The sequence below is a fragment of the Flavobacterium profundi genome, assembly GCF_006491645.1.
Classification (GTDB): domain Bacteria; phylum Bacteroidota; class Bacteroidia; order Flavobacteriales; family Flavobacteriaceae; genus Flavobacterium; species Flavobacterium profundi.
In genome coordinates this window covers 112821-205491 of record NZ_VDCZ01000008.1, presented here as the reverse complement: position 1 = coordinate 205491, position 92671 = coordinate 112821, and the positions used below count along the sequence as shown (strand labels likewise).

Annotated in this window: 60 protein-coding genes; 30 read left to right on the top strand and 30 right to left on the bottom strand. The window is 32.7% G+C overall.

Annotated elements, in window-relative coordinates; genetic code table 11:
* Nucleotides 1–130: 130 nt before the first annotated feature.
* On the bottom strand, nucleotides 131–1135 hold the full coding sequence (fbp, locus tag FHG05_RS11860; RefSeq protein WP_140998243.1) for a class 1 fructose-bisphosphatase: 1005 nt from the start codon (nucleotides 1133–1135) through the stop codon (nucleotides 131–133).
* A 267-nt stretch (nucleotides 1136–1402) separates the two neighbouring features.
* Here fbp and FHG05_RS11855 point away from each other — a divergent pair, with 267 nt between their 5' ends.
* The 5 genes from FHG05_RS11855 (at nucleotide 1403) to FHG05_RS11835 (ending at nucleotide 10973) form a co-directional block, all read left to right on the top strand.
* A complete protein-coding gene (locus tag FHG05_RS11855; protein WP_140998242.1) occupies nucleotides 1403–1882 on the top strand; it encodes a GNAT family N-acetyltransferase in 480 nt (159 codons plus the stop codon).
* Nucleotides 1883–1919: 37 nt separating this feature from the next.
* Nucleotides 1920–3173: an aspartate kinase gene (locus FHG05_RS11850; RefSeq protein ID WP_140998241.1), complete on the top strand. Its 1254-nt coding sequence runs from the start codon at nucleotides 1920–1922 to the stop codon at nucleotides 3171–3173.
* Between the two features lie 70 nt (nucleotides 3174–3243).
* The gene (locus tag FHG05_RS11845) at nucleotides 3244–6642 is read left to right on the top strand and encodes a hypothetical protein (protein ID WP_140998240.1); all 3399 of its coding nucleotides are present in this window, start codon (nucleotides 3244–3246) and stop codon (nucleotides 6640–6642) included.
* Nucleotides 6643–6709: 67 nt separating this feature from the next.
* Complete coding sequence (locus FHG05_RS11840; protein WP_140998239.1) at nucleotides 6710–10216, top strand: T9SS type B sorting domain-containing protein; 3507 nt, start codon at nucleotides 6710–6712, stop codon at nucleotides 10214–10216.
* 1 nt (nucleotide 10217) lies between these two features.
* Entirely contained in the window at nucleotides 10218–10973 is a 756-nt protein-coding gene (locus tag FHG05_RS11835; protein ID WP_140998238.1) for an enoyl-CoA hydratase/isomerase family protein, read from the top strand.
* Nucleotides 10974–11098: 125 nt separating this feature from the next.
* On the opposite strand, the gene FHG05_RS11830 is transcribed toward FHG05_RS11835, so the two are convergent.
* On the bottom strand, nucleotides 11099–11716 hold the full coding sequence (locus FHG05_RS11830; protein ID WP_140998237.1) for a 2OG-Fe(II) oxygenase: 618 nt from the start codon (nucleotides 11714–11716) through the stop codon (nucleotides 11099–11101).
* Nucleotides 11717–11815: 99 nt separating this feature from the next.
* Between FHG05_RS11830 and FHG05_RS11825 the strand changes: the two genes are divergently transcribed.
* A complete protein-coding gene (locus FHG05_RS11825; RefSeq protein ID WP_140998236.1) occupies nucleotides 11816–12268 on the top strand; it encodes a 6-pyruvoyl trahydropterin synthase family protein in 453 nt (150 codons plus the stop codon).
* Nucleotides 12269–12341: 73 nt separating this feature from the next.
* Here FHG05_RS11825 and FHG05_RS11820 read toward each other — a convergent pair whose 3' ends face one another.
* Genes FHG05_RS11820 through FHG05_RS11810 form a run of 3 tightly spaced genes read right to left on the bottom strand, consistent with a single transcriptional unit; the run spans nucleotide 12342 to nucleotide 22222 of the window.
* The gene (locus FHG05_RS11820) at nucleotides 12342–14216 is read right to left on the bottom strand and encodes an OmpA family protein (protein ID WP_140998235.1); all 1875 of its coding nucleotides are present in this window, start codon (nucleotides 14214–14216) and stop codon (nucleotides 12342–12344) included.
* An 18-nt stretch (nucleotides 14217–14234) separates the two neighbouring features.
* On the bottom strand, nucleotides 14235–15173 hold the full coding sequence (locus tag FHG05_RS11815) for a PorP/SprF family type IX secretion system membrane protein (RefSeq protein ID WP_140998234.1): 939 nt from the start codon (nucleotides 15171–15173) through the stop codon (nucleotides 14235–14237).
* Nucleotides 15174–15229: 56 nt separating this feature from the next.
* Nucleotides 15230–22222 carry a fibronectin type III domain-containing protein gene (locus FHG05_RS11810; RefSeq protein WP_140998233.1) on the bottom strand — a complete coding sequence of 2331 codons (6993 nt, stop codon included), beginning with the start codon at nucleotides 22220–22222 and terminating at the stop codon, nucleotides 15230–15232.
* Between the two features lie 173 nt (nucleotides 22223–22395).
* On the opposite strand from FHG05_RS11810, the gene FHG05_RS11805 reads away from it, so the two are divergent.
* Nucleotides 22396–23148: a UDP-2,3-diacylglucosamine diphosphatase gene (locus FHG05_RS11805; RefSeq protein WP_140998232.1), complete on the top strand. Its 753-nt coding sequence runs from the start codon at nucleotides 22396–22398 to the stop codon at nucleotides 23146–23148.
* On the opposite strand, the gene FHG05_RS11800 is transcribed toward FHG05_RS11805, so the two are convergent.
* Nucleotides 23145–24413 (bottom strand): MFS transporter, encoded by a 1269-nt coding sequence (locus FHG05_RS11800; protein WP_140998231.1) that lies wholly within the window; start codon nucleotides 24411–24413, stop codon nucleotides 23145–23147. The two genes, FHG05_RS11805 and FHG05_RS11800, sit on opposite strands and share 4 nt — an antisense overlap.
* The gene (gene recJ, locus FHG05_RS11795; protein WP_140998230.1) at nucleotides 24406–26115 is read right to left on the bottom strand and encodes a single-stranded-DNA-specific exonuclease RecJ; all 1710 of its coding nucleotides are present in this window, start codon (nucleotides 26113–26115) and stop codon (nucleotides 24406–24408) included. Before recJ ends, FHG05_RS11800 begins: the two co-directional genes overlap by 8 nt.
* A gap of 139 nt (nucleotides 26116–26254) precedes the next feature.
* Between recJ and ade the strand changes: the two genes are divergently transcribed.
* Both ade and FHG05_RS11785 read left to right on the top strand, forming a co-directional pair.
* Nucleotides 26255–27877, top strand: coding sequence for an adenine deaminase (gene ade, locus FHG05_RS11790; RefSeq protein ID WP_140998229.1), 1623 nt, complete (start codon nucleotides 26255–26257; stop codon nucleotides 27875–27877).
* A gap of 96 nt (nucleotides 27878–27973) precedes the next feature.
* Nucleotides 27974–28327 carry a hypothetical protein gene (locus FHG05_RS11785; protein ID WP_140998228.1) on the top strand — a complete coding sequence of 118 codons (354 nt, stop codon included), beginning with the start codon at nucleotides 27974–27976 and terminating at the stop codon, nucleotides 28325–28327.
* A gap of 14 nt (nucleotides 28328–28341) precedes the next feature.
* Here FHG05_RS11785 and FHG05_RS11780 read toward each other — a convergent pair whose 3' ends face one another.
* Together FHG05_RS11780 and FHG05_RS11775 are read right to left on the bottom strand one after the other, a co-directional pair.
* On the bottom strand, nucleotides 28342–28680 hold the full coding sequence (locus tag FHG05_RS11780; protein ID WP_140998227.1) for a HopJ type III effector protein: 339 nt from the start codon (nucleotides 28678–28680) through the stop codon (nucleotides 28342–28344).
* A 13-nt stretch (nucleotides 28681–28693) separates the two neighbouring features.
* Complete coding sequence (locus FHG05_RS11775) at nucleotides 28694–29119, bottom strand: OsmC family protein (RefSeq protein ID WP_140998226.1); 426 nt, start codon at nucleotides 29117–29119, stop codon at nucleotides 28694–28696.
* Between the two features lie 111 nt (nucleotides 29120–29230).
* Between FHG05_RS11775 and FHG05_RS11770 the strand changes: the two genes are divergently transcribed.
* Complete coding sequence (locus tag FHG05_RS11770) at nucleotides 29231–29461, top strand: hypothetical protein (RefSeq protein ID WP_140998225.1); 231 nt, start codon at nucleotides 29231–29233, stop codon at nucleotides 29459–29461.
* 54 nt (nucleotides 29462–29515) lie between these two features.
* Here the strand turns inward: FHG05_RS11770 and rsmI are convergent, their stop codons facing one another.
* Nucleotides 29516–30193, bottom strand: a complete 678-nt coding sequence (gene rsmI / locus FHG05_RS11765) for a 16S rRNA (cytidine(1402)-2'-O)-methyltransferase (protein WP_140998224.1) — start codon at nucleotides 30191–30193, stop codon at nucleotides 29516–29518.
* A gap of 3 nt (nucleotides 30194–30196) precedes the next feature.
* The gene (locus FHG05_RS11760) at nucleotides 30197–31036 is read right to left on the bottom strand and encodes a hypothetical protein (protein ID WP_140998223.1); all 840 of its coding nucleotides are present in this window, start codon (nucleotides 31034–31036) and stop codon (nucleotides 30197–30199) included.
* A gap of 102 nt (nucleotides 31037–31138) precedes the next feature.
* Between FHG05_RS11760 and FHG05_RS11755 the strand changes: the two genes are divergently transcribed.
* The 4 genes from FHG05_RS11755 to FHG05_RS11740 all read left to right on the top strand — a co-directional run bounded on the left by FHG05_RS11755 (nucleotide 31139) and on the right by FHG05_RS11740 (nucleotide 35795).
* Nucleotides 31139–31735, top strand: coding sequence for a thymidine kinase (locus tag FHG05_RS11755; protein ID WP_140998222.1), 597 nt, complete (start codon nucleotides 31139–31141; stop codon nucleotides 31733–31735).
* Nucleotides 31736–34180 carry a bifunctional UDP-N-acetylmuramoyl-tripeptide:D-alanyl-D-alanine ligase/alanine racemase gene (locus tag FHG05_RS11750; RefSeq protein ID WP_140998221.1) on the top strand — a complete coding sequence of 815 codons (2445 nt, stop codon included), beginning with the start codon at nucleotides 31736–31738 and terminating at the stop codon, nucleotides 34178–34180.
* Between the two features lie 66 nt (nucleotides 34181–34246).
* Nucleotides 34247–34651 (top strand): large conductance mechanosensitive channel protein MscL, encoded by a 405-nt coding sequence (mscL, locus tag FHG05_RS11745; RefSeq protein ID WP_140998220.1) that lies wholly within the window; start codon nucleotides 34247–34249, stop codon nucleotides 34649–34651.
* A gap of 154 nt (nucleotides 34652–34805) precedes the next feature.
* Entirely contained in the window at nucleotides 34806–35795 is a 990-nt protein-coding gene (locus FHG05_RS11740) for an aspartate-semialdehyde dehydrogenase (RefSeq protein ID WP_140998219.1), read from the top strand.
* A gap of 56 nt (nucleotides 35796–35851) precedes the next feature.
* Here the strand turns inward: FHG05_RS11740 and FHG05_RS11735 are convergent, their stop codons facing one another.
* The gene (locus FHG05_RS11735; protein WP_140998218.1) at nucleotides 35852–36484 is read right to left on the bottom strand and encodes a hypothetical protein; all 633 of its coding nucleotides are present in this window, start codon (nucleotides 36482–36484) and stop codon (nucleotides 35852–35854) included.
* Between the two features lie 87 nt (nucleotides 36485–36571).
* Here FHG05_RS11735 and FHG05_RS11730 point away from each other — a divergent pair, with 87 nt between their 5' ends.
* The 3 genes from FHG05_RS11730 to FHG05_RS11720 all read left to right on the top strand — a co-directional run bounded on the left by FHG05_RS11730 (nucleotide 36572) and on the right by FHG05_RS11720 (nucleotide 41456).
* Complete coding sequence (locus FHG05_RS11730; RefSeq protein ID WP_140998217.1) at nucleotides 36572–36910, top strand: hypothetical protein; 339 nt, start codon at nucleotides 36572–36574, stop codon at nucleotides 36908–36910.
* A gap of 95 nt (nucleotides 36911–37005) precedes the next feature.
* Entirely contained in the window at nucleotides 37006–39210 is a 2205-nt protein-coding gene (locus FHG05_RS11725; protein ID WP_140998216.1) for a TonB-dependent receptor, read from the top strand.
* Nucleotides 39211–39323: 113 nt separating this feature from the next.
* Complete coding sequence (locus FHG05_RS11720; protein ID WP_140998215.1) at nucleotides 39324–41456, top strand: prolyl oligopeptidase family serine peptidase; 2133 nt, start codon at nucleotides 39324–39326, stop codon at nucleotides 41454–41456.
* A gap of 62 nt (nucleotides 41457–41518) precedes the next feature.
* Here FHG05_RS11720 and FHG05_RS11715 read toward each other — a convergent pair whose 3' ends face one another.
* The 10 genes from FHG05_RS11715 to FHG05_RS11670 all read right to left on the bottom strand — a co-directional run bounded on the left by FHG05_RS11715 (nucleotide 41519) and on the right by FHG05_RS11670 (nucleotide 54602).
* Nucleotides 41519–42319, bottom strand: a complete 801-nt coding sequence (locus FHG05_RS11715) for a TIGR00266 family protein (RefSeq protein WP_140998214.1) — start codon at nucleotides 42317–42319, stop codon at nucleotides 41519–41521.
* 195 nt (nucleotides 42320–42514) lie between these two features.
* Nucleotides 42515–44752: a T9SS type A sorting domain-containing protein gene (locus FHG05_RS11710; protein WP_140998213.1), complete on the bottom strand. Its 2238-nt coding sequence runs from the start codon at nucleotides 44750–44752 to the stop codon at nucleotides 42515–42517.
* Between the two features lie 95 nt (nucleotides 44753–44847).
* Nucleotides 44848–45600, bottom strand: coding sequence for a LytR/AlgR family response regulator transcription factor (locus tag FHG05_RS11705; protein ID WP_140998212.1), 753 nt, complete (start codon nucleotides 45598–45600; stop codon nucleotides 44848–44850).
* The gene (locus FHG05_RS11700) at nucleotides 45581–48550 is read right to left on the bottom strand and encodes a sensor histidine kinase (RefSeq protein ID WP_140998211.1); all 2970 of its coding nucleotides are present in this window, start codon (nucleotides 48548–48550) and stop codon (nucleotides 45581–45583) included. The genes FHG05_RS11705 and FHG05_RS11700 overlap by 20 nt, the downstream gene beginning before the upstream one ends.
* 213 nt (nucleotides 48551–48763) lie before the next feature.
* Nucleotides 48764–49726: a fasciclin domain-containing protein gene (locus FHG05_RS11695; protein WP_140998210.1), complete on the bottom strand. Its 963-nt coding sequence runs from the start codon at nucleotides 49724–49726 to the stop codon at nucleotides 48764–48766.
* A gap of 24 nt (nucleotides 49727–49750) precedes the next feature.
* Nucleotides 49751–50635, bottom strand: coding sequence for a hypothetical protein (locus FHG05_RS11690; RefSeq protein WP_140998209.1), 885 nt, complete (start codon nucleotides 50633–50635; stop codon nucleotides 49751–49753).
* Between the two features lie 163 nt (nucleotides 50636–50798).
* Nucleotides 50799–51533, bottom strand: coding sequence for a monofunctional biosynthetic peptidoglycan transglycosylase (gene mtgA, locus FHG05_RS11685; RefSeq protein WP_140998208.1), 735 nt, complete (start codon nucleotides 51531–51533; stop codon nucleotides 50799–50801).
* 3 nt (nucleotides 51534–51536) lie between these two features.
* Nucleotides 51537–52649, bottom strand: a complete 1113-nt coding sequence (locus FHG05_RS11680) for an NAD(P)/FAD-dependent oxidoreductase (RefSeq protein ID WP_140998207.1) — start codon at nucleotides 52647–52649, stop codon at nucleotides 51537–51539.
* Nucleotides 52646–53338 carry a DedA family protein gene (locus FHG05_RS11675; RefSeq protein WP_140998206.1) on the bottom strand — a complete coding sequence of 231 codons (693 nt, stop codon included), beginning with the start codon at nucleotides 53336–53338 and terminating at the stop codon, nucleotides 52646–52648. Before FHG05_RS11675 ends, FHG05_RS11680 begins: the two co-directional genes overlap by 4 nt.
* Before the next feature lies 1 nt (nucleotide 53339).
* Nucleotides 53340–54602: a dicarboxylate/amino acid:cation symporter gene (locus tag FHG05_RS11670; RefSeq protein WP_140998205.1), complete on the bottom strand. Its 1263-nt coding sequence runs from the start codon at nucleotides 54600–54602 to the stop codon at nucleotides 53340–53342.
* A gap of 231 nt (nucleotides 54603–54833) precedes the next feature.
* Here FHG05_RS11670 and FHG05_RS11665 point away from each other — a divergent pair, with 231 nt between their 5' ends.
* The 3 genes from FHG05_RS11665 (at nucleotide 54834) to FHG05_RS11655 (ending at nucleotide 61057) form a co-directional block, all read left to right on the top strand.
* Entirely contained in the window at nucleotides 54834–58505 is a 3672-nt protein-coding gene (locus tag FHG05_RS11665; protein WP_140998204.1) for a reprolysin-like metallopeptidase, read from the top strand.
* Nucleotides 58506–58627: 122 nt separating this feature from the next.
* Nucleotides 58628–60517 (top strand): S9 family peptidase, encoded by a 1890-nt coding sequence (locus FHG05_RS11660; protein ID WP_140998203.1) that lies wholly within the window; start codon nucleotides 58628–58630, stop codon nucleotides 60515–60517.
* Between the two features lie 27 nt (nucleotides 60518–60544).
* On the top strand, nucleotides 60545–61057 hold the full coding sequence (locus tag FHG05_RS11655; protein ID WP_317130146.1) for a hypothetical protein: 513 nt from the start codon (nucleotides 60545–60547) through the stop codon (nucleotides 61055–61057).
* A gap of 50 nt (nucleotides 61058–61107) precedes the next feature.
* Here the strand turns inward: FHG05_RS11655 and FHG05_RS11650 are convergent, their stop codons facing one another.
* From FHG05_RS11650 to FHG05_RS11640, 3 genes are all read right to left on the bottom strand, one after another.
* A complete protein-coding gene (locus FHG05_RS11650; protein ID WP_140998202.1) occupies nucleotides 61108–62499 on the bottom strand; it encodes a dipeptidase in 1392 nt (463 codons plus the stop codon).
* Between the two features lie 101 nt (nucleotides 62500–62600).
* Nucleotides 62601–66689, bottom strand: a complete 4089-nt coding sequence (locus FHG05_RS11645; RefSeq protein ID WP_140998201.1) for a reprolysin-like metallopeptidase — start codon at nucleotides 66687–66689, stop codon at nucleotides 62601–62603.
* Nucleotides 66690–66821: 132 nt separating this feature from the next.
* Nucleotides 66822–71462 (bottom strand): choice-of-anchor D domain-containing protein, encoded by a 4641-nt coding sequence (locus FHG05_RS11640; protein ID WP_140998200.1) that lies wholly within the window; start codon nucleotides 71460–71462, stop codon nucleotides 66822–66824.
* A gap of 164 nt (nucleotides 71463–71626) precedes the next feature.
* Here FHG05_RS11640 and FHG05_RS11635 point away from each other — a divergent pair, with 164 nt between their 5' ends.
* Together FHG05_RS11635 and thiL are read left to right on the top strand one after the other, a co-directional pair.
* A complete protein-coding gene (locus FHG05_RS11635) occupies nucleotides 71627–72055 on the top strand; it encodes a regulatory protein RecX (protein ID WP_140998199.1) in 429 nt (142 codons plus the stop codon).
* Between the two features lie 83 nt (nucleotides 72056–72138).
* A complete protein-coding gene (thiL, locus tag FHG05_RS11630; protein WP_140998198.1) occupies nucleotides 72139–73185 on the top strand; it encodes a thiamine-phosphate kinase in 1047 nt (348 codons plus the stop codon).
* 105 nt (nucleotides 73186–73290) lie between these two features.
* Here the strand turns inward: thiL and FHG05_RS11625 are convergent, their stop codons facing one another.
* On the bottom strand, nucleotides 73291–74835 hold the full coding sequence (locus FHG05_RS11625; RefSeq protein ID WP_140998197.1) for a glycine--tRNA ligase: 1545 nt from the start codon (nucleotides 74833–74835) through the stop codon (nucleotides 73291–73293).
* 60 nt (nucleotides 74836–74895) lie between these two features.
* Nucleotides 74896–75729 carry a hypothetical protein gene (locus tag FHG05_RS11620; protein ID WP_140998196.1) on the bottom strand — a complete coding sequence of 278 codons (834 nt, stop codon included), beginning with the start codon at nucleotides 75727–75729 and terminating at the stop codon, nucleotides 74896–74898.
* 62 nt (nucleotides 75730–75791) lie between these two features.
* Between FHG05_RS11620 and FHG05_RS11615 the strand changes: the two genes are divergently transcribed.
* Nucleotides 75792–76475 carry a ComF family protein gene (locus FHG05_RS11615; RefSeq protein WP_140998195.1) on the top strand — a complete coding sequence of 228 codons (684 nt, stop codon included), beginning with the start codon at nucleotides 75792–75794 and terminating at the stop codon, nucleotides 76473–76475.
* A gap of 69 nt (nucleotides 76476–76544) precedes the next feature.
* The gene (locus FHG05_RS11610; protein ID WP_140998194.1) at nucleotides 76545–78155 is read left to right on the top strand and encodes an Ig-like domain-containing protein; all 1611 of its coding nucleotides are present in this window, start codon (nucleotides 76545–76547) and stop codon (nucleotides 78153–78155) included.
* An 8-nt stretch (nucleotides 78156–78163) separates the two neighbouring features.
* On the opposite strand, the gene FHG05_RS11605 is transcribed toward FHG05_RS11610, so the two are convergent.
* A complete protein-coding gene (locus FHG05_RS11605; RefSeq protein WP_140998193.1) occupies nucleotides 78164–78931 on the bottom strand; it encodes a nitrilase family protein in 768 nt (255 codons plus the stop codon).
* Nucleotides 78932–79063: 132 nt separating this feature from the next.
* Here FHG05_RS11605 and FHG05_RS11600 point away from each other — a divergent pair, with 132 nt between their 5' ends.
* Nucleotides 79064–79990: a PfkB family carbohydrate kinase gene (locus tag FHG05_RS11600; RefSeq protein ID WP_140998192.1), complete on the top strand. Its 927-nt coding sequence runs from the start codon at nucleotides 79064–79066 to the stop codon at nucleotides 79988–79990.
* An 84-nt stretch (nucleotides 79991–80074) separates the two neighbouring features.
* The gene (locus FHG05_RS11595; protein WP_140998191.1) at nucleotides 80075–81973 is read left to right on the top strand and encodes an amidophosphoribosyltransferase; all 1899 of its coding nucleotides are present in this window, start codon (nucleotides 80075–80077) and stop codon (nucleotides 81971–81973) included.
* A gap of 409 nt (nucleotides 81974–82382) precedes the next feature.
* Here FHG05_RS11595 and FHG05_RS11590 read toward each other — a convergent pair whose 3' ends face one another.
* On the bottom strand, nucleotides 82383–82991 hold the full coding sequence (locus tag FHG05_RS11590; protein WP_140998190.1) for a superoxide dismutase: 609 nt from the start codon (nucleotides 82989–82991) through the stop codon (nucleotides 82383–82385).
* 109 nt (nucleotides 82992–83100) lie between these two features.
* On the opposite strand from FHG05_RS11590, the gene FHG05_RS11585 reads away from it, so the two are divergent.
* The 4 genes from FHG05_RS11585 to FHG05_RS11570 all read left to right on the top strand — a co-directional run bounded on the left by FHG05_RS11585 (nucleotide 83101) and on the right by FHG05_RS11570 (nucleotide 91830).
* A complete protein-coding gene (locus FHG05_RS11585; protein WP_140998189.1) occupies nucleotides 83101–86259 on the top strand; it encodes a UvrD-helicase domain-containing protein in 3159 nt (1052 codons plus the stop codon).
* A 19-nt stretch (nucleotides 86260–86278) separates the two neighbouring features.
* Entirely contained in the window at nucleotides 86279–87475 is a 1197-nt protein-coding gene (gene kbl, locus FHG05_RS11580; protein WP_140998188.1) for a glycine C-acetyltransferase, read from the top strand.
* 101 nt (nucleotides 87476–87576) lie between these two features.
* A complete protein-coding gene (locus FHG05_RS11575; RefSeq protein WP_140998187.1) occupies nucleotides 87577–88980 on the top strand; it encodes an OmpA family protein in 1404 nt (467 codons plus the stop codon).
* Nucleotides 88981–89043: 63 nt separating this feature from the next.
* Nucleotides 89044–91830, top strand: a complete 2787-nt coding sequence (locus tag FHG05_RS11570) for a PD-(D/E)XK nuclease family protein (RefSeq protein WP_140998186.1) — start codon at nucleotides 89044–89046, stop codon at nucleotides 91828–91830.
* Here the strand turns inward: FHG05_RS11570 and FHG05_RS11565 are convergent.
* On the bottom strand, nucleotides 91827–92609 hold the full coding sequence (locus FHG05_RS11565; RefSeq protein WP_140998185.1) for an alpha/beta fold hydrolase: 783 nt from the start codon (nucleotides 92607–92609) through the stop codon (nucleotides 91827–91829). The genes FHG05_RS11570 and FHG05_RS11565 overlap by 4 nt on opposite strands.
* Nucleotides 92610–92671 lie beyond the last annotated feature (62 nt).

Below are 92671 nucleotides of genomic sequence, written 5' to 3'. Positions count from 1 at the left end.
TTTTCTAAAACTAATCTTACGCATTCTAATTTAAATGCATAATCGTACTTGACTTTTCTTTCCATAAAAATACCCCCAAATAGTGTCTAACTTTTTGGGGGCAGTGCAAAATGGGTCGCTTTTTTTATTATTAAGATTCCTTCATAAATGCTTCCGCTTTCTCAACCATGTTTTTACTTCCACAAAAGAAAGGAACACGTTGATGTAATTCTTCTGGCTGTAGCTCCATTATTCGATTGTACCCATCAGAGGCTTTACCTCCTGCTTGTTCCGCTAAAAAAGCCATAGGATTACATTCATATAATAAGCGTAGTTTTCCATTAGGCGCTTTTGAACTTGTAGGGTAAATATAAATCCCTCCTTTTATCATATTGCGATGAAAATCAGATACCAAACTTCCAATATAACGAGACGTATAAGGTCGATCACCTTCTTCCATTTGGCAATATTTTAAATAATTTTTCACACCTTGTGGAAAATGGATGTAATTTCCTTCATTTATGGAATATATTTTACCATCAGGAGTAAACTGCATATTAGGATGCGATAAATAAAACGTACCAATTGCAGGATTTAGTGTAAAACCATTTACTCCATGACCAGTAGTATAAACTAACATGGTGGAAGTTCCATAAATAACATAACCTGCTGCTACTTGATTTATACCCGGTTGCAAAAAATCTTCGAGTTGTACTGGTGTTCCCATAGGTGTAATTCTTCGATACACTGAAAATATTGTTCCAACGGAAACATTCACATCAATATTTGAAGAACCATCTAACGGATCCATTAAAACTACATATTTGTTATTGTGTCCTTCATCTGAACCAGCCACGGTTATAAAATCATCATTTTCTTCTGATGCAATACCGCAAACAATTTCTCTATTGATTAGGGTTTGGATAAAAGTTTCGTTGGCAAAAACATCTAACTTTTGTTGATCTTCACCTTGCACATTTTGTTCACCAGCGGCGCCTACTATATCCACTAAACCTGCTTTATTAACTTTATAATTTACAACTTTTGCAGCTAAACGTATTGAGTTAATGATGCGAGATAACTCACCTGTAGAATATTGAAAAGAATTTTGATTTTCAATAATAAATTCACCAAGGGTTCTGTTTTTTTCTTCCATATTTACGAAATCGATGTAGTTGTGTTTAGGTGGCAAATATCGGCTTTTTTATAAAATATATAAACACAATTGCTCACTAAAATTGTGAGCTATTTTTTAAAATTTCACTTAACACATTTTTAAAATACATAAATATAAAATTTTGTTACAAAAATACATTTTGTTGAAAAAATATAAAATAATGTTTAATTTTGAAGCTTTAAAAATAACCTAATTTATCTTTTGTGATATAAACAAAGTATGGTAATTTAGCTTAAAAATATAAAAATGATTATTCGAAAAGGTACCATTCAAGATATGCCAGCTGTATTGGCACTAATAAAAGAACTAGCAGAATTTGAAAAAGAACCAAATGCAGTTGAAGTTACCGTTTCAGATTTAGAACGCGATGGATTTTCCAATACTCCTTTATTCCAAACTTTTGTAGCTGAGCTAGACAATGAGATAATTGGAGTTGCATTATACTATTACCGTTATTCCACTTGGAAAGGAAAAACTATACACTTAGAAGATTTAGTGGTTAAAGAAGACAAAAGAGGAACAGGAGCAGGATTTGCTTTGTATTCTCAGATTATCCAACAAGGTCATCAAGAAGGAGTTAAGAGAATCGAATGGAATGTATTAGATTGGAATACTCATGCAATTGCCTTTTATGAAAAAAGTGGCGCGAATATACTTCAAGATTGGAAAGTAGTACAAATGAACAAAGAAGGTATTACACATTTCATTTCCACATTAAACAAGTAATCAACAACATATAAAATAAAATAATTTAGGTCTTCTTATGAAAATTTTCAAATTTGGTGGTGCTTCTGTAAAAGATGCAGAAGGAGTGAAAAATGTAACTTCTGTTTTAGAAAAAGTAGGTTTTAGAGATACACTAATTGTGGTTTCTGCGATGGGTAAAACTACCAATGCTTTAGAAGTAATTATTAAAAATTATTTTGAAAAATCAAGCCAATTGCATCCATCCGTACAAGAGGTTCGAAAATACCACAATCAAATACTACAAGACTTATTTACAGATGAAGATCATGAAGCATACTTTACTGTTAATGCTCATTTTGATGATTTGGAATACTTTTTAAGAAGTAATAAATCTCCTAACTATAATTTTGTGTACGACCAAATTGTAAGTTATGGTGAAATAATTTCAACTACAATTGTAAGCTATTATTTAAACGAAAGAGGTATTAAAAATACCTGGTTAGATGTTCGTAATTTCATTAAGACTGATACTACTTACCGTGATGCTAATGTGAATTGGGAACAAACACAAAACTTGATTAACAAAAAAATTGAAAAAGATGAATTATACATCACACAAGGTTTTTTAGGATCGGATTCTAATAATTTCACTACTACTTTAGGTCGTGAAGGTTCCGATTATACGGCTGCTATTTTTGCATATTGCCTGAATGCTGAAAGTGTAACGATTTGGAAAGATGTACCCGGAGTTTTAAATGCCGATCCGCGCTATTTCGAAGAAACTGCACTTTTAAATCAAATTTCATACAGAGAAGCTATTGAATTAGCCTTTTATGGAGCAAGTGTAATTCATCCGAAAACATTACAACCGCTACAAAATAAAGAAATTCCTTTATTTGTAAAATCTTTTATTAATCCACTTTTACCAGGCACAAGTGTTTCCAAAGGAGCAGATTTAGAACCACAATTGCCTTGTTATATTATTAAGAAAAATCAATTATTGCTGTCTCTTTCATCTTTAGATTTTTCCTTTATAATGGAAGAACATATTAGTGAGATTTTTGCATTGTTTCACGAACATAAGTTAAAAGTGAACTTAATTCAAAATTCAGCAATTAGTTTCTCCGTATGTATTGAAGATAAGTTTCATAATTTTCCCGATGTGAAAGAAATTCTAGAACAAAAATTTAAGATTGCTTTCCACGAAAATGTATCTTTATATACCATCAGACATTTTGATGCAAATGCAACACAAATTGTGGAAACAAATAAAACCGTATTATTAAAACAAATATCAAGAGAAACCTTACAGATTATTACAAAAGAGTAATAAGCGATACGTTTTTTTATAATAAATTAATCCATAAATACTACTTTTGAAAAATAGGAGTTATCTATTTATGACAAAAAAGTGGTTTGTATGGATTTTTTGTATGCTATTTTCTGTTACTTTCAGTCAGGAAAGAACAAACCATTATCAAACCAAAAAAATCCCTATTACTAAAGACACTATTTTTTTAGAATCGGTTAGTATTAATCCTGCTTTTTTTTCAATCAAAGACAAAAATCAAAACAAAATTGATTCGACCTATTACAGCATTAATTTTCAAAAAGCCAGTCTTGTTTTTAATGAAAATTGTAACGCTCAAGATACTTTAGTAGTTGAATATTTAAAATTTCCAGAGTTCTTAACCAAAAAATATAGTATTTACGACGAACAAAAAGTAGTACCTAATGAAGCTGGTGTCGTTTATACTATCAAAGAACCGAATCAAAATCGATTCATTCCTTTTGAAGGATTAAATACGTCTGGAAGCATCTCGAGAGGCATTACTGTGGGCAACAACCAAAATACAGTAGTTAATTCTAATTTAGATTTACAAATTACAGGTAAAATTTCAGAAAAAGTTAGCATACGAGCATCCATTCAAGACAGCAATATTCCTTTACAAGAAGGAGGTTATTCACAAAAACTGGATGAATTTGATCAAATTTTCATCGAATTAGCCTCAGACAACTGGAGCGTTAAAGCGGGAGACTTATTTTTGGAAAACCGTCAATCTCAATTCTTAAATTTCAATAAAAAAGTACAGGGCCTTTCAACCCAATTTACATTGGGAACACCTGAAAAAAAAACCACCATTTTAGGAGCGGCAGCTTTAGTTAGAGGTCAATATGCTCGAAGTACCTTCATTGGGCAAGAAGGAAATCAAGGTCCGTATAAACTAAAAGGAAATAATGGTGAATTATTTGTACTGGTGATTTCTGGTTCTGAAAGAGTGTATGTAAACGGAGTGCTTTTAAAAAGAGGAGAAAATAACGATTACATTATTGATTACAATGCGGGTGAAGTTATTTTTACATCACTTTTCCAAATTACCTCTGAAATGAGAATCATTATAGAATATCAGTTTTCAGACAGAAATTACTCACGTTTTTTAGCTTATTCGGGAATACAACATGAACAAGAAAAATTCAGAATTGGTGGATTTGTTTACTCAGAAAACGATATAAAAAACCAACCCCTTCAGCAAAATTTATCGGAAGAACAAGTTACGGTTTTACAAAATGCAGGTGATGATTCTAGCTTAATGAATGCTCCTTCTGCTTATTTAGACACCTATTCTGAAAATAAAATTTTGTATCGAAAAGCACTTTCAGGAACCACAGAAATCTTTGAGTTTTCAAACGACCCTAACGACGAACTTTATAATGTTCGTTTTACTTTTGTGGGACAAAACCAAGGGAATTATATCCTTTCGAATACAAATACTATTGGGAAAATCTATGAATACATTGCTCCAATAGCAGGCGTTCCACAAGGTAGCTATGAACCCGTTATACCTTTAATAGCACCGAACAAAATTCAAATTGCAACCTTACTTGGTGGTTATAATCCTTCGGAAAAAACCAACCTTAATTTTGAAATTGCCATAAGCAACAACGACAAAAATTTATACTCTTCATTAGATGATGCTGATAATCAAGGAGTAGCAGGCAAAATAGAAGTAACGCAAAGACTGTTTTCAGGAAAATACAATTTAGACGGTTTTGGAAATTTTCAATTTATAAATAGGGATTTCAAAACTATTGAACGGTTATTTAATATTGAATTTAATAGAGATTGGAACTTAAATACACCTTTAGGCAATCAAAGCTTACTGACATCTGGTTTGAATTTAAATTTACAACAAAATGGATTTGTAAAATACCAATTGGAGAAACTAGATTTTTCTGAAAATTTCTCAGGAAACAGACATCTTGTAGAATCATTCATAAAAATGAAAAAAACCACTATTTCAACAAATTTTAGTGCTTTAAAAAGTTCCAGTAGTACTTCAGAATCCACATTTTTAAGAAATCAGAGTCAAGTTAGGCATCATTTCAAAAAGAATTGGATTGGCACAACTCTTCGATTTGAAAACAATAAAGAAAAACTACTACCTGCAGAAACTTTTACCAATAACAGTCAAAGATTTTTAGAATATGGTGCTTTTGTAGGTCGTGGTGATTCTACTACTGTTTATGTAGAATTAGGATATTTACATCGAATAAATGACAGTTTGCAAAGTAGAAGTATTCAACGAGTGAATCAATCCAATTCCTATTATTTAAAATCCCAATTAATAAAAACAAATACGAGTAGCTTATCTATTTTTGCAAATTATCGCTTATTAGAATATGAAGAACCTCAAAAAGAAGATGAACCTTCATTCAATTCAAGAGTTTTATACAACAATACATTTTTCAATAAATTACTACAAGCCACAACTACATATGAAACTACTTCTGGAACCATTGCACAACAAGAATTTACCTATCTAGAAGTAGAGCCAGGACAAGGAGTATACATGTGGAATGATTACAATACTAATGGCGTTCAAGAACTACAAGAATTTGAAGTCGCCCCATTTTCAGATCAAGCAAAATATGTTCGTGTTTTTTTACCCAATCAAATTTTCATTAGAACCCATCAAAACAAATTCTCACAATCTTTAAATTTCAATGGATTGGTTTGGCAAAATGAAACGGGTTTGAAAAAGCTACTCTCCTATTTTTATAATCAAAGTTCGTTTTTAATAGAACGCAAAATACGTAGAGATGCTACAACTTTTGATTTAAATCCTTTTTCAAACCATGAAAATAGCATTGGTCTAAATAATAGTTTTAGAAATAGTTTGTTTTACAATAGAGGTAAACAAAAACATTCTATGATTTACACCTACTTAAACAATAAAGTTAAAACCCTTTTAAATATTGGTTCTCAAGAAACCAATATTTTTTCCCATCAATTTCAGTACAATCATTTACTAGCGAAAACATGGCTAGTACAATTTCAGTCTAGCATTGGAAACACGACCACTGAATCTGAAAATTATTCTAGCAGAAATTTTGACATCAACAATTATACGATTTACCCAAAAATCTCTTATCTATTTTCTAAAAATGCGAGTTGGGATATTTTTTACGAATATAAAAATCAAAAGAATCAGATTCTAGCTTTAGAATCATTAGAACAAAATAGAATTGGAAGTTCCTTTTCCTTTAATAGTGAAAAAGGGTTTACTATTAATGGGGAATATTCTTTTTACAATAATAATTTCAATGGTAATTCCTTATCGCCTGTTGCCTTTCAAATGTTACAAGGTTTACAATCAGGTAAAAACAGTGTTTGGAGGCTACTCTTACAAAAGAATATCACTAAATATTTAGACATTAATATTAATTATCAAGGTAGGAAATCAGAGACAAGCAAAACAATTCATAATGGAAATATCCAATTGAGAGCCTTTTTCTAATTCTTTTTTAAAAAATAAGCTATAAACTTAGTAACTTTACGAAATTTTAATTTTATCATCCCTAATAATGAGAAAATTACTAGCTATATTATTTTTGGTCTTACTAAGTTTTTCTTCTTATTCACAACTTAGTAATAAACATTGGATACCTCCTTTACATTGTCGATCTAATTCTACAGTAAACGACCATTATATTTATTTATCTACACCAGAAGCTGCTCCTTTTCAAGTAACAGTTACTTTAGGAAATGGCGTTCCTTTAGCGGGTTCCCCTTTTACCCTATCACAATCTAATCCCGTTCGAATAACTATTGGAAATTCCCAACCTTCCATAATGTTTTTAGGACAAAATAACGTAAATACCGTTGAATCAGATAAAGGATTAATTTTACAAGCTTCTAAAGATTTTTATGTTAGTTTTAGAGTTCAATCTCAAAATCATGCAGAAATATTAGTCCCAAAAGGGAGAACAGCCTTAGGAACATCATTTCGAGTAGGAAGTTTGCCTCAATTATATGATAGTGCTATTAGAAATTTTGTAACAAGCTTCATGGCAACTGAAGATAATACAACCGTAAATGTTTCTGATTACGGTCCTGGCGTTACCTTTATTCTGCCAACTGGTACCACTACTGTCACTTCACAAACTTTTGCTTTGAACAAAGGACAATCTGTCGTTTTATCTGGCTATACAGACGTAATAGCCAATAGAAATGGTTTTATAGGTGCTTTAATTACTTCGGATAAACCAATTGTAGTAAATACTGGGAATGCAACAGGAGGCACTGGTCCAGATCCTGGAAATGGAGCTTCGGGACAAGATTTTAATCTCGATCAAATCGTAGGATATAACAATATTGGGCAAAAATATGTTGTAGTTAAAGGAAATGGTAGTAATAATTCTGAATTGCCACTAGTAATTGCTACCGTAGACAATACACAAGTATTTGTAAATGGAAACACCTCACCTATAACCACACTTAACTCAGGTGATTATTTTACCATTCCATCAAACAACTATCAAGGTAGTGGTACCAATAGAAATATGTACATAGAAAGTAATCAACCCATTTATTTGTATCAAATTTTAGCTGGAAATCAAAATGATGCCACTTCAGGTTTAAATTTCATCCCACCTTTGAGTTGTTATTGGCAAAAAAGTGTGAACATGATTCCTGATTACAATGTGATTGGTAGCAAACCTTATACTCAAAGTGGTGTTATTGTGGTTACAGAAATGGGCTCAACAATTACAATAAATGGAACGCCAACAACCTCATCACCTCAGTCTGTAAATGGAAATTCAGGTTGGGAAACCTACAGGATAGATGGCTTAAATGGTGATATTGTAGTAGAATCTACTGGAGCCTTAGCAGTAGGTGTTTTTGGGTCAGATGGTGTTTCAGCTGGTTACGGAGGTTATTACTCCGGTTTTGGAAGTCAACCTATAGATACTTTTATAGATGTTTGTTCAAATACAACTATTGATTTATACGACGCCATAGAAGGAAATCCAATTCCTGGTGGTACATGGAATCCTGCATTAAATAGTGGCACAAATCTTTTCGATCCAAATATAGATCCAGCAGGCACTTATGAATATACATATGACATTACTTGTGATGGTTTTACAGTAACAGAAACTGTAGAAATTACTGTAACTATTCAAACAGCACCAAATGCGGGGTTAAGTACTTCAAGATCTTATTGTACTTCTGATGCAGACGAAGATTTATTTACGCTTTTAGGAACTTCAGACACCTCAGGTTCATGGACGTTTAATGGTAACCCAAGAACAGATGGCATTATTCATCCAAGTAGCGATATCTCAGGAGACTATACTTATACGATTGAAGCAAGTGGAGGATGTGAAGCAGTTACCGCAACCGTAACAGTAACCATTAATACAGCACCCGAAATATTTCCAGTTCTTCCTTATGAACAATGCGACAATAATTTAGATGGAGATGATACTAATGGTTTTGTTGATTTTATTTTAAGCTCAAGGAATAATGACATCTTGCAAGGTCAAGCCAACATTGCTATTACTTTTCATGCATTACAAAGTGAAGCAGAATTAGGCACCAATGCATTACCCAATAATTATTATTCTAACTCTAAAACTATTTATGTTCGATTAAGAAGCACGATTACAAATTGTGTGGCAATAAATACAATAGATTTAATTGTACACCCATTGCCCATCATTCAAAACAATATTATTTTAAAACAGTGCGATACCGACAATGATGCTGTAACAAGTTTTAACTTAACACAAGCCAATACCATTATATCGAATGAATCTAATGTAAGCTTCACGTATCATACTTCACAAATAGGTGCATCTAATAACACCAACATAATCACTGACGATGTGAATTATATAGCTCCGAACGGAAGCATAGTTTGGGCAAGAATTGTAAACACTAACAATTGTTATCGCACAACTCAAGTTAATTTAGTTGTTTCTGCTACAACAATTACTCAAAATAATAGTTTTGATTTATACGAATGTGATGATTATATAGATGTGAATGACCCAGATAATGATGGCATAGATTATTTCAATTTGAATGATACTACTAATCCAAATAGAGATGCAGTCCAACATTTTAAAAACCTTTTCCCATCCAACCAAAATGTAACAGTAACTTTCTATGAAAATGAAACAGATGCTTTAGCTGAAATAAATCCAATAGTAAATCTGACTAATTTCCGAAATAGCATCCCAACTTTACAAACATTATGGGTACGAATTGATAGTAACTTAAATAACGAATGCTTTGGTTTAGGACCGTATTTAAATCTTCACGTTGTAGCTATTCCAGAACTAACCTTAGGCGTTGATTTTACCCTTTGTGTGGATCCAATTTCAGGTCAAGGTTCGCAAATAGTAGATGCTACACCAATGAGTTCTGGTAATTATGTATACCAATGGAGTCCAATGAATGCAAGTTTAGACAGTTTGGGTAATGAAAGTTCACAATTTTTAATAACAGAAGAAGGTACTTATTCAGTCATTGTTACAGATATTATTTCAGGTTGCTCCAATTTTGATACTATAGTAGCCACCTATTCTTCTGAACCTTCAATTTTTGAAGCCAATGTAATCAATCCTAATTTTAGTTCAGGATTAGCTACTATTGAAGCATTTGCTTCTGGTGGTTTTGGAACTTATGAATACAGTTTGGATCAAATTACTTGGCAAATGAGTCCTACATTTACCAATCTTTCAAACGGAAGCTATACCGTATATGTGAGGGATATTTTAGGCTGTGGAATACTTTCTACAAGGAATTTATACGCTATTACTTATCCTGCTTTCTTTACTCCAAATGGAGATGGATATAATGACACTTGGAATATTGAAAATTTACCTCAAGAGTACGAAGCCAAACTCTACATTTTTGATCGTTATGGAAAGCTAATTAAGCAAATAAGTCCTTATGGTGAGGGTTGGAATGGTACTTTCAATAATCAACCCCTTCCTTCTTCGGATTATTGGTTCATACTTGAGTATAAAGAAAACGGAAATATAAAAGAATTTAAATCGCATTTTAGTTTAAAAAGATAACATGGAACCTCGTATTACAACAACTATTCAGAATCACATTGCTATCATTTCATTTTTTCATCCTGCAGGAAATTCTTTTCCTAGTTTGCAATTACATCAATTAACTCAAGAGATCAATCAAGTAGGAAAATCAGAAAATATACATGTAATTGTTCTAAAAAGTGAAGGTGAAGGTGCTTTTTGTGCTGGAGCATCTTTTGATGAATTGTTACAAGTTTCCAATTTAGAAGAAGGCAATCATTTTTTTTCAGGCTTTGCCAATGTTATTAATGCCATGAGAAAGTGTCCAAAATTAATTATTGGTCGAGCACAAGGAAAAGCAGTTGGTGGTGGCGTAGGCTTGTTAGCGGCTTGTGATTATGTACTCGCGCATGAAAATGCAGCCATAAAATTGTCTGAACTCGCTATAGGAATTGGGCCATTTGTTATTGAACCAGCCGTTACAAAAAAAATAGGTAAAACCGCAATGGCAGCTATGACATTAGAAGCCACCCAGTGGAAAAGTGCCGCTTGGGCAAACGAAAAAGGATTATTTTCCCAAGTTTTTTCATCTATGGAAACATTAGATGAGACCGTATTACAATTTTCAGAACAATTAGCTAGTTATAATCCAGATGCATTGTTAGAAATGAAAAAGGTTTTGTGGGAAGGAACGGAACACTGGGACACACTTTTATATGAAAGAGCCGCTATTTCTGGTCGTTTAGTACTTTCCGATTTTACTAAAAAAGCATTAGCACAATTTAAACAAAAATAAAGTATAATTACATTAAGCTTTCAAAAGGCTATTGTTGTAAAATAGCCCCGGTTGTAGCAAGTTACCTTGTAACGCGGAAAACGGGAGAAGAAGTGTACTGAAAAAAAATGTAGTGCTCCTATAAATTATAATTTTCGGGTTTTTAACCAACCCGTAATACTTAATCTTTCTCTACGAACCGGTTTTACCTCGTGTTCTAATATTTGGCTTTCAAAAACAACCATTCTTCCTTTTAGAGGAAATACATTAATGGTTTCATCATCTTTATAAATGGCTAATTCTCCTCCAAAATCTTCGGTCCAGTCTTCTTCATTGAGATAACAAACAATCGATAATTTTCGACTATCATCATTTTGAAACGTATCTAAATGTCTTTTATAGAAAGTTCCAATTGGATACAAAGCATAATGAAATTCTCGTTCTTGAATTCCAAGAAAACAAGTACGGTTTAAATAATTTGTAAAATGTTCTATTTTATCGAAAAAAACAGCTTCTGCTTCGTTTTTTTGGGATTCATCTATCCATGAAATAAAATCACCACGAATTGTTTTGATAATTTGTTCATTGAACTGATTGCCAATAGCTGCTTTTTTAAATTCATCTTCCTCATATTTTTTCAATAGACTGTCTCTAAGATTTTCTACTTCTTCGACTGAAAAAAAATCATCAACAATGCTATATTGTTGTTGTAATAGGTCTTGGATAACCTTCTCATATTTTGGAATTAAGACAAATTCGCTCATAATGCTATTCAAAAAAAGTGAGCAAATATAATGCGAAAAAAGCAACAAAAAACAAGAATTAAAATTTAGTAACTTTGCAGAAATATAGGATTATAAAAAATGAGTAAAATTAGAATTACAAAACAGTTTTCATTTGAAACAGGTCATGCCTTATATGGTTATGATGGTAAGTGCAAAAATGTACACGGACATAGTTATAAGCTTTCTGTAACTGTTATTGGAACACCTATAACAGACACTTCTAATGTAAAATATGGAATGGTGATTGATTTTACCGATTTAAAAAAAATTGTAAAAGAAGAAATTGTGGATCTTTTTGATCATGCGACTGTCTTTAATAAAAACACACCACATGTTGAATTAGCACAAGAATTAAGTGATAGAGGCCATCATGTTATTTTAGTAGATTATCAGCCAACCAGTGAAAATATGGTAATTGATTTTGCTAAAAAAATACAAGACCGTCTTCCTGGTGGTATTCAATTGCACTCGTTACGACTTCAAGAAACGGAGAGTTCTTTTGCAGAGTGGTTTTCTTCTGATAATATATAAAACAACAAAACCCTTAAAGAAAATTCTTTAAGGGTTTTTAATTTAATTATAAAAATTGATATTAACTAATTCACTATTTTTTTACAATTAAAAATTCTGAGCGTCTGTTTAGTGCATGTTCTTCTTCTGTACAATCGTTTCCACAAGCTACCTTTGGTTCGCTTTCTCCGAAACCTTGTCCTGAGATTCTTTCCTTACTTATTCCTTTAGAAATTATATATTGAACAGTAGCTTTTGCTCTTCGGTCTGATAAATCCAAGTTGTATTTATCACCTCCTCTACTATCTGTATGTGATTTTGCGAAGATGATCATTTCTGGATGCTCATTCATTACTACAACTAATTTATCTAACTCTTCCGCTCCTTGCGCTGTAATATTGCTCTTATTGAACTCAAAGAATATCGGTTGTAAGATTACTTCTGTTTCAGTAATAATTGGTTTAATTGGCTCTAAATTAGCGTCCACAGTCGTAGATCCGTTTGGAGAAGCAGGCATTGTAAAAATACCATCTTCAAAACCTTCTTTAGAGATTTTAAAAGTATATACTTTATCACATTCTACTTCAAAACTTTGTCTACCCGTTCCATCACTAGAACCCGAAGTAACTAATGAATTTGCATTATCTAAAACATTAATTAATGCACTTTCAACTAATTTTCCTGTAGTTGCGTTTTTAACTATTACAATAGCATTCACGCCACAAACTGGGCTTGCCATATACAAGTTATCCACTCCATCTCTGTTACTAGAGAAGAATCCCATTTTTTTAGAAACATTGTAGCTAAAAGCAAAATCATCTTTTGTTGTGTTTACTGGATCACCAATATTAACTGCATCAGTATTTGCATTTAAGTCTGCTTCAAAAATGTCTAATCCTCCAAATCCTTGTTTCCCGTCTGAAGAAAAGTATAACATGTTCTCACTTGTTATGTAAGGAAAACTCTCATCGCCAGGTGTATTAATTTTATCTCCTAAATTCACTGGAGTTCCATACTCATCACCATTTACACTTACTTTCCAAATGTCTTCTCCTCCTAAACCTCCAGGCATATCAGATGAAAAATACAAAGTTTTACCATCTTTGCTAATACTTGGATTACGCAGAGAATATTCCACGCTGTTAATTGGTAAAGGTTTTAAATCAGACCAACTTCCACCTTCTTGCTTAGTAGTTTTATATAGATACATTCTACTAAACTTAGATTTTTTGTCTTCTGATTTTTCAAATTTATTTTCATTAAAGCTTTCGCTTGTAATATACATGGTATTTCCGTCAGCTGTAACAGTAGCAGGCCCATCGTGCCATTTAGTATTTACACTTTCAACTAACGTTGGTTCGCTCATAGTTCCATCTTCATTGTAAATAGCTTGATACAAGTCTAAATAAGGTTGGTCGTTCCATCCATATGTTTTTCTAGCTTCATTTCTGGCACTAGTAAAATAGATGTAATTATCATCTGTAAGAATCGCACCAAAATCGGATTTATCACTACTAATTGTTGATGGTTTTATATCGAACAAAGGCCTTTTAGCTTTTAATTCCGTTAAATAATTTGGATTACTTTTAAAGGCTACAGCTCTTTCATCTTTAGGTTTTAATTCAGCAAATTGCTCCATTTGTTTTTTAGCTTCATCGTACTTTCCTTCCGCTTTTAACATTTGAGCATATCTAAAATAGGTTTCTGCATCTTGTTGTTTTCCTTCAACTAATTTGGCATACCATTTAATTGCTTCTGTAGTATTGAATACATTGTAATAACTATCGGCTAATCGTTTTTGAACATACGCATCTTCGTATCCCTTTTCAGTCAACTTTAAATAAGCGTTTGCAGCATCAATATATTCAAATCGTTCATATAGTTTATCGGCGTCTTTAGTCTTTGCGTTTTGTGCACTTAGCAATCCACTAGCGATTACAAAACTTAAGGTTATATATAGTTTCTTCATGTCTTTATCGCTTTTAAATTAAAAATATCGTGGTGAACGAGATACTTTTCTTGGGAAGTTCAAGTCAAATAATAAAATAATCTCGTGGGATGAAGGTGTGGTTACCTTCAAGTCAGAGACAATATGATCATATGCATACCCTATTCTTATGTTAGGTGAAACCGCATAATTAATCATGGCTCCAAAACTATCTTCAATTCTATATGTCGCACCAATTTCAAATTTTTGATTAAACAAGAAATTAGCTGAAACGTCTAAAGAAGGAGACACATCGAAAGCAGATTTTAACATAAAGAAAGGTTTGAATTTAACTTTTTCATTCAAATCAAATACATAACCCCCTGTTAAAAAATAGTGACTTGTTTCTGCTCCAAATTCATATTGAGTTCCAGAATCATTAATTGTTAAATGTGTTTTTCTTAAGAAATTAGGAACCGATAAAGCAATGTAATATTTATCGGAATAAAAGAATAATCCAGAACCTAAGTTAAAATAAGTATTACTTACATTTTGCCCAAAAGCCGGATCAATAATAAAATTATCTTGCAAAGAAGGATCAACGTCACTTAATAAACCAATTTTTTGCATGGTTAAACCTGCTTTAATTCCGAAGGCTAATTTATGAGTATCTCCTAAATTCAATGTATAAGAAAAATCTCCAAATACATTATTTTCCTCAACAGGTCCTAATTTATCTGACACAACAGACAATCCTAACCCTACATTTTTACCTGTCGGCAAATGACCAAAAAAAGTAGCTGTAGTAGGAGCATCTTCAATTTCAATCCATTGCTTTCTGTATAATAATCCCATAGAGAGACTTTCTTTCGACCCTGCATAAGCAGGATTAATTACACTCATATTGTACATATATTGTGTATAGTGCGGATCCTGTTGCGCAAAAGTGTCAAACGTAAAACCTAAAGCAACTATGGCAACTAGTATTAGTTTTTTCATTGTTAATATTTTGTAGTTAAGCAGCTTTCATTAAGAAATGAAAGCTGCATTATTTTTTATTCTCCTTTGTTGATATAGACCCAACCTGTTACACTTTCTCTATCATAGAATTCGATGGTGTAATAGTATGTTCCAGAAGGAAGCGCATTACCGTTATCTTGTTTACCACCCCATTCATTCGTGTAATCATTCTTAGAGTAAACTTGAAGTCCGTATCTATTAAACACTTCCACTTTTTTCACATTAAAGTTAGAAAGATCCCAAGTGTCATTATTGCCATCGCCATTAGGAGAGAATCCTTTAGGAATAGTACAACTTATTGTAGTTATTGTAAATTCACCTGTACCATAACAACTTTCATTATTAGTAGCGTTTGGAGTAAATGTATAAACTACAGTACCTTTAGTAGATGTAGAAATACTTGAAGGAGACCAAGTTCCATCCACTTCAATCATAACTGGATTTCCAGATCCATCCAAAATAATTTGCCCATAGTCATCTGTTTCTGGCACTTCTACTGTAGGAAACTCAACAGTTGAACCTTGACAAACTTCTTGCTCACCTAAATCAAATGCTGCTTTTTCCTTAACCACAATTTTGAAAGGTTTAGAATAACATTGTACAACTCGATCATAAGTAGTTAATGTATAGTTTCCAACTCCCAATGGGTTTGTAAATGTCACATTAGGTAATGAGATTGTTTCTATTGGAATGTATACCTCATTTGGTAAACTATTTAAATCTAACATTGCTAATTCAAAATCATAATCTGCAGAATACAAACTATAAACTCCAACATTCGAATAGTCTGAGAAAGTTGTATTCCAATCTGTAGCCTCCCAATCCGCTGGATTCCATGTTGTAGAAGGTAAAACCGTACCTGAAGCAATTCTTCTATAATTATATCCAATACCAAATGGAAGATATGGCGGATAATTATCTTGACCCCATACATCAATATCGTTGTCCGATAAATCTGTCAATCTAATATTATCGTTGTTATTAATTTCTATAGCATCATATGAAAGATCAGGAACAACTCCACCTAAATTAGCACCATCTCCTATTTTTATAACAACTACATCATCATTATTTAAGGTGCCTGACAAAGCGGTTTCAAAAGCAGGAGTAGCAGTTGGATAACCACCACCATTATAAATTCTCAATTTATAATTACCTAAATTAACCGCAGCACCTGTTCCATTATAAATCTCTAGATAAGTCAACTTTCTTGTAGGAGAAGTATGTGCATCTGTAACTTCAGATATAAATATATCCGTTGGGAAATTTAATTGACTTGTTAAAGGAGAAGTAATTTCAATAGCAACACTTTCTCCTTCGTCAACACAATATCTTGCAACTGGATTATCTGGATCAATAGTACCGATTGGCTCAGGGTCTGAATCAATTGTTGCATAAGGCACAGAAATTATAGTAACCGTAGCATTTATATTTGATAATGTATTCGAACATAAAGTAGTAGAATTAATGATTTCCAATAAACTAACCTCTAAACTCATTACTTGACTAGGGTCATCTATAGTAGGTATTGTAATGGTATATGCACCACTTGCGTCAAGAGTTAAAGTTTGAGTTGCACCTCCATTAACACTATAGTTTACTGTTGCATTAGCAGTTCCATTAACAGTGAAAGCTGCATCACTACCTATACAAACTATATTATTAATAGCCTCTAAGCTAGTAATAGTTGGCAAAGGTAAAATTGAAGCGGTTGCTGTATTATTTAAAGGGTTCACACAAGTTCCATCATTAATTAGAGATAATGTTATTATAACATCATCAGTCGGACTTGGCACCACTATAGTTGCAGCACCACTAGCGTCTAAAGTAGCATTTACTGTTGTACCACCATCTATTTGATAATCAACAGTTGCATTTGGACTACCTGTAATCGTAAACGAAGCATTAGAACCAGGACAAAAATCTTCCGCAGTTACTTGAGTAACAAATGGCAATTGATTGATAACAACGGTATATGGAGCTGAATTTACTGCACATTGACCTGCATTTGGCACAAAAGTATAGGTTGTTGTTTGTGAATTATTTACAGCAGGACTCCATGTACCTGAAATTCCTTCGTTTGAATTAACTGGTAAACTAAAAGTTGTTCCAGCACAAAATGGCCCAATTGGGTTGAATGTCGGTGTAATAGTCGGATTTACTAATGTTATATCATTTGAATTCCCAATATTACATCCGTTAATTATAACGTCAAAATTTGTATAAACTCCAGCATTTAATCCGTTAAGAACTATTTGACCATTTAAATTTGCATAATAGGTTGTTGGCCCCACCGCTACAGTATCATCAGTATAAGCAATAGAATAACCATCACTTGGATTTAATCCTGAAATAGTGATGGAACCGTCAGTAGCATTACAATAGGTTGGGTCTTCATAAGTAAATACTGGAGTAGATTGAATTGCAAATTCTGCAGAATAATAACTACCATTGTTATCTACTAATAATGTATCCAAACAATCTGTAGTAGAATCATAATCACCTACTAATTCATAATAAACATCAATACGGTAATTACCAAGAGCTAAAGTTGTTAAATCTACAACAGCAGAAATAGCATTCCATTTTTGATCACCTGGATCACATGTTCCTCCAGATGGGAAGGATCCTGCGTTACAGTCATCTAATAAAGGAAGCGCTAAACTTGTAAACATTCCAGGTGTTGCACTCACTTCGTAAATTCTATACTTCATTTCAACTGAGCATATATTGGAAGAAGTACCTTTATGTGTTCTTAATTCTCCTCCATTTAAGATTAAACTTCCTGAATTTTGAACATATGTTCCTAAATCGGAATTAGGGAAAACATTACCTGAAGGACCAATTAAATCAGTACCATTACCCGTAACATTAAAATATTCTCCACTTCCAGTAGTTTCACAGTTTTGAATATTTACAGCCGTTGCTATAATATTTAATTCACACGCTGGTAAAACGGTAATATCCATTACAAAAGGTGAACCACATTGTCCAGAATTTGGAGTAAAAGTATATTGTCCAGAAGTCATATTATCTACTACAGATGGCGACCAAGAACCGGTAACACCATTATCAGAAGTTGTAGGAAGCACCGGTGCAACATCTCCAGCACATATCGGTGCAGGTTGAATGAAACTTGGCGTTACTTGGTCTCTTACAATAATTTCAAGACTTGTTGGTCTTGCACACTGACCTGGATCTGGTGTAAAGATATATTCTGTTGTTTGCGTATTATCTACAGTATCAGGTGTCCAAGAACCGGTTACACCTTCTAAAGATGCGGTTGGTAAAGTAATAGTTTCACCCTCACAAATAGGACCAATCGGGTCAAAAGTTGGATCAAACTCATTGGTGTAATTTAATAATACAGTTTGAGTAGTAGGTGTATCAACCCCATCACATGAAGTGTAAATCGCTTGAGCGGTCATCCTTGTTGTAGCATTTATACAAACGCTAATATCTGTATCCGTACTATAAAGAACATTGTCTTTATACCAAGCAAAAGTTACATTAGGATTCCCATCAGGTATAAATCTCCATGCTTCTTCTGATGCTGACCAAGCTCCTGTATTTCTTCCAGCTGGTACATGAGCAATTGTACCTGCTGCATTTTGAAGTCCAAGGACACCAACTCCAAATTGCCAAGTTGGACAAGGTACCCTATTTTGAACGTAAACATCAATAACATTACTGGTTTCGTATAATACAATTTGACTCGATTGTAAGGGAACACTTGTACCACAACTATATTGTGCTAATCTGTCAATACTAAATACCAAAACTCGACAAGGTTCGCTACCAAAAATTTCATAATTTATAATTGGTTGTGTATTTACACTTGGATCTGTATCTTGGTACACCCCATAAATTGCATTTTTGATTGGAAAGGTAGTATTCGGTATTGTTTGATTAAAACTCCATGGAGAAAATGAACCTGGAGCAACTGAGTTAAAAGTAAGTACTCCATTTGAGCTAACACTACATGAAGTGTATACTTCTCCATAAAAACAAAAATTAAATGGCAATTGTATTACATCAGACCATCTATCATCATCTATAATATTGGTAGCTGTTGGACTATCAGGTTGAAAAGGAAGATTAAAAGGTATTTGTTCAATTCTGTAAGTATTAGTTTCTCCTGTTTCAAAATAAGATGCCGTTAAATTGACACAGTTATCATTGGAACATACCTCAATTACTCCATTATTGGGGTTATCTATTTCTACACTTCCACATGCTTGTAGTCCATCTGAAGAATATGTTATGATTGGTACTGAAGACCATTCACTCATGTTCCCTGGACCACAAATTGCTCTAACGTATACATCATAACTTCCTGTTGGTACACCAACAAGTGTAGCTGGATTGGAATTGACTATCGTTCCAGTATCAGAAGCTGTAGGAGGAGTACTATTTCTTGGTATATAAATTACTTCCCATTGAGTAGCTGTTCCCGTTTCGGTCCAACCCATAGTAAATTCATTACCATTAGTATTTACTAAATATAAACTGATAGGTGCAGGACAAGTTGGTGGTGGTCCACAAGTGATAGTAGCATCCCATCCAGAAGAAGTAGTTGCTCCATTAGAATAAAACTTAAATGTTAAACAACCACTTGGATCACTAGACGTAAAATTTGGAGGAAGATTAGATCCTGAAAAAGAACCAAGCAAAACTCCAGAATCATTTGGCCCATTATAAATTTCTAAAACATCAAAATTTGCTTGAGTATTAAAAGAATTGAAACTAACTGTAACAACGTCTCCAGGTATATTTGGACATATCGTATTAAGAATTCCATCTACTAACCCATTTGGGTAATTTCCTGCAGCACCTCCTGGATCATAATAATGATCTCCTGCACAATAATCAGGAGTAGTCTCAAATACAATAGGACCTGACCATACACTAGTATCTGAACCCCCACAAATGGCTCTTACATAAACTTCATATATGGTTGAAGAATTTAAACCCGTTGCTACAAATGGTCTTGTTGATGTTAGCACACCACTAACACCTGATCCAGGATAACCTATCCCTCCTAATTGTACGATAACCTCCCATTGTGTAGTTCCAGCGTTATCCGACCAGTTCACGTAAGCTGAATCAGAATTGATATTCGAAACCACAATATTAGTTGGTTGTGGACAAGTAGGTGGGGTACATTGTACGACACCATTGTATAGTTGGGAATTTGCACTACCGCTTCCTGGTTGTTTTAAGAAAATCACATTATTTGCTGTTGGTTCAATAATAGAAACTCCTACCTCTTCAGGGTTAGAACTTGTAGGTGCTGGATCCCAGTATAAAACAAAAGGTTGATTGTTACATAAAGGAACTGAAACTTGAATATGATTGGTACCATCAGAAACTGTTGGCCCAGTCAAAACAGCAACAACAGTTCCATTTTGGCTTACGTTCATTGTATTTCCTTGCCAACCATTACCTAAAGAATCCCATAATTCGAATACATAATTACATTGTTCTGTAGGCAAACACAACAAAGTCATATAGGTGTATGGTCCTTCCCAAGCACTAAATGTACCATCGTTACAATCTGCTCTTACCCAGTATTCATAATTCGTTCCAGGATTCAATCCCGTAACTTGATAGGCTGTATTATTATTCGTCTGAGTTCCAGAACTTGATGGAATACCTGTTCCTACAGGTTGATTAACTACTTCCCAAGAAGTAGCACCACTTGGATTTCCCCATGACAGTTGTACAGAAGTATTCGTTAAATTATTGATTGTTAAATCTGTGGGTTGAGCACAACTTTCCCTTTGAATGACTAAATTATAATTTATACCTACGTTAGTAGTTAACGAAGATATTACAATATAATAAGATTGTCCTGCTGTAACTGAAAAATTGTTAATCTCTCTAGGGTCACTACCGCTATTAGCAACACCTTCAAGACAGCTAACACCAATATTAGCACAAGAACTATAAACAAATAAAGAAGAATTCCCTTCAACTGGATCTGAAATAATACTTACAGTTCCTGTAAAAGTTGGTGTAAATTCATATACTACATCGTTACCAGCTAGATAATTGGCAGACCCACCAGCACAACTTGAACCTTGTGGACCCGTAAAATCATTACCATACACATTTGTATTATCTGTAGTACTATAAGGTACTGTAGTAATCTGAATAGGATCGCTACAATCTAAACCTTGAGGTAGCGTTTGTGTATTGAAAGGTCCTACCCATACACTTGTTACGCCTCCACTACAAACCGATCGAATATACAATTCATAAGTTGTATTTGGAATTAATCCCGAAATTGTAAATGGCATTGAATTGACAATAATACCACTTCCAGAAGGTGATCCTCCATTTGGATAAATATCTACTTCCCATTGTGTGGCAGAACCATTTGTTCCTAAACTTAATTCAACTGAAGTAGAAGTAATATTGATTTCAGATAATGGTGCTGAAGGTGGTAAACACGCTTCAGTTAAACGAACCGCATCAATTAACCAACCATCTCCAAAAGTTGGAGTTGTAGTCCCAGTTTGTAAATGCACTTTAACAAATGCAAAATATACGTTTGGAAAAGCAGCTAAAGAAGATATATCTACTACTTTTTCATTGTACTGATCATAAGGAGTATTTAATTGATTTTCATCCCAAGTTTGCAAAGTCGTAAAACTATTAATATCTGTTTGGGAAGTTGTAGAATATCTTAATTCAAAGATGGTTCCAGAATTTCCTACAAATTGTTGCCTCGTTTGAAAACGCAGCTCAGAATTTGCATTGAGCCCTGTTATAGCTGGAGTTACCATCCATTTGTAGGAGGTATTGCCTTGCCCAACGTTTTCTCTGGGAATGTATGCAGATTGCGTTCCTCCATCTGGATACACTAACACTCCTGCTGTAGTAACATTCCAGTTGGAAGTTCCACTACCACTAGTAAACACTGCCCAACCCGTAGGGGGAAAGGTTCCTTCGAAATTCTCAGGTAATTGAGAATATCCAATAAATGTTACTAATGACATGAAAAAAAGTAATAATTTTTTCATTCTATAAGTTTTTAGTTAAAATTTGATTAATATTTCAAAGTTAACAATAAATTAATGCCATTAAATATCTACCGACAAAATGTATTTTTTCATCGTTAAAATGCATTTTTTAAGTTTCTGAATCTTTATATTTTTTTGCTTATTTTTGTCTTTGAAAATCAATTGCTAAACCTTTGAAAAAAACACCCAAGATTTATTTCGCTTCAGACCAACATTTTGGTGCTCCTACTCCTGAAAAAAGTTTTCCTAGAGAACAGAAATTTGTAGCTTGGTTAAATTATGTAAAACAAGACGCAACCGCTATTTTTTTATTAGGTGACTTATTTGATTTTTGGTTCGAATACAAAACAGTTGTTCCAAAAGGTTTTGTTCGAGTTTTAGGAAAATTAGCTGAAATAAGGGATTCTGGAATACCTATTTATTTTTTTGTAGGAAATCATGATTTATGGATGCATGATTATTTTGAAAAAGAATTAAACATTCCTGTTTATCATGACAATCAAGAATTCACCTTTAATGAAAAAACTTTTTTAATAGGCCATGGAGATGGAAAAGGACCTGGAGATAAAGGTTACAAAAGAATGAAAAAAGTGTTTACAAACTCTTTTTCAAAATGGCTTTTTAGATGGTTACATCCTGATATTGGAGTTCGTTTAGCGCAATATTTATCTGTTAAAAATAAATTGATTTCTGGAGCAGAAGATGTTAAATTTTTAGGAGAGGAGAACGAGTGGCTCGTTCAATATGCCAAACGAAAATTGGAAACAAAAAACTACCATTATTTTGTTTTTGGACATCGTCATTTACCCATGATTATCGACCTAAATGAAAACTCAAAGTATATTAATCTTGGAGATTGGATTGGTTATTTTACTTATGGTGTTTTTGACGGAGAACATTTTGAATTAAAAGATTTTAAAAATTAAGATTCTTTTTCCAAGTCTTCCACTTCTTTTTCTAAATCCAAATTTCTAAATTTCGGTGACACATAAGCAGTTACCAAAACTGTACCAATGGTCATACACCCACCAAAAACAACAGCTCGCACTGCACCCATTAATTTAGCCGTTACTCCACTTTCAAAAGCACCTAATTCATTAGAAGAACCAACAAAAATTGAATTTACAGAAGATACTCTACCTCTCATATGATCTGGTGTATGTAATTGTAAAATAGTACTTCGAATAACAACCGAAACCCCATCCGCGACTCCACTTAAAAACAACGCAAAAACTGAGACCCAAAAAATTTCCGATACACCAAAAAGGATGATACTACCTCCGAAAATGAATATTGCAATCAATAATTTTTTTCCAGCATTTTTATTTAATGAAAAATAAGCAGATGCCAACATGGTTACAATGGAGCCAACAGCAGGTGCAGCTCTTAAAATCCCAAAACCTTCCGATCCAACCTTTAAAATATCTTGAGCAAAAACAGGCAATAATGCAACTGCTCCGCCAAATAAAACGGCAAACATATCTAATGAAAGCGCTCCTAAAATAGTATGGTTTTTAAATACGAAACGCACCCCTTCTTTTAAACTTTGAAAGACAGGCTCACCAATTTTTGGATTTAAAATGGGCTTTCTCTCTATTTGACTCAACCCTAATAAAGCCAAAACTGTAAAACCAAAAACCAAGCACATAGACCAATGAACTCCAATAAAACTTATTGAAACCCCTGCCAATGCAGGCCCAAACATGGCACCCATTTGCCAAGTAGAACTACTCCAAGTGGCAGCATTTGGATATGTTTTTTTAGGAACTATTAAAGATAACAATGAAAAAACTGTAGGACCTATAAAGGCTCTAACCAAACCTCCTAAAAAAACCAATGCATAAATGATAAGCAATACATTTGAAACCGACAATGCTTTTTGAATACTAGGAATCGTAATCAAAAAAAGCCCTAAACTTACTGTAGAAAAACCTAATAAACATTTTACTAACAATGCTTTTTTCTCGTTTTGATCTACTATATGTCCTGCGAACAATGCCATTGCAACTGCAGGAATAATTTCCATTAGACCTATAAAACCCAAGGATAATGGATCTTTTGTAATACTATATACTTCCCATTCAATAATTACAAACTGCATGGCCCAAGCAAATACCATTGCAAAACGCATGAATAAGAAAAAACGAAATTCTTTAAAACGCAAGGCTGCGTAAGGGTCTTTTTTAGCCATTATTCTCTTTTATTGCTCTAACATTCAATTGTAAACTCACTTGATTATTCCATTCATTTTCATCAACTACATACGCCATTTGAAATTCTTTTTTACCTTGTACCAAAGGAAAATATTTTCCTAATCCAAAACCAATGGCACCAATTCCTGCTTCTTGCGAAGTTTCAAATTGCTTTACATATAGTTTTAAATGTTCACCCTCACTACCTAAGGTCTTGGCAAAACCGGTATCAAAAACTGAAGCACTCATAAAAACAGGATGCATGTTTTGGGGACCAAAAGGTTCAAATTCTTTTAAAATTCGGACTAATTTTGGTGTAATATCCGAAAAATCAATTTCCATATCTATCGTAATTTCAGGAATTAATAGTTCGGGATTAATGGTGTCTTTTACCACATCTTCAAAGGCTTGTTTAAAAACCGAATAATTTTCTTCTTTTAATGTCATTCCTGCAGCATACATATGCCCTCCAAACTGTTCTAAATGATGCGAACATGCTTCCAAAGCCTGATACACATCAAAATCTTGAACCGATCGTGCAGAAGCCGCTAACTTATCACCGCTTTTGGTAAACACTAATGTTGGTCTATAATAGGTTTCTGTTAAACGAGATGCAACTATTCCAATAACACCTTTATGCCAATTTTCATCATACACTACTGTTGTAAACCGAGTCTCTTCTTGGTTTTCTTTAATTTGATGAAGCGCTTCTTTGGTTATTTGTTTGTCTAAACCTCTTCGTTCTGCATTGTTTTCTTCAATTTCTTGAGCAAAGGTTTCGGCTTGTTTTAAATCGAACTCGGTTAACAACTGAACCGCATAATCACCATGCTTTATTCTACCTGCTGCATTAATTCTTGGCGCCACTATGAAAACTACATCGGTAATAGTTAAGGTTTTCTTTTTAACATTTTGAACCAAAGCTTTAATCCCTGGTCTAGGATTCGAATTGATAACTTCCAAACCAAATTTAGCCAAAACTCTATTTTCACCAGTCATGGGAACAATATCTGCCGCAATAGCTGTGGCTACTAAATCCAAATAAGGCACTAAATCCTCTATCGTTTGCCCTTTATTTCTCCCTAAAGCTTGAATCAATTTAAACCCAACTCCACAACCACACAATTCATCATAGGGATACGTACAATCTTCTCGTTTGGGATCTAAAACAGCAACGGCATCTGGTAAAACCGCTCCAGGTCGATGGTGATCACAAATAATAAAATCAATTCCTTTTTCTTTGGCATAAGCGACATGATCAACTGATTTAATCCCACAATCTAAAGCTATAATTAGTGTAAACCCATTGTCTTCTGCAAAATCAATTCCTTGAAATGACACACCATAGCCTTCTAAATAACGATCTGGAATATAAGTAGCAACATTGGAATAATCCGTTTTTAAATAACTTGAAACCAAGGAAACAGCTGTTGTTCCGTCAACATCATAATCTCCAAAAACTAAAATATTTTCTTGATTTGCGATAGCAGTTTCAATGCGAGACACTGCTTTATCCATATCTTTCATTAAATACGGATCGTGAAGATCATTTAAAGTGGGACGGAAAAAAGATTTGGCTTGTTCAAATGTTTCAATACCTCGTTGAACTAATAAGGTAGCAATGATTTCGTCTACCTGAAGGACTTCTTTTAAGGCTTGTACTTTTTCTTTATTTGGCTTTGATTTTAAGTTCCAACGCATGCTTGTTAATTTTAGAAATTTGATTTTTCTTTTGGCTTATACAATTGAAAAACAAATTTACTATTAAAATTGATGTTGGCTTATTTTAATACCAATAAAATTTAGTTAATTTTGAACTTATTACTTTCAAAACTAAAGCATGCAAATTCAAGGACAAATTGTAGATATCGCAAACAAAAAAATATTTTCAGGAGAAATTACTGTTGAAAATGGAAAAATTACATCCATTATACCCAAAGAACATCAAGTAAAAAATTACATCCTTCCAGGTTTTATCGATGCTCATATTCATATTGAAAGTTCGATGTTAGTTCCTTCAGAATTTGCTAAAATTGCTGTACTACATGGTACTACTGGCACTATTTCTGACCCACATGAAATAGCCAATGTATTAGGAAAAGAAGGCGTTTATTATATGATTGAAAACAGCAAAAAAGTGCCATTAAAATTTCATTTTGGAGCGCCCTCTTGTGTGCCAGCCACTTTTTTTGAAACCGCTGGTGCTGTTATTGATGCAAATGATATCAAAGAATTATTAGCTTCACCCGACATTCATTATTTAGCTGAAATGATGAATTACCCTGGTGTTTTATTTGACGATACAGAAGTGTTGAAAAAAATGGAGTGGGCGAAACACTTCAACAAACCGGTAGACGGTCATGCTCCTGGCTTACGAGGCGAACCGTTGCAAAAATATATTGCTGCTGGAATTACAACAGATCATGAGTGTTTTACTTATGAAGAAGCTAGTGAAAAATTAGCCCTTGGTATGAAAGTAATTATACGGGAAGGAAGCGCAGCCAAGAATTTTGAAGCTTTGATTGATTTGTTGTCAGAGCATTATGAAAACATGATGTTTTGTTCCGATGATAAGCATCCAGATGATTTAATTGTGAGTCATATTAATGCATTATGTGCTAGAGCTGTAAAAAAAGGAATCGATGTTTTTAAAGTATTGCAAGCTGCTTGTATCAACCCTGTACACCATTATAACATGAATGTAGGCATACTTCGTGAAGGTGATTTTGCTGATTTTATCGTAGTAGAAGATTTGGTTGATTTTCAAGTTAAACAAACCTACATTAATGGTGCATTAGTAGCCGAAAATGGTACTTCTAAAATAGCAGATATTGATTTTGAAACGCCTAATAATTTTAGTACTTCTTTTAAAAAACCTGAAGATTTTGAAATGAAGAGTTCGGCCAAAACCATTCGCGTAATTGAAGCTCTAGAAGGCCAATTAATTACAAATGAACTCCATCATAAAGCTTTTTTGAAAGAGGGTAAATTAGTTTCAGACACGGAAAATGACATTTTAAAAATGGCAGTAGTAAATCGGTACGAAAATGCTCCAATAGCAGTAGCTTTTATTAAAAATTTTGGTTTAAAAGAAGGAGCTATTGCTAGTTCAGTAGCTCATGATTGTCACAATATTGTTGTTGTAGGTACTTCTGATGAAGAAATTTGTAGCGCTGTTAATCTCTTGATTGAAAACAAAGGTGGTGTTTGTGCTGTAAACGGTGCCGAAAAAAAGGTGTTATCACTGCCTGTTGCAGGTATTATGAGTGCCAAAGACGGTTGGGAAACGGGTAAATTATACCAAGAAATTGATGCAAAAGCCAAAGCATTTGGTAGTACCTTGCGTGCTCCTTTTATGACGCTTTCTTTTATGGCATTATTAGTTATTCCAGATTTAAAACTCTCTGATAAAGGTTTGTTCAGTGGAAATAGCTTTTCTTTTGTGGATTTGCAAATCGAATAAATGAAAAAGTTTACTGTTCTTGTTTTTTTGATTTTTGTCATTCTTAGCAACTGTAAATCGAGCAAAGAAAATATATCCTATTTATTTCCTTCCAAAATGAAGGTTATTACAAACACAGAAATAGATTCGTTATGCGATAAAGTTTTCACTCTTCAAAGTAGTTTTTCAAGTGAAAAAAAGCTGCAAAACATACCATTAGATTCGGTAGTTTTTAAAAAAGAAGGCAGTATTTATTCTTTCAACAAAAAAGTAGGTACTTGGCAAACAGACAGAACAATTTATTTATCAAATTACAAAAGAAAGTTCTATTTCAATTCTATTACAAATAATAGCTTAAGAATATATTCGAGATACCACATCGAAAAGGACACTACTTTAAAACAAATACGCATTCGATTAGTAAGCGAAAAAAATAGGAAATCCGAGCCTAAAAGTGAATTTGATTTTTAAGCCCAATTAGCAAATCATTTCAATTCCAAAGCATTTCCCTCAAAAGAAATGCCATCCCAACCCGAGTTGATAAAATTTCTAATATTTTGATGATCCATTTCATCTGTTGTTGCTAGTACTTTTTGATAATGTTCCCCAAATAAAAACAAGGTTTCTTTCGCCTCTAATTGGTACATTTTAGCAAAAGCCAATACTTTACACGAACCATTATTGGTATTGGCTTCGTTTGTTACAGCACCATTTGTAAAACGTGTTGGTGTAAATTCAAAATGGGCATCTATAGTTGCAATTACTTCTGAGAAGGCTACAATTTCAGCTTTTTGAATCGCTTCAATCAAATTAGAAATCGTCATATAAAAGAATAAATTATTCGTGATGAAAAATAGTTTTAATATCAATCTTGGCAAATTGTCGAAACATTTCCATGACACCGCAGTATTTTTCCACTGATAAATTCACCGCTTTTTGAAGTTTATTTTCGTCTAGATTTTTTCCATAAAAATGATATTCAACGGTAACCGCATCATACACTTTTGGATGCTCTTCGGTTAAATTAGCAATCGTTTCTATTTTAAAATCGGCTACTTCTAGTTTCATTTTTTCAATTAAAGAAGCCACATCCAAACCCGAACAACCTGCTAAGGAAGACAACAGTAATGCTTTTGGTCGTAAACCGGCTCCTGCTCCACCATGTTCAGGAGCAGCATTGATTAAAAAGGTTTCGCCACTAGGATTTGTAGACTCAAATTGCATGTTGTGTTTCCAAGTGGTCGTTGTGGTATGTGTTGTCATGATGTAGTGTTTCTTACAAATGTAGACATTTTACAAAAGTGTAACATAAAAAAACACTTTTCGTTATTAATATAAGTATCAAGTAATATATTAATTTTTAAAAACATTCAAATGGTAACACTTATTAACAATGTCAAGCTTTCAAAAGAAAGTGAAAATGATTTTTTTAATTCTATTTTTTTAGAAACAAAAAACATGCTTGAGAGCGAACTTGCAAAAATCGAATGTAAAGGAATAATCATTATTGATGGAACTCCATTCAATTATAGTTTTAAAATTCAGTCAGAAGATAAAAGTTCTGCTATAATTTTAGAATCAATCATTGATAAACTATTTGATTAAAATTATTTTTAAAATTAAAGTGAGCATTTCAAACTGTTCACTTTAATTTCAATATCACTTTAAACTTTTCCCAGCCACACAAACCACAATTTCTCCTTTTGCGGGTTTGGCTTCAAAATGTTGTAAAACTTCTTCGGCTGAACCACGAACGGTTTCTTCATGTAATTTGGATAATTCTCTGGAAACTGTAACTCTTCGGTCGGCACCAAAATATTGCACAAATTCGGCTAATGTTTTATTCAATTTATGTGGCGAAACATATAAAATCATGGTTCGGGTTTCTTCTGCCAAGGCTAAAAAACGCGTTTGTCTTCCTTTTTTGTCGGGTAAAAATCCTTCAAAGACAAATTTATCATTGGGCAAACCGCTATTTACTAAAGCCGGTACAAAAGCAGTGGCACCAGGCAAACATTCTACAGCCACACCATTTTCGACACACGCACGGGTTAACAAAAAACCAGGATCTGAAATAGCAGGTGTGCCTGCATCGCTAATTAAAGCAATGGTTTCACCAGCTTGCATTCGTTTTACTAAATTGTCCACCGTTTTATGCTCGTTGTGCATATGATGGCTGTGCATGGGTGTGTTGATTTCAAAATGCTTCAACAGTTTCCCACTATTGCGCGTATCCTCAGCTAAAATTAAATCCACTTCTTGGAGCACTTTAATGGCTCTAAAAGTCATGTCTTCAAGATTTCCAATTGGCGTTGGTACTAAAAAAAGTTTTCCCATTTTTTAATTAAACTTGCGCTCAATAATTTCTAAAAAACGCGTTTCATATTCTTCTTTGCCTTCCCAATTATCGTAATCTGGCTTCACAAAATCATTGATAAAATCTTTGGCTTCTTCGAAAGAATCGAAAGTATTCAATTGCGATAAAACTCGATTGAAATCTTGCGCACTTCCGCCAAACAATCTCTTTTCAAAAGCAATACGATCGTTTAATCCAAAAGAAATACCGCGAGTCAATCTATCATTTAATGACATTGTTCTAGGTTCTTCATCAAAAGTTTTCTTGGCTTCAAAAATAGTTTCAGGTTCCATTTTTTTTGGCTCAATTGTGGCAGCAACTTCTTCTACTGGTTCTTCAACGACTTCTTCTACTGGAGCAGCCACTTCTATTTTTTCAAAAGTGATATCGGGTGCTTTTTCAATTTCTTTAGCCACCTCTTCCACTTTTACAAAATCCACTTCTTTGTAATCGTCCATCGCAAGACCATCAAATAAAGCAGGTTGTTCTTTTTGCGCTTCCTCTTCTTTTAAAACAGGTTCCTCTTCTGTTTCTTCAACTTCCTCCAGAACCGCTTCCTTCATTTCCATAGGTACTTCTGTTACAATTGGAGTTACAGTTTTTGCTTCTTCAGCTACAACAGGCGCTTCCAATTTTGCTTCTAGTTCTTCTGGTGAAATTTCCGCTTTAATCGCTTCAAAATTTTCCTCATAAAAACGTAGAATCGTTAATTGTTCGTATAATTTCTTTGCTTCTTCTTGCAATTGTTTAGTTTCTGAACGATTTTTTAATTTTAAAACACGATGTGCAATACTGATTAATTCGGCTTCTAATTTTTTCTTCATAACTTTATAGAATAGAAATTGAATATATGGGTGGTTTTTTAATAAATTTGTTCCCATTACAAAAATAGCAGAAAATACTATTAATCGACTGAAAAAAACAAAATGTTTCTAGAAAATACAGTAAACCAATCTGAACAATTTGGCTGGATAGAAGTTATCTGCGGGTCGATGTTTTCAGGAAAAACAGAAGAGTTAATTCGACGTTTAAAAAGAGCACAATTTGCCAAACAAAAAGTAGAAATTTTTAAACCTGAAGTAGATACTCGTTATCATGATGAAATGGTGGTTTCGCATGATTCCAATGAAATTCGTTCCACACCTGTTCCTGTCGCTGGAAACATTCGTATTTTAGCACAAGGCTGTGATGTGGTGGGAATTGATGAAGCTCAATTTTTTGATGACGAAATTGTATCAGTTTGTAACGATTTAGCGAATAGTGGAATTCGTGTTATTGTAGCGGGTTTGGATATGGATTTTAAAGGCAATCCTTTTGGCCCAATGCCTAATTTAATGGCTACAGCCGAATATGTAACCAAAGTACATGCGGTTTGTACTCGAACTGGAAACCTAGCCAATTATAGTTTTAGGAAATCACAAGATGAAAAATTAGTTTTACTTGGAGAAACCGAAGAATACGAACCTCTTAGTAGAGCTGCTTTTTACAAAGCTTTAAAAGAAAACAAAGAAGCCAAAGAATAAGTGACCTTTTCTATTCAAAATATTATTCCTCATATCCAGGCAAAAATCGCAGGTATTGCTGATGATTTTATCATTGAGAACATTTCAATTGACAGCCGATCGTTACAGAATAATGCTGGAACTTTATTTTTTGCATTAAAAGGGCAAAACCATGACGGTCATCATTATATTGCCGAACTGATTAAAAAAGGGGTTCGCTTTTTCGTAGTAGAAAAAGTACCTGAAAATTATGTGGATAAAGCCACATTTTTAGCAGTTCAAAATACTACTAAAGCGTTACAAAAAACAGCAAAATATTATCGTAACCTCTTTCATTTTCCCATTATTGGAATTACAGGAAGCAATGGAAAAACAATAGTGAAAGAATGGTTGAATTTCTTACTCAGTCCGGACTATAGCATTGTAAGAAACCCTAAAAGTTACAATTCACAAGTAGGTGTTCCCTTGTCTATTTTTGGAACCAATGAAAATCACAATCTAGGTATTTTTGAAGCTGGAATTTCTCAAAAAAATGAAATGAGGAATTTGGAAAACATCATTCATCCTACTATAGGCGTATTTACACATTTAGGAATTGCTCACGAAGAGGGATTTAGCTCCTTAGAAGAAAAAATAGTAGAAAAAACCCGACTTTTTACTTCTTGTGAAGTGGTAATTCTTCCAAGAAATGAAGTAGTTGAAAAACACATTAAAGTACCCACATTTACTTGGAGTCTTACGGATGAAAAAGCGACTGTTTTTGGGAGTATAAAAACCCAAGAAAACCAAAAAACCGTTATTCAAATACACTATCAAAACAACAGTTTTGAAGTAACGATTCCTTTTCAAGACAGTATCGCAGTAAACAATGCCATGACATGTATGGCTACTTTATTGTATTTAAAGATTGACACCCCAATTATACAAGAGCGCCTTCAAAAATTATATCCTGTTGAAATTAGGCTGCAAGCCAAAAAAGGAATTAACGGTTGTGTATTAATTGACGATTCCTATTCATCAGATTACCAATCCTTAAAAATTGCTCTGGATTTCTTAGAGCAACAAAAATTACATTCTAAAAAGACCATCATACTTTCTGATATTTTCCAAGGAGGCTTACCTATTGATAAGCTCTATCAAAAAGTTGCATTGGCTATTCAAAATAATAATATTGACCGAATCATTGTCATTGGGGAAACCATTTCAAAATATTTATCGGAATTGCCCAATGTAATTGCTTTTGGTGCGACTATAGATTTTTTAAAACAGTTCAATACGCAATCTTTTCAAAATGAAACCATTTTAATAAAAGGAGCACGAAGCTTCAACTTTGATGAAATTGTGGTGCTTCTAGAAGAAAAAAAACATGAGACTGTTCTCGAAATTAATCTGGATGCTTTAACGCACAACCTCAATTTTTACAAATCCAAATTGCATTCCAACACCAAAATCATGGTTATGGTGAAAGCATTTGGTTATGGAAATGGTGGTTTTGAAATAGCCAAACTACTCGAACACAATTCCGTTGATTATTTAGGTGTCGCTTTTGCAGATGAAGGTATCGAATTGAGAAAAGCAGGCATTACATTACCCATTATGGTATTGAATCCTGAAAACAGTAGTTTTCCAGCCATGATTGCTTATGATTTAGAACCAGAAATTTACTCAATTACGGGTTTACAAGCCTTTTTACAATTGACCCAACAAAAAAATATTACCTCCTATCCTATCCACATTAAATTAGATACAGGCATGCATCGATTAGGGTTTGAAGCAAATGATATGGATACACTAATTTCTCTTTTACGCAACAATAATTTTGTAATGGTGAAAAGTGTTTTTTCTCATTTATCAGCTTCAGATGATACCCATTTTGACGACTTTACACAGTTACAATTTGAACGCTTTCATTTGCTTTCGCAAAAAATTATAAACGCTTTAGACATACAACCTATTCGTCATATCTTAAATACTTCTGGTATTTTTAATTATGCTCAAGAAATGCAATTAGAAATGGTGCGATTAGGAATTGGATTATATGGCATGGGTAATTCAAAGGCAGAAAGAAATAATCTTCAAAATGTAAGTACTTTAAAAAGTGTAATTTCTCAAATTAGGGAAGTTGAAGAAGGAGAAAGTATTGGCTACAGCCGAAAATTTATGGTAAATAAAAGCATGAAAGTAGCAACTATTCCTATTGGATATGCAGATGGCATTCGAAGAGCTTGGGGAAATGAAAAAGGGTATGTTGTCATAAAAAATCAAAAAGCTTCTATTTTAGGCAATATTTGCATGGACATGTTAATGGTAGACGTTACTTCCATTTCTTGTATAGCTGGTGATGAAGTGATTATTTTTGGGGAAAACCCGAATATTACTGAAATTGCAACAGTAACCGAAACCATTCCTTACGAAATCTTAACAGGAATTTCACAACGCGTGAAACGCGTTTTTTACAAAAACTAAAATAATGTAAGTTTTTTTATTAAATTAGCTTACACTTAACAAATTAACTAACTAAAAAAAGACATTATGCTTAAAGAGTTTAAAGAATTTGCAATGAAAGGAAATCTTATTGACATAGGAGTCGGTTTCGTTATGGGAGCGGCTTTCAATAAGGTAGTTTCTTCCTTTACTGGCGGTATTGTATCTCCATTAATTGGTTTGATTTTCCAATCTGATTTTAAAGATTTAAAGTTTATTATTCATGAAGGCGTTACGAATGCAGAAGGAGTTGTAGAAGGAGAAGTAGCAGTACTTTGGGGAGAGTTTCTTACAAATGTGATTGATTTCATCATTGTTGCTTTTGTTATGTTTATGATTGTGAAAGGAGTAAATGCATTGAAGAAAAAAGAAGAGGCTGCTCCTGCTACTCCTGCTGGACCAACACAAGAGGAATTATTAATTCAAATTAGAGATTTATTAAAAAATAAATAGTCCGCTACACTACCTATTCTAACTAAACCCTGAAATCTATTCAGGGTATTTTTTTTAAAAAAATGTTACAAATATAAATTTTTGTGAAATATTTTTTTTCTAGTAATTCTACCAAAATTATTCTATATTTTTGCATCACTAAATTCACAAAAAAATGAAAGTTGCAGTAGTTGGTGCTACCGGAATGGTTGGCGAAATCATGCTTAAAGTATTACAAGAAAGAAATTTTCCTGTAAGCGAATTAATTTTAGTTGCTTCTGAAAAATCGATTGGAAAAGAAGTAGCTTGGAATGGTAAAACGTATAAAGTAGTTGGTTTGCAAACCGCTGTTGACATGCAACCTGAAATTGCTGTTTTTTCTGCAGGAGGAGAAACTTCATTACATTGGGCTCCAAAATTTGCTGAAGCGGGTACTACTGTTATTGATAACTCTTCGGCTTGGAGAATGGATGCTACTAAAAAACTAGTCGTTCCAGAAATCAATGCTTCTGTTTTAACTAAGGATGATAAAATTATTGCAAATCCTAACTGCTCTACCATTCAAATGGTTATGGCTTTGGCACCGCTGCATAAAAAATATAAAATTAAAAGAATTGTTGTTTCAACCTATCAATCCATTACAGGAACAGGTGTAAAAGCTGTGCAACAGTTAGAAAATGAATATGCTGGAGCGAAAGGTGAAATGGCTTATAAATATCAGATTCATAGAAATGCAATTCCACAATGTGATGTTTTTGAAAACAATGGGTATACCAAAGAAGAAATGAAATTAGTTCGTGAAACCCAAAAGATATTAGATGATAAAACAATTGCAGTAACTGCTACGGCTATTCGTATTCCTGTAGTTGGTGGACATAGTGAAGCTGTAAATGTAGAGTTTGAAAATGATTTTGATGTTGCAGAAGTAAGACAATTATTACACCAAACAGATGGTGTTACGGTTCAAGACAATTTAGACACTTTTACCTATCCAATGCCTTTATATGCTGAAGGAAAAGATGATGTTTTTGTAGGTAGAATTCGCAGAGATGAAAGTCAACCCAACACTTTAAATTTATGGATTGTGGCTGATAACCTTAGAAAAGGAGCTGCAACCAATACCATTCAAATAGCGGAATACTTACTTAAAAACAATTTAGTATAATATCAAAAAAGAGGTTCGTTTTGAACCTCTTTTTTTTAAACTATTTTGATTTAATATTAATCAAACTCTTGAAAAACAAGCTTAAATGTACCGTTCGTTAATACGATTACATCATTCACGTCATTTTCATTATACAATTTACAATTCACAGATCCTGTAATAGTTTGTGTTTGAAAACCAAAATCATTCGTTCCAGCAACACCTGTGTTATACATAATGGCACTATTATCTTGACTACCCGCTAAAGTAGTATATAAATCACCGTTAGCATTTTTATAAGTTACACTTACCCCTTTTACCAAATTATTATCTTGTTCGTAAGTAATAAAGTTAACAGGTTTTACAGCAAACGTTGTATTAAAATTAACCGTTTCACTAGCTTCATCATCAGACTGATACATATTGTGCATCGTTAATTCTAAAGAAGGAAAATCATCAAAACCGCTAAAAGGAACCATAGCAGCAGCGTAGTAATAAGATCTATTACTACTTATACCACTATAACCTACATAAGGTTGATTATAATAACTAGGATTACTTGAATTGTCTTGAATATAATTTAAAGTAGTAGAACCAACAGTAGCTTTAAAAAAAGCAACAGAATTAGTGGTTTCACCAGAATTATCATTAGAATCATTACTACATGACAACAGAATAGAGCTTACAAATAAAAACAAAAGTTTTTTCATAGGATTAAAAAATTAAATTTCTTAAAAATAGTATTTATTTTCATACAGAATTAGAAAAAATAAAATAAGTCTTTATATTTGCGATTCATGAAACAAAAGATTGCCATACTCAACTTTGCAGTAATGCTTGCGGTTATTTTAGCTGTGAGTTATCAATCTTTACATATTTTGCGTCATCATTCCAATCCTACAATTGAGAATCTTGATACTTCATCCAACAAAAAACAGCTTCATATTCAAATTACAGAAAAAGAGCAATGTCACGTGTGTGATTTTAAATTTGCCTCTTTTTTGTCACCAAAAATCTTCACTTATTCTTTTTACTTCCCATTTAAAGAAAGTCCGTATTCTTTTAGTGTAAAAGAAGCCTTATCCTTCTTTAGTGGAAGTCTATTCTCTTTAAGAGGTCCGCCTAATTTCATTTAATTGTAGTACACTATTTTGCCAAAAAAGCAAAATACTTTTCACAGATAAACACCCTTATTTGTGAACTATTCCTATATATTATTAAATGAAATAAAATGAAAAACCTATTTTTATACATGCTACTTATAGTAGCTAGTTTTAGTTACGCTCAAAACACTTTAACCGGTACAATAACTTCAACAAACAATACGCCATTACAAAATGTTGCTGTTCATATTATTGAAAACAATTCTTATGCTGAAACCGACAGTAACGGTTTATATATTGTGACCAATATACCAAAAGGAAATATAACTGTTGTTGTATATTTATATGGATACGAACAAAAAACAGAAAAAATCAACAGTAATCAAAAAGAGGTTACGTTAAACTTTACTTTACAAGAAAAAGAACAACATTTAGATGAAATTGTAGTCTCTACTTCCTTTAACAAAATACAGTCTCAAAATGTAATGAAAGTAGAGCATCAAACTTTAAAACAAATGCAAGAAAATGGAGCTTCTTCTTTGATGGAAGGCGTAGCCTCTATTGCTGGAGTCAATCAAGTTTCAACAGGAGCCTCTATTGGTAAACCTGTTATAAGAGGATTAAGTTCCAATCGAGTGTTGGTTTATGCACAAGGGGTTCGTTTGGAAAACCAACAATTTGGAGAAGAACACGGTTTAGGATTAAGTGCTTCTGGAATTGAAAGTGTGGAAGTTATTAAAGGACCTGCTTCCCTTTTATATGGCTCCGATGCAATTGGAGGTGTTTTGTATTTCAATCCAGAAAAATTTGCAAAAAACAACACCTTTGCAACTAATGTAAATCAGCAATTCTATAGTAATACACAAGGCACCAATACTTCATTTGGTTTTAAGGCTTCTCCCAATAACTGGAAATTATTATTGAGAGCCAATTATAATTCACAAGCAGATTATAAAATTCCTAATGGTGAACGCATTGTTAATACACGTTCAATTGAAAAAGATTTAAAATACGGACTAGGTTTTGCCAATTCTCATTTTTCAACAGATTTTAGATACAATTACAATAATTTAGATTTGGGGTTACCAGAAGAAGAGATTGAAGCGTCAGGATTTAGAAACCCATTATTTCCAAAACAAGATATTGACAATCATATTTTAAGTCTTACGAATAAATTCTTCTTTAAAAATTCCAAAATTGAAGCTGATTTGGGATACATTTTTAACAATCGTAAAGAATTAGAAGCTGTAGATGAAATTGCACTACATATGAAATTAAAAACAGCCAATTACAATCTAAAATATTATTTACCTAAATGGAAAAGTATAGAAACGATTATAGGAACACAAGGGATGCATCAAACCAATGAAAATTTTGGAGAAGAGCTATTAATTCCTAATGCTACTGTAAATGATTATGGTTTCTTTGTGACTTCTAATTATGAGTGGAATAAAAATGCTATACAAGCTGGTATTCGCTATGATAGAAGAAACATTACAACATCAACACATGGAGAAGAAGGAGAAGAAGGCTATTTTGCTGCAATAAACAACCATTTTCAAAGCTTCAATTTTGCTTTAGGATATAAAACAACTCTTACCGATAAAATTATTTCAAGAATTAATCTAGCTTCAGGCTTTAGAGCTCCTAATTTAGCAGAACTTACTTCAAATGGTGTTCATGAAGGAAGTAACCGTTATGAAATAGGAAATTCAAATTTAAAAAACGAACAGAATTTTCAAGCGGATGTGAATCTAGAATACAATAGTGAACACTTTGAGTTTTTTGTTAACGGTTTTTATAATCATATTACCAATTACATTTTTATTTCTCCAACTGGAGCAGTTCTAGACGATAATGACGTGTTTGAATACCTTCAAAACAACGCAACGCTTTTTGGTGGAGAAACCGGAATTCATTTTCATCCACACCCTTTGGATTGGTTACACCTAAGAACCAGTTTTGAAACCGTAACTGGAAAACAAGAAAACGGAAACTTTTTACCTTTAATTCCTGCGAATCAAATTAAAAACAACATTCGAACTGAATTTCAGATTTCGGATTGGTTTACCAAAAACTATTGCTTTGCTCAAATTAATTACACCTTCAATCAAAATAATGTGAGTGCATTTGAAACAAGCTCGTTAGATTACACCTTAGTTAATTTAGGTTTTGGCGGAACTATAAAAACGAATAAAAATACTTTTGGAATTTATTTAAATGCAAACAATATCTTAGACAAAACCTACATTGCGCATCTATCACGATTGAAAAACGATGGTATTCCAAACATGGGTAGAACTATTATTTTAGGTTTGAATTTTGATTTTTAAATTACAGAATAAACAAATTTTATCAAATTAGGTTTCAAATAATAATTAGGTTTTCATTAACAATTGCATCCTTTTCAATTGTTTATTTTTGTGAAACAACTAAATCCTAACCAATGAAAAAAACAATCACTTTTCTTTGTGCAGTACTTACTATTGTCAGCTGCAAAAAAGAAGAAAAAAAAGAAATGAAAGAAATAGACATGAGTGTTACCTATCCCGTAACTAAAAAAGTAGACACTACCGACACTTATTTTGACGAACAAATTCAAGACCCTTACAGATGGTTAGAAGATGATCATAGCGAAGAAACAAAAGCATGGGTAAAAGCACAAAACGAAGTCACTTTTGGCTATTTAGAAAAAATTCCGTTTCGAAATGCATTGAAAGAAAGAATGGAAAAACTTTGGAACTACGAAAGAATTTCTGCTCCATTTAAAGAAGGAAAATACACCTATTTTTATAAAAATAATGGTTTGCAAAACCAATCTGTTCTATACAGAAAAGATGAAGCTGGTAAAGAAGAACCCTTTTTAGATCCCAATACCTTTTCAAAAGACGGCACTACTTCTTTAGGAGGTATCAATTTCACTAAAGATGGAAGTTTAGCTGCTTATGCCATTTCAGAAGGAGGAAGTGACTGGAGAAAAGTAATTGTAGTAAATACAGATACCAAAGAAATTATTGGGGATACATTAGTAGATGTAAAATTCAGCGGTATGTCTTGGTATAAAAATGAAGGTTTTTATTATTCTAGTTATGACAAACCAAACGGTAGTGAGTTATCTGCAAAAACAGACCAACATAAATTGTATTTTCACAAATTGGGTACTTCTCAAAAACAAGATAAAATCATTTTTGGAGACAAAGTCAAAAGAAGATATGTTAGTGGTTATGTAACGGAAGATGAAAATTATTTAATTATTTCTGCTTCCACTTCCACCACTGGAAATGAATTATATTACAAAGACCTAAATTCAAATGGCGGCATCATTAATATTGTAAATAATTTTGAAACAAATAATGGCATTGTAGATAACATGGGTACAAAGTTTTATGTTATTACAGATTATAATGCACCTAATCAACGATTGGTTACGTTTGATATAAAAAATCCAAAACAAGAAAACTGGGTTGATTTAATTCCTGAAACGGAAAACGTGTTGTCTATTTCTACAGGAGGAGGTTTCATTTTTGCTGAATATATGAAAGATGCAGTTTCTAATATTAAACAATACGATTATAATGGAAAATTAGTTCGTGAAGTTGCTTTACCTGGTATTGGTTCTGCTGGTGGTTTTGGCGGAAAGAAAGAAGAAACAACTTTATATTATTCGTTTACCAATTATACTACACCTGGAACTATTTATTCGTATGATCCAAAAACTGGAAAATCTGAAATTTATCAAAAACCAAAAGTAGATTTCAATTCGGATAATTATGAATCAAAACAAGTATTTTATACCTCAAAAGATGGCACTAAAGTACCGATGATTATTACCTACAAAAAAGGTTTGGAATTGAATGGTAAAAACCCTACGATGTTATACGGTTATGGTGGGTTCAATATTAGTTTAACACCAAGTTTTAGTGTTGCGAATGCTGTTTGGTTAGAAAATGGTGGTGTTTATGCAGTACCCAATTTAAGAGGTGGTGGTGAATATGGCAAAAAATGGCATGATGCCGGTACACAAATGCAAAAGCAAAATGTTTTTGACGATTTCATAGCTGCTGCTGAATACTTAATCAAAGAAAAATATACTTCTACAGATTATTTAGCTATTTCTGGACGCTCTAATGGCGGACTATTAGTAGGAGCAACCATGACACAAAGGCCAGATTTAATGAAAGTAGCTTTCCCAGGAGTAGGTGTTTTAGACATGCTTCGTTATCATACTTTTACAGCAGGTGCTGGTTGGGCATATGATTATGGAACAAGCGAACAAAGTCAAGAAATGTATAGTTATTTAAAAGGGTATTCGCCTGTTCATAATGTTAAAGCAGGAACACAATATCCAGCAACATTAGTTACAACAGGAGATCATGACGACCGTGTTGTGCCAGCACATAGTTTTAAATTTGCAGCAGAATTACAAGAAAAACAAACAGGGCCAAACCCAACTTTAATTCGTATAGATGTTAATGCTGGACATGGTGCAGGAAAATCTACTGAAGCAATCATTCAAGAATATGTAGATATTCAAGCTTTTGCACTTTATAATATGGGTGTAAGAGATTTGGAAAAATAAAAAATTATCACATAAAAAATCCTGCTCAATGAGCAGGATTTTTTTATACTATAATAATAACTCTAAAAACTATTATCACCATCTAACATTCTTCCCAAACCACCTAACAAACTTCCTTCTCCTTTATCTTTTCCTCCCATTTGTGGTGCTGCTTGGATTACTCTGTCTGCCAATCTACTAAACGGCAGCGATTGTATATAAGCGACTCCAGGACCTCTTAAGGTGGCAAAAAACACACCTTCACCTCCAAAAATAGTATTTTTTATTCCTCCTACAAATTCGATATCATATTGTACATCTTTGGTAAACCCAACAATACAACCCGTATCTACTTTTAAAATTTCTCCAGCTTGCAATTCTTTTCTTGCCAATGTTCCTCCAGCATGAACAAATGCCATACCATCCCCTTCTAATTTTTGCATGATAAATCCTTCTCCACCAAATAAACCTCTGCCTAATTTTCTGGAAAAATCAATCCCCACAGAAACTCCTTTGGCAGCACATAAAAAAGCATCTTTTTGACAGACAAATTTACCACCGTATTTTTGTAAATCAATAGGTACAATTTTACCAGGATAAGGAGATGCAAAAGAAACTTTCTTTTTGCCATATTCTACGTTTTGGTAAGCTGTCATAAACAAACTTTCACCCGTTAAAACTCTTTTCCCAGCAGAAATAAGTTTTCCAAAAATACCGCCTTCTTGTTTGCTTCCGTCTCCAAAAATGGTTTCCATTTTAATACCATTTTCCATCATCATAAAACTTCCTGCTTCAGCAACAACCACCTCTTGTGGATCCAATTCTATTTCTACATACTGCATTTCTTCACCAAAAATTTGGTAATCTATTTCATGTGCTTGCATAATTTATTTATTTTGGTTTATGATAATTAGTCGTAAATTGTAATCAAATGTTACTTTTTAATACAAATAAAGTCCTGACCAACCCAGGACTTTATTTCTATTAAAATTTCTAAAACTTATTTATTTCTATCTAAATTTAAGCGATTTAAAACTAAATCAGTTGAAATAAGAGTTATATCAAAATCCTTTTTATCATTATTGTTTTATAATTTTTTGTGACCCTTTAGTATTATTTTCAGCTTCTATAGAAACTAGATAAATTCCAGAAGGTAAATCATCAATTTGGATAACACTGTTTTTAGTTTCAAGAAGTTTTCTTCCATCAATTGAGTACAATTCAACTCTTTTAATTACTTCTTGAGATTGAATATAGATCGTACCATAAGTTGGGTTAGGATAAATAAAGAAATCTGAAAAAGATTGAAATTCATTAGACTCAAGTGATGCATCATATTCATAAGCGCCTTTATCAATTGTTCCTACAAATCTATTATTTCCCGCTAAGTCAACTAAGATATTCCCAGGTACCAATGCATCATTTCCTGAATTAATAGCTGGAGAAGAAGCGGTTAATTTAAATTCAATATCTAAAAGTGGGTCTGTATCACTTCCTCCCATTTGTCCGCCTTGAACAATAGAATTAACGGTTGTATAATATGAAGAGCCCGAAAGAGGTGTTGTGCTACCATTTCCGTATACAATACTATTAATCATTGTAACTCTTGGACTATTATCAAATCGAATGGTGTTTCCAAAGTTCCCATTATTCGAGCTAAAGGTAGAGTTGATTACTTCTACTACAACGCCTAAAGAATTTCCTCCATTAGCCGTGCTTGTAAAAAAATAGATTGCTGCGGGTCCATTTATTGATGTATTATTATAAAACAAGCAGTTTATTACCTTTCCTATATGAGTTTGGCCAAATCCATTTGATCCCAAAAACAATACTTGAGCATTTTGAGTTGAAAAATTATTTTTAAAAATACAACTCTCAAAATTAACGTCATGGTTCATTTGACTAACTCCTGTTGAGAACCAATTCGCATAGACAGCAGTATCGGTAGCTGTATTTTCATCAAAAGTACAATTTGAAAATGTTGCTTTAATATTTTCATTTGAAACATAGGTATGAACAAAGACAGCTCCTCCTCTATTATTTAAATATTGCGCGCTTGGCGTACCTGAAGTTACGCTAGTACCATTTGCATTCGCTCCAGAAAAAGTAAATCCATCTATTATTGCATTAGAGATTTGACCTTTCAATGTTAAAATATGATAAAGATTATCGGCTCGTGAGGGTTCTGTAGGGTTTACGTTTGAGTTATCGTTACCATTAACATCTCCGTTTAAAACAGTAACATTTGCCCTAAAATCACGTTGCTCAAGAGTGGACTCTGTTCCATTAAATCCACCGTACATATTCATTCTATCCGAAATTAAAAAAGTTGAGTTTCTACCACCACTCGTAGGAGTATAAATACCCGCTGCAACCCAAATATCATCTTTATAAAAATTATTATCTATAGCCGTTTGCAAATTAGTATAAGCATTTGCCCATGAAGTACCATCGTTATTCCCAGTTGCATTTGCATTAACATAAATAGGCTGTTGCGGATGACCCTCATAAAATAATTCGCTTATTTCAGAATCATTTAATTCTCTTTCATAGTATTTCACTTGATCTAGATAGTCGGTATATTTATTGGTAGCTGTAGTATTTCCTGGGTAACTACCAAAATACAAAGGTTGAAATCGGTTTATCGCTTCTCGCACTAATTGCCCGCTCGTATAAGAAGGTGTTACTGTTTGATTTGCAGTACCAACCAGCACATTGTCTATATATACTTTTGAATAATAATTTATAGTCCAAGCTACATATGGTGAAAGTACTACGCTTGTTGCTGTCGAATTAACCGTACAAACAACATGATGCCAAGAGCCATCTGCTACAGTATTTGCTGTTGCATTAAAAACAGTTCCCACATCTGTAATGGAAGTATTTCCGTAACCAAAATCTTGAAAAAAACGAATTTTGCCATTAAATAGAATAACATTAAACCCATGTGATGGAGAACTTCCCTTTTGATCAATTATTCTTCTAGAATTAGTATCAACAGTACTACTTTTCATCCAAAAGCTGATGGTATAAGCATTAACAAATTGTTGTTCTGTTCCGCCTGATTGATAGTAATCTCCATTTAAAACTACAGCTCGTTGAGATTCACCTAATCGATCTGTTGTAACCGAACCATTTAAGCCTGTTCTAGATAGGTTGACTACACCTGACTGCAAGTTGGATTGTACATTTGAAGTTAAATACTGATTATTTGTACCAAAAGTAAAATCATATTCTTTTACTAAACCATTTGTGGGAACTTGACCCCAACTAATTAAGCAGAATAAAAATCCCGAAAAAAGTAATTTTATTTTCATAATTATATTATTTATGAAACAAATTTGTAACGGAATCCTTCTATATTTTTAATTTTTTTGCTGAAACCTTCTTTTTTTTTGCTGAAAGACCTTTTTTAAAAAACATCATTTATTAAATTCATAAACTCCTCTTTCTTTTCTTTCGAAAGCGGAATAGATTTGTGATTCTCCATAACAAGATAAAAACCATCATTTTTCGACAATTCTTTTAAATACTTTAAATTAATTAGATAAGATCGATGTGGTTTATAAAAAATAGCTTTTTGTTGCAATTGGTCTACAAAATGTTTTAAGGGTTTACAAATTAATTCGGTTTGATTATCCTTTAAATAAACTTTGGTATACATTCCGTCAGCTTCAAATAATAAAATATCATCATGTGAAACAAAGCGAACTCCTTTTGGAACTTCTAACGCCATTTTATTTAATGACAATTGTTGGAAAGCCTTTTTTAATTCTTCTAAATTTTGATTCACTTTTTCATTTTCTAAACTTACTTTTGCTTTTCGAACCGCTTGTATAAATTCAGATTTGTCTACTGGTTTTAATAAATAGTCTATGGCTGCAAGTTTAAAAGCTTGAAGCGCATACTCATTATAAGCCGTTATAAAAATGATTTCAAAAGTCATTTCGTAAGGCTGAAAAAAATCAACAATTTGCAAACCTGAATATTTTGGCATTTCAATATCTAGAAAAACCAATTGAGGTTGTTCTTTCTTAATTAATGCTACTCCAGACTCTAAATCGGATGCTTCAAAAACAGACTCTATTTCTGTACAATTTTCCTGAATCATGATTTGAATCAGTCTTCTTGATTTTGCTTCATCATCAATTATTATTGCTTTCATTTTTTTTAATTGGGATTTGTATTATCACTTTAGTACCACAAGCTTGACCATTTTCATCCTGCAAATCTTCAATAAAAACTTTAATTTTATTTTGCCTCATTCGGTTTAATAAATTAACTCTTTTTTCATTTGCGGAAGTTGCAAATGATTGATGATTTTCAGGTCTTACACTTTTTATTTTTAGAGCTTCTACTCTTCCTACTCCATTATCAAAAATTTCACAAAATAAAAGGTTGTCATGAATATAAAATTTAATTATTAATTGCCTATTCGAAGGTTTATGCAATAAACCATGTTTAATTGCATTTTCTACATAGGGTTGTATAAATAAAGAAGGTATATAAAGATTCTGACTAATAAGATTATCTTGTATTTGTATATCATACTCTAAAGTATCTTCAAATCTATCTTTTTCTAAATCTAAATATAGTTGTAAAGCTTTTATTTCATTTTGCAATAAAACATCTTGAGTTCTACTATGATCTAAATACATTCTTATTAAACGTGAAAATTTAACTAGATAAGTACTTGCCATATCTTTTTCATTTGTAACGATATACTCTTGAATAGAATTTAATGCATTAAAAATAAAATGAGGATTCATTTGTGAGCGTAAATTTTCTAATTGAGAAAACAACAATTCTCTTTCTACTTTGGTTTTTTCTAAAGTTAATTCTTGTTCTCTTGTCTTCTTTTGATTTCTGTAATAATTGTACAAACCAATTAAGAGTAAAAAAGCAACTGCTAATGAGGCATAAAACCACCATTTCTTCCAAAAAGGAGCATGCACAATTAAGCTTATGGTTTTCTTTTGAGAAGGTAAACCATTTTTGTGTTTAGCACGAACTTCTAAAGCATATTCTCCAGCAGATAAACTGTTATATCTTAGAACATTTAATCCATTATCAGTCTTTTGCCAATCTTTATTTAAAGGCGTTAATCGATATTCATAATCAATAAATGCTTCTTTTTGAAACCCTGTAATATTAAACGATATTTTAATTGAACTTTTCTCAAAATCAAGATCATATTTTTCTTTAATTTTTTGATTCACTCCATTCACTTCAACAGTAGTAAAAAAAATATCTGGAGTTATATTTTTTTTAAATGCATTCTGTTTATGAACTCGATAAACGCCTTTTCTAGAACTTAAAAACAAGTAATCACCAATAACTTGCATATCATAATAATCATAGGTTTCTAAACCATCACTCTTTAACAAGTTGCTAAATTGGTTTGTTTTCTTGTTAAATTTTTGTAAACCTTGATTTGTAGTAATCCAAAGAAAAGAGGAGTCATTTTGAATTTTTCCTAAATAATTAGACAACAAACCTTCGTCTGTTGTATAAGATTTTTTAACCTGATCTTCATTTAACAATAAGAGTCCGTTCTCAAAAGTGGATACCCAAGCATCATTATCAGTTAAAATATCAACTGCAAAAACCGGCTTGTTTTTGTGTTTTACTTTTTTGAATGTACTATCATTACTATAGTAAAAAAGATTATCCACATAACTTATCCAATATTCATTTTCTTTATTTTTAGCTGCAGTATAAGTTCTTTTATTGCGTATAGTTGCATTTTTAAAAATAAACAAAGTAGGATTATTTTTAGGAATAGTATTAAGTATGGATTTAGAAACAGAATAGGATTCAAAATTATTAAAATTGAACTTGACACATTTATTATAAGTTCCAAAAATAAGCGCATCTTGTTCAACCAATAGGGTTTTTGCTAAACTCAGTTGAGGACAATTATAAATTTCATTTTTTTGAATATTCCAAACATAACCTTTGTTTTCTTGACTTATATAAATTAAATTTCTGTAAGAATCAAAAACAACTTTATTCACTTTAGCTTGAGAAGGTAAAGAAAAAATAGTCGTTTTTAAATTTTCACTATCAAACCAGCCTATTTTTCCATCTATAGTTCCAAATAATAACGTATTCGAATTGAAATATTCAAAATCGGTTATTATTTCATGTTCCAAACTATTAACCTTAGCAATACCCAGATTAGGTAAAACAAAAATTCCATTATCTAAAGTGCTAATCCAAAAATTTAGATTTTTATCTCTCAAAACTTTGGTGCAGTTTTCACCAATTAAAAGTGTTCTTTTTAAAAAAAATTGTGCATTCAAATTCAATTCGTATACATAAACACCTTTATTGGTAGCCATCCAAATTTCCTTATTATGATAAAATAGTTGATTAATTTGCAAATGTTCAATCTCTTTAGGAGTGGGTATTCTTGACCAAACATTATGATTATAATATTCGAAAAATATTTGATTTGAGTAAATAGAAAAAAGTAAATTATCAGATAGTTCTAAAGGAATAATTTTATAATTTCCAGAAGAAAGTAATGTTTTGAAACTTTTTAGTTTAGAAAATGATTTTTGTTGATAAGACAGTAAGTTAGATCCGTGCAACAGGTGGAGTTTGTCATTGTAAAAAAAAGGAGCATTGTACATGGATGAGATAATACTCGTATCTTTTATTACAACTTTTTTTCTAGTTTTCAAATCCAATTGAATTATACCTTCTTCTGTTAAAACGATTAATTTTTCATCATCAATTATAAATTCGGGAAGCTTACCATTAATATTATCTTGAAAATCGGCAAAAAGATGCATTTGTTCTTTTTCTATATAAAATATTTGTCCAGAAATAGTATTACACCATACTCTTCCTTTCTTATCCAATTTTAATCCAAAAACAGACAACCCTCTTTTATTTGGGTGATTAAAATGCAAAAAATCTTTACCATCATAACGATAAAGACCTTTATTTGCAGCAATCCATACAAATCCCTTTGTATCTTCAATAAGATCATAAATTTCATAATCAGGCAACCCATCTTTTTCAGTTAATTGAACACAAATAGGTGTTTGAGCATGTAAGATGCTTGTAGAGATTATAAATAATAGATATAAAAAAATAGTTTTCAATTGATTATAAAACTACAAATTACAATTATATTTTTAAGTTGCTCTTCCATTTTCTTCTGAAAAAGCACATTTTTCTTCTAAACTTGATTTATAAAATAAAAAAATAATTATAATAGTGCAATTCATAAGACAAAACCTTTTTATAATAAAAATAGTTAAACTAGAAAATAAAGAACTTTCCAATTTAACTATTTTTCAGTTAAGTAGTATGTATTATGGCAGTAAAACCGTATCTATAACATGTACCACTCCATTCGAACATAAAATATCTGGAATTACCATGTTTGCAGGAGTCGTGTTGCTATTTCCTAAAATAGTAAAGACCCCATTTTGAAAAGGACTATATGTTAGTGTATTGCCTCCCGCTGTAGTTGCAGTGGTACTCGTTTGCTCACAAGTAAATGTTCCTCCATCTGCTATTGCGTGATTTAATAATACTTGTTGTAAAAATGATGGATCAGCATTTGCCACATCTTCAACTGTTGCAAAACCAGCAGCTTTAAAAGCAGCATCTGTTGGAGCAAAAATAGTAAAGCGATTATTTTCATCTGCTAAAACTGGAGCCAAACCTGAGGTTACAACCGCTTGAACTAAAAACGTAAGTTCTGGTGAAGTAAATACTTTTGCATCATTCATTAATAAAGCAGATTCCACTATATTAACACCTGTTGCTAACATTACCTTATCAATGGCATGAACGGTACCATTACTTGCAGAAACATTTGTAATTATAATTTTCGAACCATTTATATACAAATCTCCTTCTCTCATCACAAAACGTCTATCTACCCCTAAAGCAGATGTTGATGTACCGCCATCCATTATTTGGTTGGCCAATAAATTACCATTGGAAACATGATACAATAACGTATTTGTTAAAAAGCTATTTTGTAGAACTCCTAAACTTCCTCCGTCTACTAATCCTAATCTAGCAAAGGCATCATTAGTAGGAGCAAAAACAGTATAATCTCCTGAAGGGTCATTTGGGTTTGGATTACTTAAAACTACAGCTACTCCACCTTGAATAGCAGCAGCTTCTAAAGTACTAAAAGCCTCGTTTGTAACTGCAATTGAAGCAATGGATGGCGCCTCTTCTTTGTAATCATTATCACAAGAAACGAAAGTTGTAAGTAGAGTAAAGGCAAATAAGGCACTTTTTATATTTATATTTTTCATTTTATTAATTTTTAGAATTAGTCATTAAAATTTGTATACTAAGGCACCATAAACACCTGTTGCTTTTCCAATATTTCTTCCCGCTAATAAGGTGCTTATTCCCGTAGCCACACCAAATTCTTGATAAACTGGCAAATATACATTTGCTCCAATTTTAGTATAACTTACTCTTGTTGCTGGAAAGAAGCCTTGAAATCCTTCTCCTAAAATATCCACACCACTAGTAGAAAATTGATTTGCTAAATACGCATCTCCATAGAATTTTGAAACGGCATATCCTAACTTAAGTTCAGATATATAGGAGTTTGGCACTTCATTAGAGGCAAAATTTCCACCAAACTGACCTGTAGCAAAAAATCCTGAATCCATTTTGAACATCGCTAAACCAATAGCACTTACAGTAGTGCTTCTGTTTCCAATTGCAATGATAGATTGCAACCCTTCATCTTCTTTATAACCTCCAACTGGTGTTTTTACTCCTACAGCACCAATTAAACGTAAAGAAGTAGCACCATAATCAAAGTAAAAAGGGTTGTACTTTACAAAAACAGAAACATCTTGTAACCCGCTTCTTTTGTTTTCATAATCTAAGTTATTCAACACTTCTTGAGAAGCATCTCCTTTTGCTGTAATATAAGGTAAAGAGAAAACTACGTCAAGTTGATTTGTTATTCCATAAGTAGCATACAATGAAGCACTTGAAATTTGTACTTCGTTAAAGATTGGCACTCCGTCTGCTAAATTGGGCACTAAATACACCTGATCATATTTCTCTGAACTATATGAAAGAGAAATATTTCCTTTCCCTTTACCTTGCATAAATCCACTAATTGGACTTTGTGAATAAGCTGAATTCACATATCCCAATGTTGTTACAGCTAAAATAAATAGTAATTGTTTTTTAATCATAATATCTAATTGTTTCAGTTTTACACTTTTCATCATCTACGTAGAAAAGCAACACATGGTTTTAAAAAAGTTAAAATAATTTTAAAAAACATCTTTTTACCTAGAATTTGGGCACAAAAAAAGCCGAAAATTAATTTTCGGCTTTTCTATTTTTTAGTGTTTTTTAATATTCCAATTTGGTATAACCAATATATTTCGAAATAGTCGCTTTTCTTCTGTTCATGTAATTAGTAGAACGAACTGGATTGTATTTTCTAGGGTTTGGTAATATTGCTGCAATACCAGCCGCTTCATATTTAGATAAACTTTTTGCTTGTTTGTGGTACCAATATTTGGAAGCGGCTTCAGCTCCATAAACACCATCACCCATTTCTATACTGTTCAAATATACTTCCATAATGCGTTTCTTACTCCAACATAATTCAATTAAAAAAGTAAAATAAGCTTCAAATCCTTTTCTAATATAACTTCTACCAGGCCAAAGAAAAACATTTTTTGCAGTTTGCTGCGAAATGGTACTTCCACCTCTAATCTTTTTACCTTTTTGGTTTTTTTCAAAAGCTTTTTGCATGGCTGAAAAGTCGAAACCATTATGCTCAAAAAACTTACCATCTTCACTTGAAATGACCGCTTTTTGCAAGTTAGGAGAAATATTATCTATAGAAACCCAATGGTGGGAATAACTCATTTCTTTCCCATCTGCCTTTTGTTCTAAAGCCCTTATTATCATTAATGGCGTAAAAGGGACTGGCACAAATTTATAAAGTAAAACAAAAAAAACACTTATAATATTAAACCACAGAACGGTTTTCCAAACGAAACGAAATAATTTTTGACCAAAAGTTCTTTTTTTGGCCGTTTTTGTATTTTTCTTTTTAGGAGTAGTTTTTTTTGCCATACGCTATACTAATTCTGCTAATTCTTTACCAACTAAGCTACCTATTGCTACACCCATACCTCCTAATCGCACTCCACAATACACATTATTAGAAAGTTGTTTTACAATAGGTTTTTTTTGTTTTCCAACACCCATAATACCACTCCAACGCTGTTCAATTTCGTGTGCAGTATTTGGCAAAATTACAGTTTTTAATAATAGCTCCAACTGGTCTTCAATAATTTTTGTTTGAGTAAATTCTGTGGTGGTTTCACCTTCAAAATCGAGGTTTCTACCTCCTCCAAAAAGCACTCTATTTCCAATATTTCTAAAGTAATAATAGCCTTCGTCTAAATGAAAAGTACCTTTTATATGTAAATTTTCAATTGGTTTTGTAATCAAAACTTGTGCTCGGGCGGGTTGCAATTCATTTTGGGTTAATTGAGCGGCAAATCCATTCGTTGCGAAAAGCAGTTTTTGAGTGACAAATGAGATTTCATTGGTAACTACTTCCACTTTATCATTCAAATCATTAAAAAAAGTTACCTCTTGTTGATTAAGGATTAAAATATCATTAGCAACCGCTTGTTTTAGTAACGCTTGCATCATATTTCCAGTGTCTATTTGTCCTTCAAAAGAATTAAAAATAAGAGGTTTATAAATCGAATTAAAACGAAAATGATCTTCGCTTTTTTGAAATACATCGCTTTTAAACAAAGGTTTTAAAAGTTTATTTACGAAAGAAATTTGGTCTATACATTCTTCATATAAAAGCTTATTTTCTTTTAAAAACAACTCATATCCACCATATCCTTTAAAATCTAAAGTAGTATCTCCTAATCGTTTTCTCAACAATTCTAGCCCAGTTACTCTTTTGTGAATTAATTGAATTACTTCTTCTTCACTGTGATTTTTTAAGTCATGAATTATTTCCGAAATGCTTCCAAAACAAGCAAAACCAGCATTTTTTGTACTCGCTCCTTGTGGTAAAACTCCTTTTTCTAAAACTAAAATTTTGGCATTTGGAAATTTTTCTCTCAAGCTAAGCGCACAGTGCAAACCTACAATCCCACTACCTACAATGGTAAAATCTATATTGGTAAACCAATTTTTTAATTCCCAATAACTAAACATTATATCTCAGGATTAGTAGTTTCCCTTTTGGCTTTAATAGCTTTCATCACTAAAGGAAAAGTGGTAACACCAATTAAGATTAGGATGATTTTTTCAATATGTTTTTTTAAATCAATATCAAATTCATTTAAAAAGATACCATATAAATAATGTCCTGCAAAAACCAAAAAGAAAGACCACATTAAAGAACTCAATACATTATAGAACATAAATTTAGTCTTTTTCATGTGAACAATTCCAGCAATTATAGGAACAAACGTTCTAACAATAGGTAGAAAGCGAGCATAAATAATAGCTTTGCCGCCATGTCTTTGAAAAAAATCTTGGGATTGAAGTAAGTATTTTTTCTTAAAAAAGAAACTATCTTCCTTCTTATATAAAAATTGTCCACTTCTAGCACCAAACCAATAACCAAACATATTACCTAAAGTAGCTGCGCTTGCTATTAATAAAGACAAAACAGTAACATTTGAAAAATCACTAGGGATATAAAAAAAAGTTTGTACTAATTCTCTTGAATAAATACCCGAGAGAAAAAGCAAGCTATCTCCAGGGAGAAAAAAACCTGCAAACAATCCTGTTTCAGCAAAAACAATGAACAAAACCATGTAAATTCCTATAGGAATTCCACCCACTTCCATGGTGATGTAAAACTCAGGGTTAAAAAGCTTTGTCCAATGAAAATCTTCCATCTTATGTTAATTTATCTACCGATTTCGCTACAACCATTGATACCGCTGCATCTCCAGTTACGTTAACGGTGGTTCTACACATATCGAGTGGTCTATCAATCGCAAAAATTAAGGCTAAACCTGCCTCAGGAATACCCGCTTGAGCTAATACAATTACTAACATTACCATACCTGCTCCTGGAACAGCCGCGCTACCAATGGAGGCTAAAGTGGCGGTTGCAATAATTCCTAGTTGAACACCAAAACTTAAATCCATACCAAAAGCTTGTGCAATAAATACAGCTGCAACCGCTTGATATAAACTCGTTCCGTCCATATTTATGGTAGCACCAATTGGTAATACAAAACTGGCTACTTCATCATCTACACCCAAATTATCCACCACACGTTCCATAGTAACCGGTAATGTTGCTGCAGAAGAACTTGTTGAGAACGCTAACAATTGTGCGGGAGAAATACCATTTAAAAAATAGCTAGGTGTTCGTTTCGTAAATACGTATACAATTAATAAGTAAACCCCAATCATGATAATTAACCCAACTACTACACATAAACCATATATTCCTAACGCTTGAAATAAATCGATACTTGGGGATTCTGCAACTAAAGCAGCGAGTAATGCAAATACACCATAAGGTGCCGCAAGCATTATGATATCTATCATTTTGAGAATTACCTCATTAAAACCGTCAAAAAATGCTTTAACTGGCGCACCAACTTCTTGCGGTACTAATATTAAAGCAATTCCAAAAAACAAAGCAAAAAAGATAACTTGTAGCATATTTCCATTATCAGCTGAAGCGCCAATAATATTGCTCGGCACAATATCTTCTAAAGCTTGTAAAGGACCTGCTTCTTTTTGTTTTTCAGCAGAAGCAATTTTAGAATTTGCATCGTTGGCATAACCCTCAACTAATTCTTGTCTCGTTTGTTCCGACAAATAACTTCCTGGCTTTACAATGTTGACAATTACCAACCCTATAGAAACTGCAAAAACGGTAGTAAGCAAATATAAACCAATTGTTCTACCTCCCATTTTTGAAAGTTTCGAAATATCTTTCAAATCAGAAACCCCTTTAATCAGAGAAGCTAGAATTAAAGGAACTGCAATTAATTTTAAAAGATTAATAAAAATAGTACCAAAAGGCTTAACCCAATCTACAATTATATCTTTTCCCCAATTGAATTGAATTAAAACAATAGCAAATACTACTCCGAAAACCATCCCTAATAAAATTTGCCAATGCAACGCTAATTTCTTCATTTTTAATATTTCTTTTAAAGAATGTGAAAATACATATATTTTTTCAAAAAAAAGGAATTTCATAATTATTTAGAAATACAAAAAACCCACTAAACATAAGTATTTTATTAATAAAAATAAATTATTGATAATTATTATATTAATATTTAAGTTTTTTTATAGCTAAAATGTAATTTTATTCCATATATATTATATATATTTGGCGTGCTAAAAACAAAACAAAAACAAATTATGAAACAAAAATTCCTTTTAATTGCCTTTCTGGCAATTACAAGTCTTTCTTTTGGGCAAAAGGGAGATTCATTTTGGGTTACCACTCAAAAAAAAGCAAATACTGAAGTGGTTGCTAACAAAGCAATGATTCAAAATCCGAAATTATTTTCATTGGATTTCCAAAAAATGAAACAAAAGCTAAAAGCTGCACCAGACAAAAATTCTAGAGCTTCAGCATCAAATGTTGTTTTATCTTTTCCAAATTCAAATGGTAAATTAGAAAGCTATCAAATTATTGAGTTTTCAAATATGGATGAAGATTTAGCAGCAAGATATCCAGAAATCAAATCCTATGTTGGTCAAGGTATAGATAACCCTAGTTCAACTATTTATTTCAGTGTTTCACCTCTTGGATTTCAAGCAATGATGCTTCACGCGGATAGAGCTGCTGAATTTATTGAGCCATATACTAGCGATTTAACTGCGTACACTGTTTATAAAAAGACAGATAAAAAAGCAGCTTTTTCTAAATTTGAGTGTAGTGTTATTGACGAAGTAAGTCACAAAATGTCTCCTGACAACGGTGATGCTTTACGCCCAAACGCTGATGATTCAAAATTAAGAACTTTCCGTTTAGCGATGTCGGTAACAGGTGAATATACTGCTTATTTTGGAGGAACAAAAGCAAATGCATTAGCAGCGATTAACAACACTATGACACGCGTTAATGGTGTTTTTGAAAAAGATTTTGGAGTAAAATTAGTTTTAATATCTAATACAGATGCTGTAATTTACACAAGTGCTTCTTCAGATCCATACTCTAGTGCTTCTTCTGGAGCAGGAGGAGCTTGGAACAATGAACTACAATCTACTTTAACATCTGTAATTGGAGAATCAAACTATGATGTAGGTCATTTATTTGGTGCATCTGGTGGTGGTGGAAATGCAGGTTGTATTGGTTGTGTTTGTGTAAACAATCAAAAAGGAAGTGGTTACACTTCTCCAGCTGACGGAATTCCTTCTGGAGACAACTTCGATATTGATTATGTAGCTCACGAATTAGGTCACCAATTTGGTGCAAACCATACGTTTTCTATGAGCAACGAAGGAACTGGGGCTAATATGGAGCCAGGTTCTGGTTCAACTATTATGGGATATGCAGGTATTACAAGTCAAGATATCCAACCGCACTCTGATGCCTATTTTCATGCTGTAAGTATTCAACAAGTTACAAATAACATCAAAAACAAAACTTGTCCGACAGTAACTAATACAGGTAATTCTGTACCAACTGCTAATGCTGGTTTAGATTACACGATTCCAAAAGGAACTCCTTTTATGTTAACAGGTTCTGGAACGGATGCAAACGGGGATGCACTAACATTCTGCTGGGAACAATTTGACAATGCTTCTTCTTCTCAAACAGGAGCAAGTTCAGCTGCAAGTGCTACTAAAACTTCAGGTCCAACCTTCAGATCTTACACACCAACAACTTCACCAGTTCGTTATTTCCCTCAAATTTCTAGAGTATTAGCTGGAGCTACAACAACTTCTGGTTCAGAAATTACTGTAGAAGCTGTACCAACTGTTGCAAGAACAATGAACTTTAGATTTACAGTTCGTGATAACAGAGCTGGAGGAAGTGCAAACAATAGTGATGACATGATTGTTACCGTAAATGGCACAGCTGGTCCATTTAGCGTGTCTTCACCTAATACTGCGGTTTCTTATGTTGGAAACTCATCACAAACGATTACTTGGAATGTAGCAGGAACTACTTCAAATGGTGTAAACTGTGCGAATGTAGATATTCTAATTTCTACAAATGGTGGCTCAACTTGGTCAACTTTATTAGCTTCAACTCCTAATGATGGTTCACAAGCAGTAACAATTCCAAATACACCCTCTACACAATGTAGAATTATGGTAAAAGGAACCAATCACATTTTCTTTGATGTTTCTAATACTAATTTCACTATTACAGCTGGATCTGGTAACGACACCACTGCTCCATCTACTCCAACAAACTTAACAGCTTCTGGAACAACTCAAACGACAACTAATTTATCTTGGACAGCTTCAACTGACAACGTAGGAGTAACAGGATATAATGTATATCAAGGAGGAACTCAAATTGGTACTGCTTCTGGAACAACATATAATGTAACTGGTTTAACGCCTGCAACTACTTACAGTTTCACAGTTAGAGCAAAAGATGCTGCTGGAAATTTATCTTCTAATAGTAATACTGCGAACGTTACAACTTTAACTGGAACTACAGATCCAACTTACTGTTCAAGTAAAGGGAATACTGTATCTGATGAATATATTGGAAGAGTACAGTTGAACACAATCAACAATGCTTCAACTGGTAATAACGGATATACGGATTTCACAAGTATCTCTACTAGTTTAACTAAAGGTTCTGCTTACACAATTACGGTAACTCCAACTTGGACTGGAACAGTATATAGTGAAGGTTATGCAGCTTGGATTGATTATAACAAAGATGGAGATTTTGATGATGCAGGTGAATTAGTTTGGAGTAAAGCTTCAAGCACAACTTCACCAGCAACTGGAAGTTTTACAGTTTCTTCTACTGCTGCAACTGGAGCAACAAGAATGAGAATTTCTATGAAATATAACGGCGTTCCAACAGCTTGTGAAACATTCTCTTATGGTGAAGTAGAAGATTATACTGTAAATCTTGTAGCAGGTTCTTCAGATACAACTGCACCATCTGCGCCAACATTATCAGCATCTGGAACGACTCAAATAACTACCGACTTGTCTTGGACAGCATCAACGGATAACGTAGGAGTTACTGGATATGATGTATTTAGAGGTACTACTTTAATTGGAAGCACAACTACAGCAAGAACATTTGCAGTAAGCGGATTAACTCCTTCAACAACATATAGTTTCTCAGTAAAAGCAAAAGATGCTGCTGGTAACGTGTCTGCTTCTAGTAATGTTGTAAATGTTACTACTTTAGCAAACACAGTAACATATTGTGGTTCTCAAGGAAACAATACTAGTGATGAAAGAATTGCTCGTGTCGTATATGGTAGCATTAACAATGCTTCTACAGGAACAGCGGGTTACGAAGACTTTACATCTCAATCAACTAATGTAACTAGAGGAACTTCTCAAACTATTACTATCACTCCTTTATGGACAGGAACAATTTATAACGAAGGATATGCTGTATGGATTGATTTCAATCAAGACGGTGATTTTGCAGATTCTGGGGAGTTAGTTTACTCTAGAGCAGCTTCTAAAACAACACCTATAAGTGGAACTATTTCTATTCCTTCAACCGCTAGCTTAGGAGCAACTAGAATGAGGGTTTCAATGAAGTATAACGGTATACCTTCAACTTGTGAAACATTTACTTACGGACAAGTAGAGGATTATACTGTAAACATTACTTCATCAGGTAAAGAAGAAAATACTTTTGTAGCTCAACCAGAGATTACTTTATACCCTAACCCAACTTCATCACTATTAAATGTAACATCTGTTAGTGATAAAGCAACATTTAGAGTATATAGCTTAGTTGGACAAAATGTATTAAATGGTAGAATTACTAACCAATCTATTGATGTAACTTCATTACCGGCTGGAAATTATATTATAGAAATTTTAGACAGCGAAACAACTATAAGCAAACGCTTTATCAAACAATAATTTTAAAATATCTATTTACAGAAAAGACCTTCTAATTGAAGGTCTTTTTTTATTTTATGAATTTCTAAACGTCTATTTCTTTAAAAATAACTAATTTTAGACTTTATAAAAAAGCAAACACAATGAAAAAAATAGCTTTAATATTGATTAGCATGGCAGGAATAACCGCAAGCGCACAAGATGTAATGACTCCTGAATTATTATGGAAATTGGGTCGCATTTCTCCATTGGGAATTTCCAATGATGGCAAAAACATCATTTATAAAGTGAGCACCCCTTCTATGGAAGAAAACAAGTCTAACTCAGAATTTTACAGTATTCCAATTGCAGGAGGCAATGCAACAAGTATTAAAAATTATAGTGATTTAATACAAGATAAAAACAAACATGGCGAATGGACGTTAACCAATAAGGAAGTAAAAATTGACCCAACACATGGCAAAGATTTTTACCCCGAATTAGATAAAAGTGAAGTCCAAATATTTAATGCATTAGATTACCGCCATTGGGACACCTATAATGATGGTCATCATAATCATGTTATCTTAACGAATGCTAAAAATGAAGAGATTGATATTCTTTCTAAAGAACCTTATGATTGCCCGCAAAAACCCTTTGGTGGTGATGAAGATTACATTTGGTCCCTAGATGGATCGAAAGTAATTTATGTATGTAAAAAGAAAACAGGAACAGAGTATGCAACTAGTACAAATACCGATTTATATGAATATGATATTGCTACTAAAACTACCAAAAATTTAACAGAAAAAAATCCAGGGTATGATGTAGCACCTCAATTTTCACCAAACGGTGATTTATCTTGGCTACAAATGAAAAGAGATGGATATGAGGCTGATAAAAATGACATTATTGTTCGCCACAAAGGATTAGATATTAATCTTACCGCTAGCTGGGATGGTACTGTTGATAGTTTTACATGGAGTAAAGATGGTAAAAAAGTCTATTTTTTAGCTCCAATAGATGGAACGAAACAATTGTTTGAAGTTAACTTTCCTGGATTAACTAAAATAGCGGTTCGAGTGAATCAAATCACAGAAGGACAGTTTGACGTAAATCAAATTATTGGATTTAATGATGACACAGTTTTAGTTACACGTAGCGACATGAATCATGCGAATGAAATATACAGCTACAATTTAAAAAAGAAAAACTGGAACCAAATAACCCATGTTAATACTGATGTATATGCTAAATTAAACTTGCCTAAAGTAGAAAAACGAATGGTAAAAACTACCGATGGGAAAGAGATGTTGGTTTGGGTTATTTTACCCCCTAATTTTGATGCTTCTAAGAAATATCCCACACTTTTATATTGCCAAGGAGGACCACAAGGAGCCTTATCTCAATTTTATTCCTTTAGATGGAACTTTCAAGTTATGGCTTCACAAGATTATATAATTGTGGCTCCAAATAGAAGAGGAATGCCTGGTCATGGCGTTGCTTGGAATGAGCAAATTAGTAAAGATTGGGGTGGCCAAGTAATGGATGACTATTTAAGCGCAATTGACGATGTAGCAAAAGAAAATTATGTTGATAAATCTCGATTAGGAGCAGTTGGAGCTAGTTATGGCGGTTATTCCGTATTTTATTTAGCTGGAATTCATAAAAAACGTTTTAAAACATTTATTGCTCATGCGGGTATTTTTAATACGCAAAGTATGTATGGCACTACAGAAGAGGTATTTTTTACCAATTGGGACATGGGTGGTGCTTATTGGGAAACCAATAATAAGCTCGCTCAAAAATCCTATACCGATTTTAATCCAATTAACTTAGTTAACAACTGGGATACACCTATTTTTATTATTCAAGGTGCGAAAGATTATCGTGTACCAATGGGCCAAAGTCAAGAAGCGTTTCAAGCAGCACAATTGAAAGGAATAAAAAGTAGATTTATGTTATTTCCTGAAGAAAATCATTGGATTTTAAAGCCACAGAATGGATTAGTTTGGCAAAGAGAATTTTTTAAATGGCTGAAAGAGACCCTTTAAAAAGCAGCCTTTTCATTCCGCTTGTTTATGATGCCTTTTGAAGAAATAGAACTAACCGTCAATACCTTTCACAAATTAGGATTGACAGTTGAAGCTGCTCAATTTTTAATTGAAACCTATCATTTAAATCATCCTAATTTTGATTCTTTTGAATTAACGGAAGTGGCAAAACCTAGTTTTATCGTAATGGTAACAATTGGCGCATTGGGTCAACCCCAAAAAATTCAAATTCCTAAAAATGTCTTTGAGTTTCCGCTTGCTTTAATTCTAAATTTACTGGCTCATGAAATGCTTCATGTGAGACAAAAAGCTCCTGATAGCCTTGTTGAAGATAAAAATGAAAGAGAATGGCAAGCCTATTATGAAATGTTATTCCATAAAGAATTTCCCTTAATTCCTATGGCTTCCAATTTCAATCTTAAGGATTTTGCAAATAAAGGACTAGAATATTATAGAAGAATGGGAAAAGGCACCTATTTGCAAGAAAAATATGCCTTTCAAAAAGAAGAAGTGGAACAATTTTTACTACAATTACACTAAATAAAAAAGAGACCATAAAACGGTCTCTTTTTTATTTAGTGTAATAGAATTTAGCTTTTACTCATTTCTGTAAAATATTTGTAAAATAATGGTATCGTTTCAATTCCTTTCAAGTAATTAAAAATTCCAAAATGTTCGTTTGGAGAATGAATAGCATCGCTATCTAACCCAAAGCCCATTAAAATAGTTTTACTTTTTAATTCCTTCTCAAATAAAGCCACAATAGGAATACTTCCTCCTGAGCGAACAGGAATTGCTGGCACTCCAAAAGTTTCTGTATACGCTTTATTTGCCGCTTGATAACCAATACTGTTAATTGGTGTAACATATCCTTGACCTCCATGATGTGGTTTAACCACCACTTTCACCGATTTAGGAGCAATCGATTCAAAATGATTTTTAAAAAGAGTGGTAATCTCTTCCCAATCTTGATTAGGAACTAAACGCATCGAAATTTTGGCATAAGCTTTACTAGCTATAACTGTTTTAGCACCTTCACCAGTATAACCACCCCAAATACCATTTACATCTAAAGTAGGTCGGATGGAATTGCGTTCATTGGTTACATATCCAGCTTCTCCATAAACGTCATCGATATCTAAGGCATTTTTATATTTTTCAAGTGAAAAAGGAGCTTTAGCCATTTCAGCTCTTTCTTCTGCTGATAACTCTTCCACTTTATCATAAAAACCAGGTATAGTAATATGGTTATTTTCGTCATGTAATGAAGCTATCATTTTGGTTAAAACATTAATTGGATTAGCTACAGCTCCACCATATAAACCTGAATGCAAGTCTCTATTCGGCCCAGTGACTTCAACCTCAACATAGCTCAAACCACGAAGACCTGTAGTAATGGAAGGTTGTGTATTTGAAATCATTCCTGTATCTGAGATAAGAATTACATCGTTTGCTAATTTTTCTTGATTTCTTTCCACAAACCAACTTAAACTTTTAGAACCTACTTCTTCTTCACCTTCAATCATGAATTTTACATTACAAGGTAAAGAATTGGTTTCCATCATGTATTCGAAAGCCTTAACATGCATATACATCTGTCCTTTGTCATCACATGCACCTCTCGCAAAAATAGCTCCTTCTGGATGTATTTCAGTGGTTTTAATTACAGGTTCAAAAGGAGGAGATGTCCATAGATCAATTGGATCTGCAGGCTGCACGTCATAATGTCCATATACTAAAACTGTTGGTAAATTAGCATTAATAATTTTTTCACCATATACAATAGGGTAACCTGGTGTTTCACATAACTCTACAAAATCACATCCTGCTTTCTCTAGACTTGCTTTTACAGCTTCAGCAGTCATAATAACATCATGTGCATAAGCGCTATCAGCACTTACAGATGGTATTTTCAACAATTCTATTAGTTCATTTATAAATCGCTCTTTATTTTTTTCAACGTAACTTTTTATGTTTTCCATTCTTTTTTATTGGTTTGTAAACCAAAGTTACAAAATAATATAATTACAAAAAAAATGAGTTGCCATTTCTGACAACTCATTTCGTTATTCTCAATAAAAATCTAAAATATAATTTTCTTATTAATCACTTGTCCATTTGTTAAAGTTACTCTAACAAATAAAGCTTGATTTGTCGATGCAAGAGAAGTTATAGCAAATGTGTTTTGATTTAAAGAAGGGCTTTCAAAAAGCGTTCTACCTAATACATCTAAAACACTTACTTTCTTAATCATTTCTTTTCCTGAATCTATAACAATGGATTGCTCTTGCGAATAAACAACAATTGCTGCATCGTTCACAAAAGTTGAAGTATCTAAAGTACTCTCTCTATACACAATTGAAAAACGATCGGTAAAAGCACCAGCTTGAGTAGTAAAAGCATAAGAAGCTAGTTTTAAGTCATGAATTGTATTTGTATAAGCATCTCTTAAATAAATATTTTGAGTTGCAAACAAGCCGTCCATAGTTTCTAAACTTATCGTATAACTGCCTGATACTCCAGCTTTCAAACCTAAAGCCACACTATCTGTATCCTCAAATGGCAATCCTTTTCCTTGAATTACATATTCATTATCGTTAATAATACTGTAGATATAAGTAGTATTAGCTGTATCTAACATTTTACCATCAATTAAATTATCCACACCATTGGTAGCTCCATCTTTATAACCTACTAGAATTTGATTAAAAGCTTCTGAAGTACTGTTTAAGTTCAACCAAAAACGATGCGTTTCAGGTGTTGTATTATTTTCTTCTCTTGTGGTTCTAAAATATTGTGTACTCGTAGTTGCGTTTACACGTTGTGCATTAGTAAAAGCAGCATTTCCAAAATCATATGCTCTTACATAAAACCCTTGTCCTGTTTGAATTTTACCGTTAGGTGTTTGCCCTCCAGCAGCAGCAGCAGTTCCTCCTAAAGTAGTGTAGGAAGCATAATTATTAACTGGATAAACGCCTCCACTTGCTGCGACTGTATGTGTCCAAAAATAAAGTGCTCCAACAGTCGTTGCATTATCTTGTAAGAATCGATCCGCATCTATTGGAGATGCATAAGGATTTCCTAATAAGTTATATCCTTTTCCTAAACCTACAGTCAAATTACCATTAAAAGGTACTCCTGTAAATTGCCCGTTATAAGAAGCAGCAGTTATTGCAGACCAATTATTATCTACTCGAATCATATATCCTTTACCTGTTGCAAAATTTGTAGTTGGATTTACAGATTGATATGCGGTTGGCGTTGTTGTTCCTGTATACAAATATTCGTAAAAACGAGTAGTAATTGTATTAGGTGAAAACGCTAATAATTGTTGTCCAATAACAGGAGAAGCCCATGCTGTATAATCCAAACGAATCATTGGTGCAGAATTTCTTTTAACAACTATATTCCCTGTATTACTTGCTTCTCCATTAATTTGTTTTAAAGCTGCATTATTATTAACTGTTAAAGAACCACCAGCAGCAACATTTACCTCATTAGTAATGGTTAAAGTATGTCCAGAATTGATGACAACATTTGCTCCAGAACCAATAGTTAAAGAACAAGCTTCTAAATCTGCAGTTGAAGTATAATCTCCATTAATAATGGCTGCTACATTCTTGATAGGCACACCATTTGACCAGGAAGTACCATTCCATGTTGTAGTAATAACTCCACACGCATTAGGAGATTCTGTAATACTTGTAATGTAACAAATTTGTATTTGGAAACTATTTAATGTTCCGTCTCTACCTGTAGTAACATCAGCTACCCTAAAATACCAGTTCCCCTGAGATGATTCTCCATTAAAAAGATACAAATCTCCTACAGGTCTCATGGTTCCAAAATTACCAGATGCACCACAAGCTGGAGGATTAACGGAATCACTATCCCAAGTTCCAGTTAAATCTGAAATTGTATTTCCACATCCACCATCTTGAAACAAAGGCACAAAAGTTCCATTCGGACTCTGAATTGCAGCATATAAATGGTTTCTTCTAGAATGTGTTATATTTGAAGACACATTCACATCAGTTATAGTTACATTATCAGGTACATTTAAAGAAAAATTCTGATAAGCCAATGGATTTTGTGTAGTAATTGTATTTCCACTAGTTAAGGTTCTAGTATAGGTATTACACGCATAATTCACTACATATCCGATTGCAAAATCTTTTGTATTTATTGCATAAAAATCATTTCCTGTAGGTTCAATTAAAATTCTACAAAATGGTGCAGCCACATTAGGAATCGTAATATTTTGACTACCATCATTAGCCGTATTACTTACTAAAGTAATAGGATAGGTTTGTCCGCCATCTGTAGAAAGTTTAATATTCACATTAGAAGCACCTGTCATGGTATTGGTTCCGTTTACCGACCAAGTTACTGTTTGAGTGGAACCTTGCGTATAACTAATTCCCGTTGTATTTTGTGAAGTTATTAAAAACGGACCTTTAGTTCTGTCGAAAGTAACCGCAGTATTTACGCCTTTATTATTTCCCCCTCCAGGCCTGTTGTCTCTAACAGTCATTCTGAAATTTAAAGTTCTATTCGCAGTAGCGTCATTTGGTATTATTTCCCATTGATTTCCAGCTACACCTTTTGCCACATGGTCTTGCATTCTTGGAAAATATCTTATCCCAACATTACTTGGCATAAAAGAGCGGAAGTTGGGACCATTTGTTTTAGTTTCTGTAGGATAAGAAGCTGCTGCACCAACAGTTGTTGCGTCATCTACTTGCTCCCAACAATAGGACAAAACATCTCCTGAGTTTGCATCTGTAGCTGAACCAATCAATTTAAAGGCAGTACCTCTAGGTAAAGTTTTTGTAGCTGGAGCGGTTGGTACTGGTACAGCATTAGAAAGAGGTACAATTGAAGGACACGATTTACTTTTTATATTCGTGGTTATTTGTTGAATTGAACCTGCATGAAAAATAGGAATAGAATGATTGGCTACATCTGTTGCACCTGTAATCCCAGCATAACCCATAATCGTTACTCCTGAACCTGGCTCCATGTTAACCGAATTATTTTCAGTGCTCATTGAAAAAGTATGATTTCCACCTAGTTGATGTCCAATTTCATGAGCCACATAATCTACATCAAAATTATCTCCATATGGAATACCATCAGCAGGAGAGGTATATCCACTTCCTTTACCAGAACCATTACTTGTCCAAGCTTGAGTAGAAGTACCGCATACACAACCAATACAACCTGCATTCCCACCACCACCATCTGCACCAAAAAGATGGCCGATGTCATAATTAGCACTTCCAATAACACTTGTTAATGTAGATTGTAATTGTGAATTCCAATTACTCATATTAGCAGAGTCTGAATATGGATCTGAGCCTGCATTGTAATAAATAACATTTGTAGTGGTTGCTATTAATTGCATTGTACAATTAAAGTCGGCTTCAAAAATAGCATTTACACGTGTATAGGTTGCATTAAAAGCAGCTAAGACTAAGTTTACTTGTGCTGCACTTGTTGCTCCAAAATAATTTGCATATTCACCTGTACAAGATTGAGCCATTCTAAATACTCTTAGATTAGAATCGTCTGCATCTCTCAAGAAAGAACTCTCCATTTCATTAGGATTACCCACTCTTTGAATTGCTTCTTCTGTGGTACAGATAAATTCTCCTTCAGCCTTTTTTGATTTTGCTCTATCAAAAACGATACAGGTTTTATAATCCATTGATAATGGATCTATAATATAAGTAGTTTGTTCTGAACCCGAACGAATAATTGCACTTATCCCATTATAGGGCGAAACACTAAATCGGATTGTATTGGAAGGATTATTTACTCCCTGTCCTGAATAAGATCTAATTTCAGGAAATTTATTTTGCAATTCGTCTTCAAAATTAGAAGCTTCCACGATTCGATATTGCTCTATGAAACCCTTAGGATTTGGAATAGAAACAATTTCATTTGAAATTCCAGCTAAAGATTCTCTTTTCGGGACATTTATCAAGCTAGATTTAAAGATTTGATAATCGAATTCAAACAATTCGTATTCTAAAGGCAAGGACGACCTTCTTATTTCATGGTTATCTAAGAAGGATAGTTTATCTACTTTTTTCCATCCATTCTGTTTTTGTGAAAAACCGTTCAAAATAGAGAAAAGTAGTGTCAATGAAAGTAAAATTTTTTTCATTTATTGGTTGGTTAATAGGTAATTTTCTACTCGGTTAATGCAACAAATATAAAATTATTTAGCATATTTTTTACATTTAAACGAAAAAAACTGCCATTTAGCAGTTTTTTTGATTCATTTTTGTAAGAAAATTTAAAATATAATTTTTTTGGATACTTTATACCCGTCTTCTAATTCAATTAACACAATTATTGGTGCACTATTTCTATTGAGCGCTTGTATCATTACTTCTCTTTGATTGATATTTTCTTCATCAACTATCTTTCGAGCTAAGATATCATAAATTATTATAGATTTAATATTACTTTTTGAAGTTGATTTTATTTCGATAAACGAACCTGTATGTATTTCAACAAGATTAGTATCAGATAGAATTAATTCATCAGATAAGGTACTAGTATTCTTAAATCGCAATACAAATCGGTCATTAAAAATTCCTTTTGGAGCATCAAATGTATAAGGTGCTGTTTTCAAATTATGCATAACATGTAAATACAAATCTTCCAGAAAAATATCTTGATCAGAAAAAAGACCATCTAAAGCGAAAATTCCAATAGTATTGTTTCCGTTTTTGGTTATTTTAACACCTAAAGAAACAATATCGTCATCATTAAAAGGAAATCTTCCTTGAATATTCATGTTTTTCCCTTCTATTATGGAATAAATTGAAGCTTGCGTAGCTTCTAAAGCTACAGCATCAAACATTCTATCTCTACCCATTGTTGCACCCTCAACATACCCGACAAGAGTTTTAGCAGATTGATTAACATCTGTTTTTAATTCCAACCATATTCTATGCTTGTTAGAAACTGATCCCGATGCCGTTCGATAAAACTGACTATTATCATAAGCTTTATCTCTCATAGAATTATTAAAAACAATTGTTTCAGCTGCAGCTACACCATCATTCATAATTGTAAAAAAACCTTGACCACCTGCTATCATACCATTAAAGGTACTTGGACCAAAACTTGCTCCTGTACTGTTATATATTACATAATCATTAATTGAGTAATTAGCCTGATATGATCCATAAAACGGATTTTGAATACTTGTTGAAGGTGTTATTCCATGTGTCCAAATTCTTACTGCTCCTTCAATGTTAGGGTTAGCCAGAAGAAAATCTATTGCATTTATTGAAGATGGGTAAGGATTACCAACTAAATTTAAATTATCGTCTAAATTAGTGATGGTTACACCATTATTCCCAGAATAATCTGTTCCAGTATAATCTGCTCTTTCAATTGGCACTGCAATGATTCCATTTCTTGCCACTCCAGTAAATGTTCTTGAAAAAACATCTCTCATAATATAACCTTTTCCAGCATCCATGGAAGTTCCTAAAGCAAGGTTCCAATACCCATAACCTCCATTTGGATTAGGCTGAGTTGGATTCCATATATACACATAACCGCTAGTTGGTGTACTACTAGACTCTGTTGGCGAAGACCAATATACATAATCTAAGGAACTACCCGTTGTAGATCTCTCATAGTTGATGTTTCCTGTATTTACACCAGCATCATTAACTTGAATTAAAGAACCATCATTTAAAACAGTTACGTTTCCATCAACTGTTAAATCATTATTAACTTGAATATAATCATCTGCACTTACAGTTACCATTTTTCCAACCTCAACATGTAAATCACCTGAAGCAATTAAATTATTGGAAACACTAGTTGTAAAGTTATTATTTAAAACCACATCGTAAAAAACTTCAGTTCCTTCTGGAGCAACCGTATTGATTACTTGGTCTGTTACCCCTTTAAATACAACAGTTCCATTACCTTCTTCGAAAGCATCATTGGTTAGGTTATTCGTCCAATTTCCATGTAAAAGAAGCCGCCCATCTGTTGTACCCGAGTTAGAATCATCCATATCTAAAACTCCAGAAGTATCAATTAATAAATCTCCAAAAACTTCTAAAACATTGTTATTGCTTGCCAAAATTTCTAATTTACTCCCTAAAATTGAAATATCGTTACAAACTGCTAAATCAGTATAAATATCTGAATACGCTGCTGTATAATCAACTCTAGCTACATTAGTTGCAGAAGAAGTAATAATCACATCAGTATTTACATCTGGAACAGCTAATCCTGACCAGTTCGCACAATTAAACCAATTCGTATCTACATCACCAACCCATTGACCTGAAGGATTACTTGGCCCAATCACAAAAGTTCTACCAGCACTAGTAGCAACTACATTCGTCGGATTCAAATTATACCTTCCAGTTCCTAAAGTCCAATTATTGGAAACATCTGCTACAGCATTAATTATTTGATAAATTGAAGCTGTTCCATGTTCTTTATCATTTTCATAATACCCACTTACAGAACTTGTACTAATACTTTCTACATTAAAACAAGTTAATGCAGCAGGTAATCTTGACTCCCTTGGGTTTGCAGAAGTAGTTGCACTAGAACCACTACAGGCATTTGCTAAAGGCACCCAAGCGGCCCTATTTGTCAATCCATGCAACAAGGTACCCGATAAGTAATAGTTTGCTTGATTGGCATCAATAGTTCCATCAGATGTAAAACTTCCTTGTACTAAATACATTTGATCAGGAGAACTTGTAGAAATATTTGGTGTTAAAAATGTTCCTCCTAAAACACTACCAGAAAAATCTGAAGTTCTATTACTAGAAACATTATTGGTAATTACATTAATAGTTCCAAACCAATTTGCAGTGCCATTAGTAATAATTTGTAAAACAGAACCAGCAGGAATTGAAGTACTGCCATTATACGTAATATCAGCTTGATAGGGAGATTCACTAGGATCGTCTCCTCCGCCTCCCCATTTATTGGTTCTCACACCAGCTGCGGCACCAGCTTCATACCTAGAGTTTACAATTGAAAATACAGTTCCTGGTAAAATATCTACTAAAGTTGCGACTAAATATTCATCTTCCGCTCCACTTCCATTAATTTGTCCGTCATAACCCGTAAATATTAACTCTCCCGGTCTAAAAGTAGTTCCTCCACTCGCTGAATTTGAAGCTATTGCTAAAATATCAAAGTTGTATAACGACTCATCAGTATCTGAGTTTGAGATATTTATAGTATTGGTAAACAATCCTGCAACAGCACTGTTAAAAGTAACGGTAAAGGATATTGAACCACCCGCAGCAATAGTACTTACTGAAGGTTGGGTAATTATAAATTCCTGAGGAAGAGATGTATCTGACAAAGTAATAGGCAAAGATAAATTTAAATCCGTTGTACCTAAGTTTTGAATTACAAAGGTTTGTACGATATTAGTACTTATTAGTACACTTCCAAAATTAGTATTGTCAGTTGAAGAGGGAGAAGTGTCACCATCTACAATAGTAATACCATTACCTGTTACATTAATTTCTGGACCAGAAGGTGGTGTTCCACAAAAAACATTCACATTTTGAATGTACCAAGGAGAAGTTGTGGAAGAAACCTTCCTAAATCGTATATAAACTGTTGAAAAAGCAGTATAAGAAGATAAATCTACAGTACAAGAAGTAGTACCTCCACTTGTAGTATTACCTAAATTATAAGTAGTTACTGTTGTAAAAGTTCCCGTTTGAGTTGTTGTTGAAACCTCTATGATTAAATCCTTAGCACTTGTATTAGTGGTTCTTCTTAAATCAAAAGTCAATGAAGTAGGATTCGATAAAGACACTGTAGTTAAGTCACCTGTAGTAGCACCAAAAACAGCCTCTCCACCAGAATAAGAAATAGAATTTTCTAACCAGCCTGAAGGTGCACTCGAAAAAGTCAATTGACTTAAACAAGGCCCAGTAGTAACCGTTAAAGTAGCTTCAGAAGAGGTTACAGCGCCACATGGAGCTGTTCCAGAAACTAAAACACGATACAAATAACCATTCATAGTCAAAGTTGTTGCAGGTGTAGTGTAACTATTTGAACTTGTCCCCACATTAGACCAAGAACTACCTCCATTGGTTGAGACTTGCCATTGATAAGAAGCAACATTGCTAGCTGCAACAGTAAATGTTGCTGTAGCTCCAGTAGTGCTTGCTTGATTGGTAGGTTGTGTAGTTATTGATACTGAATTTACAATTGAAACGGACTGTGAAACAGCATTTGTGGACCAACAAGAACCGTTAAATACTCTTACATAATACGTTCCAGAAGCAGTCGCAGTGTAAGAAGAGGTTGTTGGAAAAGAAGTATCTGTTCCTGTAGCACTAGTTTGCCAATAAGCTGTGGCACTTGGTGAAGAATAGGATAAACTTGAGGAACCACAACCAGCAGTGATTGAAATACTTCCAGATGGATCTGCTGGTGGGGAACAAGCAGAAAACGTAGTCCATGAAATATCATCAATTTTAATTTGATTCCCTGAAGTTCGTAATTCTAAAACAACATTTCCGGATACATTAATGGGTTGACTATAGGTAGCTACAACATCAGAAGTTGGAGAAACAGTTATTGTTGCTCCAATTTGAGATCCATTTACCCATACTTGAATACTTCTCGAACCAGTTCCTGTAAAGGCACGTACATATGAAAAATTTAAAACACCCATTCCACCAGCATATGTTGGTGAAGTTACTGAACCTGAACCGCTTGTACAAATTGCTTTTCCATTTAACGTTTGATCTGTTCTTGCAGCAGTAGCATTCCAAGTAACACCATCTGTTCCAGTCCATGTTCTAGACAAATAAGTTCCTGAACTAGCAGTGGGGATATTTGAGAAATCTTCTAAACCTTGCGCGCACGCAAAATACCCCATAAAAAGGGTAATTAATAGTAATCTTAGCTTCATTGGTTAATAGCTTTAAAGATTTGGTTAATAACAAAATAGCTTTTAAAAGTAGACAAAAATATTTAATAATACGTATTTTTGTTCAAAATTTACTTTACTAAATCGTTAAGACTTTGAACCAAAACAATTCGCTAACCCTCTCATTACAAGATATTCTTACAAAAATGGAGTATTATTGTTCCTACCAAGAGCGTTGTTATAAAGAAGTGGAAGAAAAGATTTTTTCCTACCGAGTGAGTTCAATTGAAAAAGAGAAAATCCTGATTCATTTAATTGAAAATAACTACATCAATGAAGAGCGTTTTGCTAAAAGTTTTACTAGAGGAAAGCACAACTATAAGAGTTGGGGTAAACTGCGAATTAAAAACGAATTAAAATTTAGAAATATTTCTTCAAAAATCATTGAGTTAGCCTTACAAGAAATTGATGAAGAGAAGTATGTGAGTCACTTTAATTCCCTTGCTGAAAAACATTGGTTAAACCTAAAAGAAAGAAAAGGACCTAAAAAAAACAAAAAATTTGTTGATTACTTTTTACGAAGAGGATACGAAAGTTACCTTATTTATGACAAACTTCAAGAATTAGACTTGTAATTTCTTTACAAGTACAGTAACATTTCCTATTCGCCATAACAAACGATTACTTCAAATAATACTATCTTTGCAAAAAAAATCACATGTTAGAAGACAAAAACCAAAAAAGAACCAGTTTAGCTGAATTAGGAGAATTTGGTTTAATTGATTATTTGACCAAAAATATTACCATCAATCACGAATCTACCATTAAAAGTATTGGAGACGATGCAGCAGTACTCAATTTTGAAAATAAAAAAGTAGTGGTTTCTACCGATTTATTAATTGAAGGAGTTCATTTTGATTTAGCCTATATGCCTTTAAAACACTTAGGCTATAAAGCAGTAGTAGCCAACCTTTCAGACATCTGTGCTATGAATGCGAAACCTACACAAATCACGGTATCTTTAGCCATGTCTAACCGTTTTCCTTTAGAAGCCATTGAAGAATTATATGAAGGAATAAAATTAGCCGCTAAGGTTTACAATGTAGATATTATTGGAGGCGATACCACTTCATCTCAAAAAGGATTAATTATTAGCATTACAGCCATAGGAGAAGTAGACTTAGACGAAGTTGCTTATAGAAATGGGGCAAAACCAACCAATTTATTAGTGGTAACTGGAGATATAGGTGCTGCTTATATGGGTTTACAGGTTTTAGAACGCGAAAAACAAGTTTTTCAAGTGAATCCTAATAACCAACCCGATTTAGAACAATATTCGTATTTAATTGAAAGACAATTAAAACCTGAAGCTAGAGCGGATATTAAAGAATTGTTAGCTCAATTAGACGTAAAACCTACCTCTATGATTGACATTTCAGATGGTTTATCCTCAGAAATACTTCATTTGTGTAAACAGAGCAAAGTGGGTTGTAATCTTTATGAAGAAAAAATCCCAGCTGACCCTCAATTAATTTCTGTTTGTGAAGAATTCAATCTTGACATTACCACTATTGCTTTAAGCGGTGGAGAAGATTATGAATTGTTATTTACAATTAAAATGGAAGATTTTGATAAAATTAAAGCCAATCCCAATTTTTCAGTAATTGGACACATGGTAGAAGAAAAAGAAGGCGTCCATTTGATTACAAGAGCCGATACTAAAATCCCTTTAAAAGCTAGAGGTTGGAATGCACTTGAAAATTAGAAGTTAGATTCAGAGTTCAGAAAAAGATTTAGACTCCGTTTGATAAGACAATAAAAAATCCCAAATGGTTTCATTTGGGATTTTATTTTTAGTGTAACACTATACTTATTTCATTTTCATCAACCAATTTCTCATCGAAACTTCGTTGTAGATAATTCCTCTTAATTCAGAAATAGTAACACGTTGTTGCTCCATAGAATCTCGATGACGAATGGTTACAGTTTTGTCTTCTAAGGTTTGATGATCCACAGTAATACAAAATGGTGTTCCTAACGCATCTTGTCTTCTGTATCTTCTTCCAACAGCATCTTTTTCATCGTAGGCTACATTGAAATCCCATTTTAAATCTTCAATGATTTCTCGAGCGATTTCTGGTAACCCATCTTTTTTAACCAATGGTAAAACTGCCGCTTTAGTGGGTGCTAAAACAGAAGGCAAACGCAACACTGTTCTTGTCGAACCGTCTTCTAAAGTCTCTTCTTGCAATGCTTTTGAAAAAACTGCTAAAAACATACGGTCTAAACCAACAGAAGTTTCCACAACATATGGCACATAGCTAGAGTTCGTTTCATTATCGAAGAATTGTAATTTTTTACCTGAATATTCTTCATGTGCTTTCAAATCAAAATCAGTTCTGGAATGAATTCCTTCTAATTCTTTAAAACCAAATGGAAAGTTGAATTCAATATCTGCAGCAGCATTCGCATAATGCGCTAATTTTTCATGATCGTGAAAACGATAATTTTCTGCACCTAAACCTAAAGATTGATGCCATGCCAAACGGGTTTGTTTCCAATACTCGTACCATTGCATTTCTTCACCTGGTTTTACAAAAAACTGCATTTCCATTTGTTCAAACTCACGCATTCTAAAAATAAATTGTCTTGCTACAATTTCATTACGAAATGCTTTTCCTGTTTGCGCAATTCCAAAAGGTATTTTCATGCGTCCTGTTTTCTGAACGTTTAAAAAGTTTACAAAAATACCTTGAGCGGTTTCTGGACGCAAGTATAAGTCCATTGCTGTATCAGCAGATGCTCCTAATTTTGTTGCAAACATTAAGTTGAACTGCCTTACTTCGGTCCAGTTTTTTGAACCCGATTCCGGACAAGCAATTCCTAATTCTTCAATCAACGCTTTTACATCAGCCAAGTTATCACTTTCTAAAGAACGTGCCATTCGCTGTAAAATGGCATTTTTTTGATCTAAATATCCTTTAACACGTTCATTTGTACTTACGAATTCTGCTTCGTTAAAAGCATCACCAAAACGTACTTTAGCCTTTTCTATTTCTTTTTGTGCTTTGATATTGATTTTTTCAGCATAATCTTCAATCAAAACATCAGCACGATATCTTTTTTTGGAATCTTTATTATCGATTAATGGATCACTGAAAGCGTCTACGTGACCTGAAGCTTTCCAAGTGGTTGGGTGCATAAAAATAGCAGCATCAATTCCTACAATATTTTCATGCATTTGCACCATGGCTTTCCACCAATATTCGCGTATATTTTTCTTTAACTCAACACCGTTTTGTGCATAGTCATATACTGCACTTAGTCCGTCGTAAATTTCGCTTGACGGAAAAATAAATCCGTACTCTTTTGCATGCGAAATTACATTTTTAAATAAATCATCTTGTTTTGCCATGTTGCAAAAGTAAAAATAGGTTTTAAATAAAGAAAAGATTTTTTGTGAATAATTTGAGTATTATTCATATTCGAAAATAGTACTACCAATTTTACAAAAAGAATTGTAAACATTAATAATATATTTTCCTTTTATGGTTTTGTCTGCTTCTAAATCTACATACGTACAAACATCTAAGTCTTTCTTGGAATACATTGCCTCCGTTTTCGCACTGTAGGTTAGTTTCAAATTATTGGCTTCTAAATGGGTGTCTTTAACAGATATGATTTGATTTTTAGGATTCACAACTTGTACATACAATTGTTTATTCCCATTTCTTACAAATTCATTTCCTTCTAATGTAAAACAAACTCTAATTTGTTGAATTTTACCCTCTCTATTTTTAGAATACAAATCCGATAAAATTTTCACGCCTCTAGCATTTAAATTTATGGCATTTAAATTTTCATGTCGCCCTATATATTCATTCTTTTTATGAGAAACTAATTGTGCTAATTCTTTCTTATTTTGCGTAAGTATCGTATTGATTTTAATTATTTCGTCAGAATCCTCATTAATCTTAGATTTTAAAAGATTTATTTTATTTTCTAAGGATTTATTTTCATGATTAATATTCCAAGAAGTGGACAGAAAAAATTTTTTATTTTCTTGAGCAGCTACCACTACTTTTTCAACCTCAGCCACTTCATTCTTTTCAATCACTAAATTAAGAGAATCGTATTTTTTAAGAATTTCATCAAACTGATTTTGAAGTAGTTTACTTTCTATTGTTGACTGATCCACTAAAAGATCGTATTTAGCACAAAGGTTATAATATCCAAAAACTAATAATAACACCAAAAAGGTTAAAACAGTTAATGAAATTTTAATAATTGTCCTTTTTTTGAATGCCATTAAGTTCTATTTTTGATTAAATTAACTGAATTTTAATTCTCTCTAATTTTATTATCGGTGTAATGCATAAAAATCTGTTAAAATTATTATTTCCCTCACTTTGTTATGGTTGTAACGAACTTTTGTTAAACAATGAAAAAATAATTTGTAGTTCCTGTATTCATCATTTACCTTATACACACCATCATCTATTAGAACAAAATGATACCTTGAATAAATTTTATGGCATAGTCGATTTAGAATTTGCCTATTCCATGCTCTATTTTCATAAAGAAGGTATTGTCCAAAATCTCATTCATCAATTAAAATATAAAGGCAAACAAGAAATTGGCACTTTTTTAGGATTAAATTATGCTCCGTCATTACAGCATTTAAAAGAAAAATATCAAATCGATGAAATAATTCCAGTTCCACTTCATCCCAAACGCTTAAAAGAAAGAAACTACAATCAGGTTGAGACTTTTTGCATCAGTTTATCTAATGAATTAAGCATTCCTTACAACAACGCTCTTTTATTCAGAAACGAATATTCAAAAACACAAACCAAAAAGAATAAAATTGAACGACAAACGAATAGTAAAAATTTATTCGAAGTACGAAATAGCACTGAATCCAATGGAAAACATTTTCTATTAATAGATGATGTAATTACAACTGGAGCTACTATCGAAGCCTGTACCAAAGCATTATTAAAAATCCCTAACGCAAAAGTGAGTGTCATTACCTTAGCTTATACACAGTCATAAAAAAAAACAAAAAATTATGTTTACACTAAATATAGTTGTTATTTTGTAAGCGTTTAGTTAAAAGAAGGCATGAAAAATATATATATCATAACATTTGGAGTTATTTTATCGCTTTTAGTACTTACAAGTAGTTGCGCAAAACGAGGTATTATTACAGGTGGTTCAAAAGACACTATTGCACCAAAAATAATTTCAAGTAGCCCAGAAAACTTCAGTACTAATTTTAAAGGTAATGAGATACGAATTGTTTTTGACGAACTTATTAAAGTAAAAAACATCAACAAACAATTAATTATTTCTCCACCTTTTAAAACCCAACCCATAATTGTTCCTCAAGGAAGTGCAAGCAAGTTCATTTCTATAAAAATCTTAGATACACTAAAGCCAAACACAACCTACAGTTTTAATTTTGGACAAAGTATAACAGACAATAATGAAGGTAATCCTTATTCTCAATTTAAGTATGTTTTTTCAACAGGTAGTTATATTGACTCCTTAACTTTGGTTGGTAAAATAAAAGATGCATACGAAGAAAAGCCCGATAATTTTGTATCCATACAATTATATGACGCTACTACTTTTAAAGACTCAACTATTTTTAACGAAACACCTCTTTATGTAACGAACACCTTAGATAGTTTAAAGTTCTTTGCTTTCGAAAATATAAAAGCTGGTGCTTATAAAATCATTGCGCTGAAAGACAACAATAACAATTACAAGTTTGATCCTAAATCAGACAAAATTGCTTTCTTGGAACAAACTATATCTTTACCTAACGATACCGTTTATGAATTAGAGCTTTTTAAAGAAAAGACCATTTTTAAAGCCGAAAAGCCAATTCAACAATCTAACAACAAATTTTATATGGGTTTTCAAGGAAATCCTGAAAAAACAACCATTACTGCAACCAATGGAAGTGAAACTATCCCCTTGAAAATGACTAAATATCCCGAAAAAGGAAAAGATTCCATTCAGATATTTATCCCAACTATACAAGCAGATTCTCTGCAATTTACTATTGAAAACGGAAATTACTCAAAGACTTTTACAAGTAAAATTAAAGAATTAAAACAAACGGATTCTTTAGGAATTCAAACCTCACAAAGAAATCTTAATTTTAGAGATGCTTTCGTGGTTAAGACCAAAACACCATTAGTAAACATAGACAAGAGTAAAATTAATTTGATGAATAAAGATTCCATTGCTTTAGATTTTACTTTTGAATACCAAGAATATCAACAAGAAATTGTTTTTGATTTTAAAAAAGATGAAAACCAAAAATATACTCTGAATTTTCTACCTGAAGCAGTCGAAGATTTTTATAATACCAAAAACGACTCTCTTTCCTTTTCTTTTACTACTAAAGCACTATCCGATTATGGTAATTTAAATGTCACTGTTAAAAATGCAAACCGCTTTCCTTTTATTCTTCAAATCTTAACAGACAAAGGAGAAGTCGTCGCTTCAGAAAGTAGAGAAAATAATGAACCCGTTTATTTCGAATCTATAGAACCCAGAATTTACACGTTACGAATTATCTACGATGATAATAAAAACGGCATTTGGGATACCGGAAATTATTTAGAAAAAAAACAAGCGGAACAAATAATTTATTACTCTAAAAAAATTGACGTAAGGGCCAATTGGGATGTAGAACAAGAATTTAGAATTGGTGACTAAAGAATATTTTAAAACTCAAGTTGAAAAACATCTCTATCATTTAAAAAATTCAATTTTTTTCTGGTTTCCAACATGTCTTCTTTATCTATTTGAACAACAAAGATACCTTGTTTATCTTGAGCATTCAGTATTTCATTCCCTAAATAGTCTACTACCTGAGAACTTCCAGTATATTCTAATTCATTCGCATCGGTTCCAATGCGATTAACACCAACAGTATACACCATGTTTTCTATGGCTCTGGCCTTTAACAAAGCATTCCAAGCATTAATTCTCGGCTTTGGCCAATTGGCCACATAAATTAATAAATCATATGCTTCAACATTTCTACTAAAAACTGGGAAACGCAAATCATAACAAATTAAAGGACAAATTTTCCAATCTTTATATTCAATAATGCGCTTCTCTTTCCCTTTCGTATATACTTTTTCTTCGCCAGCTAGTGAAAATAAATGCCTTTTATCGTACCATTCTAAAGTACCATCTGGAAAAATAAAAACCAAACGGTTGTAGAATTGCTCTTGTTCTTTTATAATCAAACTTCCTGTTACAGCTATTTTTTTCTCTCTTGCAAGATTTTTTAGCCACTGTATTGTAATTCCATTCATGGACTCGGCTATTTCCGAAGGAGTCATGGTAAAACCAGTGGTGAACATTTCCGGTAAAATTAAAAGATCAAAAGTTTCTTTACAGGTATGCAGGTACTTTTCAATAAGGTTCCGATTATTTTCAGGCTGTTGCCAAATTAACGCTGTTTGAAAAATTGCAATTCTCATCTTTTAACAAATAAAATTATAGTATAAAATTAGAAAAATTATATCAAAATAGATTCGCAATTTTACTTTATTAAAACCTTTACAGTTTTAAACTAAAGTTTTATCTTTGCAACTTATTTCAAAAAGGATATAATGAATAAATTACTTATCGTGGGTACAGTAGCATTTGACGCTATTGAAACTCCATTTGGAAAAACAGATAAAATTTTAGGAGGAGCAGCTACATATATTGGTTTATCATCTTCTTTTTTTAACGTAGATGCAGCAATAGTTTCTGTAGTAGGAGAAGATTTTCCAAAAGAACATTTAGATTTATTAGAAAATAAAGGCATCAATATTGAAGGAATAGAAATTGTGAAAGGTGGTAAAACTTTCTTTTGGAGTGGCAAATACCATAACGATTTAAATTCAAGAGATACCTTGGTAACCGAATTAAATGTATTAGCTGATTTTAATCCTGTAGTACCTAGCAATTATAAAAATTCTGAAGTAGTTTTATTAGGTAATTTACATCCATTAGTACAATCAAGTGTATTAGACCAAATGGAGGTTAAACCAAAATTAATAGTCTTAGATACTATGAACTTTTGGATGGATTGTGCTTTACCTGAATTATTGGATGTAATTAAAAGAGTCGATGTAATTACTATTAATGATGAAGAAGCACGTCAGTTATCTGGTGAATACTCATTAGTAAAAGCGGCTCAAAAAATCCATACTATGGGACCAAAATATGTGGTGATCAAAAAAGGAGAACACGGTGCATTATTGTTCCACAATAAAGAAGTGTTTTTCGCACCTGCTTTACCATTAGAAGAAGTATTTGATCCAACGGGTGCTGGTGATACTTTCGCAGGAGGATTTGCTGGTTATATTGCACAAAGCGAAAATATTGCTTTCGACAATATGAAAAACGCGATTATTTACGGTTCCAATTTAGCATCATTCTGTGTAGAAAAATTTGGAACAGAAAGAATGGAAACATTAGAAAAAGAAGAAGTAATTGCTCGCTTACAACAATTTAAAGCGCTAACGCAATTTGAAATAGAATTAGATTAAAGTCATATGCCTCGAATTTTCGGGGCTTTTTTAATAATAAATTTTCATCAAAAACACTAATTACTCAAACAACACAACAACTTTATGAGTGACGCTATTAAACACGAATGTGGGATTGCATTATTAAGACTATTAAAACCCTTAGAATACTATAAAGAAAAATATGGTTCCTCTTTTTATGGTGTTCAAAAAATGTATCTCTTAATGGAGAAACAACACAATCGTGGTCAAGATGGTGCTGGTTTAGCTAGCATTAAAATGGATATTGAACCAGGACAAAGATATATTAGTAGAATTCGTTCCAATCATGCTCAACCAATTCAGGATATTTTTTCACAAATTAACGGAAGAATCAGTAATGAATTAGCAGAACACCCAGAATATCTTAATGATATTGATTTACAAAAAAAGAACATTCCTTATATCGCGGAATTATTTTTAGGACATGTTCGCTATGGAACGTTTGGAAAAAACAGTATTGAAAGCGTACATCCTTTTTTACGTCAAAACAATTGGATGCATCGCAACCTTATTGTGGCTGGAAATTTTAATTTAACCAATGTTAAAGAATTGTTCCAAAGCTTAGTAGATCTAGGCCAACATCCAAAGGAATTAGCTGATACCGTTACCGTAATGGAAAAAATAGGTCATTTTCTTGATGATGAAGTAACCGATTTATATCAAAAATGCAAGAACGAAGGCTATTCCAAAAAAGAAGCTTCTGTTGTTATTGCAGAACGTTTAAATATCCCTAAAATTCTAGAAAGAGCTTCTCGAAATTGGGATGGTGGTTACGCCATGGCAGGATTAATCGGACATGGAGACTCATTCGTTTTAAGAGATCCAGCTGGAATTAGACCTGCTTATTACTATAAAGATGATGAAATTGCTGTTGTAGCTTCAGAAAGACCCGTAATTCAAACAGTTTTCAATGTTCCTTTTGAAGAAGTAAAAGAGCTGGAACCAGGAAATGCAATAATTATCAAAAAAAATGGAAATGTATTTATAGAAGAAGTTCGAAAACCACTTATTAAAAAAGCCTGTTCTTTTGAACGCATCTATTTTTCAAGAGGAAGTGATGCAGAAATCTATAAAGAACGAAAAGAGCTAGGTAAATTAGTGTTTCCTTCTATTTTAAAAGCCATTGATTATGATACGGATAATAGCGTATTTTCTTTTATACCGAACACTGCAGAAACTTCTTTTTACGGTATGGTTGAAGCTGCGAATGACTTTTTAAATCAAAGAAAAATCAAGTCAATTTTAGAAAACAAAGACCAACTTTCTGAAGAAAAGTTACAAGATATTTTATCGGTTAAATTACGCACAGAAAAAGTAGCTATAAAAGATGCAAAACTTCGAACTTTTATTACAGAAGACAGTAGCAGAGATGATTTAGTAGCGCATGTTTATGATGTTACTTACGGTGTGGTTAAACCCAAAGATAATTTAGTTATCATTGATGACAGTATTGTAAGAGGTACAACTTTAAAACAAAGCATTATCAAAATGATGGATCGCTTACAGCCGAAAAGAATTGTGGTGGTTTCATCTGCACCTCAAATTAGGTATCCAGATTGTTATGGTATTGACATGGCTAAATTGGAAGGTCTAGTTGCTTTTAAAGCTGCTTTGGAATTATTAAAAGAACGTAATCTATATCACATTGTAGACGAAGTCTATAAAAAATCAAAAAGTCAAGAACTTTTTAAAGATGATGAAGTGGTGAACTATGTAAAAGAAATCTATGCACCCTTTACAGATGAAGAAATTTCAGATAAAATTGCAGCAATGCTAACACCTGAAGGCGTTCGTGCAGAAATTAAAATAATCTATCAAACAGTAGCTGATTTACACAAAGCTTGTCCTAAAAATTTAGGTGATTGGTACTTTACAGGTGACTATCCTACAGCAGGAGGAAATCGAGTGGTTAATAGAGCATTTATGAATTTTTACGAAGGGAAAGACGCTCGCGCGTATTAAAAAAAGCTTTTCGTCGGTTTTTTGTGTTGTTCAACAATTTTTTTATGCCAAGAACAACACTTACTATACTTTAGCACTACCAGAAAATTAGTAGGTTAAGTTTTATGGTAGATTTGGGGCAAAAAGGGTGAAAGTAATTTCACCTTTTTTTTTGCCATAAATTTTCTATATACGAATTTTAGTATTAAAAAAACATTTTATCGTTTTTTTTTACATTTCAACAATTTTTTTATGCGCGCATATTAAATCCATACTACTTTAGCACTACCAGAAAATTAGTAGGTTAAGTTTTATGGTAGATTTGGGGCAAAAAGGGTGAAAGTAATTTCACCTTTTTTTTTGCCCCAAATTTTTTGCATAAAAAAAGGGATTAATTTTTTAATCCCTTTTTTTTACTTAATTAAAAGCTTTATTTTTCCATTGCAAATCTTCTGGTTACCTCAGTCCAGTTAATTACATTAAAAAATGCCTCAATATAATCAGGTCTTCTGTTTTGATAATTTAAATAGTAAGCATGTTCCCAAACATCAAGTCCTAAAATAGGAGTTCCTCCACAACCAATTCCTGGCATTAAAGGATTATCTTGATTCGCTGAACTGCACACTTCTAATTTACCATCTTTGTGTACACATAACCAAGCCCAACCCGATCCAAAACGAGTCGCTGCAGCTTTTGCAAATTCCGCTTTAAAAGCATCAAACGAACCAAAAGCAGTATCAATAGCAACAGCTAAATCACCCGTTGGTTTTCCTCCACCATTAGGAGACATAACAGTCCAAAACAAACTGTGATTATAAAAACCTCCGCCGTTATTTCTAACTGCAGCGTTATTCATATCTAAGTTAATCAAAATATTTTCAATTGTTTTCCCTTCTAAATCAGTTCCTTCAATTGCATTATTAAGATTTGTAGTGTATCCATTATGATGCTTAGAGTGGTGAATTTCCATTGTTTTTGCATCAATATGTGGTTCTAATGCATCGTATGCATAAGGTAATTTCGGTAATTCGAATGCCATAATATTATTTTTTTTATAATTAGTATTAGTGAATTCAAAGTTATAAATTTAACTTTGGATTAAAAAATAGAAAGTAACTATACCGGTATAATTAAGATAAATATAACATTTGAAAAAAGCAGCATTTACTTTATATGATGCATCCGCAGGATCAGGAAAAACCTATACTTTAACAAAAGAATACTTAAAAATTGTATTCCTTTCAAAAGGTGATGAGGCATATAAAAAAATCCTTGCCATTACTTTTACCAATAAAGCGGTAGAAGAAATGAAATCGCGCATTATAGACAGTTTACATGAATTTTCAAAAGACATTCCTTCTGTTAAAGCTGAGGCTTTTTTAAAAACCATAAGTATTGAAACTGGCCTATCTATTGCTACTTTAAAAGACAAATCGAAAGCCATTATCAAAAGTATAATCCATAATTATGCAGCTTTTGGAATTTCTACTATAGATAAGTTTACCCATAAAGTGATTCGATCTTTTGCACAAGATTTAAATTTACCTCCTCATTTTGAAGTAAGCCTCGACACAGACACCTTGCTTCAAGAAGCTATTGATGTTTTAATTTCAAAAGTAGGTGAAGACGAACAATTAACGAACCTGCTCATCGATTTTACAAAAGATAAAACGGATGAAGATAAGAATTGGGATATTTCAAATGAGTTGTTTGAAATCTCAAAACTTTTAGTAAACGAAAACAATGCTAATGAAATTGATGCTTTTCAAGAAAAGACTTTTGACGATTTTAAATACATTAAAACTATTTTAAAAGATAAAATTCAGTTGTATCAAGAGCAAAATAAAATTTTGAGTGCTGCCGGTTTTGATATGTTAGCATCCAATCAAATTTCGTTAGATTCATTTTCAAGAAAAACCTTTCCAAATCACTTAAGTAAAATTGGTGAAAACACCTTATCCATTAAAGACAATTACAAATACCAATCTTTTGATGACATTGCTATAAATAAAAATGCTAAAGATAGAGACCAAATTGAAGCAATCGCTTCTGATGTATTAAAAATAATAGAAGAAAGCTATCAAAACATCTCCAAAATAGCCTTTTACGAAGCCTTTTTACAAAATATTAATCCGCTTTCCCTACTAAATTCTATTCATACAGAATTTAAAAAAATTCAAGAAGAACAAAATATTTTATCGATTTCTGATTTTAATAAAATTATTTTCAACGAAATTCAAAATCAACCAGCTCCCTTTATCTATGAAAGATTAGGAGAAAAATACCGTCATTTTTTTATTGATGAATTCCAAGATACCTCTGTCATGCAATGGCAAAATTTAATTCCTTTAATAGACAATGCTTTATCAAGTGAAGACCATGGTGTTAAGGGAAGCTTAATGATTGTTGGTGATCCAAAACAATCTATTTACAGGTGGCGAGGCGGAAAAGCAGAACAGTTTATTGAACTCAGTAAAGATCACAATAATCCTTTTTCAAATAAGGACAAAGAAACCATACAACTCGAGACCAACTATAGAAGCTACGAAGAAGTCATTCAATTTAATAATGATTTCTTTTCCTTTCTATCCCAAAAATTTGAAAATGAAGACTATAAAAAACTGTATGCCGAACATAGTTATCAAAAATCCAACAGTAAAAAAGGAGGTTATGTAAACCTTTCCTTTATAGCTATTTCTGAGGATGACACTTCAAACAATGAAGAGGAACAAGAATATTCTTTAAAAACAAAATTGTATCTGGAAAAAACTTTAGATACCATTTATCAAGTCTTAGATAATAATTTTGAATATCGAGACATTGTTCTTTTAACTCGAAAAAAAATTGATGGCGTTTATTTGGCAAACTATCTTACAGAAAAAAGCATTCCTATATTGTCATCAGAAACTTTATTAATTCAAAATGCAACTGAAGTAAAATTAATTTTAGATGTTTTAAAATATTTAAAAAACAATAAAGATCAAGAAGCAAAGGCACGAATGCTATATTATATTGCAACTTATAATCAAAATAAAATGCCCATTCATGATTTTATTGCAAGTGCAAAAGATTTATCAGAAAATGACCTTGAAGCTTTTTTACATACAATAAATATCGCTATTTCTTTTAAAAATTGTAAAAAGAAATCCCTTTATGAAGCGGTAGAAATTATCGTAGCCACATTTATTAAAGAAAAAGCAAACACTTCTTATGTACAATATTTTTTAGATTTAGTACTCGAACGTGATCAAAAAACACAATCAAGTATTTCAGATTTTATCTCTTATTGGGAAAAAGTGGGATATAAAAAAAGCATTCCTTCTCCAGAAGGCAATAATGCCATCCGAATTATGACGATACACAAATCTAAAGGATTGGAATTTCCAGTTGTAATTTATCCTTTTGCGGAGGAAAATTTTTCAGCGAATAGTAGAAATAAATTATGGATTGATTTTGACGAAGAAGAAGCTATTAATTTCCCTAAAGCCTTAGTGAATCAGAAAAAAGATGTTGCGCTATATGGTAATAAAGGAAACAACATCTATTTTGAAAAAACACAAGAAGAAATTTTAGATATCATTAATGTTTTATATGTTGCTTTAACAAGAGCCGAAGAACAATTGTATATTATTTCCAATCACCAAATTTCGAAAATGGGATTACCAAATAACCTATCTTCCTATTTTATTGAATTCCTTCAGCATGTAAATCTTTTTGAAGAAGGCAGGTTAAATTATGATTTCGGAAATTCTAAAAGAGTTTCTTCCACAAACTTCTTCATTGAAAACCAAAAAACAATCGAAGTAGTTACCGAAAAATTAGACAGTAGAAAGATTAAAATTGCGCAAAGAGAAGCTTTAATGTGGAATACTGACCAACAAAAAGCAATAGAATTTGGAAATCTACTTCATGAAATTTTATCCTATATTTCAACAAACACTGACATACAGAATGCACTAACAAGAGCCGTAGAAAATGGCTTGATTCTGAATTCACAAATAAAAGATATTGAAACACAACTTACACAAATTGTTAATCATCCTGAATTAAAAGTGTTTTTTGATGATGAAGGTATTATTTTTAACGAACAAACCATTATTAAAAAAGGATATGGAAATGTAAAACCAGATAAAATCGTAGTTAAGGAAAAAAAAGCTTATCTACTTGACTATAAAACGGGTGCTGCAACTGATAAATATAAAAAGCAAATTAACGACTATGCCAAAATTATTGAAGAAATGAATTATGAAGTTGTAAAAAAAGTATTGGTTTACATTGGAGAAAAAATAGAAATAGTACTTTTGTAATCTAACAAACCTTATAAAAATGTACGGCAAAATACAACAACACTTACAAAACGAATTAAATTCCATACAAGAAAATGGACTATTTAAGAAAGAAAGAATTATTATATCTCCTCAAGGAGCAGAAATAAAAATTTCCACCGGAGAAACCGTTTTAAATTTCTGTGCAAACAACTATTTAGGTCTTTCGTCACATCCTGAAGTCGTTCAAGCTGCTAAAGACGCTCTAGATTCTCATGGATTTGGAATGTCATCCGTTCGATTTATTTGTGGTACTCAAGACATCCACAAAGAACTAGAACAAAAAATAGCTCAATTTTATGGAACAGAAGACACTATTTTATATGCCGCTGCCTTTGATGCTAACGGTGGTGTTTTCGAACCTTTATTAGGGGAAGAAGATTGTATCATTTCAGACAGTTTAAATCATGCTTCAATAATCGACGGTGTTCGTTTGTGCAAAGCCGCTCGTTACCGTTACCAAAACAATGATATGGCAGATTTAGAAGCGCAATTAATTAAAGCCAAAGAAGCGGGACATCGTTTTAAATTAATTGTTACTGATGGTGTATTTTCTATGGATGGACTAGTTGCTCCTCTAGATAAAATTTGTGATTTAGCAGATCAATATGACGCATTAGTAATGGTAGATGAATGTCACGCTGCAGGATTTATTGGAGCCACAGGCAAAGGAACATTAGAGGCAAAAAATGTTATGGGTCGAGTAGATATTATTACTGGTACTTTAGGAAAGGCTCTAGGTGGAGCTATGGGTGGATACACAACAGCTAAAAAGGAAATTATTGAAATACTTCGTCAAAGATCAAGACCATATCTTTTTTCCAACTCTTTAGCACCATCTATCGTTGGAGCTTCTTTAAAAGTATTTGAATTATTAGAAAAAGACACTTCTTTAAGAGATACCTTAGAATGGAACACTAACTATTTTAAAGAAGGTATTAAAAGAGCAGGTTTTGACATCATTGATGGTGATGCTGCAATAGTACCAGTAATGCTATATGACGCAAAATTATCACAGATAATGGCCGATGAATTGTTAAAAAAAGGAATTTATGTTATTGGGTTCTTTTTTCCTGTTGTTCCAAAAGAAAAAGCAAGAATCAGAGTACAACTCTCTGCTGCTCACACCAAAGAACACCTAGACAAAGCCATAAATGCTTTCACAGAAGTAGGTAAATCTTTAAAAATAATAAGTTAAAAACTGAATACCCCTTACTTTTTTTAACAAAACTTTTTGTATTTAAAAAAAAATAGTATTTTTGTTCTAATTATAACGCATTGTAATTTAATTAATAAAGTATGAAACATCTAAACAAATTATTTGCTGCTGGTTTATTGCTTGCTGGTTTATCAACACAAGCACAGAACGGTGACAATCCATGGGCTGTGTCCTTTGGAGTAAACGCGGTTGATACCAAGGTAAGTGCCGAAGGTAATTCTAGCCCACAATTCATCCAATTAATCAACGCTGATGACAATTGGAACATTTTACCATCTGTATCTTATTTAAATGTATCTAGATATGTAGGAGATGGATTCTCTATTGGTTTAACAGGATCTGTTAATAAAATTGACAAATGGTTAGAAAGAGTACCTGGAACTGAAAGCACAGATGCTGTTCTAAATCCTGGTGACTTATCGTATTATGCAGTAGATGCTGTTATTAAATATAGCTTTCAAGATTTAATCAAATCTACTTGGTTAGATCCATCTATCAACGTAGGTGGTGGTTATAACTTCTTCGGTGATGCTTCTGCAGGTACTGTTAACGGAGGTTTAGGATTAACTTTTTGGTTTACTGAAAATGTTGGTCTTCAATTACAATCTGTTTACAAACACTCATTTGACGAAAACAGAGTAGCTGATGCTGACGTACCAACTCACATTCAACATTTTGCAGGTCTTTCTTTCAAATTTGGAGGTAAAGATACTGACGGTGATGGTGTGTATGACAAAGATGATGCTTGTCCTGAAATTGCTGGTTTAAAAGCTTTAAACGGATGTCCTGATACAGATAAAGACGGTATTGCTGATAAAGATGATGCTTGTCCTGAATTAGCTGGTACTCCAGAGAACAATGGTTGTCCTGATACTGACGGTGACGGAATTATCGATCCAGAAGATGCTTGTCCTGAAGTAGCTGGAACAAAAATAATGAAAGGTTGTCCAGATGCTGACGGTGACGGTGTTGCTGATAAAGACGATGAGTGTCCTACAGTTAAAGGAGATAGAGCTAACAAAGGTTGTCCATGGCCTGATGGTGATGGAGACGGTGTTTTCGATAAAGATGATGCTTGTCCTGAAGTAGCTGGTACTGTAGCTAACAATGGTTGTCCTGAAGTTTCTGACGAAGCTGTTAAAAAATTAAATGATTATGCTAAAACTATATTATTTAATTCAGGTAAATCTACTTTCCAAAAACAAACTTACCCAGTTTTAGAAGCAATCACTGCTATCTTAAAAGAGTATCCAAATTCTAAATTCTCAATTGAAGGTCATACAGATTCTGATGGTGCTGAAGAAGCAAACCAAGTATTATCTACTTCAAGAGCAGAAGCTGTTAAGGCTTACTTAATTGAAAATGGAATTGACGCTACTAGATTAAGTGCTACTGGATTTGGAGAGAAATTCCCTATCGACACAAACAAAACTTCTAAAGGTAAAGCTAACAATAGAAGAGTTGAAGTGAAATTAGTAAAATAATTTCCAAACAAAATAAAGTTAAAACGCTCCGAATAATCGGAGCGTTTTTTTTATTTTTATACTATGAATGATACTTTTCTAGATAAACTTTCAAAACACATTCTTGCACAAGATAAAGAAAACCTGCAAGAGATTATTATAGTTTTGCCTAACAAAAGGGCTAAAGTTTTTTTATTAGATGCCTTACACAATCATACAAGTCAAACTATATTTGCACCACAAATAACCAGTATTGAAGATTTAATTCAAGAAATTTCTGGCATCCGAACAATTGATGCAATAGAAATACTTTTTGAGTTTTATGATGTATATACCAAGATAACTCCTTTAGAAGAAATACAACCTTTCACTACTTTTTCAAATTGGGCTAAAACACTGTTGCAGGATTTTAATGAAATAGATCGCTATTTATTAGAACCTACTTTTGTCTTTTCCTATTTAAAAGACATAGAAGCGCTTAAAAGATGGGATTTACAACCAAAAGACACCACTTCTTTAATTGATAATAATTTACATTTTTGGAATAAAATTCCGGAATACTATACTTCTTTATACACGCATTTAAAAAACAAAAAATGCGGCTATCAAGGTTTAATCTATAGAGAATCTATTGCGCTTTTAAAAGACTATTCCAATGAAATAAATAATAAAAAATTAATCTTTGCTGGTTTTAATGCACTTAACCAAGCTGAAGAAAAAATAATTTTACATCTAATTTCAAACGAACAAGCTTCTATCTATTGGGATATTGATGCGTATTTTATCAGCAATCCTTATCATGATGCCGGATTGTTCATTAGACGTTTTAAAAATCAATGGAAAAATTATGTAACGCAACCTTTCGAATGGATTACAGAAGATTTTCAACAAGAAAAAAATATCCAAATAATTGGAACTCCTAAAACTATTGGTCAAGCGAAAATAACTGGAAAAATTGTCGAAGAACTAATTTCAAATGATTCTAATTCTACTAAAACCGCTATCATTTTAGGAGATGAAAATTTACTTATACCCATATTATATGCAATACCAAATTCAGTTAACGCATTGAATATAACCATGGGCTATTCTGGAAAAAACAACCCAGCTCAGCTACTAATTAGCAAATTATTCAAACTTCACACCAATGCAATTAACAGAAACGCAACCCATTATACCTTATATTATAAAGAAGTTTTAGAGATTCTTAATCACCCCTTAGTAGAGCCTTACCTCCAAGTAGAAGAACTTATCCAAACCATCCACAATAATAATTTTACTTTTTTCTCTATAGAAACCTTACTTCGTCTCAAAGACGAAAAATATCCTAATCAAAAGAATACTTTTTTTGATCTGATATTTACAAAATGGAAAAATGAACCAATTACTATATTGAATAGAATAAGTAATATTCTATTAAGTATTAAATCCTTTTTAAACAATGAAAATGAAGAAGAGAAAATAAGCAAAACATTTGTTTATTCTCTTTATAAAGTTATCAATCAATTGACAAATTATTGCGATAAACATGCCAATAAAATCAACAACATCGAAACTTTAAATGATATTTACAAACAAATTGTTGATTTGGCTGAAGTTTCTTTTGAAGGAGAACCTTTAACAGGTTTGCAAATAATGGGAGTGCTTGAAAGTAGAGTATTGGATTTTGAAAATGTAATTATTACTTCCGTAAATGAAGGAAAATTTCCTTCTGGAAAATCTCAAAATTCTTTCATCCCTTATGATGTAAAACGCGAATTAGGACTTCCTACTTATAAAGAAAAAGATGCTATTTATAGTTATCATTTTTATCATCTTTTACACCGTGCTAAAAACATTTATCTATTATATAATTCAGACAATGAAGGCATAGATGCAGGTGAAAAAAGTAGATTTCTAACGCAATTAGAAATCGAAAAACAGCCTAAACATATCCTATCTCACAAAATTTATAATGCTGTTTTACCTGAAAAAGCGTATACTTCAATACAAGTTCCTAAATCGAGCTTACTCATGGAACGACTACAAGAAATTGCCACAAAAAAGGGGTTTTCACCCTCTTCGCTTACATCTTACATACGCAACCCTATACAGTTTTACTTTCAACGAGTATTGCGCATAAATGAAATGGATGAAGTAGAAGAAAATATCGCAGTAAATACCTTAGGAACTATTATACATGAAGTATTGGAAGTTTTATATTTCCCTTATTTAAATAAATACTTATCTGTTAAAGATATTGAAGAAATGCTTTTAAAGATTGACTCGACTACTTTAGAAAAATTTAAATTGGTATACAAAGAAGGAGAAATTAAAAAAGGGAAAAATCTATTAGCTTTTGAAGTAGCGAAAAGAAATATTTATAACTTTTTACAAGTAGAAAAAAACACTATTGAAGCCGGTGAAGCTGTTAAAATAATAGCCCTTGAAGAAAAAATTGAAACCTTACTTGATGACGAAAGACTTCCCTATCCAATTAAAATTGCCGGAAATGTAGATCGGATAGAAATTAGAGAGAATGTAATTCGAATTATTGATTATAAAACAGGAAAAGTTGATGGAAACACATTAAAAATAAATGATTTTGAAGCTTTAACTTCTGATATAAAAAACGAAAAAATAATTCAATTGCTTTGTTATGCTTTAATGTTTAGAAATAAATCTGAATTTGATTCGTACCCAATTGAAGCTGGCATCATTTCATTTAAAAACATGAAAGCCGGTTTTATGCCTTTTGGCTTAGGAAAAGGAAGAGGGGTAATTCCTCAAACTATGATTACAGATGAAATATTAGAAGCATTTAAAACAGAAATTATTGCTTTAATTTTAGAAATACTCGACGAAGAAAGACCTCTAAAGGAATCTATTTAACATTTTTTCAAAAAAGACAAGACCGCATCTTCTAGTTCTTGAGCATTTTCAAAATGACTCATATGACCGTCATTAAATGTTACTAATGCTGCATTCGTATCTTCAACTTGTAATTTGTTTTCTTCATAATTCAAAACAGGATCTTTTTTCCCTAATAGCAACATTTTAGGAAATAAAGTAGTATGCAATAGTGCTTCTCTATCCTTTCTGGCTTTCATACCTTCCTGAGCTGCTATAATACCTTGTAAAGATGTTTGCAAGGCTTCATTCTTCGCCCATTCAATTTCTTTTCTAAGTTTTTCTCTATTTGCTTCACTAAATAAATTAGCAATAGACATACTAATGGCATTTTTATAATTTTGCTTTACTGCCAAGATAGCCCTGTCTCTATTTGCTTTACGTTCCACACTATCTTCTTTGGCAGTCGAATTCATTAAAACAAGTCCTCCCATCATTTCTGGATACAATTCGGCAAAAGCCAATGCTACATAACCACCCATAGAATGACCCATTAGAACAACTTTCTCCAAATGTAAGAAATGAAGAATATGATATACTGCATCGGCCATATCTTCCATCGTATGAACATATCCTATAGATTCTGTTTCGCCATGACCTAATAAATCAATACATACAACTCTATACTCAAAAAGTAATGCAGGTACAATTTTATGCCACATTTTACTATTCTCTAAAAAGCCATGTAACAGAACAATAACTGAGCCTTCTCCTTCATCAGAATAAGCAAGTGTACTATTTTTAAACTTGAGGTGTTTCATAAGTGCAAAAATAGAATTTCAAAAGGAATACCCGAAGTAATTTCATTTAAATACTTACTTTT

What these genes read in the sequence shown, in the direction of transcription:
- fbp (WP_140998243.1), bottom strand. Translation starts at nt 1,135, where the DNA reads ATGGAAGAAAAAAACAGAACCCTTGGTGAATTTATTATTGAAAATCAA.
- FHG05_RS11855 (WP_140998242.1), top strand. Translation starts at nt 1,403, where the DNA reads ATGATTATTCGAAAAGGTACCATTCAAGATATGCCAGCTGTATTGGCA.
- FHG05_RS11850 (WP_140998241.1), top strand. Translation starts at nt 1,920, where the DNA reads ATGAAAATTTTCAAATTTGGTGGTGCTTCTGTAAAAGATGCAGAAGGA.
- FHG05_RS11845 (WP_140998240.1), top strand. Translation starts at nt 3,244, where the DNA reads ATGACAAAAAAGTGGTTTGTATGGATTTTTTGTATGCTATTTTCTGTT.
- FHG05_RS11840 (WP_140998239.1), top strand. Translation starts at nt 6,710, where the DNA reads ATGAGAAAATTACTAGCTATATTATTTTTGGTCTTACTAAGTTTTTCT.
- FHG05_RS11835 (WP_140998238.1), top strand. Translation starts at nt 10,218, where the DNA reads ATGGAACCTCGTATTACAACAACTATTCAGAATCACATTGCTATCATT.
- FHG05_RS11830 (WP_140998237.1), bottom strand. Translation starts at nt 11,716, where the DNA reads ATGAGCGAATTTGTCTTAATTCCAAAATATGAGAAGGTTATCCAAGAC.
- FHG05_RS11825 (WP_140998236.1), top strand. Translation starts at nt 11,816, where the DNA reads ATGAGTAAAATTAGAATTACAAAACAGTTTTCATTTGAAACAGGTCAT.
- FHG05_RS11820 (WP_140998235.1), bottom strand. Translation starts at nt 14,216, where the DNA reads ATGAAGAAACTATATATAACCTTAAGTTTTGTAATCGCTAGTGGATTG.
- FHG05_RS11815 (WP_140998234.1), bottom strand. Translation starts at nt 15,173, where the DNA reads ATGAAAAAACTAATACTAGTTGCCATAGTTGCTTTAGGTTTTACGTTT.
- FHG05_RS11810 (WP_140998233.1), bottom strand. Translation starts at nt 22,222, where the DNA reads ATGAAAAAATTATTACTTTTTTTCATGTCATTAGTAACATTTATTGGA.
- FHG05_RS11800 (WP_140998231.1), bottom strand. Translation starts at nt 24,413, where the DNA reads ATGGCTAAAAAAGACCCTTACGCAGCCTTGCGTTTTAAAGAATTTCGT.
- recJ (WP_140998230.1), bottom strand. Translation starts at nt 26,115, where the DNA reads ATGCGTTGGAACTTAAAATCAAAGCCAAATAAAGAAAAAGTACAAGCC.
- ade (WP_140998229.1), top strand. Translation starts at nt 26,255, where the DNA reads ATGCAAATTCAAGGACAAATTGTAGATATCGCAAACAAAAAAATATTT.
- FHG05_RS11785 (WP_140998228.1), top strand. Translation starts at nt 27,974, where the DNA reads ATGAAGGTTATTACAAACACAGAAATAGATTCGTTATGCGATAAAGTT.
- FHG05_RS11780 (WP_140998227.1), bottom strand. Translation starts at nt 28,680, where the DNA reads ATGACGATTTCTAATTTGATTGAAGCGATTCAAAAAGCTGAAATTGTA.
- FHG05_RS11775 (WP_140998226.1), bottom strand. Translation starts at nt 29,119, where the DNA reads ATGACAACACATACCACAACGACCACTTGGAAACACAACATGCAATTT.
- FHG05_RS11770 (WP_140998225.1), top strand. Translation starts at nt 29,231, where the DNA reads ATGGTAACACTTATTAACAATGTCAAGCTTTCAAAAGAAAGTGAAAAT.
- rsmI (WP_140998224.1), bottom strand. Translation starts at nt 30,193, where the DNA reads ATGGGAAAACTTTTTTTAGTACCAACGCCAATTGGAAATCTTGAAGAC.
- FHG05_RS11760 (WP_140998223.1), bottom strand. Translation starts at nt 31,036, where the DNA reads ATGAAGAAAAAATTAGAAGCCGAATTAATCAGTATTGCACATCGTGTT.
- FHG05_RS11755 (WP_140998222.1), top strand. Translation starts at nt 31,139, where the DNA reads ATGTTTCTAGAAAATACAGTAAACCAATCTGAACAATTTGGCTGGATA.
- mscL (WP_140998220.1), top strand. Translation starts at nt 34,247, where the DNA reads ATGCTTAAAGAGTTTAAAGAATTTGCAATGAAAGGAAATCTTATTGAC.
- FHG05_RS11740 (WP_140998219.1), top strand. Translation starts at nt 34,806, where the DNA reads ATGAAAGTTGCAGTAGTTGGTGCTACCGGAATGGTTGGCGAAATCATG.
- FHG05_RS11735 (WP_140998218.1), bottom strand. Translation starts at nt 36,484, where the DNA reads ATGAAAAAACTTTTGTTTTTATTTGTAAGCTCTATTCTGTTGTCATGT.
- FHG05_RS11730 (WP_140998217.1), top strand. Translation starts at nt 36,572, where the DNA reads ATGAAACAAAAGATTGCCATACTCAACTTTGCAGTAATGCTTGCGGTT.
- FHG05_RS11725 (WP_140998216.1), top strand. Translation starts at nt 37,006, where the DNA reads ATGAAAAACCTATTTTTATACATGCTACTTATAGTAGCTAGTTTTAGT.
- FHG05_RS11720 (WP_140998215.1), top strand. Translation starts at nt 39,324, where the DNA reads ATGAAAAAAACAATCACTTTTCTTTGTGCAGTACTTACTATTGTCAGC.
- FHG05_RS11715 (WP_140998214.1), bottom strand. Translation starts at nt 42,319, where the DNA reads ATGCAAGCACATGAAATAGATTACCAAATTTTTGGTGAAGAAATGCAG.
- FHG05_RS11710 (WP_140998213.1), bottom strand. Translation starts at nt 44,752, where the DNA reads ATGAAAATAAAATTACTTTTTTCGGGATTTTTATTCTGCTTAATTAGT.
- FHG05_RS11705 (WP_140998212.1), bottom strand. Translation starts at nt 45,600, where the DNA reads ATGAAAGCAATAATAATTGATGATGAAGCAAAATCAAGAAGACTGATT.
- FHG05_RS11695 (WP_140998210.1), bottom strand. Translation starts at nt 49,726, where the DNA reads ATGAAAAATATAAATATAAAAAGTGCCTTATTTGCCTTTACTCTACTT.
- FHG05_RS11690 (WP_140998209.1), bottom strand. Translation starts at nt 50,635, where the DNA reads ATGATTAAAAAACAATTACTATTTATTTTAGCTGTAACAACATTGGGA.
- mtgA (WP_140998208.1), bottom strand. Translation starts at nt 51,533, where the DNA reads ATGGCAAAAAAAACTACTCCTAAAAAGAAAAATACAAAAACGGCCAAA.
- FHG05_RS11675 (WP_140998206.1), bottom strand. Translation starts at nt 53,338, where the DNA reads ATGGAAGATTTTCATTGGACAAAGCTTTTTAACCCTGAGTTTTACATC.
- FHG05_RS11670 (WP_140998205.1), bottom strand. Translation starts at nt 54,602, where the DNA reads ATGAAGAAATTAGCGTTGCATTGGCAAATTTTATTAGGGATGGTTTTC.
- FHG05_RS11665 (WP_140998204.1), top strand. Translation starts at nt 54,834, where the DNA reads ATGAAACAAAAATTCCTTTTAATTGCCTTTCTGGCAATTACAAGTCTT.
- FHG05_RS11660 (WP_140998203.1), top strand. Translation starts at nt 58,628, where the DNA reads ATGAAAAAAATAGCTTTAATATTGATTAGCATGGCAGGAATAACCGCA.
- FHG05_RS11655 (WP_317130146.1), top strand. Translation starts at nt 60,545, where the DNA reads ATGATGCCTTTTGAAGAAATAGAACTAACCGTCAATACCTTTCACAAA.
- FHG05_RS11650 (WP_140998202.1), bottom strand. Translation starts at nt 62,499, where the DNA reads ATGGAAAACATAAAAAGTTACGTTGAAAAAAATAAAGAGCGATTTATA.
- FHG05_RS11645 (WP_140998201.1), bottom strand. Translation starts at nt 66,689, where the DNA reads ATGAAAAAAATTTTACTTTCATTGACACTACTTTTCTCTATTTTGAAC.
- FHG05_RS11640 (WP_140998200.1), bottom strand. Translation starts at nt 71,462, where the DNA reads ATGAAGCTAAGATTACTATTAATTACCCTTTTTATGGGGTATTTTGCG.
- FHG05_RS11635 (WP_140998199.1), top strand. Translation starts at nt 71,627, where the DNA reads ATGGAGTATTATTGTTCCTACCAAGAGCGTTGTTATAAAGAAGTGGAA.
- thiL (WP_140998198.1), top strand. Translation starts at nt 72,139, where the DNA reads ATGTTAGAAGACAAAAACCAAAAAAGAACCAGTTTAGCTGAATTAGGA.
- FHG05_RS11625 (WP_140998197.1), bottom strand. Translation starts at nt 74,835, where the DNA reads ATGGCAAAACAAGATGATTTATTTAAAAATGTAATTTCGCATGCAAAA.
- FHG05_RS11620 (WP_140998196.1), bottom strand. Translation starts at nt 75,729, where the DNA reads ATGGCATTCAAAAAAAGGACAATTATTAAAATTTCATTAACTGTTTTA.
- FHG05_RS11615 (WP_140998195.1), top strand. Translation starts at nt 75,792, where the DNA reads ATGCATAAAAATCTGTTAAAATTATTATTTCCCTCACTTTGTTATGGT.
- FHG05_RS11610 (WP_140998194.1), top strand. Translation starts at nt 76,545, where the DNA reads ATGAAAAATATATATATCATAACATTTGGAGTTATTTTATCGCTTTTA.
- FHG05_RS11605 (WP_140998193.1), bottom strand. Translation starts at nt 78,931, where the DNA reads ATGAGAATTGCAATTTTTCAAACAGCGTTAATTTGGCAACAGCCTGAA.
- FHG05_RS11600 (WP_140998192.1), top strand. Translation starts at nt 79,064, where the DNA reads ATGAATAAATTACTTATCGTGGGTACAGTAGCATTTGACGCTATTGAA.
- FHG05_RS11595 (WP_140998191.1), top strand. Translation starts at nt 80,075, where the DNA reads ATGAGTGACGCTATTAAACACGAATGTGGGATTGCATTATTAAGACTA.
- FHG05_RS11590 (WP_140998190.1), bottom strand. Translation starts at nt 82,991, where the DNA reads ATGGCATTCGAATTACCGAAATTACCTTATGCATACGATGCATTAGAA.
- kbl (WP_140998188.1), top strand. Translation starts at nt 86,279, where the DNA reads ATGTACGGCAAAATACAACAACACTTACAAAACGAATTAAATTCCATA.
- FHG05_RS11575 (WP_140998187.1), top strand. Translation starts at nt 87,577, where the DNA reads ATGAAACATCTAAACAAATTATTTGCTGCTGGTTTATTGCTTGCTGGT.
- FHG05_RS11570 (WP_140998186.1), top strand. Translation starts at nt 89,044, where the DNA reads ATGAATGATACTTTTCTAGATAAACTTTCAAAACACATTCTTGCACAA.
- FHG05_RS11565 (WP_140998185.1), bottom strand. Translation starts at nt 92,609, where the DNA reads ATGAAACACCTCAAGTTTAAAAATAGTACACTTGCTTATTCTGATGAA.